General features: G+C 42.1%; 103 protein-coding genes, 2 tRNA genes, 1 other RNA gene and 1 pseudogene (2 of these 107 running past the window's edge). 58 read left to right on the top strand and 49 right to left on the bottom strand.

The window, feature by feature from the left end; all coding sequences use genetic code 11:
- The 4 genes from ACQY1Y_RS23240 to ACQY1Y_RS23255 form a co-directional block, all read right to left on the bottom strand.
- Positions 1–127, bottom strand: the 5' portion of a protein-coding gene (locus tag ACQY1Y_RS23240) for a hypothetical protein (RefSeq protein ID WP_430013651.1). It extends 1,691 nt beyond the left edge of the window; the window shows 127 of its 1,818 coding nt (coding positions 1–127); it begins with the start codon at positions 125–127; its stop codon lies beyond the left edge, outside the window.
- Positions 128–192: 65 nt separating this feature from the next.
- On the bottom strand, positions 193–2,034 hold the full coding sequence (locus tag ACQY1Y_RS23245) for a hypothetical protein (protein WP_430013652.1): 1,842 nt from the start codon (positions 2,032–2,034) through the stop codon (positions 193–195).
- Positions 2,035–2,581: 547 nt separating this feature from the next.
- A complete protein-coding gene (locus ACQY1Y_RS23250) occupies positions 2,582–2,998 on the bottom strand; it encodes a DUF29 domain-containing protein (RefSeq protein ID WP_002789552.1) in 417 nt (138 codons plus the stop codon).
- Between the two features lie 336 nt (positions 2,999–3,334).
- Positions 3,335–4,120, bottom strand: coding sequence for a hypothetical protein (locus tag ACQY1Y_RS23255; protein WP_002738520.1), 786 nt, complete (start codon positions 4,118–4,120; stop codon positions 3,335–3,337).
- A 537-nt stretch (positions 4,121–4,657) separates the two neighbouring features.
- On the opposite strand from ACQY1Y_RS23255, the gene ACQY1Y_RS23260 reads away from it, so the two are divergent.
- The 3 genes from ACQY1Y_RS23260 to ACQY1Y_RS23270 all read left to right on the top strand — a co-directional run bounded on the left by ACQY1Y_RS23260 (position 4,658) and on the right by ACQY1Y_RS23270 (position 8,841).
- Positions 4,658–7,033 carry a glycogen debranching protein gene (locus tag ACQY1Y_RS23260; protein ID WP_430013653.1) on the top strand — a complete coding sequence of 792 codons (2,376 nt, stop codon included), beginning with the start codon at positions 4,658–4,660 and terminating at the stop codon, positions 7,031–7,033.
- Between the two features lie 79 nt (positions 7,034–7,112).
- Complete coding sequence (locus tag ACQY1Y_RS23265) at positions 7,113–7,763, top strand: TVP38/TMEM64 family protein (RefSeq protein ID WP_002747821.1); 651 nt, start codon at positions 7,113–7,115, stop codon at positions 7,761–7,763.
- A 70-nt stretch (positions 7,764–7,833) separates the two neighbouring features.
- Positions 7,834–8,841: a DnaJ C-terminal domain-containing protein gene (locus ACQY1Y_RS23270; protein ID WP_052277388.1), complete on the top strand. Its 1,008-nt coding sequence runs from the start codon at positions 7,834–7,836 to the stop codon at positions 8,839–8,841.
- 458 nt (positions 8,842–9,299) lie between these two features.
- Here the strand turns inward: ACQY1Y_RS23270 and ACQY1Y_RS23275 are convergent, their stop codons facing one another.
- Positions 9,300–9,644, bottom strand: a complete 345-nt coding sequence (locus tag ACQY1Y_RS23275; protein WP_002756080.1) for a hypothetical protein — start codon at positions 9,642–9,644, stop codon at positions 9,300–9,302.
- A 381-nt stretch (positions 9,645–10,025) separates the two neighbouring features.
- Here ACQY1Y_RS23275 and ACQY1Y_RS23280 point away from each other — a divergent pair, with 381 nt between their 5' ends.
- The 8 genes from ACQY1Y_RS23280 to ACQY1Y_RS23315 all read left to right on the top strand — a co-directional run bounded on the left by ACQY1Y_RS23280 (position 10,026) and on the right by ACQY1Y_RS23315 (position 15,031).
- Positions 10,026–10,442 carry a hypothetical protein gene (locus tag ACQY1Y_RS23280; protein WP_430013654.1) on the top strand — a complete coding sequence of 139 codons (417 nt, stop codon included), beginning with the start codon at positions 10,026–10,028 and terminating at the stop codon, positions 10,440–10,442.
- Between the two features lie 135 nt (positions 10,443–10,577).
- The gene (locus tag ACQY1Y_RS23285; RefSeq protein ID WP_430014712.1) at positions 10,578–12,791 is read left to right on the top strand and encodes a tetratricopeptide repeat protein; all 2,214 of its coding nucleotides are present in this window, start codon (positions 10,578–10,580) and stop codon (positions 12,789–12,791) included.
- A 471-nt stretch (positions 12,792–13,262) separates the two neighbouring features.
- Entirely contained in the window at positions 13,263–13,502 is a 240-nt protein-coding gene (locus ACQY1Y_RS23290; protein ID WP_002735146.1) for a hypothetical protein, read from the top strand.
- 35 nt (positions 13,503–13,537) lie between these two features.
- Complete coding sequence (locus ACQY1Y_RS23295; protein WP_002756072.1) at positions 13,538–13,963, top strand: type II toxin-antitoxin system VapC family toxin; 426 nt, start codon at positions 13,538–13,540, stop codon at positions 13,961–13,963.
- 2 nt (positions 13,964–13,965) lie between these two features.
- The gene (locus ACQY1Y_RS23300; RefSeq protein ID WP_430013655.1) at positions 13,966–14,181 is read left to right on the top strand and encodes a tetratricopeptide repeat protein; all 216 of its coding nucleotides are present in this window, start codon (positions 13,966–13,968) and stop codon (positions 14,179–14,181) included.
- Positions 14,182–14,242: 61 nt separating this feature from the next.
- Positions 14,243–14,389: a hypothetical protein gene (locus ACQY1Y_RS23305; protein ID WP_155119257.1), complete on the top strand. Its 147-nt coding sequence runs from the start codon at positions 14,243–14,245 to the stop codon at positions 14,387–14,389.
- A 124-nt stretch (positions 14,390–14,513) separates the two neighbouring features.
- Positions 14,514–14,777 carry a type II toxin-antitoxin system Phd/YefM family antitoxin gene (locus ACQY1Y_RS23310; protein ID WP_002762167.1) on the top strand — a complete coding sequence of 88 codons (264 nt, stop codon included), beginning with the start codon at positions 14,514–14,516 and terminating at the stop codon, positions 14,775–14,777.
- Positions 14,777–15,031 (top strand): type II toxin-antitoxin system RelE family toxin, encoded by a 255-nt coding sequence (locus ACQY1Y_RS23315; protein WP_002797171.1) that lies wholly within the window; start codon positions 14,777–14,779, stop codon positions 15,029–15,031. Before ACQY1Y_RS23310 ends, ACQY1Y_RS23315 begins: the two co-directional genes overlap by 1 nt.
- Before the next feature lie 148 nt (positions 15,032–15,179).
- On the opposite strand, the gene ACQY1Y_RS23320 is transcribed toward ACQY1Y_RS23315, so the two are convergent.
- Together ACQY1Y_RS23320 and ACQY1Y_RS23325 are read right to left on the bottom strand one after the other, a co-directional pair.
- Complete coding sequence (locus ACQY1Y_RS23320; RefSeq protein ID WP_002739026.1) at positions 15,180–15,404, bottom strand: type II toxin-antitoxin system HicA family toxin; 225 nt, start codon at positions 15,402–15,404, stop codon at positions 15,180–15,182.
- On the bottom strand, positions 15,404–15,616 hold the full coding sequence (locus ACQY1Y_RS23325; protein ID WP_002738920.1) for a type II toxin-antitoxin system HicB family antitoxin: 213 nt from the start codon (positions 15,614–15,616) through the stop codon (positions 15,404–15,406). The genes ACQY1Y_RS23320 and ACQY1Y_RS23325 overlap by 1 nt, the downstream gene beginning before the upstream one ends.
- A gap of 226 nt (positions 15,617–15,842) precedes the next feature.
- On the opposite strand from ACQY1Y_RS23325, the gene ACQY1Y_RS23330 reads away from it, so the two are divergent.
- Both ACQY1Y_RS23330 and ACQY1Y_RS23335 read left to right on the top strand, forming a co-directional pair.
- Positions 15,843–16,052 carry a hypothetical protein gene (locus ACQY1Y_RS23330; RefSeq protein WP_002738788.1) on the top strand — a complete coding sequence of 70 codons (210 nt, stop codon included), beginning with the start codon at positions 15,843–15,845 and terminating at the stop codon, positions 16,050–16,052.
- The gene (locus tag ACQY1Y_RS23335; RefSeq protein WP_002738377.1) at positions 16,049–16,303 is read left to right on the top strand and encodes a type II toxin-antitoxin system RelE family toxin; all 255 of its coding nucleotides are present in this window, start codon (positions 16,049–16,051) and stop codon (positions 16,301–16,303) included. The genes ACQY1Y_RS23330 and ACQY1Y_RS23335 overlap by 4 nt, the downstream gene beginning before the upstream one ends.
- 129 nt (positions 16,304–16,432) lie before the next feature.
- Here the strand turns inward: ACQY1Y_RS23335 and ACQY1Y_RS23340 are convergent, their stop codons facing one another.
- Positions 16,433–17,626, bottom strand: coding sequence for a Coenzyme F420 hydrogenase/dehydrogenase, beta subunit C-terminal domain (locus tag ACQY1Y_RS23340; protein ID WP_002789598.1), 1,194 nt, complete (start codon positions 17,624–17,626; stop codon positions 16,433–16,435).
- 115 nt (positions 17,627–17,741) lie between these two features.
- The gene (locus tag ACQY1Y_RS23345; protein WP_002738945.1) at positions 17,742–18,659 is read right to left on the bottom strand and encodes a histone deacetylase family protein; all 918 of its coding nucleotides are present in this window, start codon (positions 18,657–18,659) and stop codon (positions 17,742–17,744) included.
- A 278-nt stretch (positions 18,660–18,937) separates the two neighbouring features.
- Between ACQY1Y_RS23345 and ACQY1Y_RS23350 the strand changes: the two genes are divergently transcribed.
- Complete coding sequence (locus tag ACQY1Y_RS23350; protein WP_430013656.1) at positions 18,938–19,807, top strand: alpha/beta fold hydrolase; 870 nt, start codon at positions 18,938–18,940, stop codon at positions 19,805–19,807.
- 251 nt (positions 19,808–20,058) lie between these two features.
- Here ACQY1Y_RS23350 and ACQY1Y_RS23355 read toward each other — a convergent pair whose 3' ends face one another.
- The 4 genes from ACQY1Y_RS23355 to ndhC form a co-directional block, all read right to left on the bottom strand.
- Positions 20,059–21,468 (bottom strand): IS4-like element ISMae7 family transposase, encoded by a 1,410-nt coding sequence (locus ACQY1Y_RS23355; protein ID WP_430014713.1) that lies wholly within the window; start codon positions 21,466–21,468, stop codon positions 20,059–20,061.
- Between the two features lie 305 nt (positions 21,469–21,773).
- Positions 21,774–22,277, bottom strand: coding sequence for an NAD(P)H-quinone oxidoreductase subunit J (locus ACQY1Y_RS23360; protein WP_002738424.1), 504 nt, complete (start codon positions 22,275–22,277; stop codon positions 21,774–21,776).
- Positions 22,278–23,021 (bottom strand): photosynthetic/respiratory NAD(P)H-quinone oxidoreductase subunit K, encoded by a 744-nt coding sequence (gene ndhK / locus ACQY1Y_RS23365; protein ID WP_002738790.1) that lies wholly within the window; start codon positions 23,019–23,021, stop codon positions 22,278–22,280.
- 47 nt (positions 23,022–23,068) lie between these two features.
- On the bottom strand, positions 23,069–23,431 hold the full coding sequence (ndhC, locus tag ACQY1Y_RS23370) for a photosynthetic/respiratory NAD(P)H-quinone oxidoreductase subunit C (RefSeq protein WP_002739390.1): 363 nt from the start codon (positions 23,429–23,431) through the stop codon (positions 23,069–23,071).
- A gap of 1,043 nt (positions 23,432–24,474) precedes the next feature.
- Here ndhC and ACQY1Y_RS23375 point away from each other — a divergent pair.
- Positions 24,475–24,786 carry a ferredoxin gene (locus ACQY1Y_RS23375; protein ID WP_002738423.1) on the top strand — a complete coding sequence of 104 codons (312 nt, stop codon included), beginning with the start codon at positions 24,475–24,477 and terminating at the stop codon, positions 24,784–24,786.
- 185 nt (positions 24,787–24,971) lie between these two features.
- Here ACQY1Y_RS23375 and hemC read toward each other — a convergent pair whose 3' ends face one another.
- Positions 24,972–25,931 (bottom strand): hydroxymethylbilane synthase, encoded by a 960-nt coding sequence (gene hemC, locus ACQY1Y_RS23380; RefSeq protein WP_016516933.1) that lies wholly within the window; start codon positions 25,929–25,931, stop codon positions 24,972–24,974.
- Positions 25,932–26,333: 402 nt separating this feature from the next.
- Here hemC and ACQY1Y_RS23385 point away from each other — a divergent pair, with 402 nt between their 5' ends.
- Both ACQY1Y_RS23385 and ACQY1Y_RS23390 read left to right on the top strand, forming a co-directional pair.
- Entirely contained in the window at positions 26,334–27,944 is a 1,611-nt protein-coding gene (locus ACQY1Y_RS23385) for an SUMF1/EgtB/PvdO family nonheme iron enzyme (RefSeq protein ID WP_430013657.1), read from the top strand.
- Positions 27,945–28,355: 411 nt separating this feature from the next.
- Positions 28,356–28,523: a hypothetical protein gene (locus ACQY1Y_RS23390; RefSeq protein ID WP_002739262.1), complete on the top strand. Its 168-nt coding sequence runs from the start codon at positions 28,356–28,358 to the stop codon at positions 28,521–28,523.
- A 158-nt stretch (positions 28,524–28,681) separates the two neighbouring features.
- On the opposite strand, the gene ACQY1Y_RS23395 is transcribed toward ACQY1Y_RS23390, so the two are convergent.
- Together ACQY1Y_RS23395 and ahr are read right to left on the bottom strand one after the other, a co-directional pair.
- On the bottom strand, positions 28,682–29,584 hold the full coding sequence (locus tag ACQY1Y_RS23395) for a Uma2 family endonuclease (RefSeq protein WP_430013658.1): 903 nt from the start codon (positions 29,582–29,584) through the stop codon (positions 28,682–28,684).
- A gap of 28 nt (positions 29,585–29,612) precedes the next feature.
- Positions 29,613–30,617, bottom strand: coding sequence for an NADPH-dependent aldehyde reductase Ahr (gene ahr, locus ACQY1Y_RS23400; RefSeq protein ID WP_430013659.1), 1,005 nt, complete (start codon positions 30,615–30,617; stop codon positions 29,613–29,615).
- 408 nt (positions 30,618–31,025) lie between these two features.
- Here ahr and dnaK point away from each other — a divergent pair, with 408 nt between their 5' ends.
- From dnaK to rsgA, 4 genes are all read left to right on the top strand, one after another.
- Positions 31,026–33,074, top strand: a complete 2,049-nt coding sequence (dnaK, locus tag ACQY1Y_RS23405) for a molecular chaperone DnaK (protein ID WP_430013660.1) — start codon at positions 31,026–31,028, stop codon at positions 33,072–33,074.
- 216 nt (positions 33,075–33,290) lie between these two features.
- On the top strand, positions 33,291–34,415 hold the full coding sequence (gene dnaJ, locus ACQY1Y_RS23410) for a molecular chaperone DnaJ (RefSeq protein ID WP_002792864.1): 1,125 nt from the start codon (positions 33,291–33,293) through the stop codon (positions 34,413–34,415).
- Positions 34,416–34,417: 2 nt separating this feature from the next.
- A complete protein-coding gene (locus tag ACQY1Y_RS23415) occupies positions 34,418–34,639 on the top strand; it encodes a sulfurtransferase TusA family protein (protein WP_002738399.1) in 222 nt (73 codons plus the stop codon).
- Positions 34,640–35,716: a small ribosomal subunit biogenesis GTPase RsgA gene (gene rsgA, locus ACQY1Y_RS23420; protein WP_430013661.1), complete on the top strand. Its 1,077-nt coding sequence runs from the start codon at positions 34,640–34,642 to the stop codon at positions 35,714–35,716. It begins immediately after the preceding gene.
- 57 nt (positions 35,717–35,773) lie between these two features.
- Here the strand turns inward: rsgA and ACQY1Y_RS23425 are convergent, their stop codons facing one another.
- The 6 genes from ACQY1Y_RS23425 to ACQY1Y_RS23450 form a co-directional block, all read right to left on the bottom strand.
- On the bottom strand, positions 35,774–37,090 hold the full coding sequence (locus ACQY1Y_RS23425) for a serine hydrolase (protein WP_430013662.1): 1,317 nt from the start codon (positions 37,088–37,090) through the stop codon (positions 35,774–35,776).
- Positions 37,091–37,121: 31 nt separating this feature from the next.
- Positions 37,122–38,918 carry a protein kinase domain-containing protein gene (locus tag ACQY1Y_RS23430; protein ID WP_430013663.1) on the bottom strand — a complete coding sequence of 599 codons (1,797 nt, stop codon included), beginning with the start codon at positions 38,916–38,918 and terminating at the stop codon, positions 37,122–37,124.
- A 459-nt stretch (positions 38,919–39,377) separates the two neighbouring features.
- Positions 39,378–39,965, bottom strand: coding sequence for a hypothetical protein (locus ACQY1Y_RS23435; RefSeq protein ID WP_002739207.1), 588 nt, complete (start codon positions 39,963–39,965; stop codon positions 39,378–39,380).
- A gap of 326 nt (positions 39,966–40,291) precedes the next feature.
- Positions 40,292–41,167, bottom strand: a complete 876-nt coding sequence (locus tag ACQY1Y_RS23440) for a hypothetical protein (protein WP_430013664.1) — start codon at positions 41,165–41,167, stop codon at positions 40,292–40,294.
- Entirely contained in the window at positions 41,154–41,405 is a 252-nt protein-coding gene (locus ACQY1Y_RS23445) for a hypothetical protein (RefSeq protein ID WP_430013665.1), read from the bottom strand. Before ACQY1Y_RS23445 ends, ACQY1Y_RS23440 begins: the two co-directional genes overlap by 14 nt.
- 251 nt (positions 41,406–41,656) lie before the next feature.
- Positions 41,657–41,929 (bottom strand): hypothetical protein, encoded by a 273-nt coding sequence (locus ACQY1Y_RS23450; protein WP_430013666.1) that lies wholly within the window; start codon positions 41,927–41,929, stop codon positions 41,657–41,659.
- A gap of 151 nt (positions 41,930–42,080) precedes the next feature.
- Here ACQY1Y_RS23450 and ACQY1Y_RS23455 point away from each other — a divergent pair, with 151 nt between their 5' ends.
- Positions 42,081–43,337 carry an AAA-like domain-containing protein gene (locus tag ACQY1Y_RS23455; protein ID WP_430013667.1) on the top strand — a complete coding sequence of 419 codons (1,257 nt, stop codon included), beginning with the start codon at positions 42,081–42,083 and terminating at the stop codon, positions 43,335–43,337.
- 176 nt (positions 43,338–43,513) lie between these two features.
- Positions 43,514–45,763, top strand: coding sequence for an AAA-like domain-containing protein (locus ACQY1Y_RS23460; RefSeq protein WP_430013668.1), 2,250 nt, complete (start codon positions 43,514–43,516; stop codon positions 45,761–45,763).
- Positions 45,764–45,774: 11 nt separating this feature from the next.
- Here ACQY1Y_RS23460 and ACQY1Y_RS23465 read toward each other — a convergent pair whose 3' ends face one another.
- The 3 genes from ACQY1Y_RS23465 to clpS are packed head-to-tail and all read right to left on the bottom strand — an operon-like array spanning position 45,775 to position 48,455.
- The gene (locus ACQY1Y_RS23465) at positions 45,775–47,292 is read right to left on the bottom strand and encodes an ammonium transporter (protein WP_430013669.1); all 1,518 of its coding nucleotides are present in this window, start codon (positions 47,290–47,292) and stop codon (positions 45,775–45,777) included.
- Positions 47,293–47,344: 52 nt separating this feature from the next.
- A complete protein-coding gene (locus ACQY1Y_RS23470; protein WP_430013670.1) occupies positions 47,345–48,175 on the bottom strand; it encodes a CPBP family intramembrane glutamic endopeptidase in 831 nt (276 codons plus the stop codon).
- Positions 48,168–48,455 carry an ATP-dependent Clp protease adapter ClpS gene (gene clpS / locus ACQY1Y_RS23475; RefSeq protein WP_002738526.1) on the bottom strand — a complete coding sequence of 96 codons (288 nt, stop codon included), beginning with the start codon at positions 48,453–48,455 and terminating at the stop codon, positions 48,168–48,170. Before clpS ends, ACQY1Y_RS23470 begins: the two co-directional genes overlap by 8 nt.
- 200 nt (positions 48,456–48,655) lie before the next feature.
- Between clpS and ACQY1Y_RS23480 the strand changes: the two genes are divergently transcribed.
- From ACQY1Y_RS23480 to ACQY1Y_RS23495, 4 genes are all read left to right on the top strand, one after another.
- A complete protein-coding gene (locus ACQY1Y_RS23480; protein WP_430013671.1) occupies positions 48,656–49,156 on the top strand; it encodes a hypothetical protein in 501 nt (166 codons plus the stop codon).
- A gap of 23 nt (positions 49,157–49,179) precedes the next feature.
- Positions 49,180–51,279, top strand: a complete 2,100-nt coding sequence (locus tag ACQY1Y_RS23485) for a tetratricopeptide repeat protein (RefSeq protein ID WP_430013672.1) — start codon at positions 49,180–49,182, stop codon at positions 51,277–51,279.
- A gap of 536 nt (positions 51,280–51,815) precedes the next feature.
- Positions 51,816–52,697: a DUF4351 domain-containing protein gene (locus ACQY1Y_RS23490; RefSeq protein WP_430013673.1), complete on the top strand. Its 882-nt coding sequence runs from the start codon at positions 51,816–51,818 to the stop codon at positions 52,695–52,697.
- Positions 52,694–53,608, top strand: coding sequence for a DUF4351 domain-containing protein (locus ACQY1Y_RS23495; protein ID WP_430013674.1), 915 nt, complete (start codon positions 52,694–52,696; stop codon positions 53,606–53,608). Before ACQY1Y_RS23490 ends, ACQY1Y_RS23495 begins: the two co-directional genes overlap by 4 nt.
- Before the next feature lie 53 nt (positions 53,609–53,661).
- Here ACQY1Y_RS23495 and priA read toward each other — a convergent pair whose 3' ends face one another.
- On the bottom strand, positions 53,662–56,151 hold the full coding sequence (priA, locus tag ACQY1Y_RS23500; protein ID WP_430013675.1) for a primosomal protein N': 2,490 nt from the start codon (positions 56,149–56,151) through the stop codon (positions 53,662–53,664).
- 33 nt (positions 56,152–56,184) lie between these two features.
- A complete protein-coding gene (locus tag ACQY1Y_RS23505; RefSeq protein ID WP_288124497.1) occupies positions 56,185–56,370 on the bottom strand; it encodes a hypothetical protein in 186 nt (61 codons plus the stop codon).
- A gap of 682 nt (positions 56,371–57,052) precedes the next feature.
- Here ACQY1Y_RS23505 and ACQY1Y_RS23510 point away from each other — a divergent pair.
- Together ACQY1Y_RS23510 and ACQY1Y_RS23515 are read left to right on the top strand one after the other, a co-directional pair.
- Entirely contained in the window at positions 57,053–58,186 is a 1,134-nt protein-coding gene (locus ACQY1Y_RS23510) for an RNA polymerase sigma factor, RpoD/SigA family (RefSeq protein ID WP_002739077.1), read from the top strand.
- Between the two features lie 307 nt (positions 58,187–58,493).
- Positions 58,494–59,654, top strand: coding sequence for an aminotransferase class V-fold PLP-dependent enzyme (locus tag ACQY1Y_RS23515; RefSeq protein ID WP_430013676.1), 1,161 nt, complete (start codon positions 58,494–58,496; stop codon positions 59,652–59,654).
- A 105-nt stretch (positions 59,655–59,759) separates the two neighbouring features.
- Here ACQY1Y_RS23515 and ACQY1Y_RS23520 read toward each other — a convergent pair whose 3' ends face one another.
- Both ACQY1Y_RS23520 and ruvB read right to left on the bottom strand, forming a co-directional pair.
- The gene (locus ACQY1Y_RS23520) at positions 59,760–60,536 is read right to left on the bottom strand and encodes an RNA polymerase sigma factor SigF (RefSeq protein ID WP_002755365.1); all 777 of its coding nucleotides are present in this window, start codon (positions 60,534–60,536) and stop codon (positions 59,760–59,762) included.
- Between the two features lie 532 nt (positions 60,537–61,068).
- Complete coding sequence (gene ruvB, locus ACQY1Y_RS23525; protein ID WP_002755367.1) at positions 61,069–62,145, bottom strand: Holliday junction branch migration DNA helicase RuvB; 1,077 nt, start codon at positions 62,143–62,145, stop codon at positions 61,069–61,071.
- Positions 62,146–62,168: 23 nt separating this feature from the next.
- On the opposite strand from ruvB, the gene hisF reads away from it, so the two are divergent.
- The 4 genes from hisF (at position 62,169) to ACQY1Y_RS23545 (ending at position 64,799) form a co-directional block, all read left to right on the top strand.
- Positions 62,169–62,933, top strand: coding sequence for an imidazole glycerol phosphate synthase subunit HisF (hisF, locus tag ACQY1Y_RS23530; protein WP_002738370.1), 765 nt, complete (start codon positions 62,169–62,171; stop codon positions 62,931–62,933).
- 246 nt (positions 62,934–63,179) lie between these two features.
- On the top strand, positions 63,180–63,380 hold the full coding sequence (locus ACQY1Y_RS23535; RefSeq protein ID WP_002744967.1) for a hypothetical protein: 201 nt from the start codon (positions 63,180–63,182) through the stop codon (positions 63,378–63,380).
- A 119-nt stretch (positions 63,381–63,499) separates the two neighbouring features.
- Positions 63,500–63,572 (top strand) — tRNA-Ala (locus ACQY1Y_RS23540).
- Positions 63,573–63,701: 129 nt separating this feature from the next.
- Positions 63,702–64,799 (top strand): AI-2E family transporter, encoded by a 1,098-nt coding sequence (locus ACQY1Y_RS23545; RefSeq protein WP_271937295.1) that lies wholly within the window; start codon positions 63,702–63,704, stop codon positions 64,797–64,799.
- 98 nt (positions 64,800–64,897) lie between these two features.
- Here ACQY1Y_RS23545 and ACQY1Y_RS23550 read toward each other — a convergent pair whose 3' ends face one another.
- Positions 64,898–65,737, bottom strand: a complete 840-nt coding sequence (locus ACQY1Y_RS23550; RefSeq protein WP_002778287.1) for an ACT domain-containing protein — start codon at positions 65,735–65,737, stop codon at positions 64,898–64,900.
- Between the two features lie 221 nt (positions 65,738–65,958).
- Here ACQY1Y_RS23550 and ACQY1Y_RS23555 point away from each other — a divergent pair, with 221 nt between their 5' ends.
- From ACQY1Y_RS23555 to ACQY1Y_RS23575, 5 genes are all read left to right on the top strand, one after another.
- Positions 65,959–66,123 carry an Asr1405/Asl0597 family protein gene (locus tag ACQY1Y_RS23555; protein ID WP_002738845.1) on the top strand — a complete coding sequence of 55 codons (165 nt, stop codon included), beginning with the start codon at positions 65,959–65,961 and terminating at the stop codon, positions 66,121–66,123.
- Between the two features lie 122 nt (positions 66,124–66,245).
- The gene (locus ACQY1Y_RS23560) at positions 66,246–66,821 is read left to right on the top strand and encodes a (2Fe-2S) ferredoxin domain-containing protein (RefSeq protein WP_002738718.1); all 576 of its coding nucleotides are present in this window, start codon (positions 66,246–66,248) and stop codon (positions 66,819–66,821) included.
- Between the two features lie 121 nt (positions 66,822–66,942).
- Positions 66,943–67,797, top strand: coding sequence for a formyltetrahydrofolate deformylase (gene purU / locus ACQY1Y_RS23565; protein ID WP_002739233.1), 855 nt, complete (start codon positions 66,943–66,945; stop codon positions 67,795–67,797).
- Between the two features lie 137 nt (positions 67,798–67,934).
- On the top strand, positions 67,935–68,564 hold the full coding sequence (locus ACQY1Y_RS23570; protein WP_002739097.1) for a DUF3782 domain-containing protein: 630 nt from the start codon (positions 67,935–67,937) through the stop codon (positions 68,562–68,564).
- Positions 68,565–68,676: 112 nt separating this feature from the next.
- On the top strand, positions 68,677–69,285 hold the full coding sequence (locus tag ACQY1Y_RS23575) for a DUF3782 domain-containing protein (RefSeq protein WP_002738637.1): 609 nt from the start codon (positions 68,677–68,679) through the stop codon (positions 69,283–69,285).
- 36 nt (positions 69,286–69,321) lie between these two features.
- On the opposite strand, the gene ACQY1Y_RS23580 is transcribed toward ACQY1Y_RS23575, so the two are convergent.
- The 6 genes from ACQY1Y_RS23580 to zds form a co-directional block, all read right to left on the bottom strand.
- The gene (locus ACQY1Y_RS23580) at positions 69,322–70,593 is read right to left on the bottom strand and encodes an MFS transporter (RefSeq protein WP_430013677.1); all 1,272 of its coding nucleotides are present in this window, start codon (positions 70,591–70,593) and stop codon (positions 69,322–69,324) included.
- 9 nt (positions 70,594–70,602) lie between these two features.
- Positions 70,603–70,699, bottom strand: an RNA gene (ffs, locus tag ACQY1Y_RS23585) — signal recognition particle sRNA small type.
- Between the two features lie 86 nt (positions 70,700–70,785).
- Complete coding sequence (locus tag ACQY1Y_RS23590; RefSeq protein WP_430013678.1) at positions 70,786–71,922, bottom strand: DUF58 domain-containing protein; 1,137 nt, start codon at positions 71,920–71,922, stop codon at positions 70,786–70,788.
- A 359-nt stretch (positions 71,923–72,281) separates the two neighbouring features.
- A complete protein-coding gene (locus ACQY1Y_RS23595; protein ID WP_002739243.1) occupies positions 72,282–73,301 on the bottom strand; it encodes a long-chain acyl-[acyl-carrier-protein] reductase in 1,020 nt (339 codons plus the stop codon).
- A gap of 147 nt (positions 73,302–73,448) precedes the next feature.
- Positions 73,449–74,144, bottom strand: a complete 696-nt coding sequence (locus ACQY1Y_RS23600) for an aldehyde oxygenase (deformylating) (protein ID WP_430013679.1) — start codon at positions 74,142–74,144, stop codon at positions 73,449–73,451.
- A gap of 229 nt (positions 74,145–74,373) precedes the next feature.
- Positions 74,374–75,834 carry a 9,9'-di-cis-zeta-carotene desaturase gene (gene zds, locus ACQY1Y_RS23605; protein WP_002755392.1) on the bottom strand — a complete coding sequence of 487 codons (1,461 nt, stop codon included), beginning with the start codon at positions 75,832–75,834 and terminating at the stop codon, positions 74,374–74,376.
- A 137-nt stretch (positions 75,835–75,971) separates the two neighbouring features.
- Between zds and ACQY1Y_RS23610 the strand changes: the two genes are divergently transcribed.
- Positions 75,972–78,410, top strand: a complete 2,439-nt coding sequence (locus tag ACQY1Y_RS23610) for a glycosyltransferase family 39 protein (protein ID WP_430013680.1) — start codon at positions 75,972–75,974, stop codon at positions 78,408–78,410.
- A gap of 701 nt (positions 78,411–79,111) precedes the next feature.
- Here the strand turns inward: ACQY1Y_RS23610 and leuC are convergent.
- The gene (gene leuC / locus ACQY1Y_RS23615; RefSeq protein ID WP_052275952.1) at positions 79,112–80,512 is read right to left on the bottom strand and encodes a 3-isopropylmalate dehydratase large subunit; all 1,401 of its coding nucleotides are present in this window, start codon (positions 80,510–80,512) and stop codon (positions 79,112–79,114) included.
- 276 nt (positions 80,513–80,788) lie between these two features.
- A pseudogene (locus ACQY1Y_RS23620) lies at positions 80,789–80,923 on the bottom strand (MraY family glycosyltransferase); the annotation flags it as partial.
- 378 nt (positions 80,924–81,301) lie between these two features.
- On the opposite strand from ACQY1Y_RS23620, the gene ACQY1Y_RS23625 reads away from it, so the two are divergent.
- From ACQY1Y_RS23625 to ACQY1Y_RS23635, 3 genes are all read left to right on the top strand, one after another.
- Positions 81,302–82,009, top strand: coding sequence for a PIG-L deacetylase family protein (locus tag ACQY1Y_RS23625; protein ID WP_002744943.1), 708 nt, complete (start codon positions 81,302–81,304; stop codon positions 82,007–82,009).
- A 90-nt stretch (positions 82,010–82,099) separates the two neighbouring features.
- Positions 82,100–82,666, top strand: a complete 567-nt coding sequence (locus ACQY1Y_RS23630) for a sugar transferase (protein ID WP_002738376.1) — start codon at positions 82,100–82,102, stop codon at positions 82,664–82,666.
- Between the two features lie 11 nt (positions 82,667–82,677).
- Positions 82,678–83,520: a formyltransferase family protein gene (locus ACQY1Y_RS23635; protein ID WP_272015397.1), complete on the top strand. Its 843-nt coding sequence runs from the start codon at positions 82,678–82,680 to the stop codon at positions 83,518–83,520.
- Between the two features lie 259 nt (positions 83,521–83,779).
- On the opposite strand, the gene ACQY1Y_RS23640 is transcribed toward ACQY1Y_RS23635, so the two are convergent.
- Complete coding sequence (locus ACQY1Y_RS23640) at positions 83,780–86,077, bottom strand: RelA/SpoT family protein (protein ID WP_430013681.1); 2,298 nt, start codon at positions 86,075–86,077, stop codon at positions 83,780–83,782.
- A gap of 221 nt (positions 86,078–86,298) precedes the next feature.
- Between ACQY1Y_RS23640 and patD the strand changes: the two genes are divergently transcribed.
- The 6 genes from patD (at position 86,299) to ACQY1Y_RS23670 (ending at position 92,926) form a co-directional block, all read left to right on the top strand.
- Entirely contained in the window at positions 86,299–86,655 is a 357-nt protein-coding gene (patD, locus tag ACQY1Y_RS23645; protein ID WP_002739345.1) for a heterocyst frequency control protein PatD, read from the top strand.
- A gap of 430 nt (positions 86,656–87,085) precedes the next feature.
- The gene (locus ACQY1Y_RS23650; RefSeq protein ID WP_430013682.1) at positions 87,086–88,711 is read left to right on the top strand and encodes a dipeptide ABC transporter ATP-binding protein; all 1,626 of its coding nucleotides are present in this window, start codon (positions 87,086–87,088) and stop codon (positions 88,709–88,711) included.
- A gap of 57 nt (positions 88,712–88,768) precedes the next feature.
- Positions 88,769–89,014, top strand: a complete 246-nt coding sequence (locus ACQY1Y_RS23655; protein WP_002738900.1) for a hypothetical protein — start codon at positions 88,769–88,771, stop codon at positions 89,012–89,014.
- Complete coding sequence (locus tag ACQY1Y_RS23660; protein WP_430013683.1) at positions 89,008–91,143, top strand: glycosyltransferase; 2,136 nt, start codon at positions 89,008–89,010, stop codon at positions 91,141–91,143. The genes ACQY1Y_RS23655 and ACQY1Y_RS23660 overlap by 7 nt, the downstream gene beginning before the upstream one ends.
- A gap of 231 nt (positions 91,144–91,374) precedes the next feature.
- A complete protein-coding gene (locus ACQY1Y_RS23665) occupies positions 91,375–92,340 on the top strand; it encodes a M48 family metallopeptidase (protein ID WP_272104627.1) in 966 nt (321 codons plus the stop codon).
- A 319-nt stretch (positions 92,341–92,659) separates the two neighbouring features.
- On the top strand, positions 92,660–92,926 hold the full coding sequence (locus ACQY1Y_RS23670; RefSeq protein ID WP_002739044.1) for a DUF6761 family protein: 267 nt from the start codon (positions 92,660–92,662) through the stop codon (positions 92,924–92,926).
- 81 nt (positions 92,927–93,007) lie between these two features.
- On the opposite strand, the gene dacB is transcribed toward ACQY1Y_RS23670, so the two are convergent.
- On the bottom strand, positions 93,008–93,898 hold the full coding sequence (dacB, locus tag ACQY1Y_RS23675; protein WP_430013684.1) for a D-alanyl-D-alanine carboxypeptidase/D-alanyl-D-alanine endopeptidase: 891 nt from the start codon (positions 93,896–93,898) through the stop codon (positions 93,008–93,010).
- A gap of 263 nt (positions 93,899–94,161) precedes the next feature.
- On the opposite strand from dacB, the gene ACQY1Y_RS23680 reads away from it, so the two are divergent.
- Positions 94,162–95,112 (top strand): ABC transporter ATP-binding protein, encoded by a 951-nt coding sequence (locus tag ACQY1Y_RS23680; protein WP_430013685.1) that lies wholly within the window; start codon positions 94,162–94,164, stop codon positions 95,110–95,112.
- Between the two features lie 48 nt (positions 95,113–95,160).
- On the opposite strand, the gene ACQY1Y_RS23685 is transcribed toward ACQY1Y_RS23680, so the two are convergent.
- Positions 95,161–95,793 carry a Uma2 family endonuclease gene (locus ACQY1Y_RS23685; RefSeq protein WP_430013686.1) on the bottom strand — a complete coding sequence of 211 codons (633 nt, stop codon included), beginning with the start codon at positions 95,791–95,793 and terminating at the stop codon, positions 95,161–95,163.
- 224 nt (positions 95,794–96,017) lie between these two features.
- On the opposite strand from ACQY1Y_RS23685, the gene ACQY1Y_RS23690 reads away from it, so the two are divergent.
- From ACQY1Y_RS23690 to ACQY1Y_RS23705, 4 genes are all read left to right on the top strand, one after another.
- Positions 96,018–97,211 carry a hypothetical protein gene (locus ACQY1Y_RS23690; protein WP_430013687.1) on the top strand — a complete coding sequence of 398 codons (1,194 nt, stop codon included), beginning with the start codon at positions 96,018–96,020 and terminating at the stop codon, positions 97,209–97,211.
- Between the two features lie 42 nt (positions 97,212–97,253).
- Entirely contained in the window at positions 97,254–98,024 is a 771-nt protein-coding gene (locus tag ACQY1Y_RS23695; RefSeq protein ID WP_430013688.1) for an HAD family hydrolase, read from the top strand.
- A 134-nt stretch (positions 98,025–98,158) separates the two neighbouring features.
- A complete protein-coding gene (locus tag ACQY1Y_RS23700) occupies positions 98,159–98,746 on the top strand; it encodes a Panacea domain-containing protein (RefSeq protein ID WP_002744910.1) in 588 nt (195 codons plus the stop codon).
- Positions 98,718–99,056, top strand: coding sequence for a hypothetical protein (locus ACQY1Y_RS23705; RefSeq protein WP_430013689.1), 339 nt, complete (start codon positions 98,718–98,720; stop codon positions 99,054–99,056). The genes ACQY1Y_RS23700 and ACQY1Y_RS23705 overlap by 29 nt, the downstream gene beginning before the upstream one ends.
- Before the next feature lie 10 nt (positions 99,057–99,066).
- Here the strand turns inward: ACQY1Y_RS23705 and ACQY1Y_RS23710 are convergent, their stop codons facing one another.
- Complete coding sequence (locus ACQY1Y_RS23710; RefSeq protein ID WP_430013690.1) at positions 99,067–100,254, bottom strand: RNA-guided endonuclease InsQ/TnpB family protein; 1,188 nt, start codon at positions 100,252–100,254, stop codon at positions 99,067–99,069.
- A gap of 31 nt (positions 100,255–100,285) precedes the next feature.
- Here ACQY1Y_RS23710 and ACQY1Y_RS23715 point away from each other — a divergent pair, with 31 nt between their 5' ends.
- The 3 genes from ACQY1Y_RS23715 (at position 100,286) to ACQY1Y_RS23725 (ending at position 102,842) form a co-directional block, all read left to right on the top strand.
- Positions 100,286–100,417 (top strand): hypothetical protein, encoded by a 132-nt coding sequence (locus ACQY1Y_RS23715; RefSeq protein WP_430013691.1) that lies wholly within the window; start codon positions 100,286–100,288, stop codon positions 100,415–100,417.
- Between the two features lie 135 nt (positions 100,418–100,552).
- The gene (gene trxB, locus ACQY1Y_RS23720) at positions 100,553–101,911 is read left to right on the top strand and encodes a thioredoxin-disulfide reductase (protein ID WP_430013692.1); all 1,359 of its coding nucleotides are present in this window, start codon (positions 100,553–100,555) and stop codon (positions 101,909–101,911) included.
- Between the two features lie 100 nt (positions 101,912–102,011).
- Positions 102,012–102,842 (top strand): metal ABC transporter permease, encoded by an 831-nt coding sequence (locus tag ACQY1Y_RS23725; RefSeq protein WP_430013693.1) that lies wholly within the window; start codon positions 102,012–102,014, stop codon positions 102,840–102,842.
- Between the two features lie 246 nt (positions 102,843–103,088).
- Here the strand turns inward: ACQY1Y_RS23725 and ACQY1Y_RS23730 are convergent, their stop codons facing one another.
- Both ACQY1Y_RS23730 and surE read right to left on the bottom strand, forming a co-directional pair.
- Entirely contained in the window at positions 103,089–103,670 is a 582-nt protein-coding gene (locus ACQY1Y_RS23730) for a DUF3727 domain-containing protein (protein ID WP_016516150.1), read from the bottom strand.
- Between the two features lie 47 nt (positions 103,671–103,717).
- A complete protein-coding gene (gene surE, locus ACQY1Y_RS23735) occupies positions 103,718–104,530 on the bottom strand; it encodes a 5'/3'-nucleotidase SurE (RefSeq protein WP_316578444.1) in 813 nt (270 codons plus the stop codon).
- Positions 104,531–104,587: 57 nt separating this feature from the next.
- Here surE and ACQY1Y_RS23740 point away from each other — a divergent pair.
- Positions 104,588–104,660 (top strand) — tRNA-Arg (locus ACQY1Y_RS23740).
- 446 nt (positions 104,661–105,106) lie between these two features.
- Here ACQY1Y_RS23740 and ACQY1Y_RS23745 read toward each other — a convergent pair.
- From ACQY1Y_RS23745 to pdxA, 5 genes are all read right to left on the bottom strand, one after another.
- Positions 105,107–108,526 (bottom strand): Eco57I restriction-modification methylase domain-containing protein, encoded by a 3,420-nt coding sequence (locus ACQY1Y_RS23745; RefSeq protein ID WP_430013694.1) that lies wholly within the window; start codon positions 108,524–108,526, stop codon positions 105,107–105,109.
- Between the two features lie 287 nt (positions 108,527–108,813).
- Positions 108,814–108,957: a hypothetical protein gene (locus tag ACQY1Y_RS23750; protein ID WP_216642682.1), complete on the bottom strand. Its 144-nt coding sequence runs from the start codon at positions 108,955–108,957 to the stop codon at positions 108,814–108,816.
- 229 nt (positions 108,958–109,186) lie between these two features.
- Positions 109,187–112,516, bottom strand: a complete 3,330-nt coding sequence (locus tag ACQY1Y_RS23755) for a helicase-related protein (RefSeq protein WP_430013695.1) — start codon at positions 112,514–112,516, stop codon at positions 109,187–109,189.
- A gap of 66 nt (positions 112,517–112,582) precedes the next feature.
- Entirely contained in the window at positions 112,583–113,947 is a 1,365-nt protein-coding gene (locus tag ACQY1Y_RS23760; protein ID WP_430013696.1) for an NAD-dependent succinate-semialdehyde dehydrogenase, read from the bottom strand.
- Between the two features lie 23 nt (positions 113,948–113,970).
- Positions 113,971–114,999, bottom strand: coding sequence for a 4-hydroxythreonine-4-phosphate dehydrogenase PdxA (gene pdxA, locus ACQY1Y_RS23765; RefSeq protein WP_430013697.1), 1,029 nt, complete (start codon positions 114,997–114,999; stop codon positions 113,971–113,973).
- 257 nt (positions 115,000–115,256) lie between these two features.
- Here pdxA and ACQY1Y_RS23770 point away from each other — a divergent pair, with 257 nt between their 5' ends.
- Positions 115,257–115,343: the start of an RNA-guided endonuclease InsQ/TnpB family protein gene (locus ACQY1Y_RS23770; RefSeq protein ID WP_430013698.1), read on the top strand. The gene runs 1,200 nt beyond the window's last position; the window shows 87 of its 1,287 coding nt (coding positions 1–87); the start codon lies at positions 115,257–115,259; its stop codon lies off the right edge, out of view.

Genomic DNA, 115,343 nt, shown 5'->3' on the forward strand with positions numbered 1-115,343 from the left:
TAGCTTGTTGAGCTATATTCAGGTAGCCTTGAGCAAGAGTGTTATTAGTTAGGAGTTCTTCTAAAAATCGGTTAGCGGCATCCCATTGAGCTTGGGTGGGAAGGGTTGGGGTTGAGGTGGTGGTCATGGTTATTCTCTGAATTTTACAAAAATGAACTTAAAAACCTTAAAGGGTACCGAGTTGATTGCAGATTATTCTCCCCTCTCATCACTGAACTGATCATCATCATCAGGATTTTGCTCATTAGATTGGTTTTTCGACTCAACCTGCTGGATTTTTTGATCAGATAAGGGTCCTTGCTGTGATTGTTGGGAGGATGATCCTTGTTTATTCACATCTACCTTTTGGCTGGTTTGTTGTTGGGTAATGGTAGGTCGACTAAGCATAGTTGATTGATCTATACCAGAATTCCCATCCTTAAGATTTTGAGAAGCATTTAGATCATTCCCAGAAATGTCTTGGGAGGAATTCCCGTCATTAAGATTTTGAGAAGCATTTAGGTCATTATCATCAAGATTATTAGGCTGAAACTGAGAGGGAGGCTGGGGGTTTTCCCCGAAAGAAACCAGCCTATTTAACCTTTTACCTAAGTTTTCTTGTAATTGTTGTTGATAGTGAGGACTTAATAGATGCCATTGCTCTGCTTTAGGTAAATCTAGCACTCTCTGAGGATATGAGGGAGGGTATTCTATCTTTTGTTCTAGATGATCTATATTTTGATTTTCAGCATTCTCACTCAAGATGAGAGATTGTAAAAGAGGTTCTTCTTGATTAAGATAACTAGGAAATTTAGCACTATCTTGAATCCCCTGTAAATCCGATTCTCCCTGATGGATATAAGCATCAGGATTCTGAAGATTGCTTACTGAATCTAAGTTTTTAAGTTCTGGTTTTTGCAGTTGGTTTTGTGCCTGTTGAAAAATACGGGTCTTTTCAACGTCCTTAAGTGTCATTCGTGGGTTGTCAAAAACATTTGGATACCTTTCGGCTGGTTGTTCTTCTAACTGTCTTTGTTCATTCTGAACTTCTTGCCTAATCCCCTGCTCTAGAGATTCAATTTCTGCATCGGATTCTTCTTCTTCTTCTTCGTGGATAATTTGTTGTTGGCGCTGTCTTGGTTGATTCTCAACCCTTACCCTAATCCCCTGCTCTAGAGGGTCAATTTCTTCCTGTGAGTCGTTTTGAAAGTCGTTGTTAATCTCCTGCTGTGCTTGCTCACGCTCCTGTAGACATTGTTGTATAGACTGGTAAGCCCATCGCACCAGCTTGTAACCTCCATAGATTAAGGAACCGCCCACAACTAAACCACCTATCCCGACTCCAACCCATGCCGCAGGATGAGCGTTGAGCCATGCTATCGTCTTTTTCCACCAACTTTCTGATTGCTCTTGCTCTGTTTCCTGTTCGGATAAGCTGACAGTGGGTAAAGCCTCCGCATTCGCTGAACCGGGCGCCCCGAAGAAACTCTCTTGAGGAGCATTTGCACCAGTTTGTAAAGTGCCTTGAAACCAGTTTCCTGTATATCCTGTGGGGGGATTAGGGTCTGTATTCACTTCGGGAGTATAGTAAAAGGTAATCTCTCCGGCGGTGCTATTACTCTCCAAGCCCCAAGATAGGATAGGATTAAGACTCCCATCGGATTCCACGCTCTTAAAGGTATAGTTCACTAGAGCTACCCCGTTCAGATAGGGGGTGATGTTCCCGTCAATATCCGGCAAAATAGCCAGAACAGGGGCAGCAATGGGGGGATTTTGTTGATAACTCTGTCCATAAATCCCTAGCCAATACCCGAGAGTGGTATTTTGCACGGCGACTAAAGCGCCATAGATTAAGGCTGGAGTGGTATCATAACCTTGCCCCTGTAACCAATCGGTGAGCCTAGTGGGGGCGTTGTCTTGTCCGTTAGCTTGTTGGGCTATATTGAGATAGCCTTGGGCAAGATTGTTATTAATGAGGAGTTCTTGTAAAAATTGGTTAGCGGCATCCCATTGAGCTTGGGTGGGAAGGTTTGGGGTTGAGGTAGTGCTAGTCATGTTTATTATCTCAATTGTACAAAAGTGAACTGAAAAACTTTAAATCCTGTAGATTACTCTGTTGGGTAGTTATTTTTAGGCAGCAGCAAATTCCCACAAAGCTTAAGCTTTTTCTCCTGTTGCCTGGGATAACTCCAATAGTGGATAATAACAACATACATACACAATCCCCCCCTGTCAAGTGCTATCCCTTATAGGGATCTTTCTTAACAATTTTGTCAGTAAGCACTCCAACCCTTATCCTGATTTGATTGCAGTTTTTTCTTTGTCATTAAGGGTGTCAACAAGGAATATTACAGATTGTTAAACGAGTCTTTAAAGTCCTGGGCTACAAAGGTTTGAAATGTTAAGAAAGATGTGACTAATGGACAGAAGTGGCCGAGACCAAAAATCAACTACCAAATCCGCTTGATAAAATCTAGTTTCGTAAGGGGGTGAGGAGTGAAGAGTGAGGAGTTATACCCCCACATTCTTCACTCTTAACTATTAACTTCTAACTCCTAACAATACCCTCTTTTTAAAGCCAGATTTGCTATAAGCTAGGTAGTTAAGGAAGTAAATCCTCAAGGTTGTAGGGACAAGTAGTTGGCAGATTTAGGTCATATTTAGCTAGGACAATTTCCACAGCATCCTGATAGATTTCAGAAAAATCTTTTTCGAGTTTGGGTTTCATTGAAGGACTTAACCGTCGTTTAATATTCTTCCTAAAAGCTACCATTTCTGAGCGCCAGTGGCGATCACACTCAGGTCGGTTAGCATAGTCTATTTTTAAACGATGTTCAATCTCTCTCATCAACAGACTAGCAACCGCACTGTAATCACTGCGTCCCAAGGCTTCGATCTCCTCAATGATGTTTTCCCAGTCCAATTCCTGGAAATTTTGCTCTCTTAAAGCTTGAGCTTGTTCGATTGTCCATTGATAGAAATCTGTCTCGTAAATCCGATCATTTGTTATCTGACTCATGGATTAAATAAACCCCAATAATCATTCTTTAATTGTTGCCAAAATCTCAACCCTTTTCCCCGTCCCCTTTTTCAAGCATCAGTTTAGCATACTAGGTTCGGTAGAGCTATTTTGGTTCTTCGTTACTTGGTCTGGTTTGATCGGGTGACATAAATCGACTAAATCCTTTAAATCCTTATCTAGCAAGAGTTCTATTGATTAGTTTGTTCTAGAGCAAAAACAATTGATAAAAATCGCAGCAATGTCTTTCTCTATAAGGATTTCATCTCTTATAACCCCGTCCATTGCATAGCACAAACCGAAGAGCCAAAATTAGCACCAGAAAGGTATTTATAGTTAAACAGGAAAAACTTTGATCGCTTTTTCGTAGTAAGCTTGACGATCAGCTAGTCCGTTAAGACCACCATTGACTCGTCGGGTGATTTCTTCCACTGTTGCACCGCGATCACAAAGAGCATTCATGTTATTGTTATGCCACCAAAAACCGCCACTGGTAAAAGGATAGGTGGTACTAACATAGTCAACTCCATCCATCACTTTCGGATCATGAATATAATTCGCAAAAGCTTGATAGTTACTGCGTCCCGTTAGTTGAATAACGCCTGCTCCCTTATATTTGGGACCATCTCCTGGATAAATATTTCCCAGGTCTTTCCGTCCGTTATACTCCTCACCGCTACCGAGTTCTTTCATCCATTTCAAGCCACCACTTTCATGGGCAGTTTGGCTTAAAAAATGACACATTCGGGGGTGAGTGTTAATTTCAAAGCGATTTAAGCAAGAATTGAGATCTGCTAATTGTCCATCGCTAATGACATTACCATAGATAGATTCGGCTTGAGCTTTGGAGATTAAATTATTACCCCCCGGTAATTCTTTAAGTTCTAGTAAAAATTTTGCCGAAGATGCTCCCAAGGTATCCAATTCGCCTTCTTTGATTTTTTGTTTGAATTGTTCAAAGGCTTGTTTTGTTTGGGGTCCATAAATGCCATCAACACCATGAGCAGGAAGTAATCCGAAAACTTGCAAACGGGTCTGAACTTCTCGGCAAAGTTCCGAGTCTCCAGCTAAGGAATCAATGGGTTTAACGAGGTTTTGTTGAATGATGTCTTCTAATTTCATGGTGTTTATTTCCTGGTTCAGATTTTCCGATGGTGATCGCTGAGTTAATCAAGACTAAAAAACTAAGATAGTTGAGCATCCATTGTATCTAAATCCTGATCAGATAGGGTTAGAGTATCAGATAAATTGTTAGTCAGTGACCCCTCAATATTGGGGAACAATGTCTAAACTATTCTATAATTGGCTGGAAAGATTGAGTCCTGGCTCTGTCGTTTCATAGTAATTAGCCAAGTCTTGATCGCCAAGGGTTGCACCGGCAGAAAATTGCGTATAAACCTTGACTTGTTTGCCTTTTGGATTCCAGCTTGTCTGATTCTCATAATTAGATAGAGGATTGTCGGGAGGAGCAACTTTATGAGATGCTTAAGTTCTGCAGCTAAAAGTTATGCCTATGTCAGCCCCCCCCATCCTCAACCATTTGAGTAACTAAGTCAATGGATTAAGCCCAGAAACGTTGAATTTCGTCATAAAAATTTACATTCAAGAGCATACTAAATCTATACTTTAGACAGTCATAATCTGAGATTTATTAAACTTATGAAATCGGAGAGTGAGATCGGTCAAAATCATCCCCAATCTGGTAATTATGCCCCCCTAGATAGCCATCTTTGGGCCGATGCCACCTATCCCCTCGGAGCGCATTATCGGGGCGATAGCGTCACCTTTGCCGTCTATTCTAAAAATGCCAGTCAGATTCTTCTGGAAATCTACGATCGCCCGACGGGAGAAAACGCTAAGTATGATTACTGGTTGACAAAAAACCCCAATGATGATATATGGCGGGCAAAAATCGCCGGTATTGGCCACGGCAGTTACTATGCTTTTCGCTGTTGGGGTTCCAATTGGCAATTTGATCAAAAATGGCAAAGAGGCCACAGTAACGCTGGTTTTCGGGCAGATGTGGACGATTTCGGCCATCGTTTTAACCCCAATAAAGTCCTCTTCGATCCCTACGCGCGAGAACTTTCCCACGACCTTGAAACCCCGGCCATGATCGCGGACGGAGAAAATGCGGGAATCTATGCCACGGGAGAAGGGGACTACAAAGGAGTGATCCGGCGGCAATACGATACGGGTAAATGGTCGCCCAAAGGCATTGTGATCGCGCCGGATGGGACTTCTACCGGTACTCGTCCCCGTCTGGGGTCCGAAAAAGCGATCATTTACGAGGCCCATGTGCGCGGTTTAAGTCATCACCCCTCCGCTAGTCGTTTGGAAGATATTCTCAAGGGAATTACGGGTTTTGAGGAAGTGGCCAACGTTCCCGACCAGTACAGAGGAACTTATGCGGGGGCCGGCTATATGGCCAAATATCTGAAAGCGCTGGGATTTACCACGATCGAACTCTTACCGGTCCAAGAAACCGCTAACGATAATAACCCCGACGATCGCCCCGGCGGTAACTATTGGGGTTACATGACCTTTGGTTATTTCGCTCCCGATCGCCGTTATGCTTATGATCGCTCCCCTGGGGGACCCACCAGAGAGTTTAAGGCCATGGTCAAAGCTTTCCACGACCAAGGTATGGAAGTTTATCTCGATGTGGTCTATAATCACACCGGAGAAGGGGGCAATTGGGGCAGCAACGATGTCACCGGATTTGTTAGTTTTGGTGGTTTTGATGTGGTGGAATACTATCAACTCACCGACGAACATTATCTAGTCGATGGGGCCACTGGCTGCGGAAATCAATTAAACTTTTCCCATATTGTCACCTGTAATCTGGTTCTTGATTCCCTCACCTATTGGTTAGAAACCATGGGAGTTGATGGTTTTCGTTTTGATCTGGCCCCCGTCCTCGGCCGAACTCCTTCTAGTCATGAACGAGAAGATTGGGGCAAACAAAAACAATTCTTTCCTAAACATCCTTTGTTAGAAAAGATCGAGCAATTAGGCAAGAAATATGATGCCGAAATGATCGCCGAAGCTTGGGATATCTGGGGTTACGAAGTAGGTAATTTCCCAACGGGTTGGGGCGAGTGGAATGGCCGTTATCGCGATGCAATCCGGCGTTTTTGCAAGGGAGATGGTAATACTTTTAAATTCATCGAACAGGTGAACGGAGATTATCACAATTTTCATGACCAAGGCGGACCACACAAATCGATCAGTTTTATTGTTGCCCACGATGGTTTTACCCTGATGGATTTGGTCAGTTATAACAATAAAAATAACCTAAATCCCTGGCCTTTTGGTCCTTCCGATGGCGGCAATAATAATAACGATTCTTGGGATTCTGGCGGTAATCAGGCCTTACGTCGCCAAAGATTACGCAACTTTTGGACGATTCAATTTTTATCTCGCGGTGTTCCCATGACTGTCTGGGGTGATGAATTTGGCCGCACTCAAAATGGTAATAATAATCCCTACAATATTGATAGTCTGGCCACTTGGAATAATTATGATATGATTGCCACCCGTTCACCCCATCTACTGCCCACCGGTTATCGGGAAGCTTATCACAATAATTTTGGCACGGGAACTAATCAAGAAGAACGCAATCCTTTATTTATTTTTGCCGCTTATATTGCTCACTTAAGAAACAATCATATAGCACTCAAACAGCGCCGCTATGGCGATATGGTTCTCGATGCGGGCAATAGTGTCACCTATTTATTTAAAAAACCCGATGGGGTTAGCGATTTAACTGCCCATGCTCGCTCTATTTGGTTTTTAATTGATGGTAGTGCCGTCGGCGATCACGATTTTTTGGTGTTAATTAATATGTATCATCTGCCGGTGGATTTTCGTCTTCCCTCCCCAGGCAATAATTATCGTTGGGTAAGACTTATTGACACGGCAGCTTGGGCAGAAACCAATTATAATTGTTGGTCTGTGGAGCAAGGAGCAGTAATTGCCGATCGCTATAAAGTCAATGGTTTTTCGATCGTGGTTCTCGAGGAGATTAACTGAATTTTTGGCAATAGGGAAATATAAACCCCTATTGCATCTTATGTTTTATAACCCGCACTTAGCCCAAAATTACCGTTAAATGTCTAAAACTAAAAGTAGTGTTATTATCCTAACCATAATTTGTATTATCGCCACAGCGATGGGAGTTTATCTAATCGGTGGTATCGACTCCCAACAATTACAGATCTGGTTAAAACAAATGGGAATTATGGCCCCCATTTTGTATATTATTGTCTATACGATCGGGACAATTTTAATCCTACCTTCTACCCCCTTAAACCTCAGTGGTGGCGCGATCTTTGGGGTAGTTATGGGAACAGTTTGGACAACGATCGCCGCTTTGGTGGCCGCTATAGTTGCCTTTGCTTTTACCCGTACTATTGGCCGGGAATATACCGCCAAAAAATTTCAGGGAAAATGGCAAGCGATCGATGCAGAAATGCAGCAAGGCGGCCTATTTTATATGTTTGCTATCCGTCTATTACCGATTATTCCCTACGGTATCGTTAACTTTGTTGCGGGATTAACTTCTATCCGTTTTCGCGATTATTTCATCGGTACTTTATTAGGCACTGTCCCCGGAATTTTACCCTTTGTCATGATGGGTGCGGGTTTAAAATCTTTGGGAAAAGGCGATATATTGCCCCTAATGGTGGCTTTTACCCTCATTGCTCTGTTAGTAGGTGTGGGAACTTGGTATCGTCGTCGTCGGCAATTTCCCTTTCAGTGATCAGCGATAAAATTAAGTTAGATTAGGAATATACCGACTGAATCCCCATTGCTAAGGAGATAGCGTATCGATGCCTGCCGCAGATTATAAAGATTATTATGCCGTTCTGGGAGTAGGTAAAACTGCCAGCGCTGAAGAAATTAAAAAAGCTTTTCGCAAATTAGCTGTCAAATATCACCCCGATCGCAATCCTAACAATAAAAGCGCCGAAGAACGTTTTAAAGAAATTAGCGAAGCTTACGAAGTCCTCTCCGATAGCGAAAAACGCCAAAAATACGATCAATTTGGACAATATTGGCAACAGGCCGAGCGATCGAATTGGCCAGGTGGTAATGGGGGGGTTGACTTTGGTTCCGACGGTTTTGACTTTAGCCAGTACAGCACCTTTGATGATTTTATCAATGAACTGCTCGGTCGCATGGGGCGCTCCGGCGGTACTCGCCCCAGTTCCCATTCCTACGGGACTCCGGGGAGAGGATTTGGCGATTTTAGCAATTTTAACGACTTTGCCGGCGCTCGTACTCCACCGCAATCCGTCACTTCTGGTGTCTCCACCGCTAAACTGCGTCTGAGTTTTGGGGAAGCTTTACGAGGAGTACAAAAACGGGTTAATTTAGCCGGAGAAATGATCGATATCAAAATCCCCCCAGGAACTAAAACCGGTAATCGTCTCCGGGTACGGGGTAAAGGACTAATCGATCCCTTGAGTAAACAACGGGGAGATCTATTTCTCGATGTGGAATTAGAACCCCATCCTTTCTTTACTTTTGAAGGCGATAATTTAACCTGTGAAGTGCCGATTACTCCCGATGAGGCAGTTTTAGGCACAGCGATTGAAGTTCCTACCCCCGATGGCCTGGTGACGGTAAAAGTTCCCGCCGGTATTCGTTCCGGTCAATCCCTGCGCTTACGCGGCAAAGGTTGGATCGATAATAAAGGACAACGCGGCGATCAATTAGTCAAAATTGTCATCGATACTCCCAAAGAATTAACGGCGATCGAACGGGAATTATACGAGAAAATTAAATCTCAGCGTACCACCGATCCCCGTCGTCATCTCAGACAGGTGCAAATTTAAGTCCCTAGCTAGGGTTTGCCAAAACAGTTTTTCTTGGTGCTGATTACTGTCTCTGGGGTTTATAAGTGGTTAGGTGTTAAAAATGGGTGCATCTCAATATTTCTGATTTTCTCTCACCTATAGGTGAGCAGCAGAAGTTGTTCAAAGAGGGCGAATGCAATTCGCCCCTACAATAATATTATTGCGCCAATGGTAGGGGCGCACTGCGTGCGCCCAAAATGTCATCTAGATATTTCGACCAAATTGAGATGCACCTGTTAAAAATCGTCAGTTCCCCCCCTTATCAAGGGGGGATTAAGGGGGGATCGGCACCCCCCTTATCAAGGGGGGATTAAGGGGGGATCGGCACCCCCCTTATCAAGGGGGGATTAAGGGGGGATCGGCACCCCCCTTATCAAGGGGGGATTAAGGGGGGATCGGCACCCCCCTTATCAAGGGGGGATTAAGGGGGGATCGATCTAGAATTTAACCTTACTAGCCAACCAATTAGTAATTAATTTGGGGCTATTTTTTTTCACCCAATAGAGAGCATAAATTCTGAATATAGGCTTAGAAAAACGAGCGATCGCTTTCATAATAAAATTTAAGTAACGACTATGAAACTTTTTATTAATTAAATTTAACGAACCCACATCATAAAGACAGTCGATGATAATCCTAAAAGTCGTTTCCTCTCTTTGGAATAAACTATCTATTAACAATAGCACTTCCTGAATCCGTTGCTGTTTAAGCTGTTCCTCTTCGGAAACAGCCGAGAGAATCTGCTGCTGCTTAGATAATTTACTATCCGATGGGGTTAACATGATATGGTAAGGAAAAAATTAACTTGTTTTGATTTTATCCCTATTTGCCGATTTTGCAAGACCAAACTCCCCATCTATCCCCATTTTTACGATAACACGGATCTTTCCTCTCCCATGCCGTCTTGACTGTGATTGTTGTGATTGTGTCATGGACTGTGATCGAAGTGATCACTGTTTACTGCTCACTGATCGAGAAAAATAGGGCAGAATAAAATTATGAAAGCCAAAATAAGGACTGAATCATGAATGATACCTTAACCACAAGTTTACTTTAGCAGTACAGGAATTTACCTGAAGCAATCTCTAAAATCCCTATATTGTGGCAAAAAATCAAAACCCAATAATATAATAAACTCAACCCTCATCACCCCGATTTTATCTATGGACCCTCTTACAGGAGCAGCGATCGCAGTTGGTTCGATTATTGCCACTAAAGCGTTAGAGAAAACTGGTGAAAAAGTGGGAGAGAAAGTTTGGCAACAAACAGAAAAATTTCTCACTTCCCTGAAACAAGTTTCTCCGGATACTGTCACCGCAATTGAAAAAGCACCCGAACAGCCTTTAGATTATGGACAGGCAATTCTAGAGGTGGAATCTGTTGCTAAAACCCGTCCCGAATTAAGCCAAATTATAACCGAGTTGGTTAAAGCGATAGAAGCGGAACCTTCCCTTAAAGAATTGGTTAATAATACCCTTAAATCTCAATCTCAACAAGCCAGCTTTATCAATAATCAAAAATTAGCTGATTCCATAAAGAATGTTTTTCAAGGTAATACATTCATTGGTGGTAATTTCTGACTGCAGCCGCCTGTTCAGGAACAGGTTAAACAACATCCTCACAATTTATCTAATAGTAATATCCCTAAATTTGTTGGTAGGGATCAGGAATTAATTGACTTAAAAACTCAATTACAACAATCCCAAAAGCTTGCTATATCTACCTTAACAGGAATGGGAGGCATAGGTAAAACCGAACTAGCCAGACAGTTTGGCTGGCAACAATGGCGAGAAAAAGCCTATCCCGGGGGTATATGTTGGTTAAATGTGGCAGAGAGTGACGGCGGTTTTATCGGTACTTCTATTTTAGATTTTGCGCGGGTACATCTCAAATTAACTTTACCGGATGAGGGAGAATTAGACGTAAAAATTCGTTATTGTTGGCAAAACTGGTTAGCGGGAAATGTCCTAATTATTTTTGATGATGTGCGGGATTATCAGCAAATTAGGGATTATTTACCACCGCAAGAAGACAAACGCTTTCAGGTTTTAATTACCACTCGCAAGGAATATTTATCAGCGACAATTGCGACTTTTCGGGTAGAAGTATTAAAAGAAAAAGATGCACTTGATTTATTGCGTTCCTACCTTAAAGACAACAGAATTGACACACAAATCGAGGCAGCTAAATTATTATGTCAGGATTTGGGTTATTTACCCTTAGGGTTAGAATTGGTGGCAAGGTTGCTGGTACGGCGACAGGATTGGAAAATCAGCAAAATACGGCAGAAATTAGCCGAAAAAGGCTTAGATGAGCCAAGTTTAGACAAAAATCCCAAGTTTCATGGGGAAATGACTGCGGAAAGAGGGTTAAAAGCTGCCTTTAATCTCAGTTGGGAGGAGTTGCATAGCGAACCAGAAGCGCAAATTTTGGCACTTTACCTCAGTTTATTCGCTCTTGCGCCCTTTCCCAAGGGAATGATTCTGGATTTATTTCCCGATGAGGATGGGGATACAGTGGAGGAATGGTTAACCGATAGTTTAGTTCACCTGAGTTTAGTTCAGGATAATCGTGATGGTTGGTATGAAATTCATCCCCTGTTGCGTCGCTACTTTCGGGATAAGTTAGAAGCATCACCCCACGCAGAACCAGCAAAACGCCGTTATTGTGGGATTATGGCCAAAAAATCGGCAGAAATGCCACAGAATCTCACTATAGAAATCGTTGAAGAATTTAAACCTTTCCTTCTCCATCTACAAGCATCTGTCGGGGAATATCCCCAATATATCGCTGATGAGGATTTATTTTGGTCCTATACGGGTTTAGCTCGTTATTATAACGGACAAGGATTGTATGCTATTGCTGAACCTTACTGTCAAGCTTGTTTAACCGCAACTCGAACCCACTTAGGAGACAATCATCCCGATGTGGCAACTTCCCTCAACAATTTAGCATACTTGTACGAATCCCAAGGCAGGTACACAGAAGCGGAACCTCTCTATCTAGAAGCATTAGATTTGTATAAACGACTCTTAGGAGACAATCATCCCGATGTGGCACTTTCCCTCAACAATTTAGCAGCATTGTACTATTCCCAAGGCAGGTACACAGAAGCAGAACCTCTCTATCTAGAAGCATTAGATTTGAGAAAACGACTCTTAGGAGACAATCATCCCCTTGTGGCAAATTCCCTCAACAATTTAGCAGCATTGTACGAATCCCAAGGTAGGTACACAGAAGCGGAACCTCTCTATCTAGAAGCATTAGATTTGACAAAACGACTCTTAGGAGACAATCATCCCCTTGTGGCACTTTCCCTCAACAATTTAGCAGCATTGTACCGTTCCCAAGGCAGGTACACAGAAGCGGAACCTCTCCTTCTAGAAGCTTTAGATTTGACAAAACGACTCTTAGGAGACAATCATCCCGATGTGGCAACTTCCCTCAACAACTTAGCAGCATTGTACGAATCCCAAGGCAGGTACACAGAAGCAGAACCTCTCTATCTAGAAGCATTAGATTTGAGAAAACGACTCTTAGGAGACAATCATCCCTCTGTGGCAACTTCCCTCAACAATTTAGCACTATTGTACTATTTCCAAGGCAGGTACACAGAAGCGGAACCTCTCTATCTAGAAGCATTAGATTTGAGAAAACAACTCTTAGGAGACAATCATCCCGATGTGGCACAATCCCTCAACAATTTAGCAGGATTGTACTATTCCCAAGGCAGGTACACAGAAGCAGAACCTCTCTATCTAGAAGCGATTAATATTTTCAGGGAAAGATTAGGGGAAAATCATCCCCATACCCAAACCGTTTATCAGAATTATCTGAGGATGTTATCCCAATTACCCGAAGCAGAATTAAGACAACGGTTTCCCGATGAGGTGGTGGAGATGTTGAAACCAAAACCCCCTCATCCCTGAAAACAGTCTTAACTGTGATTTATGGAATTATGGGATAGACTATAATTGATCATTGATAAAGACTTGCCAAATACAACACAATCATAGTATTCACTCAATCATTCAAATCACAGCTTAGACTTATTATAGGAATCTTCCAGACTCTGTGCGATAAGCTTAACCTACAACATAATCGATCTTTGTGTCCTTTGTGCCTTTGTGGTTCCTTCCATTCCCTCGCCAGTAGGACTGTATCTTAGAATACATTTTACCCACCAAATCCAAGAGAGCCTTGAATGAACCAATCATAGTTAAGAGCGTTGGAAAAGAGGGTCTGTAGGCGCACGGATTTTCCATTATGAATATAATATCATGTCAAGTCGCCTTTGTCAAGAGAAAATTTAACAACATCCAGATTTAGTCGTAACCCATCACCTATCATTGACTATGATTGAATTAATCACTGATAACTGATTAGCAAGGAATAAAACCATGAACACTAAAGAGAGACTATTGCAAGAGATTGAACAAGCACCGGATTCTTTAATAGAAGAAACTTTGAACTTCCTCCTTTCAGCACAAGCTAGTTATGCTAAATCTGAAAGTAATGTAGGGGAGGCAATATTAAAGCTTCTGGAAGAGATGCCATTAGACAATGACGACTTAGAAAAGTTGCCTATAGATCTTGCTAATCAACATGATCATTATCTTTATGGAGTTCCCAAATCCTAAGCAAAGCCGAAACTAAAGTTTATAGCATCATAGCAATGAAAACCATCTTTGCAGACACATTTTATTGGGTTGCTCTCATTAACAATCGTGATGATTGGCATGAGAAAGCTATAGAAATGACAAGGAAACTCCAGCAGGTAACAATAGTGACAACCGATGAAGTCTTTATTGAAGTTTTCAACAATCTATCTGCTTATGGAATGTCAGTTAGACGAAAAACCTTACAAGTTATTAGAGGCTTACAAAATAATCCCCAAATCTTAGTTATACCTCAAACTCATCAGACGTTCCAATCAGGATTAGATTTATATCAAAATCGTCCAGATAAAGATTACAGCTTAACAGATTGTATATCCATGCAAACAATGCGCCAAATGAATATAAATGAAATTCTTACCCACGATAAGCATTTTACGCAAGAAGGATTTTTCATTTTATTTCAAAATATAGAGTTACATTAGAATTGAGACAACAACTACTAGGAGACAATCATCCCCATGTGGCAACTTCCCTCAACAATTTAGCACACTTGTACTACTCCCAAGACAGGTACTCAGAAGCGGAACCTCTCTATCTAGAGACGATTAATATTTTCAGGGAAAGATTAGGGGAAAATCATCCCCATACTCAAACGATTATGGAGAATATAAAACTATGTTGTCCCAACTCTGGCAAGTAGAATTAAGATAGAGTTTGAATGCTTTGGAAAAGAGGGTCTGTAGGCGCACAGATTTTCCATTATGAATATAGTATCATGTCAAGTCGCCTTTGTCAAGAGAAATTTTAACAACATCCAGAAAAACGTTATTGTAAGGGTAATTCATGAATTACCCCTACACCTATTACCTAGTCCAGTAACGCACCACCTAATCATCGACTATGATTGAATTAATCACTGATGACTACAATGATGGATAATTATAGGAGGATGCTGTCTGGACTGTGATTAGGTGAGATTGTTAAATCCCTACAATAATTTTTATTATTTCATCATCAAAAAAAGGATTAATTATGATCAAAAAAATTAAAATCGCCGATGCTCAAACCGATTTACCAAGTCTCGTTAAATCGGTTACGGAAGATAACAAAATTTATGCCATTGAGAATCAGGAGGACTCTGTAATTTTGATTTCCCAAAAAAACTATGAAAGTTTACAAGAAACTATCGAATTACTCTCTATTCCTGATTTAAGAGAAAGCTTACAACTATCTCTACAGCAAATTAATGAAAATGAAACCTATTCTTTCGAGGAAGTCTTGGGAGACATTGATTAATGGTTTATGAAGTCAGATTTACCAAAGAAGCTAAAAAAGATGTTGATAAGCTAACCCTTAAACTTAAGAAAAAACTGAAGTCAATTATCCAAGATACCCTGAGTATTTCTCCCTATAGTGGCAAAAAATTAGTAGGAGATTTAACGGGTTTCTATTCAATTCGGTTAAGTTATCAAGATAGAATACTTTACACCATTAATGATGAACAGAAGTTAATCTATATTCATCGTGCTAAAACTCATTATGGCGAATAAACTAGACCTTGAAAATTCTTGAAAAGAGTGTCTGCAGGCGCACGGATTTTCCATTATGAATATAGTATCATGTCAAGTCGCCTTTGTCAAGAGAAATTTTGACAACATCCAGAAAAACGGGGACATGAAGCTTAAATCAAGATGGGAATTACAGCAGACGAATGAATTCTTCTTGTGTCAGTTCAGCATCGCGTAAAATTTTTAGGAGTAATCCTTTCCCGACAGTTTTCCCCCGATGAACCGGTACGGTGACAACTCTTCCATCTTCATGTTTTAAGCGCAGATGACTTCCTTTTTGTCGGATAGATTGAAACCCTATTCTCGTTAAAGCTTTGATAACTTCATCACCGGTTAATATCGGTAATTTTGGCATCAGATAGACACCTTTTCAATTCCAACAAACTTCGACACATCTTCCGGATTGTCATCTTCCAAGCAAAGTTCAATCACTTCCCTGATATTCTTCATCAATTCATCAATCGTTTCCCCTTGACTGTAACAACCCCGAAGTTGAGGAACTTCCCCAACATAATATCCATCCTCATCTCGTTCAATGACAACATAAAACTCTCTTTGATAGTTCATGGTTCTCAATCCTTAAAAAAATTATCGCTATCTAAGCTTTTATTGGCGATTATTGAGACTTGAAAATAGGGTCTGTAGGCGCAAGGATTTTCCATTATGAATATAATATCATGTCAAGAGGCTTTTGTCAAGAGAAATTTTGACAACATCCAGATTTAGTCGTAACGCATCACCTATCATTGACTATGATTGAATTAATCACTGATAACTGATAACTGATAAAGCTATGACACTCAAAGAACAACTAATTAAAGAAATCGAGCAGACACCTGACACCCTTTTGACTCAATTACTTGACTTTTTGCTCTTTATCAAAGAACGACATACTGAAATAGAAATTACAGAAGAAGAGCAAGCTAACATAATCGCTTCTGAATCAGCTTATCAAGCAGGAGACTATCTAACCCTCGAAGAATATGAGGCAACCCAAGCGTGAACTACAGAGTTATTATTCCGAAACCAGTTCAAAAACAACTAAACAACTTACCCAAACAACAACGCGAACGCTTAATTACTGCCATTAGACTACTTACCGATACACCTCGTCCTAACGGAGTCAAGAAACTCAAAGGATATGATGACACCTACCGAATTAGAATAGGGGATTATCGCATCATTTATAGAATTCAAGATAAGGAAATGCTTATTATCATATTGAGTAGTATTCATCGAAAAGATGCTTATTGAACCTCTGTAACATCTTCCTTCAACAATATTAGCATTATTATATTATTTTTAAGAAAGGTACAAATCAGCTAAAAATCTTAAGAAAGCGGGGTAATTTTTCTCTATTACCCCGCCCAAGCAAGTGAATAATTAATCGGGCAATTTATACTGTTCCACAATCTTTTTAGCATATTCAGGAACATGAGCTGCTAATTTTTCAGGATAATTACGTTTAACATAAAGGTAATTACGGGTAAAGTGAGAATCGATGGAAAAGCGAGCATATTCTAACCCTTTAGGCCCGATTTTTTCAATTACTACTCCCATCATTTTTGCCGCCCACATCGGCAAGGTTACACCTTTATCATAGGCAGGAATGCTATTTTGTACCGCCTGTTTTCTATCACCACTAGACATAACATCTTGGGTATTTAATTGATCTTTAACTAACTCTAACATTTCCTTGCCCGTATCATTACGAACGACAATCCATTGCCAGCCAAAAGGTGCGCCCATATAGCCCACAACTAAATCAGCAAGGGAGTTAACATAATCAAAACAAGTCATACAGGAAGGGGCAAAAACATCTTTTAACTTATTAGTCTTTAAGCCAAAAAAGGGAACCATTTCTATCGAGCCGTCTTCGTGTTGAAAGTGTACCCGAAAATCCTGCATAAATTCGTAATGAACCACAGTTTCTGGGGAACGACTGGTAGTTTCTAAAAACTTTTGTAGTCCTGAGCGGGTGACATTATCGACGCAGGGAGTTCCTAAGACATATAACTTTTCTAAGCCTAATTTTTTTTCTACTGCTCTTAGGGCTTGAATTTGACAACCAACTCCGATAACTAATAACCGTTTCATGCCCGATTTTTCAATTTCTTCTAGCACTGATAAATTGGGAGAAAGAGTCGGTTTATTGACTTTAGCGGCGAGAATTTCTTCCGTGGTACGGGCGAGAATCGGCTGCGGTTGAAAGCGATCCTCGGCGGTATTCTGCACACAAACCACCCCTTCTACTAAACCACGATCGAGCATTTCACAGGCAATTGTGCTGACGATTCCTGTCCATTGCGCCCCTGGAATAGCTTGTTTTTTCTTGGCAGCCATCATCTCTTGATGAACACCAAAATAGAGATCATTTTCCTGATTTAAGTCGCGACTTTTGCCGTGTGCTGCTGCTTCTAAATCGGCGATTTGTTGATTAAGAAAAGCACAAGCTTCTTTAACATAGTGAATGTAATAAGTGTCACAAAGTCCGCACTCGCTACACAATTCTTTGGCAGGACGACGACTATTGGGTTTGAGGGCTTTGGCTTTTAGGTGGGGCGCAAGGGAGTTCATAATCTTAAAAGGCAACTAGGTCAAGGGTTTTTTTCTATCGATCGTTTACCTTACCGCATTCCATCACTTTGTTAGCAATCTTTTTAAAGAAATGTAACGATTACCCGGAATAGGATCAGAGCAAAGCTTCTAAGGTGGCGACGACGGAAGCCGCTAAAGTTTCTAAATCATAACCACCTTCTAAGCCGAAAAGTAGCGGTTTATTGAGAGTTAAGAGGTATTTGGTTAAAATTCCATAATCCTGTGGGTGTAAACAAATTCCCGCCAGAGGATCCGCTTGATTGGCATCATATCCAGCACTAACAATCACTAAATCCGGTTGAAAATTTTTCAGAAAAGGTATGACTTGCCCCTCAAAATGTTCTTGATAATCTTTAATCGTACTTCCTGACGGTAAGGGAATATTCAAAACATTATTAAACTCCCCTTTTTCTCTCGCTTCTCCCGTGCCGGGATAAAACGGGAATTGATGGAGGGAACAATAGGCAATCTGGGGATGATTTTCGACTATATCCTGGGTGCCATTGCCATGATGTACGTCCCAATCGAGAATCGCTACTTTTTGCACTCTTTTGTTTTCTAAAGCATAATAAGCGGCAATAGCAGCATTAGAAAACAGACAGAAACCCATGCCATAATTAGAAGTGGCATGATGTCCGGGGGGACGGGCTAAAATAAAGGCAGGATCGCCAGTAGATAAGACTCGATCGACTCCATCTAACCAGCCACTAACCGCTAGTAACGCCACATCGTAACTACGCGCAGAAACGGGAGTATCGGCATCCAATCTTCCCCCGCCCCGTTGACAAATTCGCCGCAATCTATCAACATAATCTTGATTATGAACTTGTTTAATCAAAGGGATTACTTCGTCGCGAATTTCGATCGGTGTGGGTAAATGCCATGTTAGTTTTGACTGCCATTCTGTTTGTTTTAAAGCCTCGACAATTGCCGTTAAACGCGCCGCTTTTTCGGGATGGTAAATACCTGTATCGTGATCGAGAAATTCATCGGAATAGATAATCGAGATCATAATCAAATTACTGCTTAAGTAGCTGGTTATAATTAAATTGAAGATAGATTTTAGGTTCGATCCCCCCTGCCCCCCTTATTAAGGGGGGTGCCGATAGGCGGGGGGATCTGACAGTTTTTAACACCTAACTGCTTAACTCGTTGATTTTTGAACAACCCAATGGTTTTAATCTACCAGAAAAACAGGGGCTTGAGGAGCTATAGTGAAAAAACTTTACTGATTGGGTCACTTTTGCCAGATGATGCAATTATCTCCCCCTAAGGTGACAGGAAGCAAAAATGATGACAAATTTTCGGAAATTTCAGCTAGAAGTTAATGGCATTACTATCAATGGTGTCAAAGGTGGGTGTGGTTTTCCGCTGCTTTTGCTCCATGGTTATCCCCAAACCCATCAAATGTGGCATAAAATCGCCCCCCGATTAGCGGCTAATTTTACGGTGATCGCCACGGATCTGCGCGGCTACGGGGATAGCGATAAACCCTTACCCCTAGAGGATTCTAGCAATTATTGCAAGCGGGTGATGGCCCTCGATCAGGTGTTGTTGATGGAAAAATTGGGTTATCAGGAGTTTTATCTGATCGGCCATGATCGAGGGGCGCGAGTTTCCCACCGTATTGCCCTTGATTTTCCAGAAAAGGTCAAAAAAATCGTTTTACTCGATATAGCCCCAACGCTGGCGATGTATGAGGCGACTGAGCAAACTTTTGCCACTGCCTACTATCATTGGTTTTTCTTGATTCAGCCTTCCCCTTTTCCCGAAACCCTGATCGCTGCTAATCCCGATTATTATCTGCACCATTGCTTGCAAAGTTGGGGGCGAGATTTTAGCGCTTTTACAGAGGAAGCCTTGGGGGAATATCGGCGTTGTTTTCGAGATTTAAGGACGATAACCGCCACCTGTGCCGATTATCGGGCTGCCGCTACCATCGATTTAGAGCATGATCGTCAGGATTTAGACCAGAAAATTTCCTCTCCTCTCTTGGTTCTTTGGGGAAAAAAAGGTTTCATTGCACGTCAATACGATGTGATCGCTCTTTGGCAGCAGCGAGCTAATCAAGTGACAGAACAGGCGATCGCTAGTGGTCATTTTTTACCGGAAGAAGCACCGGAAGATACGGCACAGGCGATCGAGGATTTTCTCGGCTAAGTAATACTAAATCCTGTTATTAAAAACTGATTATTTATTCTCCGTTTTGCACCTCCTGCCTCTCCTGATAATAAGTAGCTGGTTATAATTAAATTGAAGATAGATTTTGTCTTTGATCCCCCCTGCCCCCCTTGATAAGGGGGGTGCCGATAGGCGGGGGGATCCCCCCTGCCCCCCTTGATAAGGCTATCCATTAGTCACATCTTTCTTAACATAAAATTTGACAAAAAGAGAAAAGTGTGCAAGATGGCTCAAGGGGGTTCTATGGGGGGACTAATTTGATGAGATAGTTTCCAAGTCTGGCTGATATCATGTAACCTTCGCAGTCCCAACCAAATAGTTTTAACACCTGGTTCACCGTCACCTTTTCTACCTAAAAACCCCCCAAGAGAAGCAATCATTCTGACCGCTTCTCGAAAGGAGGGCGGCTTTTCAGGTGGCGGACTCTTTTTATGAATAGTGGCACACAAAGATTGCCATTCATGTTCTTCCAAAAAACTTTCACAACTCTCCTCTCCGTGTAAGCGTGCTTGATAGGTTAACCAGAGTAATCTCCAAGCTACAATTGAATAGGTAGCTAAGGCCATCTCAATTCTACGACCCGTTTCTAATTGCAGTTTTTCTAATCCACAACCACTTTTTAAAACAAAATGATAGCGTTCTATCAACCAGCGATAACTGTACCAGCGCACACAGGTTATCGCTGATTCAAAGCTACTAATGTCTAGGCTAGTTAAGAGGAGCCAACTGATAGGATTAACTCCAGGACGCGGATTTTCTTCTTCAGCTAAAATTACCTGTAATTTGACCGGTTGACGAGGGTTCGCTTTCGAGTGATGCTTAGGTACTTGTATTTCAAAACTGGCAAATCTAACTGTTAGTTTAGCTAGTCTAGCCTCGTGATTAGGATTGCGTTTTACTTGCACATCTAGGCTACCACAGGCTTTTATTTCTCTGATGGATTGATGTAAATATTTAGGCTCTGGATGCCCTGACTTTTGCTTGTCTTCGAGATAGTTAACTTTTCGGTTATGAGTTCCTCGGATTAATAAATGAGAGTTAGGACTTCTTGATTGGGCAAATAAATCAAATATGTCTGCCTCACAATCTCCGATTGTTACTACTTGAATATCTTCGGGTATTTGTTGTTGTGTTTCTGATACAGACTCTAACCATCTTTGACTTTCTTTTTCTTCGGTTTCTCTTTTTTTTCTTTGCTTGGCAATCCCTAAATTCTTTTCTTCTCTTGCCCAGACATATTGATTAATCAGTCCTAAAGGTATTCCTTGCGCTGACACTCCTAAGGTGGTATGAACTTTGAGACCAAAGGATTTTTTATAATCTAGATAACCCATTCCTTTTTTTGCTTTTTGCGTCGTAAAGTCTAAACTTGTTGTGTCTTGCACTGCCAAAACTATTGGATGTTCTTTGATTCTTTCTACTGTACTTTTGGCTTGGGCGGCAATTATATCTGAGGGGTGAAAATAGGGGGAATTCCAAAAGTCGTAGGTGGCACTCGCTGCGGCTAGATTTCCCGAAGCTTGTGGCACACTTGTACTAGGTTGGCTGGCCAAGTTTTCTACGATACTGATTAACCTTTTCTTTCTTCTGGTGTCCCCCAGGTCTGCATATTGTAATTCTTGGGCTGCCCATTTCTCCATTTTTTTGCTTACCTCCACCTTAATTCCTTCTTTCAAAACTATACCTATCAATCGTTTCCCCTTTTTTTAAGTTTCTTCTCTTTTTGTTAAGAAAGATCCGACTAATGGATAGCTTGATAAGGGGGGTGCCGATAGGCGGGGGGATCCCCCCTGCCCCCCTTAATAAGGGGGGCATCTGATAATTTTTAACGCCTACCTACTTATGTAGCCTATACTCAGCGGATTTAGTATCAAAAAAAAATCGGGCTAGAAATATCTTCCAACCCCATAGGATCCATAACCTAATTAGTGATTAAATTCTCGACTTAGTAAGCGTCCTGTAGTTCGTAGAATTCGGGAGAAACGTAGTCTTTGCGTAGAGGCCAACCGACCCAATCTTCCGGCATTAAAATCCGTTTCAGGTGGGGATGTCCTTCATAAATAATGCCGAACATATCATAACTTTCTCGTTCTTGCCAGTCAGCAGCTTTCCAAATCCAGTAAACCGAAGCAACCCGGGGATTATCTCTAGGAAGAAAAACTTTTAAGCGCACTTCCACGGGACTATCGACATTATCGGTTACTTTGACCAGATGATAGAAACTAACTAATTCTTTACCCGGTCCCAAATCGTAAGCGCCCTGACATTGGAGATAATTAAAGCCATAAGCGAATAAAGCAGTGGCCAGGGGAATTAAAAATTCTGCTTCTACTTTAATCAATTCCACACCACTATGGTCAGCTTCTAAAGCTTGATGATCAAAACCATTTTCGCTTAACCAAATCGAAGTGGGGCCAGCTTGCACAATAGCTGTGGTTTCTTCAGTCATTTAGATTTCTTCCTTTTGTTTCGTGGTCAAAAGAGCGGGGGGAACAGGCATACCAGTGGCTTCTAGTAACTCTTTCGGAGGTGCTTGACGGGTGGCCGATTGTAGATATTTACCGGTCAGAATCGGTTCCGTGGCCTGCATTTTGTGGGTGGTGCTGTAATAACGATTGGTTTGCTGGAGAACAGTCCCGCGTTCTTGAATAGATTCGTTAGCGACTTTTTTCCGCAGTTTAATAATCGCGTCGATAATCGCTTCCGGACGGGGGGGACAACCGGGTATATAGACATCCACGGGGATAAGTTTATCTACCCCTCTGACTGCGGTAGTGGAGTCACTGCTGAACATTCCTCCCGTAATCGTACAGGCACCCATGGCGATAACGTATTTAGGTTCTGGCATTTCTTCGTACAGACGCACCAAAGCGGGGGCCATTTTCATGGTAACTGTACCGGCAGTGATGATTAAATCGGCTTGCCGGGGACTAGAACGGGGAACTAAACCAAAGCGATCGAAATCAAAACGGGAACCAATCAAGGCCGCGAACTCGATAAAACAGCAAGCTGTACCGTATAGCATCGGCCAAAGACTTGACAAACGCGCCCAGTTATACAGGTCATCAACGGTGGTAAGGATGACATTTTCCGATAAATCCTGGGTAACTTTCGTGCGTTCGATGGGATTGAGGATTTTTTCGCTTTGTTGTTCGATAATTTGCTTAAATTCGCTGGTAGGGTTGGGACTCATCGGGTTATCCTCTCATCAAAAGTCAAAAATAAGGAAAATTATGGCCATTATGACCATTCTAAGGCTCCTTTCCGCCAAGCATAGACGAGAGCAACCACAAGGATAGCAATAAAGATCAATGCTTCTACAAAAGCTAATAGGCCCAATTGATTGAAAGCTACTGCCCAAGGGTAGAGAAAGACGGTTTCCACGTCAAAAACCACGAAAACGAGGGCAAACATATAATAACGAATGTTAAACTGAATCCAAGCACCGCCGATCGGTTCCATCCCCGATTCATAGGTGGTGCGTCTTTCCGGACCGCCACCACTAGGCCGCAGGACTTTGGAGGCCGTTAGGGATAGGATTGGTACTAAACTGCAAGCGAGCAGAAATCCTAGAAAATACTCGTAACCTTTGAGGACAAACACTGGGTTTTTTTTCTCCTTATTCGCTATCGACAGGGGAAGTTGTCGGCATCTCTATGGCTACTTATTATAGAGGCTTTAGCAACCCCTCTCCTTCTCAAAAGCAGCATTGAAGATGTTTATCGATACCATTAGCTAATCATCGGGTTGAGCTTCGCTTCTGTCTCTGTTTTGCTCTTAACTCTGACGGGGTGACAAGGAAGCCTACAATCCCTATGGGAAGCAAAGTGTAGCTAAATATGGTAAAAAAGAATTGGCTGCGATCAGCTGTTGACTATCTCAATGAGTACCAGAGTGGTAAGTTCGAGCATTTGTACTAAAATTTCCCCTAGGCAGTGTAAATTATCAGAAATGCTGTCCACCGGATTATAGTTTGTTTGTTAATGCACTGGCTCAAAGCCGCGATCGCTTAAGACAATATATCATTATGCAGTTACTAAAACTGACCCCCGGAAATTTTGCTAAATCTCTTAACTGATTAGATCATGACGATGACAATTTAAATAGTGACGAGTACAATTTCCAATCCCCAGTCGGATTAACTTTGTTAGCTATAGCATCCTTAAATAAAATGTGAAAAGGTATCGTATTTTTTAAGGTTAGGAAAATTCAATAATTGAAATTTACAAAAAACTCGAACAGTCGTTTAACCACAAGAAAACTTTTCGCCATCCCCCAAAATCTGCTCAAAAGACTTGTTAACTGTAGCCAAATCATTTCTACTAGATTTTCTTCGGTTTGGTGCGTTCTCAGTTGTCTGCTGACGCTCTTGGCACTATTTCTCCGAATCAACCCTTTTTAAGGCATTAGGGAAGGATAGGCTATGCCGACTTTTATTTTATGAGACTAGGCTATTGTATCAACTTTTAATTAAACAGCTAATCGGCTAAAGTGATAAGTAAATATTATTTTAAGTTTATTTAAGGCTGTCATTACTAATGCTAAGTTAAGCTGGGTAAATTTTCGCGTAGTATCAAAAAGGAAACTCATTCGACCCGTTCAGTCTAAACGGGGAGAAAAGGCATTTTGAGACTGAGGAACAACCTATGGCAAAGAAAATACAGACAACCACTTATAAAGTCACCCTGAAAACACCCAAGGGCGAGCATAAAATTGATGTTCCCGATAATGAATATATTCTCGATATAGCGGAAGAAAAAGGATTAGATTTACCTTCTTCTTGCCGTGCTGGTGCTTGTTCTGCTTGCGCTGGTCAAATCGAATCCGGTAGCGTTGATCAATCCGAGCAATCCTTCTTAGATGACGATCAAATTGAAGCGCGTTATGTCCTCACCTGTGTGGCCTATCCTACTTCTGACTGTGTGATCGTCACCCACAAAGAAGAAGATTTGTACTAATTTAACTCAATATTCGGGGGTTAGATACTCCAACAATACAACAATAATAGAGCGGGAACTGCAAGGGCGACAGTTCTCGCTTTATTTATATTTTTGCCTCTTGACTCGACAGTGAGATAAAGCCCAAAAATTAATCCTGCAGCGGCAGGGTGTGAGGTGTAGGGTTAATGGGCGCTGATCACCGATTATCGGCCCACTTCAGCGAAAATCTCGGCTAAAATCTCTCCAGCACCAGCCTCGCGCACTTTATGGGCTAAATCTCGTCCTAAGACTTCCCCATGGCTAGGATCACCGCTAACCGAGTCCTTAATCAGGCGCTTACCGTCGAGACTGGCCACCATACCCGTTAAAGTTAGGATACCATCCTCGATCGCCGTATTTACTCCGATGGGAACTTGACAACCCCCCTCCAACTCCCGTAAAAAAGCGCGTTCAGCATAGCATCTATCGCGACTAGGGGCGTGTTCCAACACTTTTAGGACTTCCAAAACCTCCGGATCAGCATCGCGGCATTCTATCCCTAAAGCCCCCTGTCCCACCGCATGGAGAGAAATCTCCGCCGGAATAACCTGATGAACTCGATCGCCTAATCCTAACCTTTCCAATCCCGCTACTGCCAGAATAATCGCGTCGTATTCTCCCGCGTCCAGTTTTGCCAGACGGGTGTTAACATTGCCGCGCACATCTTTAAAAGTCAGATGGGGATAATGGTAACGCAACTGGGCCAATCGCCGCAGGGAAGAGGTCCCCACCACCGCACCTTCTGGTAAAGTGTCTAATTGATAGTCTTGGTTTTGGTTATTGACCACCAAAGCATCGGCCGGATTCACTCTTTCCGTGACGCAACCCAAGATTAAGCCTTCGGGCAAATTAGTGGGCAGATCCTTGAGAGAATGGACGGCAAGATCGATCGATCTATCCAACATTCCCACTTCTAATTCTTTGGTAAATAAACCCTTATCACCGATTTTCGCCAGGGCCACATCGAGAATTTTATCGCCTTGGGTACTCATCGTCTCCACCTCAAACTGTCGATGGGGGTGGTGTTTACTCAATTCTGCCTGTACCCAATAGGTTTGTACTAGGGCTAACTGACTTTTACGCGAACCGATACGCAGGGAACGAGGAGGACTAGAAACGGACATATCTGAAGTAGGAATTTAACTAAACATCTATCGGACTGCTCGATCTAGACTATCCTGATCTCACCCCTGTTGAGTAATCACTTTCTAGGTTAGGCATAAATAGTTACATCTCTTAATATTTTTAGGCAAATAGGGTGAGCATTATTCCCCACTGACAGCAAAGCTGAAAGCCTAGATTAAAATAGAGGGACAAACGTTGCAACAGGGTCTAACTAATGACAATGTTTGAACGGACAAATTGGCTAAAGTAGCTGGTTATAATTAAATTAAAAATGGATTTTAGGTTCGATCCCCCCTGCCCCCCTTGATAAGGGGGGTGCCGATAGGCGGGGGGATCCCCCTTAATAAGGGGGGCATCTGATAATTTTTAACGCCTACCTACTTAATTCAGGAGTTATTATTATGCTAGACCAAATGATGAAGATGTTAGAAGGGCAACAAATAGGTCCCTATCGTCTTAATAAGTTTCTCGGTGCGGGTGGTTTTGGTGGTGTATTTCATGCTAGTGAAATGGTCAGAAATACATCGGTTCAAGAAGTTGCTATTAAAGTTATCCCCGAAAGTAGCGATGATAAATTAATTGAGTTAACAAATGCCAGAAAGTTAGAACATTCTAATTTAATTAAGGCTTATTCGGTGGGGGAATTTACTTTTCTCAATACGGAGATGCTTTATTTAGTGATGGAATTGGCACAGGGTAGCCTAGAAAATCACATCGCCAAAGGCGGTTTATCATCGGATGAAATTAAAAATATTACTGCTCAAATCGCCCAGGGCTTAAATTATCTTCATGGACAAAATAAAGTGCATCGAGATTTAAAACCGGGTAATATCCTCAAGGTTAATCAACAATACAAGTTAGCAGATTTTGGCTTAATTAGAACTTTAAATAACAAAAGCCACACTCAAACAGTCAACCCTAAAGGTACAATTATTTATATGCCTCCCGAAGCCTTTAGCGGGGATATTTCATCAGCTTGGGATCTGTGGTCATTAGGTATTATGTTAATCGAAATGACGACTAATCAACTTCCCTATAAGTTCAATAATGATATTAACCAGTTAATGGCGAAGGTGATGAATTGTGAGCTACAAATCCCCAGTTTACCGAAAGAGTTTAAACCGATTATTGAAGGGTGTTTGCAAAAAGATAGAAAACAAAGATGGACAGCACAACAGGTTTTAAATGCCTTACAACCTGTGGGATGGAATTCTCCCCCGTCACCTCCACCAGCACCGGCAGCAGTCAAAAAGCCTGTTTCACCAATACCCCTAATTGCTTCACCTACTCCATTTACCGAAAAAATATCCAACGGAGTCACACTGGAGATGGTGAGCTTACCAGCAGGTCAATTTCTCATGGGAGCTCCTGACAGTGATCCCGATGCTTGGGATGCTGAAAAGCCTCAACACCCAGTTAAAGTCAACAGTTTTGCGATTGGGAAATATCCAGTGACTCAGGCACAATATCAAGCGGTAATGGGAACAAATCCCTCTGAGTTTAAAAACAATCCGCAAAATCCGGTAGAACAGGTTAGTTGGAATGATGCTCAAGCTTTTTGTAAGAAATTGAGTCAAATAACCGGGAAAACCTATCGCCTACCGACGGAAGCGGAATGGGAATATGCTTGTCGTGCGGGGACTACTACTCGCTATTATTTCGGTGATGATGCTAATCAGTTAGGAGATTACGCTTGGTATGACGGAAATTCTCAGGATAAAACTCATCCTGTGGGCCAGAAAAAGCCCAATGCTTGGGGACTTTATGACATGAGTGGCAATGTTTGGGAATGGTGCGAAGACAATTGGCATGATAGCTATGAGAATGCGCCAAGGGATGGCAGCGCTTGGCTGACAAATGATAATGATTATCCAATACTGCGGGGCGGTTCTTGGTACTGCTATCCATCTGCCTGCCGTTCCGCTTACCGCCTCAGCGACGGCCTCCGCCGCAGCGACCACTACGGCGGCCTCGGTTTTCGGGTGGTGTGCGGTGCTGGGAGGACTCTGTAACCCTTTTTCCCTTTTTTTCCCTTTTTACCCTCATTCCCTATTTTTCAATTTTTCTCTTTTTCCCGCCCCTAGGCGGGTCGATTTTTTTTTTGAGAAAATTGAGGTGGCATGAGTAGAAAAGGGGTTTCTCGGAGAAACCGGTTTTCTGTGGGTTACTCAACGGATTTAGGATAGTATTGGTGGAAGTCCTCGATTTACCTGATCAAATCATTCAACAGTCCCAAGGAGCTATGGATATTCGTCACCTAGGTTCTTTGGAGTCCTCCCGTCTCCCGTCTCCTATTGTAAAGTTTTGTGAATTTTTCTGGGAATAGGGCGTTTTGTAAAAATAGATACAGAATTGTATGTTATATATATTAGTGGGTGATTAAAAAAGTTCTAAACACTATTTGCAGCTCGGAGGAAATGATTATGTCCACAGAACAACAAGCTCGTGCCTTAATGATGCGTCACCACCACGCCGTCAAAAATCGTCAACAATCGATGTTAGGCAGAAGTGCTTCTGAAATCGGTATTGACAATGACAATGGCCACGGGGAAACCGTTCAACGTCGCTTCTCGGCCGACTTCTCTTCCTAAACTTATGATCGCTCTGGTGCTACTCTGAGTTAGGCTCTGAGATTTCGCCAAAGTGTACGCTTTCAATCTTAGAATTAAGTGAACAATCAGCCCACACAAACCGAGATCGGAAGGTGTGGGCTTTCGGTTTTTAGAGATAGGGGTCAGTCTTGGGCCGATTACGGGATTTCATCGGGATTTATGCCTAATTGCCGTAATTGTGCCGCTAAACGTTCCGCGCGTTGACGTTCGCTTTCGGCCTGTTGAGAGGCATCCCTGGCCCGTTGACGTTCGATTTCAGCGTTCTGACGTTCGATTTCAGCATTCCGACGTTCGATTTCAGCATTCCGACGTTCGATTTCAGCATTCTGACGTTCAATTTCAGCATTCCGACGTTCAATTTCAGCATTCTGACGTTCAATTTCAGCATTCTGACGTTCGATTTCGGCTAATTCCGCAGGTAGGAGGATTAAATTGCCATCTAGGTCATAAAAACGCAGCCAAGGAGCTTCTTCTCGTTGGATGCTGCCCATCCAGACTCCTAACCATAATCCCAAACGTTGACACCATAACCAACCGCGATGGTCGGGAATAATTTTTTGATAGCATTGATTTTGGTCTAAAGCCCAACCTTGCAGGGAAGTGGCATCAAAGGGATTATAAACAAAGTATTGGGAACAGCGAAAAGTCCGCTCATAGAGGTCTTTTTTGGTAGTTAAATCGATTTTTGCGGTGCTTTCTGACATTAATTCCACGATCACATCGGGATAACGTCCGTTTTCGTTCCAAACCACCCATCCTTGTCGTTTATAACTACCATCGATATCGAGGACAACGAAAAAATCGGGGCCGCGAAAATCTTTATTAAAAACCCGCTCACGGCTAAAGTAAATAAACATATTACCGCCAACAAAAAAGTCCTCTCGATCCTGATAGGCTTGTTCGATAGAATCGATTAAGACATTCATGGCCTTGCGGTGACGGTAGGTTTCCAAAGGTTCTCCATCATCAAAAATCAAGTCTTCCGGGGGAATGGGAGGTTCTTCCCAATCGATAACTGGAGGAGTGAGGGGTTGAGTCATCGGGGTTACGTCCGGGATAGAGATGGTTTTATTTTATTTGCAAGACGAGGCGATATTTAGGTTGTCCGGTTCGCAATTTTTCCATGGCTTCATTCACCCGGGAGATAGGATAGGTTTCTGTGACTGGTTCAATGCCATGGCGAGAGGCAAATTCAATCATTTTACTGACGGTACTGGGACTACCCAAAGGACTGCCGGAAATCGATTTTTGACCCATAATCAAGGGAAAAGCGTAGGTAGCCATGGGTTCAAGAACAGCACCAACAATATGCAGACGACCTTTGGGACGTAAACAGGCGATATAAAGACCCCAATCGAGATTAACGTTAACGGTGGAGATGATGAAATCAAAGTAATTTTGTACCGATTGCAAAGCCTCTGGGTCTCTGGAATTGATAAAATGAGTCGCTCCTAGTTCTTTTGCTTCCGTTTCTTTGTCGGGACTACTGGAAAAAGCGGTTACTTCGCAGCCCCAAGCTTTGAGGAATTTTAAGGCTATATGGCCCAATCCACCAATACCAATGACACCAACTCGGGCCGTGGGTTTAATATTAAATTGGACAATGGGATTAAAGACGGTAATGCCACCACAGAAAAGCGGGCCAGCTTTGGCAGCATCTAACTGGTTCGGCAAGGGAACTAACCAACTATGATGGGCCCGGACTCTTTCGGCAAAACCGCCATGGCGACCGACGATAGTTCCTTCGGCAGTGGCACAAAGGTTTTGATCCCCTGACATACAGGTTTCACAGGTGGAACAGGAACGGGAAAACCAACCCAGACCGACTCTTTGCCCTAATTTTAACTCTTTGACTTTAGCACCAAGAGCGGCGATCGTGCCGACCACTTCATGGCCAGGGACAAAGGGATAGGTGGTCAGTCCCCAATCGTTATCGAGCATACTTAGGTCACTGTGGCAGATGCCGCAATATTCCACCGCGATTTCTACATCTTCATCCGCTAATATGCCCGGATCGTAGTCAAAAGGCTCTAGTTTTCCCCCTTTTTCTCGGGCAGCATAGGCTCTAATCATGATTAAGTCCTCTAGGATCAGTTTATTGGTTATCTTATCCCAAATTTATCGAAAATTCGGGTTAAGAAGATTGGGCAATAATTCCACTGCTAGGGACATCAACATCAAGGAAGTCCGCTCGTGATCATTAAAAAAATCTTAAAAACGGCAATTTTAAGAATAGCCAGAGGCGATCGCTAACTGGCAGCATCAGCAAAATCACTGGTTTTAGGTTACTCTTGATATATAGTCCACTACACCAATCTGGTCAGGCTTGCGGACTTTACCGACGAGTTTTGTTAGCCTCGCAGGAAAACTACCAGCTTTCAACCGGGGCAAGATTAGACGAGGTAAAAAGCCCGCTTCTAATTTGGGGATAATTTTTGTCAGCGATTGTATCCTATTAACTATCATTATTATTAGAGCGTCATGGGAAAAGTCATCGGCATCGACTTAGGGACAACCAACAGTTGCATTGCCGTACTCGAGGGAGGTCAGCCGATTATAGTTCCTAACTCGGAAGGGGGAAGGACAACTCCTAGTATCGTGGGATTCGGCAAGGGCCAGCGCCTAGTAGGACAACTGGCCAAACGTCAGGCGGTCACTAATGCCGAAAATACCGTCTATAGCATCAAACGCTTTATCGGTAGGCGTTGGCAAGATACCGAGACCGAAAGGGGACGAGTTGCCTATCATTGCCAACGCGGTCGCGATGATACCGTCAATATCAAAATTCGCGATCGGGAATTTACCCCCCAAGAAATTTCGGCCATGATCCTGCAAAAATTAAAGGCCGATGCCGAGGCCTATCTGGGAGAAGCGATTAACGAGGCCGTGATTACAGTTCCCGCCTATTTTACCGATGCCCAACGTCAAGCCACTAAAGACGCAGGGATGATTGCAGGACTAGAAGTATTAAGAATTATTAACGAACCCACCGCCGCCGCCCTAGCTTACGGTTTAGATAAACAAAACGAAGATCAACATATCCTCGTTTTTGACCTAGGGGGAGGAACCTTCGACGTTTCCATCCTGCGACTGGGGAAGGGGGTCTTTGAAGTGAAAGCCACGGCCGGCAATAACCATCTTGGGGGGGACGATTTTGATAATCTCTTAGTGCGGTGGTTGGTGGAGAACTTTCAAAGTCAAGAAAACATCGATCTGTCCAGCGATCGCATGGCGATCCAAAGACTGCGAGAAGCCGCCGAAAAAGCCAAAATCGAGCTTTCTAGCATGATTAGCACCTCGATCAATCTCCCCTTCATCGCCGCCGACGAAACTAGCCCTAAACACCTAGAATTGGAACTAACTCGCGCTAAATTCGAGGAATTAACCAGAGAATTAGTGGAAAAAACCCTCGGACCCGTACAACAGTCCCTCAAAGATAGCGAACTGCAGCCTAGCGATATCGATCGTGTTGTTCTCGTTGGTGGTTCCACCAGAATGCCCGCCGTACAGCAATTAATCTCCCGTTTCTTTTCTACTGGCCAGATCGATCGCTCTGTTAACCCCGATGAGGCCGTTGCTTTGGGGGCAGCCATTCAAGCCGGAGTTTTAGGTGGAGAAGTAGAAGATATCCTCCTACTTGATGTCACCCCCCTTTCCCTCGGCATTGAAACCCTCGGCGAAGTCTTTACCAAAATTATCGATCGCAATACCACTATCCCCACCAGTAAATCTCAGGTTTTCTCCACCGCTGCCGATGGTCAAACTTCCGTGGAAATTCATGTTCTGCAAGGGGAAAGAACCATGGCCCGGGATAATAAAACCCTGGGTAAATTTCTCCTGACAGGAATTCCTCCCGCTCCTAGGGGGGTGCCACAAATCGAGGTGGCCTTTGAGATCGATGTTAACGGCATCTTGAAAGTGGCCGCCAGCGACCAAGGCACCGGCAAAGAACAAAGCATTTTAATTAGCCATACTGGAGGGCTGAAACCGAACGAAATTGAAAAAATGCGCCTAGAAGCCGAAAAATACGCCGAATCCGATCGCCGTCGTCTGCAAATGATCGATATTCGCCAGCAGTGCGATAGTCTTTTCTATAGCTACGAAGTCACCATCAGGGAACACAGTCAGTTAGTCGCCCCCGATATCCGGCAACTGGCCGACCAGAAGCGGCAACAGTTGGAAATCGCTCTGCGCGACCCCTCCCTATCCCCAGAAAAGCTAAAAACCACCTTGGCAGAATTTCGTCAGCTTGTCCTCGAAATCGGTACCCGCATCTACACGGGGAGACAAGAGCAAAACCAACCCCTTAACGGTGCTGGGTTTGAATCGATCGATGTCACCGAAAAACTGACTCGACCCACTCGCACCCGGGCTACTTCCTCGAATACCTTCACCAATAGGCCAACCCTCTCCCGCACTAGAACCAGAACCTATAGTAATCTGGAAACTAACTCCACCGAATTGGACAGTGATGATGATCCCTACGATGGCGAAGAAATCAGCACCAGTGACTATGAGGCCGTAGATTAAAAAGTGATCAGTAATCAGTTATCAGTTATCAGCTTTTTTCTCCCCTTCTCCCCACACCCCACACCCCACTTCCCACTTCCCACTTCCCACTTCCCAACCCCTCACCCCCAGCAAAAATAGTAGGGATAACCCAACTAAACTACTATGTATAGTTTGTTAAAGTAACAACTAGACTTAAACTTTATTTATAAATTGCCAGCAGAACCATAGCCCCCTATGCCCACTGATTACTACGAAATTCTAGGTGTCTCGCGAGATGCCGGCAAAGAAGACATCAAACGCGCCTATCGTCGTCTCGCCCGAAAATACCACCCCGATGTTAACAAAGAACCGGGAGCCGAAGAACACTTCAAAGAAATTAACCGCGCCTACGAAATTCTCTCGGAACCAGAAACCCGCAATCGTTATGACCGCTTTGGTGAGGCCGGGGTTTCTGGGGGCGCTGCCGGTTTTGATCCCGACAATATGGGCGGTTTCGCCGATATATTTGAGACAATCTTTAGTGGTTTTGGGGGTATGGGCGGCCAAACAACGGCCCGCCGACGCACAGGCCCTACCCGGGGCGAGGATCTACGTCTCGATTTTAAACTAAAATTCCGCGAGGCGGTCTTTGGCGGCGAAAAGGAAATCCGCATCCGTCATCTGGAAACCTGTCAAACCTGTAAAGGCAGTGGGGCCAGACCGGGGACTGGTTCTCGTACTTGTACTACTTGCAATGGTACTGGTCAGGTGCGTCGCGCCACCCGTACTCCCTTCGGTACTTTTGCTCAGGTTTCGGTCTGTCCCACCTGTGACGGTGCGGGAGAAGTGATCGAGGAAAAATGCGATGTTTGCGGCGGCTCTGGACGTAAACAGGAAACCAAAAAACTGAAAATTACCATCCCCGCAGGGGTTGACAACGGCATGAAGTTGCGCGTTGCCCGGGAAGGAGACGCAGGACTGAAAGGCGGGCCGCCGGGGGATTTATTCGTTTATCTAACCGTGGAAACAGATGCAGAATTTCAACGGGAAGGCAATGATATTAAATCGAATATCTCGATTAGTTATATCCAAGCGATTTTAGGATGTACTATTAAAGTTAATACGGTAGATGGCCAAGAAGACCTGATTATCCCAGCCGGTACTCAACCGAACACCGTACTGATTTTAGAAAGTAAAGGGGTTCCCAAATTAGGTAATCCCGTCAGCCGCGGTGATCATCGTATTACCGTTAAAATCTCGATTCCTACCCGTGTCACTGGAGAAGAACGGGATTTACTGGAAAAATTGGCAAAAGTTCGCGGGGAAACCGTGGGGAAAGGCGGCATCGAGGGATTTTTAGGTAATATCTTCCATAAATAACTATGACTTTAGACCTGCGCGGCACTCCCTGCCCGATTAATTTTGTCCGGACAAAATTGCAATTAGAGAAAATGACCGCCGGGGAACGGTTGGAAGTCTGGTTAGATGCCGGGGAACCGATCGAACAGGTTCCCACTAGCCTGACAGTGGAGGGTTATCAGATAGAATCGATCGAGGACCGAGATAGCTTTTTTGTTCTCAAAGTCTATCGCCCCGATTCCTAAATGGTAGATGCACAATTAACCGATTTATACGGCACAGTGGTGGCCGTACAGGCAAATTTCTATCAGGTACGCTTGGATTCTGCCGTTATGGGCGAGAATCTTCTCTGTACCCGTCGCGCTCGCTTGCAAAAAATCGGTCAGTCGGTCATGGTTGGTGATCGGGTGCGCGTGGAGGAAGCCAATTTTGGCGATCAACAGGGTGCAATCGCAGAAGTCCTCCCCCGCAGTACCGAGATCGATCGGCCAGCCGTTGCTAATATCGAGCAGATTTTGCTAGTTTTTGCCCTTGCTGAACCCGTCCTCGATCCTTGGCTGATCAGTCGTTTTTTGGTAAAAGCCGAGTCCACAGGCTTAGAAATTGCCGTCTGTGTCAATAAAATCGATCTGGGGGAAGCGGAACAAATAGAACTCTGGGGCGATCGCCTAGCTGGTTGGGGATACCGGCCCTTTTTTGTCAGTGTCGAGAAAAATCGGGGATTTGAGGCTTTATTGGCACAATTAAACCATAAAATCACTCTCTTGGCCGGTCCGTCCGGGGTGGGAAAATCGAGTTTAATTAATTGTCTAATTCCTGAGATTAATCAACGGGTGGGGGATGTGTCGGGAAAACTGCAAAAAGGTCGTCACACCACCCGTCATGTGGAGTTATTTGCTTTACCAAATCGGGGTTTATTGGCCGATAGTCCGGGTTTTAACCAACCGGATATTAACTGTTCACCGGAACAATTAACTTTTTATTTTCCGGAAGTGAGAGAGCGTTTAGCTTTGGGAAATTGTCAATTTAATGATTGTACTCACCGTCGGGAACCTAACTGTGTGGTTAGGGGAGATTGGGAACGTTACCAACATTATTTAGAGTTTTTAGAAGAAGCGATCGCACGAGAACAGACATTACAGAAAACCAGCACAAAAGAGTCAAGTTTAAAGTTAAAAATTAAAGAAGCAGGTCAAGAAACCTACGAACCCAAATTAGCTAATAAAAAATATCGTCGTCCTTCCCGTCGCGGCAAAAATCAAGATCAGGAACGCTACGAAAATAAAACTCTCCAAGATATTTATAATGATGATTCTGAATAGAATCGGTTAGGATACTTTTATCTTCAGGATTGCTAAAGTAAGAATTGGGAAAAGATGTTAGGGGGTGTTATACTTTGAGTGTATTTGCTGCATTTTTTGATAGACTAATTCAGAAATTTTTGGGAAAATTTGCCAATTTTGAGCGTAGGCAGCATCTTGGGTAAACACAGCTAAAATATAAGCAACTTGACCATCATTAATATAAGCTACCTCACTACGACTGTCACTTGTCCAACCAGCTTTAGAAGCAAATTCTTGGATATTTTTAGGGTCACTGTTGGCAAAATATTCACCAAAAAATCCTTTAATTGGATTAAAATGACCTTGACCTTGATTCGGGTCAATACTTTTCCAGCTGCCATCTTGCATCATGTTTATTCTGTTCAAATAGTATCGCATCTCCTGACTAGATTCGGGCGATATAGCTTGTCCTGTAATAATTTCATACATTAATCTAGCAGCTTGTTCAGTTGTAATTTTATTTCTAATCGGACTTTTAGGATCATTGCCTCTCATTTTTAAATCAGCACCCTGGGGTTTAAACATTTTTTTAGAAGGAATGGGATAGGTTTTTTGGTTAATATTGATACCACTATAACCTGCATCGACAAAATATTGATTAAGTACATTTCTTTTTTTTAACCACTCTTGATACTCCGACTGGCTCATATTTTTATTATTTGATTTTGCTCCAGTAATAGCATCAACAATATTACTTGATTCTTCATTGTCTGACTTTCCGATCATTTCTTGAATTTCAATAGTATATTCTCCTATATCTCCTTGATGATAATTAACATAACCGTACAGAGCGACTAGCCAAAAAAGCTTGACAACACTAGCGGGAAATCTTCCTATATTTCCTTGATAATTTTCGCTACTATTGGTTTTAAAATCTATTAAGCTAATTGATAATTTCTCAGTTGGTAAGTTATTCTCTGCAACATAATCAGTGACATTTTTAATAATAGATTGTAGTTGGTCGTTCCGCTTAAAATTTGGCGGTCTATCGGGAGTATAAATAAACGTTTTTTGAAAATTGATACGATTATTATTATCAGGAATAGGCAAAGATGGCAAGGCAATTTGTTGATTATTAAGTTCAGTTTGCGAAGTGATAGGAGTTTTCATTGTGGGTATATCTGGGGTTTTATTAATTATTGACTCAGGAGATTTTCTGTAAGATATAGAGGGCTTATCATCAATTACATTTGTTGTTTTCTGAGATTGATTGAAGATTAAAAAACCGACCACAGCAAAAGTCATCGCTACTAAGCTAGATATAAACAGAAACTTTATATCTGATATACCAGTATGGTATTCATAATTGTAGTTAGATGTCTCTGTTTTTTTGTTATCTGAGTTATTTTTCATTTTTTTGTTTCTACTTTGTGATTAATTCAACTTATCTACGAGCTAAATTTTTAATGGTTCTATATTGAGCTATTTTCCATCGTCCCTGATCATTTTGGAGATTATAGCGAACCAATGAAGTGCTAAAAGCACTATTTTTTCGATCAATTTTACCCTGATTGTTATAGAGGGTTCTTTCTTCAGTAACCACCACATCCACTGTAGCTTGATCCCCAGAGGCTGTAAAATTATTAACTGAATCTATTCTCTGAACTCCATAGATATAATAAGAGCCATTATTAGCTAACCATTCGGAAGAACTTTCTTGACCATCAGAGCGCTTTATGTTGTAATCATAAGCTTTACCTGTAAGTAATTCTTCTCCTAAGTAGGTTTGATGGGATGAACCGAAAATATCTCTTTTTGCCTTTAACCAGCGCTCGATTAAATCCACCGCTTCTGAACGAGAAATAGAGTTAACTGTCCGTTGAGGAACGGGTGAATAGACGGGTTCAGTATCCGGTGAGGTATCGATGACACCTTGGGTGATTTTAACTTGATTAAAGTATTTAATTAGTTGCCTTTGTAAATCTTGAGCGCGATTTAAGTCACTAAAAGTTGCCACCTGAATATTACCATCATTAACAACAGCATCGCGACAAAAGTTATTTTTCACTCTCTCTAAACTATCCTCGTCAGTTACTACAACTTTATAGTAAGTATCGGTGATATTCTCATCTCCACAGACAGGTTTAGGAAACTCATTATTAATGGTAATATCTGAGTCTTGATTCTCTGGGGAAGGTGACGGAGAAATTGATTTATCTCCAGAAGAATTTGAGAGATAATGACTTAAGACAAAACCACCTAAAATGCCAGTACCGATCATACTCCCTATAATTATCGCTTTCACCCATTCAGGTAAAGTGCGGGGATTAGAAACAGGTTTTGAAGTTACAGGAGAAATTACTTGAGTAGGAGCGGGAGTAGGAGTGGGGACAACGATATTTGTTGCTACAATTGATGGGGTATTTTGTAGCGCTTCTAACATCTCTTTTGCGGTTAAATAACGTTCGTTAGAGCGCAGTGAAATAGTTTTATCTAGCACGGCTGCTAAACTGATATTAGTATTTAAAGCGAACTGCCGCCAATAAATTTTTCCTGTCATCGGATCGCTCTCTAACATTTCAGGAGTTTTGCCGGTTAGTAGATAAATAGCCGTCAATCCTAAAGCGTAGAGATCACTACTATAAACCGGACGACCGATCGCCTGTTCTGATGGCATAAAACCCGGAGTACCGATAACAATAGAATTAAGAGAATGGCCCGAATTAGAAACCACCGTTCCCATAGTTTCTTTAACCGCACCAAAATCAATTAGGATCGGTAAATTATCATAAATCCGTAGAATGATATTATCGGGTTTTATATCTCGATGGATAATTTTTTGTCCGTGAACATAAATTAAAACCTGTAGAATACTAACTAAAATCTCTTTGACTTGATCATCGCTAAAAACTCCTTTACTCTGTATTCTTTGGCTGAGAGTTTCCCCCTCGATAAATTCCTCGACTAAATAAAATTGATTATTTTCCTCAAAATAAGCGTACAGTTTGGGAATTTGAGGACTATTTTCGCTCAATTTTTCTAGGATAGCCGCTTCTCGCTCAAATCTTTCTTTGACAAGATTGTGAACCTGGGGATTATCATTAATCGGTTTTAGCTGTTTAATCAGACAGAGACGTTTTGAAGGCATTTGGCTATCTTCTGCCAAAAAAGTCTCTCCGAAACCACCATCGGCAATTAATCGCAGGACTTTGTAACGATTTTGTAGAATTAAATCCGTCATGGGGAAACATTACCGTTTACTTAACAATCTTCACCGATAACTAATAACTGAGGTGATGGTAGGGCAAATCAGATAAAGAGGGTATTTAATTGGCCATTTATTTTGATAATCTAAATCCATCTAGACCACAAATGTTGCATCCTGTAATAAAATTTAACATTTAGCGGTAGAAACATCCCATTTCGACAACATTTGTTAACATTTTATGACTTTATCTATCTAGTGTAAAAAGCTGATTTCTTGACACACATAAGCTAGAAGATAGCGCAGTTTATCAATGAGCTTTTTCCCTAATTTTTGGCAACTTTTGCTAATTTAAGACTAGATAAGAACTCTTGTAAAAATCGGGTTAAAAGTTGATCGAAAGCTGTGAGGATATCTTTTGTTAATTCAAAAACACCTGTTTTGATATCAATGGCTACAATAGAATGAATGAATGGTTTAGTTTTTGGAAGTCCTTTATACCTTAATCGAACTAGGTTCATCGACGGCTGCGATAATGCGATGACAACCGGAAAAGGGTTGCGCCCATTGATACTGGTGTTCTAAAGGATTACCCCAACAGAGGCCGAGATATAATTCTGTACGCGCCACATCTAACTCCGCCCATTCGGACTGGGCGACTAATTCAGCTAGAGAATCGGCAGAAATGGGAGGACGGGAGTTAAGCGCCCACCAAAAATTCATATTAGGGGTGATACTGTTCCAAAACTCTAAAACGGAAGCTTTGGCAGCCATGAGAATTTCCTTGTCACCCGCGACGGGAACTAATTGATTATGAATTTCGGGATAACGAAGAGTGCGATCGCCCCATTGACAAACACGCCAGATAATGCCCGAAACCTGATATTTTTGTTGATAATCGTGAACTTGACGGCGAAAATCCTGATAGGCGAAGACTTTGCCCACCTTTTCTAGATTGATCGCCTTGGCAATCACCGGATTATCAATGCGCTCCGCCGGAGAGAGTAACAGACGTTCCCCTTTGCAAGTGGCGTGCATTTCTCGATCGAGGATTTCAATTAACTGCTGTGTCGAGTAAGCCATACTACCGCTCTTACCTGAGAGAGGATTTCTTTTTATAATAAACTCGAATTTCCGTAGTGGAAAGGCTCGATCGCTAGAAAATTGTCATTCATCGGACATATCGGCAGCATACCCCTTAATACTTATGGGCGAAAAAACCCCTCAAAACACCTGTCAGGGAGAGAAGACAGTCTAACTGCTCGGTTTTACATCGGTTACTTTTTTTCTGGTCCAGATGGTGAGAATTGTCAGGAAAAGTCAACCCATCACTCCCCCTCAAGGATTTTTATCGATTCCAGTTAATCGATCATAAACAGTACAATTGTATTTAATTAACTGGCCGACGTTTAATTTATCGTACTATTCCCCTGTTCTATTTCTCCCAGTCTTATTAAAATTTCTGATTGATCTGGGTGATTTCTAATTTTATTGATCTCTTCAGGACTCATAATATCAAATAATAACCATATTAATCTTTTTCTCTTATCCTCGTCACTAAAATTTCCCCCGATGATAGCGTTTAATCTTCCTTGATATTTCTCTTGCGTTTCTTTCAGGGTAAATCTACTGATTAATTCTTGGATGTATTCCTGAAGAGTAACTATTTGAAAACAATTAAATCTAGGCTTGATAGAATTATATAGGCTGGTTCTCTTCTTTAGCAGTTTCGTATCTAAAGGCTTAATAATAGATATTTGAAATCCTTGGTACAACTCTAATAGCTTTTTGATCAGACTGGAGACAGGATTAATTGTCGATAGGCTAAATCCACCCGTTACTTGGTCGATTTGTTCTAAATTAGGGTTTAAGGAACTAATAATAAAACCGAAGACCAGAGCAATGATTAAACCAACATATACATTATCCTCGATTGAGCTTAATAGAGAAAATATAAATTGAATAAAAAGGTATAAGAGTATTGATATAAGAACTTTGAGAATTAATAACCTAACAAAAGTATTTAAAAAATCCTTTTTTAAATCGGGAAATAAATGACGAATCCTAAAAGCTGAGAAATAGCTACTTCCAGTTTCAACTGCTACTCCAATAATTATCGCAGTCACGACAAAAGGCCACCGATCTTCTCCCAGAAGTTTCCGTATTTCGCTGAAAAGATCGGTGGCAGCAGTTGTCTGAGAATCTACCAAAAATAGGTAATGGGTGAATGAACTGAAAAAAGGAAACTTGTCTAATTCCGTTAGAAACTGACTACAAAATACCATTTACCCTCAGCCGACGAGTTTTCCAAGTGGGAGTAAAGATTTTGTAGCTTTCTTCTTTATTGACTTTGATATAGCCTTTGTCCGCTAGTTTTTCTAATTTATCTTGTAAGTCAGCTTCTCCAATTCTATCTGTTTCAATTTCAAAGCTCAAGGCAGTGGCAGCCCTAACTTTGAGTAAATCAGATAAAAGAGACTTCTCCGCGGAGGTTAAATAATTGGTATCAGTTGTTTTAGCCATAAAATTCCAATAAATTTAGGAATGTTGCTGAGGGGTATAAACCAAATTAGATAAAACGTCAATCAAGTCAGATGGACAGGAGCCTAGTTCATGACTGTACTGATTATAGTATAGGATTATGCCCACCAGTTACTTTTTGGTGAAAAATGTTCACAATCTTACATTATGGGCGCAAGCAGTTCGATCAACTCACTGACCACGTTGCGCCCCTACATTGCACCCAGTGTAGGGGCGTATAGCGTACTATTAGCTTATTCCTCGAGTATTTTTAGAGCCTGCACAACAAGCTCTAAAATATCGATCATATTAGTTGATTTTGCTCGTTCAATTTCGAGATTATCTCCCGCAAAAAGCAATAGGGCGACAATAAGCCCTAAAGATAGATATTTTTTTAAAGAACCCATTTTGAATCCTCCATAAACACATTTTATATTTAAATCCATTACTCTCTGAGTTAATGACTGACACTCTACTGATTTTATAAGTATGGAATGACTGAGATAAGTCCAAATAGTTAAATCCATCACTCTCTGAGTTCATGACTGACACTCTCTAAGTTCATGTCTGAGATATGTCTGAGTTTTTTGTGATACGTTTGAGTAAATGTCTGAGATACGTTTGATTTATTTGAGATAAGATTAGGTTGTCATTCATTTTTCAATAATCTTGACGGTTATGGGGCGATCGCTTAAAGTAAAATCAGAATATATCCCTAGAGTCAAACAAGCAGTTAAACTCAATGGTTACGCAACTCAACAGCTGCTTGCTGAGGAGTTAGGGTTCGCAAAATCGACTATTAGCCTTTTTCTTAACGGTAAACCGATTAGTAATCTCAATTTTTTTGAAATTTGTCAAAAATTAGGCCTTGATTATCGAGAAATCGCTGACTGGGATGAGTTGGAGGAAACAGCTGCTGCCATGTCTGAGGATGAGGGAGAAAACCGGGCTGCGGATTTTTCCAAGTATGTTGAACGTCCTCCAGTGGAACAGCTTTGTCTGGAGACGGTGAGTCAAGCAGGTTCATTATTGCGGATTAAATCAGCCAAGGGGATGGGTAAAACCCTATTAGTCGATAGAATTTTGAGTCAAGTTGACAAAAGAGAGTATAAAACCGTCAGTTTCAGTTTTTTACAAGCAAGTAAAGGAATTCTCGGCGATTTAGACCGATTGCTCTCTTGGTTTGCTTTGATTATTTCCAAGAAATTAGGGTTAGCAGCTCTCTTTCAGGAAAAATGGCAAGAAGGATTAGGAATTTATAGCTGTACTGCCTATTTTGAAGACCATTTGCTCAAAAAGCTGGATAAACCCCTAATTTTAGTTTTAGAGGAGATAGATAGTCTCTTTACCTATACCAGCGTTGCTGACGATTTCCTTAGTTTATTTCGTCTTTGGCACGAGGAGGCAAAAAATAATAATACTTGGCAAAAGTTACACTTAATTATCACCTATTCCACAGAAAATTATGTTCCTGCTGACCTGAATAAATCTCCTGTGAATGTAGGAACAGAAATCCTGTTACCTGATTTTACTCTAGAACAGGTCTTGATTCTAGCCAATAAATATCAGGCTAACTTGGGAAAAGATGAACTGCAAAAAATAATTAATCTTGTCGGGGGACATCCCTATTTAATCCAAAAGGCGATTTATGGGATTACCCAAAAACAACTGTCTTTAGCAGATTTTTTAGAGACAGCAGCCGAGGAAGCGGGGATTTATGGGGATCATTTGCGAGGACATTTGCTAAACTTACAAGAACATCCAAACCTAGCAGCAGGAATGAAAAAGGTTGTAGAGTCGTCTTCTCCCGTTGATTTAGGTGCAACAATTAATTGGCAACTTCATAGTTTAGGATTAGTAACCTTTGTGCAGAATGCTGTTCAACCCCGTTATCCACTATACAGCGACTATTTTAGGTATCGCCTATCCTCCTAAAATCCGATATATTGAGTTAAACTGTTGTACATCTAAATCTAATATTCGTTTTCACCTGTTCCCCGTTCCCCCATCGAACCCAGAACCTTAAATGCGGACTAGCTTAGGGACAGATAACCTTTGATTAAATTATTCATCGAACTTAACCAATCAGACAAATTGCTAATTTTAATGCTATGGCGACCAATTTTTATCATGTTGGAGGCAGCGTTCCCCTAGATGCACCTAGTTATATCAAGCGGGAAGCAGATGATATATTTTATGACTATCTAAAAAATGGACAGTATTGCTATGTGTTAAATTCCCGTCAGATGGGAAAATCAAGTTTGTGGGTACAGACACAAAAACGACTGCAAGAGGATAATATTGATTGTGCTACCATTCATTTGAGTGGTATAGGAAAAAACATCTCCGAAGATATTTGGTATCGAGTATTATTTGAGCAACTGGTTAAACGCTTCAATCTTTCTATTCGGGGAAAAGAGCAAACTTGGTGGGATGAACGAGCCTATAAATCAGCTATTAATCGTCTTGATGAATTTGTTGAGGACATTCTCTTAAAGGAAGTATCCCAACCTATTGTTATCTGTTTCGATGAAATTGATAGCGTTCTGAGTTTAAAATTTTCCACAGATGATTTCTTTGCTTGGCTGCGTAGCTGTCATGAAAAACGTCCTCATAATAGGGATTACCAACGTCTAACCTTTTGTATGTTGGGGGTAGCGGCAGTTTCTAACTTTATTCTAGATAATTATCGTAGTCCTTTTAATATTGGTCAAGATATTCGATTATCTGGATTTACTATAAAGGATGCCAAAAAACTTGCCGAGGGATTGCAGGACAAAGTTATCGCACCGCAACGGGTTTTAGAGGATGTTATAGACTGGACAGGTGGACAACCATTTTTAACTCAAAAAATTTGTCATTTAATCTCCACATCTCGCCCTGGATTTGGCAAGGAATCCCCAGCAACCCCGATTAATGTCGGCGATTTTATCCAGTCGCAAGTAATTAGTAACTGGGTATCTGAAGATAGTCCAGAACACCTAAAAACTATTCGGAATCGTTTATTAAATAAGCGTGTCACGGGTAGAAGAATGCTGAAGCTTTACCTAGAAATTTTAAGAAATGGTGAAATTACCGATGATGGTAGTCTTGATCAAATAGAATTACGCTTAACGGGATTGGTAGTTGAAGACCGACAAAAGTTAAAAGTTTATAATAAGATTTATAGAAATGTTTTTAATGAAACTTGGGTGACAACGGAATTAAATAAAATCCCTCCATACATTGAAAAGTACGAAGTTTGGTTAAATTCAGGAGAAGATGACACTAAACTTCTTTATGATCAAGATTTAGAAGAAGCTTTAACTTGGAGTAAAAATCAAGACCTTAATGAGTCAGAAAAGCGTTTTTTAGAGTTAAGTGAAATCGCAGCCAAACGAAAAGCACAGATAGCACGTCAAAGACAAGCACGTCAACTGGCTGAAAAACAATTAACGCCCAAATTTGAGGAGAATCAAAGAGCAGCTTTAATTGAGGAAATTCTAGCTTGGACGGGTGGTAACTTGGAGTTAACGAAAATAGTTATCGGTTTGCTAATCGACAATAAAAATGAGTTGCGGGAAGGAGAAGAAAAACCAAAAATTGAACAATTGATTCAGAAAAATATTGTAGAAAATTGGTTAAAAAATAAAGCGGCAGCCCATCTCTGGAAAATACAAAACAGTCTCTTAACTCCTGATAAAAATGTTAGGTCAACATTAGAAATCTATCAAGAAATTTTGCAGCAGGGGGGAGTCTTTGCTGATAACAAAACGGAAAAATTGGCACTTCAGCAAGCAGAATTAGTGATTAAAAATGATGAGTATCTAGAAGTTACCAATCGAATTTATAAAGAAGTATTTAATGTTCAATGGGTTAGACAGGAATTAGAAAAATTGGTTAATGTGGAGAATTCTCCTGCTGGTTTAACTAAAATATTATCTCTCTTGGCACTATTAGGCTTTCTTGGATTTACTTTTTGGTCATTCAAGACTCCTAATGGCGTGGAGACACCCTCACCATCACCTAGTATTCCAGAAATTTGTGCTAAACGAGATTTTAATATTAGCTTAAACAGGACTATTCAACAACTGCAAGACTTGAAAAGGAAACAAGGTGATCAGTTTCCTGAAAAGTGTGGGACTCAATTAACTGAATTAAAGTTAATTCAGCAAGCAGTAGGACTAGCTAAAAATAATTTTGTGGCTAATGTGCCGGGTAGAGAAGGTGGTTTTGAAATTTTGTGCAAAATCCCCCCAACTTCTGATAACTTTAAAGAAGCTCAATATTGGGCAAAAAGTTGGCATAATGACAGATATTGGAAATCGCGCATCGATCGAGCTTTGCAAGATAATCCAGATTGCCAAAAACTTATTGAATAAACATTAATTTTTCAATCACTAAATACCCCATCGCTACCCGTTAATTCCTCGGATAATGATACTCGGATTCCTTCCCTTCCCCGTGACCAAAATAAAAAGAATAGGTCAGAAACATTGAAGGATTGACTCCTTCTAACATGAGAGTAATTAACCTGTGGGTTCTTTTGACGTAAAACAATTATTTGCATATAATAGAGGAGATTGCCAATCATTAGCCAGAGAATTAAACTAAAAATAAAAGTAAATGCCATGACTACAATCCATCCAAAAAATTGAAAAGCGACTTGAGATATAGGACTATCCTGTGTTAATCCATTGGCAAATTCTCTCGCATCTTTATTACTAAATAACCCCACCGCTATTGTTCCCCAAAAACCACAAAAAAGATGTACTGGAATTGCTCCCACTGGATCATCAATTACTTTAGTTTTAATTAAAAATTCTTCTCCTAATAAGACAATAATGCCACTAATGCCACCAATGATAATAGCTGATCTGATATTAACATAACCTGATGATGCCGTGATCCCCACTAATCCCCCTAAAATGCCATTAATAATTGTGGATAAACTGGCTTTGCGACCGATTAAAGGATTAAGAATTAATGCCAAAACTCCCCCAGCAGCAGCGGCAATCATCGTAGTAGTAATTGCCATGGGGACATCATCCAAATTTACCGCCGAACCACCATTAAAACCAAACCATCCTAACCAAAGAATTAAGCAACCAAGGGTTGCAAATCCTAACTGATGGGGTGCAAAACTTCCCCTTTCTTTTTCTTCATAACTATCGGTTTTGCGATTATAACCAAAACGTCCATCTCTCGGTTTTAGCAACCAAGCACCCACTAATCCGGCCATTCCTCCCACCGAATGCACCACCGTTGAACCGGCAAAATCTCGAAACTTAAATAAGTTATATAACCATCCTTCCGATGACCAAATCCAATGTCCTGTCAGAGAATAAGAAAAAGCAACTAAAAAGAAACTAAATAGCAAAAATGCCCAAAATTTAACCCTTTCTGCCACTGCTCCCGATACAATGGTCGCCGCAGTTCCCGCAAAAGTTAATTGAAAGAAAAATAAAGTGGCAATTGAACGACCTGGCCACAATTTTTGGAATTGACTGTATTGATTATTGGGGGTTAAAATTTCCAAGAAAAATCCTGTCCCACCAAAGAAACTATTTCCCAGTTCAGATGTATTACCAAACATGAAACCGAAACCAAACATCCAATAAGCCAAGGCAGAAACACAGAAGACAATTAGGTTTTTAGCTAAGACATTAGTGGCGTTATTAGTACGACAAAAACCCGTTTCCAGCATGGCAAAACCCGCATTCATAAAGAATACTAACGAGCCGGCTATTAACATCCAGAGATTAGCAACTAAATCCAGAGTAGAATTATTTAAATCTTGTGCTGTGACTTTGCCTACACCGATCAACAGCATGACGATAAGAGAGAAACAAAAAGATAGGATATTACGCAAACGCGGGCGATATTCTAGAAAAGATAATAATCGATTCATCGGCTATAACTCTCATGGGCAATTTCCCCTTTATCGTAATTGATTTAATCCCCTATCGTTCACTCAAAACTGCTTTTTTTCTGATCCAGATAGCGAGAATTGTCAGGAAAAGTAAACCCATCACTCCCGCTAAAGGATTTTTATCGATTCCAGTTAACCAATCGGGAACAGTACCAGTGTATTTAATTAACTGACCCACATTTAATATATAGTATGCCCAGACTAAACCCGCGTGCAGACCGATACTTTTACCCAAATTACCACCACAGGCGCGTTTGGCCCAACCGAGAATTAATCCTAGCAAGACTAAGGCAGGAAATTGGGGAAAAGTGCGGATAATTTCGGCTAAAGGTTTAATAAAGTGAGCAAGAGCGAAAATTAAGGCACTAATCACTAGAGCGATAGCGGGACGATAATCCTTTTCTAATTCTCCCAGTAACCAGCCCCGAAATAGCAATTCTTCCGCAAAACCCACCGCTAAAGCGACTAAAAACCCCTCCAGGATGATTTTGCTGATTTGGGGATTTGCGGGTAAGAAATTTAACCAACCTAGGAACCCTTGGGACAGAAAAAGCGAGAAAGTGAAAAATAGACCGATCGCTAACCCGTTAATTAACTCGATCGGCGTTTTTCTTCGCCAAATCAACCCATAATCGGCTAATCCCTCATCACCATAAATTGTCCGTCCCCACCAATGGGATAACCCCAAAAATTCCAGATAGAGAACAGAAAGGGTCAAAATTGAGACAAGATTGGCATTAGTGGCAAAAAAGTGATAGAGGGGAAGTGCGATCGGCAACCAGAGAAAAAGTAAGAGCAAAATAAAAATTCCCAGTCGCAGGGGGACTGGGTAAGTGGCAATTACCCGTAATCTTTTATTCATCGGGTTCGATGCTGCTGGTTAAACCTTTATTTTTCAAGGTTTCACAGTAAAACTCCGCGTGTTCTTGGATGCAGGTAATCACCAAGGCTGTACCATTCGTGTGCGCTTCCATCATGATATCAACTGCTTGGGGTTGCGTCATACCGGCGATCGTTTGCATTAAACTCTGAACCACATACTCCATCGAGTTAAAGTCGTCATTGTGGAGTAAAACGCGATAACGCGGTGCTGGTTTACGGATTGTCGCTGTGGAACGCTTTTCGATGACTTCTGTGGACACCGTTTCTCTCCTTTGAATCTATATCACGAATACAAGTCAATTACTTAATGATCATAATCAAAATTTCCAGATTGAGCTAGGCTTTTTCTGTGATCCGTGAGGGGGTTGGGTGTTGGGGAGTGGGGGACAGCCAAAGGAATGACATTTCTAGATGGATAGATCATAATTGAATTAATTGGCTAATTTAAGCTTATTTTCCCATGGCTACTGACGAATTACAAAATCTCGATAAAAATATTCAACGCTTAAAAGAACAATTAGCGGGAATCCGCGATGCGTGGACAGTTGCGCGTTCAGAAGATAAAGTTCTTTTGGAGCAACGCATAAACGATAAGCGCATAGAAATTAAAGAATTGGAACGAGAAAAATGGGATTTAATCGCCAGCGAGAGTCAAGAAGCATCTTTTCCTGATGCCGAGGTAATGGTAGCAGAAATTGTCACAGAATTGACGGCAATTACCAAAGAACCACCCCCTGAACTTGCTTCTGTACAAATCTTAGAATCATTAAACCAAATTCTGGCTAAACTCAATCAACCAGAGCGATCAGCAGCAGCCAAATTAAAAGCGGCCATATCTACTATACCCCCTTTTGTTTCCCTGACCTACGAAGCGGAATTAGATACTGAGTCAACTTTTAAGCGTTATTTTCCCACATTTAATCGTGTGATCGCAGGAGTGAAAAATCGTCTAAAAAAGTAAGTATTCCCTCTATACCTAGTAATGTGGGCAAAAGTACGGTTAATTTTGTCGGGAGGGAAGATGAGTTAACCTTAATTCATCAGAAATTGCAAACAGAACAAGGGGTGATTGTTTGCGCGGTGGAAGGGTTAGGGGGAATAGGAAAAACCGCTTTAGCTTTGGAATATGCGAAACGATACCAACAGGAATACGCGGCACAATATTGGTTATCCTTGCGACTATCGGGTTTAGCAGAAGAAATAGTTAAATTAGCCGGTCCCTATCTATCTTTACCAGAAATATTGAAAAAAGAATCTTTAGAAAAACAAGTGGACTGGTATTGGCAAAATTGGCTACCTCAGCAGGGAAAATTATTATTAATTCTCGATGATGTCCCCAATATCGACAGAATTCCCGATCGAATGTTACCAAAAGATTCTAGGATTAAGATATTAGTCACCACTAGGGAAAGGTGTCTTAGTACGGAATTTAAGTCTATAGCTTTAGATGTTTTACCCTTGGATAAATGTGTAGAATTATTAACCAAAATTGTTGGTACTGCTAAAGTTGAGCAAGAAAAAGCTTTAGTAGAACAGATTTGTCACGAAATTTTAGGACGCTTAACTTTAGCAGTGGAGTTAGTGGGGGAATATTTAGCCAAAAATCGTCATTTAAAGTTTAGCCATTTACGCAATAAATTAAATTTAGCTCATACTGCTTTAACTAAGGAAAGAAACCACAGAGATTATGGACATTTAGGGGTAGCAGCCGCAATTAAAATCAGTTGGGATGATTTAAGTTCTGCTGTTCAAAAAGTGGCAATGCTGTTGAGTTTATTCGCACCGGTGGCTATTGCTTGGACGTTGCTAGAAGATACGGCAAAATCCACGGAAATTACCGAAAGCGAACTAGAAGAAGCGCGGGGACAATTGGATAATTCTCATCTGATGCAACCCGTGGATGAGGACTATTCTTTTTATCGGATTCATCCCCTCGTGAGAGAATTTTTTCAAGAGCAATTACAGGCAATTCCTGAGATAAATTCTCTTTATCGATGCGCTTTTGTGGAAACTTTGTTAACCATTGCCGAAAATATCCCGCAAACCCCCACAAGGGAGATTATTGCAGCGGTAACTCCCGCAATTCCCCATCTGCAACTTGTCAGTCAAACCATGTTAGATGATATTCCCAACCCGGAAGATAATTTAATTCAGGTGTTTCTTGGGGTAGCTTTGTTTTATAAGGGACAGGGAGAATATAATTTAGCAGCAGTTACCTTAACAAAATGTTGTGAAGAAATCCAATCTCGCTTAGGAGAAAACAATCTCTATTTTGCTAGCAGTCTCAATAATTTAGCACTATTATACAAATCCCAAGGCAGATACGCAGAAGCAGAACTGTTGTGTAAGCACTCCCTTTCTCTGATAAAACAGCGATTAGGAGAAAACAATCTCGATTTTGCTATTAGGCTCGATAATTTAGCGGGATTATACCGCTGTCAAGGCAAATACGCAGAAGCAGAATCGTTGTATAAGCGCTCCCGTTCTCTGATAGAACAGCTATTAGGAGAAAACAATCTCTATTTTGCTAACATTCTCAATAATTTAGCAGAATTATACCTCAGTCAAGGCAGATACATAGAAGCGGAACCCTTGTGTAAGAGATGCCTTTCTCTGATAGAACAGCTATTAGGAGAAAACAATCTCTATTTTGCTACCAGTCTCAATAATTTAGCGGGATTATACTGCTCCCAAGGCAGATACGCAGAAGCGGAACCCTTGTATAAGCGCTCCCTTTCTATGATAGAACAGCTATTAGGAGAAAACAATCTCGATTTTGCTAACAGTCTCAATAATTTAGCACTATTATACAAATACCAAGGCAAATACGCAGAAGCAGAATCGTTGTATAAGCGCTCCCTTTCTCTGATAGAACAGCTATTAGAAGAAAACCATCCCGATGTTGCTACCAGTCTCAATAATTTAGCAGAATTATACAAATACCAAGGCAGATACGCAGAAGCGGAACCGTTGTATGTGAGAGCTATTGCTATTTATCAAGAAAGATTAGGAGAAAATCATCCCGATACCCAAAAAGTAAGGCAAAATTTTATGATTCTGTTGTCGCGATTATCCGATAAATAATTACAGCAAAGATTCCCCGATGAGATAGTTAATCTCTTAAAAAGTATCAGGTAATTAAAAGATATATCCGTTAAATAGTGCTGGCTTAATATTAGTAAATTCTTGCTAGAAAGGAGTTTTAAACTGCCATTGAGGTTGATAGACTATCCCGCTTAACGCAATTTTTATTCAATCAGTTCACGCGATTGGTTTTCTGGGGTTTGATTGCCAGAAGGCATCTTTAGCAGAGGCGGTAAGCTGACTAATTTAACAGCAAATTTCAATATCTATCTTTATCTAAGCAAATTTTAGAAAGTTTTTTGTCGATGTTAATGTTAATTATCAGTAGTCGGAGATAAAATCTTAAGAAATGTCAATTATCACTATTCTTAACGACCCTCAATAAATTAGAATCAGATCATAAATGCGATCGCTTGCTCAATTCTCGATGATTAATCTAGAGGCTAAAATCAGCAACTGAGGCAATTAACCTTTTTCAAGCTACCGAGTTTAGGTGGTAGTCACTGATAACTGATAACTGATAACTGGTAACTGAAATGACTCGCTTTATTTGGGATAAATTTAGCAAAGACTTCTTAGAAACCCTTCTTTCTCCCTACGGTACAGTAGTTGTCAGCAAAGAAGTCACCTCAGAAATTAAAGAAATTGATGTGTATTTTAATCCTAATATCTCTGAAATTCCCTCTCAGTTAGGACTATTAGGCAAATTATGCCAAAATCCCTGTTTATTGGAACCCTATCGCAATGGGATTACCCTTGATGGTATCAATGATTGTCTATCCAAGCGCTTTGCTATCCGTGAAATCTTCCACAGAGAAGCAAAGAGAAATAAACAGAGAATATCAGAGGGGGAGATACCTAAGTTATGGATTCTCACTCCTACAGCTAGTGAGCGCATTTTATCCCTGTTTACGGCTCAATTACAACCCAATTGGGGAGAAGGGGTTTATTTTCTCCCGGAGGGTTTCGGTACAGCGATTGTCGTCATTCATCAGTTACCCGCAATCCCAGAGACATTATGGTTAAGATTATTGGGTAGAGGAGGAACAAGAGAGAGAGCTATCGATGAATTAACCAGATTATCACCGAATAATCCCATAAAATCGGCTTCCTTAAACTTATTGTATAATTTGAGTAGAAATTTAGAAGCGTTATCGAAAAAAACACAGGAGGATAGGGAGTTTATTATGCGTTTAGCTCCACTTTACCAACAGGATAGGGAACGAGCGGTTCAAGAAGGGGTACAGCAGGAAGCATTAAAGTTGGTTATTAGACTTCTTCAGCGACGTTTCGGTGAAATACCCCAGAATCTAGAAGAAATCATCCGTAAACTTCCTGTGGAGCGGTTAGAAGACTTAGGACTCGCTTTATTAGACTTTAACACTTTGACGGATTTAGATAACTGGTTGCACCCGTGACTCGCTTTATTTGGGATAAATTTAGCAAAGACTTCCTAGAAACCCTTCTTTCTCCCTACGGTACAGTAGTTGTCAGCAAAGAAGTCACCTCAGAAATTAAAGAAATTGATGTGTATTTTAGTCCTAATATCTCTGAAATTCCCTCTCAGCTAGGATTATTAGGCAAATTATGCCAAAATCCCTGTTTATTGGAACCCTATCGCAATGGGATTACCCTTGATGGTATCAATGATTGTCTGTCCAAGCGCTTTGCTATCCGTGAAATCTTCCACAGAGAAGCAAAGAGAAATAAACAGAGAATATCAGAGGAGGAGATACCTAGGTTATGGATTCTCACTCCCACAGCTAGTGAGCGCATTTTATCCCTGTTTACGGCTCAATTACAACCCAATTGGGGAGAAGGGGTTTATTTTCTCCCGGAGGGTTTCGGTACAGCGATTGTCGTCATTCATCAGTTACCCGCAATCCCAGAGACATTATGGTTAAGATTATTGGGTAGAGGAGGAACAAGAGAGAGAGCTATCGATGAATTAACCAGATTATCACCGAATAATCCCCTAAAATCGGCTTCCTTAAACTTATTGTATAATTTGAGTAGAAATTTAGAAGCGTTATCGAAAAAAACACAGGAGGATAGGGAGTTTATTATGCGTTTAGCTCCACTTTACCAACAGGATAGGGAACGAGCGGTTCAGCAAGGTATTCAACAAGGTGTACAGCAGGGTCTTGAACAGGGTAGAATTCAAGAGGCCAATCTTGTTATTAGACTTCTTCAGCGACGTTTCGGTGAAATACCGCAAAATCTTGAGGAAACCATCCGTAACCTTCCTGTGGAGCAATTAGAAGACTTAGGACTCGCCTTATTAGACTTTAACACTTTGACGGATTTAGATAACTGGTTGCACCCGTGAACAATAGCGATCTCGCGTAGCGAGCGCGTTGCGAGCGCATTATCCATCCCTGATTATTCTATCGTCAAGGGGTCCACATCGATCGCCATACTTACCTTGGGTAAAACTAAGCTTTTTAGGGGAAGAAAAAGACGACCGATATCAGCCTTTTCTCCCGATAATTTTAACAGAATTTGCCAGCGATAACGGTTAGCCACGCGCATAATTGTTGCGGGTGCAGGTCCCAAAATATCCCAATCGGAACCGAAATTATTAACACATTCCTCTGCGACATTTTCAGCACTTTTCTGCACTGCTTCCCCATCTAAACCACTAAAGCGAATTAAGACTAAACTGCCGTAGGGAGGATAATTTAAACCCTCTCTCTGCATTAATTCCGTCTCGACAAAACCCTCATAATCGTGGGTTTGCACTGCTCTAATCACGGGATGTTCGGGGGTATAGGTTTGGATAATTACCTTTCCTTCTGTTTCTCCCCTTCCTGCTCTCCCTGCTACTTGGGTGAGGGTTTGAAAAGCGCGTTCGGAGGAGCGATAATCGGAGTGATAAAGTAAACCATCGGCTGCCATTACTCCTACTAGGGTAACTCGCTCTATATCTAATCCTTTGGTGAGCATTTGGGTTCCGACTAAGACATCGAATTCACCATCAGTAAATAGTTTTAATAGTTCCCGGGGAGCATTTTTGTTGCGGGTGGTATCACTATCAAAACGCAAGCAGCGCAAATCAGGAAATTCTTTGCTTAATTCTTGGGTGACTCGCTGAGTGCCAGTACCGAAAAATTTTAGATAGGGAGAACCGCATTCAGGACATTGTTTCGGATGGATGCGACCATAGTTGCAGTAGTGACAGCGGAGTAATTCTTGCGCTCCCGGTTCGGTGTGATGGTAGGAGAGAGAGACATCACAGTGGGGACACTCCAGCACATAACCGCAACTTCGACAAGATACAAAGGTACTATGTCCCCGGCGGCTGACGAATAAAATTGCCTGTTCTCCCTTGTCGCGCAGGGTTTCCAGAGATGAACGCAGGGATTGACTAAAGAGGGAACGATTGCCTCGCTGCAATTCCCGTCGCATATCGACGATTTCCACCCGCGGTAAGGGGCGATTTTGGATGCGATCGGGCAAAGATAGGTAAAGACGGGGATTAGCTTGGGATTCTAGCCATGTTTCTAGGGATGGCGTGGCCGAGCCTAAAATTACGCGACAATGGTTTAATTGAGATCGCCATTTAGCCACGGTACGCGCGTGATAGGTGGGAAGTAATTGACTTTGTTTAAAGCTGCTATCGTGTTCTTCATCGAGGATAATCATGCCTAGATGGGGTAAAGGAGCAAAAATCGCCGATCTCGTCCCGATAATAACTTGCGGGGTTCCTGTCAACATCTGTCGCCAGGTATCGTATCTTTCTCCTTCCGAGAGGGCGCTATGATAAACATAGACTCGATCGCCAAAACGGGCCACAAAGCGATCGGTTAGTTGCGGTGTTAATCCAATTTCGGGGACTAAAACCAAGGCAGATTTACCCGCTGCTAGGACAGGTGCGATCGCCTGTAGATAGACTTCTGTTTTACCCGATCCCGTCACTCCATGTAAGAGAGCGCTTTCACCACCTTTTAGGGTTTGAATGGCTTCTAAAGCTTGTTTTTGACTAGAAGTGAGTGTTTTTGGTTGATCCCTGCTCATAATCGCCGAGGATAAGCGCAGAAATTCTCGATCCTCAATCACCACATAACCCTTGTCAATGAGCGGTTTAAAATGTTTTGTCCCCGCAAGTTTTACCAATTCTGGCAGCCACATTTCTCCTCCCTGGTGGCGTAAAATTTCGAGAATTTTGCGCTGATTTTCGGTTAAATCCCTAGGAAAGTCGGTTATTAGCAGGGTAATGGCTTTTTTTTGTTTAATATTGGTACTTTTGGGTGCTTCTAGATAACTTTCTACCCAACCGCGCTTAACTAAGTCTCGGATACCGTAATTGGCATTTTTTACTTTTTCTTGCAGGTATTTCGCCGAATAATCGCCTTCTTTTTGATTTTTGAGCAGGGATAAAATCTGACGGGAGAGGGGAGTACAAAAAACTTCGGCACCGGGGGGAATCGCTGCTGGTTTTAATCTGATGCGACGTTGGGAACTTCGCAGTAAACCCGTAGGTAAAGCGACGCGAACAACGGTGATTAAATCTGTTGCGTAGTATTGGGCGATTTTCGTCAATAACTGCCAATAATTATCGGGAAAAAACCCCTTAGCTATCACATCTTCCACGGGACGAATTTGATTTTCTTCCAGTCCTGCGGGCAAATTTTCGAGAAATCTAAGAGCAATTCCCCCAATTACCTGAGAACCGAAGGGAACGCTTAAAATATCGCCAATTTCTACCGTTAAATCCGGGGGAATACTATAGGTTAATATTTGCTGATCCTCTTGACTATCTCTAGGATAAGGCCGATCGACCAAAACTTCTAACCACGGTTGTCTAGTTGTGGTTAATTGGTAAGGTGTGCGAGGTTCCGCTACAGCTAGAGTAGCATGGCGATCGAGCATGGTTATCAGTTATCAGTTATCAGTTATCAGTTATCAGTGGCAAGTGGCAAGTGGGGAGAATGAGGTATTTAAATTATAGTTTAAAGCTTGAGGGCTCTCCCAGGTTTGGTGGGTAAAATGTATTCTAAGATACATTCCTCCTAGTGAGGGGGTGGAACGAACCACAAAGACACAAAGGACACAAAGATCGATCGATCCTATGTAAGTTAAACTTATCACACAGAACCTAGAAGAGCCGCTTGAGGGGAATAAAAATAGCTAATTTTCTCTAAAAACAGTTTAAATATTGCTTTTTTGTCCACAAATTCAGTTATCAGTGGCAAGTGGCAAGTGGGGCGAATGGGGTATTTAAATTATAGTTTAAAGCTTGAGGGGAATAAAAATAGCTAATTTTCTCTAAAAACAGTTTAAATATTGCTTTTTTGTCCACAAATTTTGATTTTTAGCTAGTGAAGTCTCCCCAAAATAATTTTTGGCCACCCTTAAGCATTGATAAAGTTAATGATAATCATTGACTATTAGCTATTGAATTAAAGCATAGTTAGTCAAAACTTGAGAATAGTTCTCAATAAAAAAAGCAAAGAATAGTCATAAAAAGCTGACTGCTATCTTGATTGTTAAGAAGCGTGATCTTTACCTAGTCAAATACTAAAAACCTTAGTTAGAGTGTATAAGTGGAAACCCTGAAAGTCTCCCCTATTCACCAGAAAATCTGATTATCTGGTTGAGCGATTTGTAACAATCCACACAGAAGCGCCTAATTATATCCCAGAAATGGCCGCCATTAATTAAGAAAACGTTTAAAAAATCTGCTCCCCGAAAATTCAATGTAACAATCAGCCCATTGGGAGAAACTAAGTTTTTCCCCCCTATTATAACCCCACTCCATCCATAACTGCTTATGAAAATCTCTAAACTAGCCGCTGATGATAATTTTAATCAAATCATTGCCCTGGAGACAAATCCTTTAGAACTGGACAGCGTGGATTTTAATGAAAGAACTGACGAGGATATGACTGAATCTTTACCGGAAACCCTAAAAAACACTCGTGGGAGTAGTGGAACGGGATACGATAAAGGCAGCAATGAAGATACTGTTGGCGCATTTTTTAAAGAAATGGCTCGTTATCCCCTGCTTAGTGCGGAAGAAGAAATTGAATTAGCCTACTCGGTTAAGTTTCTCATGGAAGCGGAAGAAGTACGCCAAAAACTGCAAGAAAATTTACATCGTCCCCCGACGAAAACAGAATGGGCGATCGCTTTAGAATTAGATAATGAACGTCAACTGGAAAACCGTCTTTATCGCGGACGAACAGCTAAACGGAAGATGATTCGTTCTAATTTGCGCTTGGTGGTTTCTATCGCTAAACGCTATTTAAATCGCGGGGTTCCTTTCTTAGATTTAATTCAAGAAGGTGCGATCGGACTCAACCGTGCGGCCGAAAAATTCGATCCTAATAAAGGTTATAAATTCTCTACCTATGCTTATTGGTGGATTCGACAAGCAATCACCCGCACCATTGCTAACGATGCGCGAACAATTCGTTTACCGATTCACATTGTCGAAAAACTCAATAAACTCAAAAAAGCGCAGCGCATTCTCAAGCAAGATTTACAGCGCAATCCCAATGAACGGGAACTCGCGGAAGCGTTAGAAATAACTCCCGAACAATTGCGGCAATTATTACAATTGCGTCGTCAATCTCTCTCTTTAAATCATCGTGTAGGGAAGGGAGAAGATACGGAATTAGTGGATCTTTTGGAAGATGATGATCTACAACTTCCCGAAGATAAAATGAATGAGATGATGATGCGTCAAGAAATTTTCGCAGTTTTAAGTGATGTTCTCACCGAACGGGAAAAAGATGTTATCTCCCTCCGTTATGGTTTAGCTACCAGTCAACCCTATACCCTAGAGGAAGTGGGGGGAATGTTCAATTTATCTCGCGAACGAGTACGTCAAATTCAAACTAAAGCGATGCGAAAATTACGTCGTCCTCAAGTCGCACGTCGTCTGAAAGGATGGTTACATTAATAACTTTTTCTAACTCGTTCTCTTCTCTCTCCTTTTTCTTGGAGAGCTTTTTTTGTCGATATTTAGCTTAAAATTAAGATCAAGCTGATTTTCTCAGTAGATAGTCATAATACCTATGAACCGACATCTCCAACAGAAAGTGAAAACGGGAAAATATCAATCTCCAGAAAATCATCCTCTCATGGATGGAGAAACTTTTGTCACTGAAATTGTCGATCATAAATATACTAGCTAGTTAAAAGCTGAATATAATAGGCAATTTTTCAGCTATTTTTTCTAGTTCTCAATAAAATCAAACTAATTCAATATGTCTAAAAACTCTTGGTTAATTCCCGATAATATTTATTTTCTCAACCATGGTTCCTATGGTGCAACCCCTAGAATAGTCTTGGATTATCAGCAACAATTGCGGGAACGAATGGAAAGGCAACCCTTAGCATTTTTGGGGAGAGAATTAGAGGGTTTATTAGATATTTCTAGGCAAAAATTAGCGGATTTAGTGGGAGTAAATAGCGATGATTTAGTCTTTGTTCCCAATGCAACCACAGCAGTGAATGCGGTGTTAAATTCCTTAACTTTTCAGGAAAATGAGGAAATTCTGATCACCGATCAGACCTATAATGCTTGTGCTAATGCAGTTAAACATATAGCTAAAAGATGGGGTTTAAAGGTAATTATCGCTAAAATTCCCTTTCCTGTACAGTCTCCTTTAGAAATTAGTCAAGCAATTTTAGCATCTGTTTCTCCTCGGACAAAATTAGTAGTTTTAGATCATGTCACCAGTCCCACGGCCTTAATTTGGCCAATCGCAGAAATTGTGCAAGAATTAAATAATCGGGGTATTGATACTCTCATCGATGGCGCTCATGCTTTAGGTTTTTTACCCCTTAATATCGGGGCAATTAATCCCACCTATTATACTGCTAATTGTCATAAGTGGTTATGTAGTCCCAAGGGGGCTGCTTTTCTCTATGTGCGCGGGGATAAACAGGCAATAATTCGACCTTTAACTATTAGCCATGGGGCTAATTCTCCTCGACAAGATCGTTCCCGTTTTCAGTTAGAATTTGCTTGGATGGGAACCGATGATCCCAGCGCTTATTTATCAGTGCCAAAAGCGATCGAGTTTTTAAATTCTCTCTCTATTGATGGTTTACTGGGTCTGATGGCGAGGAATCATAATTTGGTTTTAAAAGCCAGAAATTTGCTTTGTCATGCCTTGCAGGTCAATTATCCCTGTCCAGAATCAATGATCGGATCGATGTCCTCAATTCTAATTCCTAGTTATGCTTGGATAACAGAAGATTTATCCAGACAACTGTGGGAAAAATATCAGATTGAAGTGCCGATAATTCCCTGGGGAGAAGCATCATTAATTGTGAGGATTTCTGCTCACTACTATAATTCGATCGAGCAGTATGAATATTTAGCCGGGGTTTTAAATTACTTGCTATTGGAGTCAAGATAAGCTGGGAGAGAGGAGCATCGGAGCAGGGGAAAAAAATCCATAACTGAGTTTTTAAAGTTGAATTGGGAGTTAATAACGGACTTGCTATGAGAACCGATAATTGGGCTAAAATGCCTCTTGGAGCATGGTTTCCTTGAGCATTTCTAAACCTTTTTTCACCCGACGGGAGACGGTAACAATACTAATGCCTAATTGTTCGGCGGTTTCCCGTTGAGTAAGATCTTTAAGGAAGACAAATTCGAGAATATAACGGGTTTTCTCTTCTAATTGAGCCAGTGCCTGTTGTAAACGAATGCGATCCTCTTGACAAAGTTGAAAGCTGCGATAACCGGGATCGGGAACGATGTCTTTTAAACAGGTGTTATTATCTTCATCGTTATTAACCGTCGCATCGAGACTAAGAGGTTCACGGTTTTGGAAAGCCAGTTTTACCTCTTGCCATTCTTCGATCGAAATATTTAAAGCGAGGGAGATTTCCGTATCATTGGGTTGACGATTGTGGATAGTTTGGAAATCGCGACGCATATTTGTCGCTTGTCTGCCTAAATCTAACCAACGACGAGGAATGCGAACTGTGTAACCTTTATCGCGCAGATAGTGTTGAATCTCGCCACGAATATAGGGAATAGCGAAGGAACTAAAAGCATGACCTTTGCTGCTGTCAAAACGTTTGATCGCCCGAATTAGTCCCATACAGCCAACCTGCACTAAATCTTCGTAATTTTCATGGCATTGATTGACCCAATGATGAGCTTCCCTTCTGACTAATCCTAGGTTTAACCGGATAATTTGATCCCGAAACTTATTATCCCCTGTTTTTTGGTATTTTTGAAACAGGGTAAGAGTTTCTAGTTTAAGATTTTCTTTATTTAGGCCAGACATAGGACGTTAACAGACTTAAAAAATCATTGACTATAAAAGCTCACTATTGCATAGCTCTGACAAATCCCAATACAGTCTAGATTGGAAGCGGCAAGCAATGGCAACAATGTAACTTACTACAATCTTGATCGTACGGTCTTTACATAAAGGCTTGTGTGATTTCAAGCAGTCAAGGCAGTATTTAAAGACACAAGTGAGCTAAAACGCTGGTAATTAGGGTTGGCTGAAAAAGTTGTTCCTAGAGGCAGGGTGTGGGGTGTGGGGAAGTGGGGAAGTGGGGAAGTGGGGTGTGAATTTGGCTCTACCGAACCTGTTATGTAAAACTATCAACAACTTATGATTGTAAAGCTTGTACACTAAGGCTTTGAGTTTTTGTTAAATTGATATTTATCAACTTTAGAGCATTGCTGTGCAGAGAGTGAGCTTGAGGAATTTTCTACAGTGTAAGTTCGGAAGAACCGTGAATTTTACCCCCGAAAAGTCTTAATCCAACAAGGTTTTTAGATTTATTCAGCCAACCCTATCTAGAAAACTAGAACTCGAACAAAGGTAAACTCCGATCCTTATTTTTCGGCAATTTCGCCAGTAAACCTAAATGTTCGTAGGCAGCCGCTGTCACTACGCGGCCCCGGGGAGTCCGATGAAGATAACCTATTTGTAATAAATAAGGCTCATACACCTCCTCAATCGTCTTGGCATCTTCTCCCGTGGCTGCCGCTACCGCTTCCAATCCCACGGGTTTGCCTTGAAACTGTTCGATCATCGTCTTTAATACTAATCGATCGGTCCAATCTAAACCCATAGAATCCACATTTAATTGATTTAATCCCTCAGCGGCTAACTGGGGGGTGATAATAGTTTCTCCCTTCACCTGCACATAGTCGCGCACCCGTTTTAATAAACGATTGGCAATGCGTGGAGTTCCCCGACTGCGACGGGAAATTTCGATCGCACCTGCTTCAGTCATGGGAATATTAAAAATAGTGGCACTTCTGAGCATAATTGCTGTCAATTCCTCGACCGTATAGAAACGCAGACGTTGAATCATGCCAAAACGATCGCGTAAAGGCGCAGTTAAAGAGCCAACTTTGGTAGTAGCACCGATTAAAGTAAAGGGAGGCAGGGAAATACTGCGAATTTTCGCTGCTTGACCCTTACCAATCGTCACATCTAGGCGATAATCCTCCATAGCTGGGTATAATAACTCCTCCGTCACCCGATTCAGTCGATGAATTTCGTCGATAAAAAGAATATCCCGGGGTTGAAGATTGATCAGGATGCCGGTAATGTCCCGGGGACGCTCTAAAGCGGGGGCGGCAGTAATGCGGCAATTTACTCCCATCTCAGCCGCTAAAATTAAAGCCATGGTGGTTTTGCCTAACCCCGGCGGTCCGTAGAAGAGCAAATGATCGATCGCTTCTTGTCTAGCTTTGGCCGCGGCGATGGTGACTTTTAGATTAGCCTTTAAGTCCTGTTGACCGATATAATCCTCTAGGGATTGTGGACGAATCTGCGCTTCTGCTTTTTCCGTTTCTTCTATAGTGGGATTGGGAGTGAGCAGATTTTCCTCGGCTGCCGGGGGGGAATTGTGCGATCGTTTGATGGCCATTGTTACAATCAAGAGTCTAGGATATGTTAGCGAAGCGGATTTTGCCTTGTTTGGATGTCAATAAAGGTCGGGTAGTTAAAGGGGTTAATTTTGTCAATCTTCAGGATGCTGGCGACCCCGTGGAGTTAGCTCGCTTGTATAATCAGGCAGGGGCTGATGAGTTGGTTTTTCTTGATATTACTGCTACCCATGAAGATCGCGACACGATTATTGATGTAGTCTATCGCACAGCGGAACAGGTTTTTATTCCTCTGACCGTGGGGGGTGGCATCCAATCCTTAGAAAATATTAAAAATTTGTTAAGAGCCGGGGCCGATAAAGTCAGCATTAACTCGGCTGCCGTGCGCGAGCCGGAATTGCTCGATCGAGCCAGCGATCGCTTTGGTAAACAGTGTATTGTGGTGGCGATCGATGCTAGACGACGCAAGGATGTGCATAACCCCGGTTGGGAGGTTTATGTTCGGGGTGGACGGGAAAATACGGGTATTGATGCTTTATTATGGGCTAAAGAAGTGGAAAAACGCGGGGCGGGTGAGTTGTTAGTTACCAGTATGGATGCTGACGGCACGCAAGCGGGTTACGATCTGTCCTTGACAAAAGCGATCGCAGAAAGGGTGGAGATTCCTGTGATTGCCTCTGGAGGAGCAGGTAATTGTCAGCATATCTACGAAGCATTGACGGAAGGCCGAGCAGAAGCGGCTTTATTGGCTTCTTTGCTCCATTATGGTCAATTAACTATCGCTGAGGTCAAAAATTATCTGCAAAATCACCAAGTCCCCGTGCGTTAGCTAGGGAAAATGAGAGCAAGATTTACAGAACTTAATCTGGTGATTGAGTCGCTTTTCCCCAGAAAAGGATTTCTTCAGGCTGCAAACCAAGAAGAGCAAAATTTAGACCTATTACTTAAAGTCAATGGCTGACGGCTGACAGCCGCGATCGAGCAACCAGCAAAAAATCCCTTTTTTAACTTCCCTCCGATTATCCCTCCAGAAAATTATGTATTAGAATAGAAGAAAGTTAACAAAATTTAAAATATGTTAGTTCCGATTCTCATCTTTGACCTCGGTCTTGTGGCTTGGTCATTGCATCTGATGCAGCAAGCGTTCGACAGGCAAGAGTTTTCCTTGATGCTGGCGGGAACCTTGGTGGCAGCAGCGGCAGCGGCTATGTTAGTAGTTTATTTCCTCATGGGCCACTGTTTAACCTATTTAACCCAAATTTCGGCTCCTGTCTAAATGGAGGCGATTGTTTCACCATTGTCTTATCAGCGATCGCATTGTGAGGGACAAATTTTTTTCTCGTCACCCCTTGACAAAGTAATTCTATTTAAGCTATATTCAAAAATGGTCTTCGCGGGGTTATAGCTCAGTTGGTAGAGCACCTCAATGGCATTGAGGGGGTCAGCGGTTCGAATCCGCTTAGCTCCATACAGTTAAGATAAGAGTTTCAGGGTTACTGGAACCAAAAAAGTGGCGAGGAGATGGTAGATTGAAAGAGGATTTCTGGTTAGAAAAGTCTCTTTTTACATACATCGATACTCTCTCAGGACAAAATTAATGATAGAGCTTTTTAAGCAACTACCTCGTTGGTTGCGGCTAAGTCTGGTTTTTCCGCTTTTATTTCTCAATGGTTGGTTATTATTCCAATTATTTAGCTATCTAGAACCCTTAGTCAGTATTTTTGTCACTGCTAGTTTACTAGCTTTTGTCTTAGATGTTCCCATCAAACTACTGCAAAGACGCGGGGTTAATCGCAGTGGTTCGATCGCTATTGTCTTTTTAATTGCCCTATTAATTTTGAGCGTTTTAGGTTTAATTTTAATTCCCCAGATTGTCGAACAATTAAGCAGTTTAATCAATAGTTTGCCCCAGTGGATCGAGTCGGGAACCGAACAGATACAAAATTTAGAAAAGTGGGATAAAACTCAGAAATATGCGATTTATATCGAGCAATCAATCACCCAGTTATCGGAACGACTAACTAACGTTTTGCAAACTCTTAGCACTCAATTACTGAGCTTTGTGCTGGGAACTATCAACAGTATCCTAAACATTCTCTTTGTTCTGGTTATAACTGTCTTTCTGGTTCTCTATGGCGAACAAATTTGGGAGGGAATTTTAAGCTGGATTCCTGCTCCCTGGAATCTCAAATTAAGAACTATTATTCGTCAAACTTTTGAAACCTATTTTGCTGGTCAAACCATTTTAGCGGGAATTCTCAGCCTGGCTCAAATTTTTGTTTTTGTCATTCTCAAGGTCGATTATGCCCTATTATTCGGGGTGGCGATCGGTCTAACTACATTAATTCCTTTTGCCAGTGCCTTTACCATTATTGGCATTAGTACCCTACTAATGTTTCAAGATTTTTGGTTAGGGTTAAAAGTTTTGACCCTGACTATTATTGTCGGTCAAATTAATGATAATGTCATCGCCCCTCGGCTAATGGGAGGTATGATCGGACTTAATCCCGTCTGGATTATTCTATCTCTTTTTATCGGTGGCAAAGTGGCAGGAATTCTCGGTTTATTGATAGCAGTTCCCATCGCTAGTGTGCTGAAAAGTACCATCGATATCATCCGCTCACAGCAGCGGGAAAAAGAACCGGTAGTTATCCTAGAAGAAACGGTGAAAAATTCCTCGGAGGAGAGCAAATAATAATAAATCCTGTTTTTTCAGTGAACAGTAAACAGTAATGAGTGAATTGAAAACTCACATCTGCTAACTGCTAACTGATAACTGATAACTGATAACTGTTATGAGCGGCTAATTTCTTCGAGAATAGCCATCGCTTCTGTCACCCTATCCCTAGGGATAAATAAATGATCGTGATAATAACCAGAAATGACATTGACGCTAATTGCCGCTTCGGACAGTTTCTCACTAATCACCGCTAAAAATCCCACCGCCGCTAAACTAGAGTGCACAGAAAGAGTAATTTGTCTATAAATATATTTGTACTGTAAATTCTTGCGATCGGCTTGCTGACGGGGAATAATCACCGTTATTCCTTCCTCTTCCCGAAATTGGCAGATAGGAGTTAATTGTAGCTGTTCCAGTCCTGTTGCTGTGAGGGAAGAGAAAACGAATTCTTCAGTATTTAGGATTGGTTTCAGGGATTGGAGCAGAATATCGAGATTAGTTTCGCCTTCCTCGGGTTTTTCTGGCGATTTTTTCGCCGCATCCATACACTGATTAGCAGCAGCGTCAGCCACACTATTTTTAGCTCGTTCAATCCAGCGCCAGCTAATGCGATCGAATTGGGTGACTAATTGACAAGCACGCTGATAAAAGGGACGTAAACTATCGCTTTTTACCTTCCAGTCTCCCTTAACTTGATTGATGACTAATTGACTGTCTCCCCGAATTTCTAGGCTTTTTAAGCCTAATTCTTGGGCTTTTTCCAATCCAATAATCAATCCTGTGTATTCAGCCTCGTTATTAGTGGCTATCTCCATATATCTACTCGTAGTCAAGGAATTACCCTCGGCTAAAACTATTACCGCTGCACCGGCTGCTCTCCCCGGATTGCCGCGAGAACCACCATCAAAATAGAGAACTGCTGAATTATCGGTTTTTTGAGCTTTTTTATCCATAATTTTCGTCAATAAATCTTGGTATCTCCATTTTTATCCCTTTGACAATTGTAGGCGGTAGCGATTCCGGGATCGGCAAAGCGGACAAGCAAAATTTTAGCCGATCGCCGCTACCGGATAACTTTTTTTCTGCAAGTTATTGATAATAATTTGCAGTTGTTGGTTATACTGAGAACATCAGCCTAGAGTTATATTGCTAATAGTTCTCAATTAAAAGCCCCATGAGTATAGACAAATGGCCATCGAAAGGTGAGAAAATCTTCAATCTTAGTGCTTGGGATCCCTGGCAGGTTTACCACCAGATGCAAGCCCTAAACATTGAATGTCAATGCTCGCTCCATCAGCTTTTGCCGGTTCGCATTGATGCCTCCGCTCAACTTTTATAGCTGTGGATTGTCCTGCGACAGGTGGAGGCCTCCCGAGGCTGTTTAATCCCTTGGCTGGAAACCTGTTGGCAAGCATAATCCTTGAGAAAAATTAGCAATCTAAGAGTAAAAAGTGAGAAAGTATGTCAAAATCTGCAACTACCATGATTCCCTTTCAAGTGGTCGGTCAATTCCTCGGTTTTGTCCTCAAGGACGGATATAAGGTAAAATACCTGAGAATCAGTGTTGATAAACGGGAATATTGGTTTAAGCCCGAAAAAACACTGCGAGACCACATACCTCTCAATATTGCTCTCCACTCATGGCTAAAAGTGACGGGAGAAAGTAGTCTTTGTTCAAAAAAGGGAAAATTAAAACTGAGGGTACTAGGGATTGAGCATTTATCCGGCGAAAAAACCCCAGAAGTCACCCCGGCAAAAGCGAAAAAAGCCACCGTTTTAATCTGTCAGAAGTCCGATTGTTGGAAAAATGGCGGTGCGAGAGTCTGCCAAAGGTTAGAGAGTAGTTTAGAGGAAAAAGGACTGGGAGAAGCGGTGAATATTAAATTAACCGGCTGTTTAAAACAGTGCAAAAAAGGCCCGAATCTGGTGGTTATGCCCGATAAAAAGCATTATAATCAGGTAGCTCCCCAAGATGTCCCCTCCCTAATCGAGCGGCATTTTGCCACTTCTGAGCAAGAGAATACTGTATCAGTTTAACTAGAAATTTAATCGGAGATCGCTGTTGACAAACGATCTTTTTTGTGTATCAAAGGGACGAAGTGCCTAAAATTGTAATAAATTAGGGGTAGAAAAAGTCAATTCTTGCCGCCGATAATTTATGACTGGTACCACTGCAACCTTGTTAATTTCTTGTCCCGACCAGATTGGTCTGGTGGCGAAAATCGCTAATTTTATCTACGCTAATGGCGGCAATATTATCCACGCCGACCAACACACGGATTTTTCGGCAGGATTGTTCCTGATGCGGATAGAATGGCAATTAGAGGGGTTTAATTTACCCCGTGGGATGATCGAACCAGCTTTCGCCGCTATTGCCAAACCTTTGCAGGCTAGTTGGTCTCTACATTTTTCCGATACTGTCCCGCGTCTAGCTATTTGGGTGACAAAACAGGATCATTGTCTCCTCGATTTATTATGGCGACAACAGGCGGGAGAAATTAGGGCAGAAATTCCTTTAATTATTAGCAATCATCGAGAATTACACTCAGTTGCCAATCAATTTGGTATTGATTTTTATCATCTTCCTATTACCGCCGAAACCAAGATTGAACAGGAAGCCAGACAATTAGAGTTACTGCGGGAATACCGGATAAATTTAGGGATTTTAGCTAAATATATGCAGGTTCTCACCCCAGATTTTATTAACTTTTTTCCCAATATTATCAACATTCATCATTCTTTTTTACCGGCTTTTGCGGGAGCTAATCCCTATCAACGGGCCTACGCTCGAGGGGTAAAAATTATTGGAGCCACGGCCCATTATATCACTGCCGATCTCGATCAGGGGCCAATTATCGAGCAGGATGTGGTCAGAGTTAGTCATCGCGATACCGTAGGAGATTTCATTCGTCAAGGTAAGGATTTAGAAAGGGTGGTGTTAGCGCGAGCGGTACGTTTACACTTGCAAAATCGCGTTTTAGTTTACGCTAATCGCACGGTAGTATTCGCTTAAGGTTGCTAGGGTAAGCTCATCTAAAATGGTATAAGATGTACTTGACAAAAAAGAGAGCATGGAAGGTTAAAAATTAGGAAGTATCGGCGCGATTGACTAAAATAACAATAGACTAGATCGGAAGGAAACAATTATTTATGGCAACCACATCCGAAGACGTATGGCGACTCTTAGCCGAATTAACTGCCGCTCAAAAAGAAACTGATAAACAACTCAAGGAAGTCAGTCAACAACAGAAGGAGACTGAACTACTATTGAAGGAAAACGCCCAACAACAGAAGGAAAACGCCCAACAACAGAAAGAAACTGACAAACAACTCAAAGAACTGGGCAAACAAATTGGGGGACTCGGTGCAAAATTCGGCAGCTTTACCGAAGGACTTGCCCTTCCTTCAATGGAAACGATTCTCGGACAACAATTTGGTATGGAGGTTATCAGTCCCAGTGTGCGAGTCAGTAAAGAAGGACAACACCTAGAAATTGATGTTCTTGCCTATACCAATGGTGAGCTAAATACTGCCTATATCGTTGAGGTTAAAAGTCATGTTAGACAGGAAGATATTACTCAATTAAAAAGTATTTTGCAACGGTTTCGCCGCTTTTTTCCTGAACACAAGGATAAAAAACTCTATGGCATATTAGCGGCGGTTGATTTATCCCCAGAATTACGCGAAAAAATTCTGCAAGAAGGGCTTTATGTGGCTCGGATTCATGACCAAGTATTTGAATTAGATATTCCCGATAATTTTCAGCCTCAAACCTATTAAAAATTTCGATGTGATCGCTATATCTTCCCCAAAGGCAGAAACACTCTCTTCTTCATGAATCGGCAAAATTTAGTAAAATAGTAATAGACCAAATCAGAGAGAAAAAATCATCATGGCAACTACATCCGAAGACGTATGGCGACTCTTAGCCGAATTAACTGCCGCTCAAAAAGAAACTGACCGACAACTCAAGGAAACTGACCGACAACTTAAGGAAGTTAGTCAACAACAGAAGGAAAACGCCCAACAACAGAAAGAAACTGACAAACAACTCAAAGAACTGGGCAAACAAATTGGGGGACTCGGTGCAAAATTCGGCAGCTTTACCGAAGGACTTGCCCTTCCTTCAATGGAAACGATTCTCGGACAACAATTTGGTATGGAGGTTATCAGTCCCAGTGTCCGAGTCAGTAAAGAAGGACAACACCTAGAAATTGATGTTCTTGCCTATAGCAATGGTGAGCTAAATATTGCCTATATCGTTGAGGTTAAAAGTCATGTTAGACAGGAAGATATTACTCAATTAAAAAGTATTTTGCAACGGTTTCGCAGCTTTTTTCCTGAACACAAGGATAAAAAACTCTATGGCATATTAGCAGCGGTTGATTTATCCCCGGAATTACGCGAAAAAATTTTGCAAGAAGGGCTTTATGTGGCTCGGATTCATGACCAAGTATTTGAATTAGATATTCCCGATAATTTTTCACCTCAAACCTATTAAATAACCCTGCTCTAGGAAAAACTTTTTCAGTAAGCTTTATTGTAATTGTCCGCGCAGAGCATAACGATCTTTTTCTAAACCGAAAGCGAAGAGAAAAGAATGGCTTATAGTGGGGTTAGAAAGAGTAAAAAAGAGAAAGAGAGCGATAACAGCCAATCCTGACGATAAACTAAACATAGTTTCGTAGGAAATTGCTAAAACCCCCAGAATTGGACCTGCTAAGGCCGTTCCCACATCAAAACCGCCGATACAGATAGAATAGGCCCGGCCGCGTTCTTGGGGCCTAGAGCGATCGGAGATTAAAGCCAGTAACATAGGGAATAAAATCCCCCCTCCCGTACCTTCGAGAATAGCGGCTAAAATTAAAGCGGAAGGAGATCGAGCAGAAGATAGAACCAACATGGATAAACCATAGCAAAAAACGCTAATAGTGATGAATAAACCCCGTCCATAGCGATCGCTGGCTCCTCCCGACAAAATCCGCCCGATTACGCCCGATACTGCCGCACAACTGTAGAATAGACCAGGACTAAAAGGTATCTGATTTTCGAGGAGAAACAGGGGTAAAAAAGCGACTAAACCACCGAATAAAGTACCAACCAGTAGAAAAACTAAGGTAGGGACTAAAAAAGCCCGCTCTTGACATAATGCCCAAAAACTGCGCTCAATTGTCCGATTTTCTGCCTTCATTTCCGCTAATTTTTTCTTGAAGTCCGGTTCTTGAATGGAGAAACCCAAGAGAAATGCGATCGCTCCTGAAGTGGCAGAAACTAGAAATAAACCGTCATAACCGATCGATTCGTAGAGATAACTGCCTAAAGCCGGACCTATTCCCATGCCTAGGAGTGCAGTTAGGCTCATATAACCAATTATCTCCCCCCGTTGACGAACGGGGGAAAAATCCACCACTAGGGTGCTGTAACCAGTGGTAAAAGCGGCAATACTGAGGCCATGGTAGGCGCGGACGGCGAATAAAGAGGAAAGATCGCGAAAAAATAGATAACCGAGGGGTGCGGTAGCGGCGACAATAGTTCCAAATAAAACCACTAATTTGCGACTGCGGCGATCGACTAGATTGCCTAACCAACTGCGCGATAAAATTAAACCGATGGCAAAGGCCCCCATGACAAAACCGATATCTTGTTTGCTACCGCCTAGGGAATCAATATAGATGGGGAGAGTGGGGACAAGAGTGGTGATACTTATCCAGAAAAACAGCGCCGTGACGAAGAGAATCAGTAGTTGACGACGAGTTTCGCCAGTAAGCGATCGAAAAGTTTTGAAAGCGTTCACAACAGCGACCGTCACGGGCAACAAAAAGACCCGGAGATCACGCCAGTCACAAGCATCCCGTATTGCTGCTACCTTCCGGTCCTGACAAGGTTAAGGCGTTGCGATCGCATGAGTCCGAGTCTTTTCTATCATAACATCTTTTTCCGGGATACTGGCATTTTTTTCCAGAGAATTTCCTCTCAATCTAGACTGGGAACAGAAATTTTCTCAACGAGGGGGTTTTTGCAATTGTTGTTGTAGAGAAATTTCTGGTTCGATCGCCAATCCGCTAAACTGTCGGATCAAGGGTGAAGGACTCTCCCTAGAATCGGCAGCGAGGAAAAATAACCAACGGCTGCCGGGGGTGAGTTGTTCAATGGAATTGAAGTTACTTGTCAACCAAATTAGCGGTAAATTAGGCAGATTAGCGTTTTTTTGACTAGCTTTTGCCTCTATACTGGCTAAAGTTTCTAAAATGATCCTCTCCCCCTGAATTAAACCCGTTTCACCGGTCCAGAGTTTCACATTTAATTGCCGACGATGGGCATAAAAATAGAGGGAAGCAGCGGCAATAATCGCCCGTTCAAAACTGTCTTCTTGCCAATCACAGAGGGTATCGAGACAGATAATCACTTCCTGTCCTCCCGTTAACACTTCTAATTCCCGAATTTGAAATTCTCCCAAACGGGCGCTAGTTTTCCAGTGAATTAAACGGGTAGAATCACCCTGGCGATATTGTCTCAGGTTACGCGTAAGTCCTTGACTAGCCCTTTGATAATAGCGATTATTTTCTAATTTTTGTGCCATCTCTTGACCGAGGGAATCGATTAGGGGACATTGTTGTAAGGGTAAAATTTGGGGATAAACTAAAGCTTTAGCCGCTGCTTGATGACAACGACGACACCAAAATAAACCGAGAGGGGCTGCTGTTCTTAATTGTACTTCTTGCCAGTGATAAATACCCCGTTTACTGGTGGGTAAATAATAGGTCCAACGATGGCAACTTTTGGGGGCAATCGTTTCTATTGGGGTTATTTTTGGCTGATCGAGAACTATAGGCAGGATATCTGTCACTTCTAACAGATTTATCGGCTGATTGCTAGTATTTTCTATCTCTAGGCTAATACTAAGATCGTCTCCCGCACTTACGGGTACAATGGCAAGACGACGCACTTTCAGGGGAAGAAGGGAACGACGGGGTAAAATTATCGATAAAATTAAAATGGCGATTGTCGTGCCACAGATAGCATACAACCATCCCGCCATGGTATTAGTCGCCGCTCCGAAAAAACAGAGGGTAATGCCAATGATTACCCCACCACCGTAAGCGGGTAAAATACCGCGATCTTCTAACCAAGTTTTCATAGGGTTTAGTGGTTTTGTCGTCTTTGCTGGAAGGCTAAAAATCAGACCCACACTTCTAGAATTACCCCAAAAGCCCTCTGATCAGCGAAGGGAGTCCTATCCCTTGCCACTATTGTTATTTTTCTTAACAAAACTTAACAATTGATGGCAAAATTTTGCTTGCTTTTGTCGGCAGATTTTGGGATAATATTTTTAAAAGAGTTTATTCATAATTGGAATCTAAGCACTCAAGAGTAAACACAAACATACCATTATGAAACAAGCATAACCCAAGCCGCCGCTAAAGTCAAGCACTTACTCTAATTATTTTTCGCCTGAAACTTCTAATTCCGTGGTCGGTGGGGGGTTGGAGATATTAGTTAAAATAACAAAGGTTGAAACCCGTGTTTGCGGGAAGCTGCACCGATTTGTTCCATTTTAGGGACGGTAATTTGATTGCGTCCCCAGGAAAAATTAGTTTGCCAACCCTCCAACTCCAATAAAATCGCCTCAGCAAAACAGGCAAACATTTGACGAGAGGGAATATCCATATTAACGATTTTCATAATTTTCCAGTCAATATCGAGGGAATGCTCGACAATGCCGCCCTTAATCACAGAAACATCGGGGGCATTTAACACCGTGCCTAAATTTTTCGGATAACCACCATCAATAATAATGCAGGGGCGCTTGAGTTTATCTGGATCAATTTCCACCCCTTTAGGCATACTAGCCACCCAAACAATGATATCAGCCAGGGGTAAAGCCTCCTCTAGGGGAAGAATTTTACCGCGTCCTAACTCCTCTTGCAGAGATTGTAAACGCTCTTGATTGCGTGCCACACATATTAGTTCTTTTGTATCGGTTTTTTCATTTAACCAACGACAAACGGCGCTGCCGATATCTCCGGTGGCCCCACAAACCACGACGGTAGATTGAGCTAAATCGATGCCCATTTTGTCAGCGAGGGTTTGCACCTGAGTGCAGATGACGTAAGCGGTGTGGGTGTTACCGGTGGTAAAACGGCCAAAATCTAGCTCGATATTGCGCACCTGTCGATTATCTTTGAGATTAAACTCCTCGAAAATAATTGAAGAAAAACCGCCGAGTGCGGTGATATTGATATCACTTTTTTGAGCGAGTGCCATGGCATTTAGCACCTTACGAATAGCAGACTTTACCCAACGATTCGACAACATCTCCGGTAAAAAACAGGATTCGATGTATTTTCCTCTGATGGTTTGCCCCGTGATGCTGGTGACATGAAAATCATCGACAATTTGCGGGGGGGCAGCGCACCAAAAATCTAATCCCTGGTTAGCATATTCAGGATAACCTAGATCGTCGGCGACCGATTGGGCGTGTTCTAAACTGGTAAGATGACCTATAAGACCAAACATTGATTGTTCTTTCGTTAGACTAGATGGCACTAGATAAAAATTAGGATATTGCTAAGAAATCGTTAAGACTCTTAAATATAATACACAAAAGAGCCGCTCTGTGTTGAGCGGCAGCAGGGGAAAAAAAGAAATCTCGATGCTCAAGCTTTAGACGGCAGTTAATCCGTAGGCAGACATCCGCATGATATCACGGGTGCTGAAACCAATATTGCTTAACGCTTCCCCGTAGCTAATCATAAAGTCTTCCACGAGGGCCTCTTTTTCCATAGCGAGGACGCGAGCATCATTCTCGACTTGATTGAGCATTCTCCAGACAATGGGAAGATTAGCGCGATTTGCAGCTTCTAATTCCTCTTTAGCGGTTTCAAAGTTCGCTTTTAGCCATTCTTCGCCAAAATTGAGGTGTAAATATTCGTCTTTAACTACGCTTTCAGTAATTTTACGGGCAAAAGGATCAGCAACAGGAATATAAATATTATAGGCAGCGATCGCAAAAGCTTCGATAATCAAAGATTGGATCAATAAACAGGTAACAATTTTACCTTCTGCGTAGGCAATTTGGAAGTTATTGTGCAGAGAGGAAAAGAATTCTTTGGCATACTCCATATCAGGAGTGATTTTCAAATTTTGGCCGCAAGCTTGAAAACCTTTCATGTGACGGTTTTCCATTTTTGCCAGACGGTGTAACTCTTCTTTGTTATCGGTGAGGATGTCTGCTAATTGAATATAATTGCTATTGGCCTCGTATTCGCCTTCAATAACGATGGCATTAATGCGACTGTAGGCTGATTTATAGGTTTCGCTGGTGAAATCAAGCTCTAATGGTACAGCAAGCTCTGGCATAAACTCGATTGACTCCTATTTCTGACGAGATTTTTCCGATGTTCTTTCCAGTCTAGGGTAAGCCTTCTAGATGGAGTGATCTTTTTACGAGTCTAGCTCGATCGGTCTTTTTTGTATAGCTTGGCCTGAGGGGCTGACTTGCCAAGTTAACTATAGGGGTTATCTTTTGCCACTGAAAACAAATCTAGAGGCAATCCCTTCTCAAGGGAGGAGATTGCCGGCTGTTTGCTCAAACCGTGGCTAAAGATTTCCGGCGCTCGGCCTGTTGTAGGATCGCTTTGGCTGCCTGTTTACCCGATAAAGTGGCTCCTTCCATGCTATCAATGTAATCCTGTTGAGTATAACTACCAGCAAGGAAAAAGTTAGGGATAGGAGTCGCTTGCGAGGGACGATAGACATCCATCCCCGGTGCTTCCCGATAGAGACTCTGGGCCAATTTCACCACACTAAACCAAGTCATCTTTAACTCCCGCGAGGAGGGAAATAACTGATGGACCTGCGCTAAAACGTGCTGGGCAATATCTTCATTTTTAGCTTTAATAAAAGGGTCCCCAGGGGTTAAAACTAACTGTAATAAAGAACCTTCTCCGGGGCGATAATAATCCCTAGGACTGGTGAGAGCAAGATCTGCAAAACAGGAAAAATCCGCTTGGTGGGTGTACAAAAGATTGTCAATTCCCACCGCTTTTTGCAGTTGTCGGCGTTTTTCGGCATCATTTAACTCCGTCACCCAACCGTCAAAACGCAATTGTACCGTAGCGACGGGGACGGCTTCTAGTCGGAAAATATTGTCAAAAATCGGCATTTTTCGCCAATCTTGGGGAATGAGACGCTGAATACCGGGGACATCACCAGCGCAAACGTAGGCATCTGCGGTGATAGTTTCTGTGGTTTCTCCGTTAGCGACGATCATGCCATTAACTTGCAGATTTTCGCCCTCTCCAGAATAGAGAATTTCCCGCACCTGACGACGAGTAGAGATTTTGGCACCCCGGGCCTCCAGATAGTTAATAATCGGTTTATGCAGGTATTCGTGGGGGGAACCTTCTAACATCCGCAGGACGGAAGCTTCGGTTTTAGCGGCAAAAAATTGGAAAATCGTCAGCATACAACGGGCCGAGATATTTTCCGTATCGATAAATCCTAAGGCATAGGCGATCGGATTCCACATTTTTTTTAAACTGCCTTCATTACCGCCATGGCTACGAAACCAATCGGCAAAACTAATCGAGTCCAGATCCCGAATCGTTTTCATCGCTCCTTGAAAGTCTATCAGACCGCGGACAATGGGACTGGTACCTAAGGCCAGAGAATTAAAGATTTTATCGGCTGCCGAGAGTTGGGAGGAGGTAAAAAAGGCTTTTAAACCGTTAAAAGGCGCACCTGCAGCGAAACGGAAGTCTAATTCGCCGATTTTTCCCCCTTCGTTGATAAAAGTGTGGGTGTGTTCTTTGAGCAGTAGGGATTGAAAAGCGCCCACTTTTTTCATTAACTCAAAAAGATTATAGTAACAGCCAAAAAAGACGTGCAAGCCCATCTCGATGTGATTACCGTCCGCATCTACCCAACTACCGACTTTTCCACCGACAAAGGGACGAGATTCTAAGATTTCTACTGTACAGCCCGCATCGACCAGATCGATAGCTGTTGCCATTCCCGCTAACCCTGCACCAACGATCACCACTCGCATTTGTCAAGTTCCTGTTACAATTTTTCACTAAATCTTTATTTTACCCCGATCGGTCTGGTGTTTCTTGCTGGCGATTTTTTCAGGGGCGCTTGAGAGCGTGGCAGAATAATTGAGAGTTGCACTAGGGAGAAGTCATTTTGAAGCGATCGCTAGAGGGGAAACAGGGATTAATTATTGTCAGTATTATTTGGATATTGGGGATATTAGTCGATAGATTCTGGTTTAGTCTCGATCATACTATTCCTGCTTGGGATCAGGCCGATTATCTCAACGGTGGGATTATCTATACCCAAGCTTTCCAAAATTCGCGCTGGTTTGATGGGGATTGGTGGCGCGATTTATGGCTAATGTCGCCGAAAATTCCCCCTTTAACCTATCTTTTAACGATTCCCTTCTTTAATCTCTTTGGTATTAGTCTTGACGCGGGTATGTGGGTAATGGCCATCTATAGCGCCCTACTGCTCTTTTCTGTGTATGGATTGGGAATTATCCTCTTTAATGGGACTGTGGCTTTATGGGCGGTCTTAATCTGTCAATTTCTACCCGGTTTATACTATTATCGCCTCGAATATCTCTTAGATTTTCCCTTAGCGGCAATTGTAACGTTTTCTTACTTCTGCTTGACACGGTGGCGATTTAGTGGTCAAGGCTGGCTAAAAGCGATCGCTTTCGGGATTTCTTTCGGTTTAGGGATGTTAGTCAAACAAACCGCCCTATTTTTCCTCTTTTTGCCGATTTTGTGGGTATTGGGCGAAAATCTTTGGCGAAAACGTTGGGGTAATCTAGCGCAATTAATGCTGAGTTTTTTGACGGCAGCATTGCTAATGTTTCCCTGGTATCGGACGAATTGGTTATTAATGTTAACTGCGAGCAAACGTGCCACGGTAGATTCGGCGATTTTGGAGGGAGATCCGCCTCTTACCAGTCCTGATGCCTGGACATTTTACGCCCAAGTTTTACCCTATTTTCTTTCTTGGGTATTGTTATTAGTTCCCCTGGTGGGATTATTAATCTCATTACGTCATAGAAAAACCGAAGATAAGGTTAATCGTCCTGTGTGGATTTGGTTAGGATTTTTTCTGCTGGGGGGATACCTATTATCATCCCTAAATATCAATAAAGATGCTCGTTATATTTTGCCGCTTTTACCGACTTTATCCTTAATTTTATCCGTTGGTTTATTATCTTGGCGTGGTCGTTTTGCCCCTGGTATCCGTTGGGGAACGATAACTATTGCCGCTATCCTCACCAGCTTAAATTTATTTCCCTTGGGGGGAGATATAATTACTAACGTTTTCAGTCCCAAATTACAACACCATCCCTATTTAAAAACTGGTTGGCAGCACGAAGAAGTAGTTAAAGAGATTCTAGCCGATTCTCCCTATCTTCGCAGCACCCTAGGGGTTTTACCTTCCACCCCCGAATTAAATCAACATACCTTCTCTTTCTACGGTGGTAAACATAATTCCCAGGTTGCCGGCAGACAGGTGGGAGTTCGGGAAGAAGATATAGAAAAGGATGTCAATTCTTTAGATTGGTTTTTAACTAAAACTGGTGAACAGGGTTCCGTCCCCGATGTCCAGAAAAAAATTGTTAATCGAGTCGCCACCGGACCAGATTTCCAAGTGGAAAAAACTTGGCAGCTACCGGATGATAGTACCCTTTACCTACACCGTAAAATAGACCCCTCCGTCACGGTTAAACCCCTTGAAAATGCGCCAAAACAGGTGGAATTAAGAGAGATTGCCATTGCCAAAAAAGCCTCTCCTAATCAACCCATTCCCGTGGTTTACAAATGGGCCGGAGACTGGCAACAATTAAAGTCAGGAATAGTAATTTTAACTTGGCAAGAAGTGGACGGTAAGGATTATTGGATGCACGATCATGGTATTGCTATGGGGGGATTAATGGCAAAAAAATTAACTCCAGAAGAGCAACCAAAGGGTTTTGAAGTCACTGAAAAAACTGCCATGCAGTCGGCAGCAACCCCCGGAGTTTATCGCTTATCTGCTGTCTATCTCAATCGGGAAACTGGCGAAACCTATCCGATTAAAACTAATGCTCAAATTACTATCGATCCTCAAGTTGCCAAGTTAGCAACGCCCCAATTAGATTTAGTGACCCAATTGCGCTTAAAGTCTGCTAATATTGGCCAAGGATTAACGGGTATTGAACCAATTTTTGAGTTAACTAATCGTATCAATCAATACGATTCGATTCAGGATTATGTGCTGCAAGCAGACAAGGCTTTTTCCTATCGTTTACAGCAACAAAACCCCCCCGATAAATTATCTTTAGCCTACGGATTAGCAATTTCTAAGGTACTACAACAGGATGTGGCAGGGGCAATAAAAGCCACGGAGGAAATGATTAAAATTGACCCCCATAATCCCTATCATTATGCTTATCAAGGTTTTATTTATCTCTACGATTGGCAACCGCAAGCAGCCCAAAAAGTCTTAGATAAAGCTAGACAATTAAATCCCGATAGTGAGGAAATTAAGACTTTAAATGCAGTGGCTGCCTTGATGGGGGGAAATCTCGTTAAAGCTTGGCAATTATGGCAGTCAAATTAAAATAGAGTGGGAAGTGGGGTGTGGGGTGTGGGGAGTTTTCTCAGTGAACTGATAAGTACCTAAGCAAAATTAATTACACAAATCTAACCCCCCCCTTGCCTCTTGCCTCTTGCATAAGTGCCTTTCTTCACTAGGAAATTTATTTTGCACGACTACTTAACTGATAACTGATAACTGATAACTGACTCCTGACTTCTAACCCAATGTTGGACAAAAATAAGTAAAAATTATTGGTTTATTGCAAAAACTTAAGAATATTTAAATTAACATTCCGCAATATTTATAAATTCTTAAGAATTAATTGAGAAAGATTTTTATTTAACAACGACGTTATGATGGTAACAGCGATTTGATAGAATTTCATAATGGGCTATTCTGTGCTTTTTTGGGCAGCAATGGTTGAAACCCTTGCCACACCTAGAAGGTGATCCTAATTAAGACGGGTAAATCAGTCAATTTCACCCACAACGATGATCTTTTTTTTATGTAGTTTTATTGCAAAAAAAAAGTTTTTTTGACAAAAAGCACAAAGTATGATACGAACCCAAGGTATTTCTGGTTGCGAGTAATTATTGTAGAGAAGGGAGAAGGGGAGAAGGGAGTGAGAAGTGGGGAAGCTGTCTCATCACCCTATCTCCTGCCTCCTGACTCCTGACTCCTGACTCCTGACCCCACTAACAAACTTTTTCAGCAAACCCTACTTAATTTAACAACTCCCTGGGATCGGTGACTTCCCCTTTAATCGCTGCCGCTACCACCATCGCCGGACTCATCAACAAAGTACGCCCGGAAGCGGAACCTTGACGACCTTTAAAATTACGATTGGAGGAGGAAGCGCTGATCTGATCTCCCTGCAATTTATCGGGATTCATGGCTAAACACATGGAACAGCCAGCCTCGCGCCATTCAAAGCCTGATGCTAGGAAAATTTGGTCTAATCCTTCCGCTTCCGCCTGTTTTTTGACTCTTTCGGAACCGGGGACGATAAAAGCTTTCACATGGGGGGCCACACGATGACCTTGGGCAAATTTGGCCGCTTCGCGCAGATCACTGATCCGGCCGTTAGTACAGCTACCGACGAAGCAGACATCGATTTTTGTGCCTTTAATCGGGGTGCCGGGGGTGAGTTTCATGTATTGATAGGCTTCCTCTGCGATCGCTCTTTCACTTGCCGGTAAACTTTCGGGAGTGGGAATGACTTCGTTAACCCCGATTCCTTGGCCCGGAGTAATCCCCCAAGTAACGGTGGGTTCGATTTCACCGGCATCGAAGACCACCACATCGTCATAAACCGCATCGGCATCGCTTTTAATGCTTTCCCACCAATTAACCGCACTTTCCCAGTCTTTAGGCGCAAAATCACGACCTTTGAGGTAATCGTAGGTGATTTGATCGGGGTTGATATAACCACATCGGGCCCCACCTTCGATCGCCATGTTACAAATCGTCATCCTTTCTTCCATGGACATCCGTTCGATTGTACTACCAGCGTACTCGTAGGCGTAACCAACACCGCCTTTAACGCCTAATTGACGGATAATATGAAGAATTACATCTTTAGCATAGACCCCGGGATTTAAATCGCCGTTTACCTCCACTCGACGCACTTTTAATTTCGATAGGGATAGGGTTTGGGTAGCAAGAACATCGCGTACTTGGGAAGTGCCGATGCCAAAAGCGATCGCACCAAAAGCGCCGTGGGTGGAGGTGTGGGAATCACCACAGGCGATCGTCATCCCAGGTTGGGTTAGTCCCTGTTCGGGAGCGATCACATGAACTATGCCCTGATTGCCGGAACCGATGCCGTAGAAAGGAATATGATTGGTTTGAACATTAGTTTCGATCGCTCGGATCATTTCCTCGGCCAAATCGTCAAGGAAAGGACGTGCTTGATTTTCGGTGGGGACGATGTGATCGACGGTAGCAATAGTCCGTCTGGGAAATAATACTTTTAAACCTCTTTCTCTTAGCATCGAAAAAGCTTGCGGACTGGTGACTTCATGCACTAGATGCAGTCCGATAAATAATTGTGTCTGTCCACTGGGAAGAATCTTAACCGTGTGTGCGTCCCAGACTTTATCGAATAATGTTCTTGCGCTCATTGACTTGGGAATGATAGTCATCTCCCTAATCATATCAGCTAACCCTGGCCGATAAATATTAATTTTTTCTTTTCTCTTGGTTAGGAGGGATAAGAGATAAATAGCTTTGTTTTTGCCAGATTAAAACCATCAGTGTTTGAGTGAAATAAAAGACTTTCGCTAATAACTATTTGAGTGATTACTTCTGCTCCTTACCCCCCGTTTCCTATAATCTTTCAAGAGGATTTAGTCTAACATTCTCTTGATTTCGCTCCAGAAGCCATAGCAATAAAAAATTTATTCTTTTCTTGTCACCGCTAAATTCTGCTCGCTAACTCTCCTGTTCAGATAAATTTCTCCGAGAACAATTAATCCTAGAATCAGAGGTAAACTCAGCCATGCTCCTAGGTTTCCTAAATAGTTAATACTAATATAGTAATACTCAAAGATTCTACCAAATTAACTAACAAGAGAGGTCATGGAAGTCTTACCGATATTCCTCATTGCCTTTTGCTATCAGACAACTAATACAACTAGCCATGATGATTAATCATACTCTTTTTTAGGCAACAGCAAGAAATCGTGGAGTTCAAAAGCGGGTTTCATCAATTTCCGTCTTAATACTAGGCAAATTCAAAAAAACCTTGATTGGCAAGCGCCCTTTACTTTATAGGAGCGATTAGCCCTAACAATGGAGCAATAAAATACTTAGTCGGCTTTCTTGTCATTTAGATTTCCCGCAAATTTTACCATCAATAGTAAGATAAGAGGGAGTTTCTTGTCTTGACCTATAAGTTTCCCCAGAGAAGCATGACAGTTTTAATTATTGTAGCTCATCCCGACGATGAAGTCTTGGGCTGTGGTGGCACTGCCGCCGCTCTTGCCGCTCAAGGCGTTGCCGTGTACCCTTGTATCTTATCTGGTCAGGTGGATGCCCGCCGTCAGCGTCCCGATTTGCCGGATTTATTGGAAGATATTAAGGCATCTAAAACTATAATTGGTTTTAAAAGCGCAATTTTAGGTAATTTTCCGAATATACAATTTAATACGATTCCCCATCTAGAGCTAGTGCAGTTTATCGAGCAGGCCATCCAGCAAACTCAGGCAAATATTATCTTTACTCATCATCCTCACGATCTGAACAATGACCACCATCATACCTCGATCGCTTGTCAGGCAGCTGCCAGATTATTTCAGCGTCGCTCGGACTTACCCCCCTTACGGGGACTATACTTTATGGAGATTTTATCGGCGACGGATTGGTCTTTTCCCGTGCAAGGCAATAGCTTTTCTCCCGATACTTTCTTTGAAATCGGCGAAACTTGCTTGGAACAAAAAATCGAAGCCCTGCGTTCTTATCGAGGAGTGATGAGAGATTTTCCTCACCCTCGTAGCCCTGAAATCCTGACGGGTTTAGCTGCCTACCGAGGTGGACAAGCGGGAATGAAGTATGCCGAAGCCTTTCAAACTGCTTTTCAGGCTTTGACAATTGGGGGGATTAGAGGTTATACCAAGTAAAAAGTTAAAAGTAACAAAGGGAAAACTTGATCGTGTCTGGGTTTTCGCTGTTCTTTCTCTAGCTTAAATTGTGAAAGTTGGTGTTGATCTATGTATAGTTCTTACGGAAAACGTCTTTTAGATATTGTCTTAGCGGCGATCGCATTATTAATTCTATCTCCGCTCATGTTATTAACCGCCCTAGCCATTTATCTAGAGGATGGTGCTTCGCCGCTGTTTCGACAACAGCGCGTCGGCCAAGAGGGAAAATTGTTTGAACTGCTGAAGTTTCGGAGTATGGGGGTTAATGCAGCCCAAGTTCCTTCGGCGCAGGCTAATTCTTTAACGATTACTCGTATTGGCCAATTTATTCGTCGGACTAATATAGATGAACTGCCCCAGTTAATTAATATTTTACGAGGGGATATGAGTATAGTTGGCCCCCGCCCTGCCCTACCTTCTCAAACAGACCTGTGCAGCTTACGAGAGCGAAACGGCTCCACTGGTTGTAAACCGGGGTTAACGGGATTAGCACAAGTCAATTCCTACGATAATATGCCTGATTTAGAAAAGGGAGAATGGGATGGTAAGTATGCCAGTAAGATATCCTTTTGGGGAGATGTAACTATCATTTTTAGAACCTTTGGTTATCTAACTAAAAAACCTCCAGTTTATTAAGGTCAGTTTTTATGAAATTTGCTTTTGTTACCTGTGTACAATTGGGTCTTGCTTGTATGGAAACCATCTACGAACAAGGTGGCAAACTAGACTTAGTGATTACTCTCAAAGATAACCTCGCTCAAGATAAATCAGGGCGGATTTATGTGGATTCTTTCTGTCAGCAGCGAGGTATAGAAGTTGTAAAAATTCGTAGTGTCAACGCTCCAGAAGTTATTCAATCCCTGCAAGAGAGAGAAATCGATTGGCTGTTCATCATTGGTTGGTCTCAAATCGCTAAACCACCAGTTCTTCAGGCAGTAAAAAGGGGTGTACTAGGAATGCACCCGACACTGCTGCCCGTAGGCCGCGGTCGCGCTTCTATTCCTTGGGCGATTATCAAAGGATTACCTGAAACAGGAGTGAGTTTATTTCAATTAGATGAAGGGGTGGATACAGGCCCGATTTTAGCCCAGGAAAAATTAGCGATCGCTGCTGATGAAACAGCAACGACTCTTTATCAACGGGTGGCGATCGCTCACCAGCAGTTGATCGGTCGCATCTGGCCAGAACTAATTAGCGATCGCTTACAACCAAGACCACAAGATGACTCTCAAGCGACTGAATGGCCTGGAAGGACTCCCGAAGATGGGCAAATTTACCCGACGATGACCGTCACCGAGGTGGACCGTCTGGTGCGTGCCACCACCCATCCCTATCCGGGGGCATTCTGGAAAGAACAAGACCAAATGATCAGAATCTGGCGTGGTGCGATCGGGAAATCCGCACAACCGCAACCCCCTAACAGCCGGCGCTTGTATCTAAGCGATGGTGTTTTTGATGCTATAGACTATGAGAGCCTGAGTTCGACATAAATAACACCCCTAATTCTGCCCTGGGCTAAAACGTTGTTTAATCAGGGCAACCACCAGAAAACTAATCAGAAAACTGATGACTGAGAGTGGGGATAATAACATAGGGATTTTTGCGCTCAGATTCATTATCGATCCTACGCTGTTCGGTGACAAAAAGTGCAGATATTGCCCTCGTGGTTTTAGTCAGTGTCAGCATCGCACTTCAACAGCTAAGGCGCTCTGAAGTTTGGGGGATATTAGCAGAAATTTTAGGTTTAACTTACTCTCGATCGCTTTTTACCTGACTGATGCGACGAACGTTTAAAACATCGCTCATCAGCTTAATTTGAGTAACACAGCGTTCAAATTGTTGCAGGTCTTTTACTTCAATTTTCAGGGAAATTAAAGCGGGTTTACCGAAATTAGTCTTAACTCCGGCATTGCGAACGTTAATATTTTGGTCACTTAAACGAGAGAGAATATCTTTTAAAACCCCGACGCGATCAATCACTTCAATCTGAATATTTACCGGATAAGTTTGATAACGTCCCTGGTCATCTATGGGGTTCCAACTAACAGGAATTAAGCGTTCAGCTTCGGCTTTTTCCACATTCGAGCAGCCCTGACGGTGAATAACAATACCTTCCCCCGCATGGGCAACTATACCAGTAATATTTTCTCCGGGTAAAGGACAACAACAACCAGCCAAACGATAGACTAATCCCTCCACACCGGCGATCGGTGATTTACTGACGGGTAAAGCCCTTTGAACGGGAGAAGGTGGTAGAATCAATTGGGAATCAGTTAGGACATCGGGCGGATTTTTGACCGTTAAAATTTCCTGTTGATTTTTAACTGTTTCTTGCAGACGATTAACCACATTTTTTAGGGTAACTTCGCCGTAACCCAAAGCCGCCAATAAATCATCTACTGCCACATAATTGCACTGTTTAGCCACCGATTGCATTCGTTCTGATTTCAGCAGGGCATCGAAGCCAGTTTTCCCCAATTCTTTCTCTAATAAATCACGACCTCGGCTAATATTTTCTTCTCGTCGTGATTTTTTGTACCATTGCCGGATGCGATTTCTGGCGCTAGGAGTAACGACAAAATTTAACCAATCTAAACTAGGGTGACTATTTTTGCTGGTGAGAATTTCCACCAGATCACCATTTTGCAAGGGAGCATCAAGAACTGACCATTTACCATTAATTCTTGCCCCTTTCATCTGATTACCTACTTCGCTATGAATATGATAGGCAAAATCTACCGGTGTCGCACCTTGGGCCAGAGCCACCACATCACCTTTGGGGGTAAAAACATAGATATCTTCTTCAAAGAAATTATTTTTGAGGCCATCCATGTATTCTTGGCCATCTTTAAGGTCTTTTTGCCAGTCGAGCAGATTACGCAGCCAAGCGAATTTTTCATCCGCGGCGGTTAAAGTTGTTTGACTAGAACCAGTTTCTTTATACTTCCAATGGGCTGCAATCCCGTATTCAGCAACATGGTGCATTTCTAGGGTGCGAATCTGCACTTCTAGGGGACGGGCATTTAAACCAACAACGGTGGTATGGAGGGATTGATAACGGTTAGCTTTTGGTAAACCGATATAGTCTTTAAAACGGTTGGGAATCGGAGTAAATTGGTCGTGAACTACGGCTAAACAACGATAACATTCCTCTTTAGTTTCGACGATAATGCGGACGGCGGCGATATCATAAATCTGCTCGAATTCTTTACCCTGATTGTGCATTTTATGATAGATGCCGTAGAGATGTTTGGGGCGACCCTGTAAATCAAGAACTTTTATGCCAATTTCTTGCAATTTTTCCCGCAATGTGTTAACAACTGTTTCGATGCGGGACTCTCGATCGATACGCTTTTCCGATACCAATAACTGCACGGTGCGATAAGCATCGGGTTCGAGGTATTTAAAGCATAAATCCTCTAATTCCCATTTAAATCGCCCAATCCCTAAACGGTTAGCCAGAGGAGCAAAGATTTCTCTAGTTTCGAGGGCGATGCGTTGCTGCTGTTGCGGGTTGAGGTGTTCGAGGGTTTGCATATTGTGCAGGCGATCGGCTAATTTGACCACGATGACGCGGATATCTTGAGCCATCGCCAGGAACATTCGGCGAAAATTCTCCGCTTGCCGTTCAGTTTTGCTAGAAAAGTTGAATTTGGAGAGTTTTGTCACCGCTTCCACCAAATTACGCACCTCAACACCGAATCTAGCCTCGATTTCTTCGGGGGTGACTTCCGTATCTTCCACCACATCGTGAAGGAATCCCGCCGCGATCATTGCCCCATCACCCCCCAGATCCCGCAGTAATCCCGCTACAGCTATGGGATGGGCGATATAGGGTTCCCCGGATTTGCGATACTGGCCCTCGTGGAGTTTGTAGGCGAAATTAAAGGCCCGACAGATTAAATCGCTATCGGGATTCTGGGGGTCGTTTTCGTAGGTAATTAGGCATTCTTGCAGCCAATCGGGTAAAACTAACGCTTTTTTCGGTTCCGTGGCTCGGGGAAGGGCGCTGAGGGTTTCTGGTTGGGTGGCAGTGATGGCGTTCATGGTTGGATCGGGGGGATAATAGGGGTGGTGGAGACGGATAACTAGAAAATTATTAGGCCGAAGGGATGCCAGATTACTTAACTCTCTAACACTGGCATCGGATCGATCGGCGAAAAGGGCGGGATTCTTTTAAGTTTTTGTCTCTGGTCGGGAGGAGGACTTGCAACCGTGACGGCAAATCGTTAATCTTATGTAACAAATTCTAACGCGCTTTGTATTGGATGCTACCGACAAATTACCATCAAGCCTACAAATCTTTGTTAAGAAAACTGGAGGATTTCAGTCTTGCCCTTCTGGATGGGGATGCTTCCACGGGGTTACAATCTTTTCAAGCTTTACAAACCTGTCTAGAAGGGGAGATATTGTCACTAAATGATGACAATTTCAGCCCAGAGGTGGCTAATCGTTGGCGCACAGTCCAGACGGAACTATATCGATCGTGGCGATTGCTGGAGACGGATTGGTTATTTTTGGCCTCGGCCCGGCAAGGACGGGAGAAACGTTTACAGATAATTAGCGAGCGAGTGGCGACTTTAAAGGGGTATTGTCGGCTTTTGTTAGGGGCAGTTGTCGATTAGTGATTAAATGCTCGATCGCCGTTTGTGTGGCATACTTGACCCTAAGTAGGTAGGCGTTAAAAATTATCAGATGCCCCCCTTATCAAGGGGGATCCCCCCGCCTATCGGCACCCCCCTTATCAAGGGGGATCCCCCCGCCTATCGGCACCCCCCTTATCAAGGGGGGCAGGGGGGATCGGCACCCCCCTTATCAAGGGGGATCCCCCCGCCTATCGGCACCCCCCTTATCAAGGGGGATCCCCCCGCCTATCGGCACCCCCCTTATCAAGGGGGGCAGGGGGGATCGGCACCCCCCTTATCAAGGGGGATCCCCCCGCCTATCGGCACCCCCCTTATCAAGGGGGGCAGGGGGGATCAGAGGCAAAATCTATCTTCGATTTAATTATAACTACTTACTTAAGTCCTAACTTTTATCGTTACCGATCGCCTCATGTTGGAAATTAAAGACCTAAAAATTGCCTACCCGACCGAATTAAGTTCTCCCTCTTGGGCGATCGATGGGGTATCTTTGAGTATAGGCAAAGGGGAAACTCTGGGATTAGTGGGTGAATCTGGTTGTGGAAAATCGACCATCGGTAAGGCTATTTTAAGGTTATTACCTAATCGCACTCACGTGGAAGGTGAGATTACCTTTGAAGGGCGATCGCTTTTATCTTTGTCTAGCAAACAGTTGGAAAAGTTTCGCGGGGAAGCGGTGGGATTAGTCTTTCAAGATCCGATGACGCGACTGGATCCGCTGATGACTATTGGCGATCATTGTGTGGAAACTTTGCAAGCTCATCGACGAAATTTAACCTATCGTCAAGCTAAAAGTCAAGCTTGTACTGTCCTAGAAAAAGTAAAAATTCCCGCTAATCGTTGGTCCCAATATCCTCACGAATTTAGCGGAGGAATGCGGCAAAGAGTGGCCATTGCTTTAGCTTTATTATTAAACCCTAAGTTAATTATTGCCGATGAACCCACCACCAGTTTAGATGTGACGGTTTCGGCGGAAATTCTGCGGGAATTAAAGCGTTTATGTAGCGAGGAACAGATGGGATTATTGTTAATTTCCCATGATTTAGCGCTGGTGGGAGAATATTGCGATCGATTAGCGGTGATGCAGGGGGGCAAAATTGTCGAATCGGGAGCGGTAAAAACAGTTTTTAATACACCTGAACACCCCTACACCCGTTCTCTTTTAGCCGCCGCTTTACACCTACAGCTGCGGGAGGAAAAATTAACGGCAATTCAAGGCAAAGAAACGGTGTTAAAGGTGGATAATTTAAAACAGTATTATACCCTAGAGGGTAACTTTTTAGATAGTTTTTTTAAGAAAGAAAAGAAATTTATTAAAGCGGTGGATGAAGTCAACTTTGAACTGTATCGAGGGGAAATATTCGGTTTAGTTGGGGAGTCGGGGTGTGGGAAAAGTACCCTATCGCGAACCCTATTACAGTTAATTAAACCCACCGGGGGAAAAGTGGAATTTTTAGGAGAAGATTTAACCCCTTTATCGGGGGAAAAAATGCGTCCCAAACGACGCTTAATGCAGATGATTTTTCAGGATCCCCTCGCTTGTCTCAATCCTCTAATGACGGTGGGAGAAAGTATCGCTGATCCGCTTTTGATCCACCAAAAAGTCAGTCTAGAAACCGCTAAAAAACAGGTTTTGGAAATGTTAGATCGAGTCGGTTTGACACCAGTGGAGGAATTTTATCGACGCTATCCTAGGGAGTTATCGGGGGGACAACAGCAAAGGGTAGCCATTGCTCGCGCTTTAATTACTCGTCCGGAATTAGTTATTTGTGATGAACCGGTTAGTATGCTCGATGCTAGTGTCCAGACACAGGTTTTAGAGTTAATGTTAGAGTTACAAAAGTTATTTAATCTCACTTATTTATTTATAACTCATGATCTTTGGTTAGCGAGATTCCTCTGCGATCGAATTGCGGTGATGACTGCGGGTAAAATAGTTGAAATGGGTGACACTGAACAAATTTTTAGCCATCCCCAACACCCCTACACTCAAAAATTAATCGCCGCAGCCCCGAGAATTTATCCCGACAGCAACTAAAATCGCTCTAGGGGTGTTTATAATTGTTATCATCTAGATATAGCTAGGAAAGACAAAATGGCCAGACAACTTCAGATAACTCTCCCTGAAGATACTATGCAACTTCTCGATCGATGGTTGGCGAGTAGTGATTATCCTGAAAAAGAATATAATAATTTAATTAATGAAGCGATTAAATTATATATTATGGAACCACAGAGAAACTACCTCAAGCAACAATTAAAGGAAGGAGCTATTGTTAGAGCAGAAAGAGATTTAAATTTAGCACAAGATTGGTTTTCTCCAGAGGAGTATTTATGGTAATAATGATTATTTTCAAAGTTAAAAAACTGCTGAAAAAATTTTTCTTTAGTCTCCAGGAGGAAGGATGGAAACCAGCACTGAAAAAGACGAAACGAAAAATTATCAAAATTCTCACAGGAAAGAGTTCCTCTGAATTTGAAGAACAGGTGATCGAAAGTGCTAAACTAGCTGAACCCCGACCCCTAGAAATTGCCAGTAGTGATGATCCTTTAGTCTCGATTATTATTCCTGCTTATAACCAATTTGCCTACACCTTTAACTGTTTGGAATCCTTGAGTGTTAACTTAAGTTCTGATTTAGCTTATGAAATAATCATTGTTAATGATGCTTCCACTGATGACACCTTAGAACAATTAGCCACTTTAGTTAAAGGAATTAAAGTATTAACTAATGCAGAGAACTCTGGTTTTATTCGTTCCTGTAATTATGGAGCTAGTCAAGCAAAAGGTCAATACCTATATTTTCTCAATAACGACACTCGTATTCTGGAAAATTGTCTAGAAAGTTTATTAAAATTAATTGTCAATAATCCCCAAGTTGGTGCGGTGGGTTCTAAGTTAATTTATGCTAATAGTAAACAACAAGAAGCGGGGGGAATTATCTGGAATTCTGCCGATGGTTGGAATTATGGACGCTTAGATAGTCCCGATGAACCAGAATATAATTATGTGCGTCCCGTGGACTATTGTTCGGGGGCCAGTTTATTAGTTCCTACGGAATTATTTAAGCAATTAGGTGGTTTTTCTCAAGACTTTATCCCCGCATATTACGAAGATACAGACTTATGTTTTGCCATCCGAGAATTGGGTTATCAAGTCCTCTATCAACCCCAATCTAACATCATTCACTACGAAGGAATCACCTCGGGAACAGACCTTTCCAGTGGGATCAAACAATATCAAGTTATTAATCAAACTAAGTTTCGAGAAAAATGGTCAAAGGTATTAACTAAACACCTGGATAACGATGCTAATAATGTACCGAAAGCTGCCCGACGTTTACAAGGAAACCCGACAATTTTAGTCATTGACTCCTACGTTCCACTATACGATCGAGAATCCGGCTGTGTGCGTTTATTAAATATTCTTAAGCTACTGCTCAATTTAGGCTATTCAGTGATTTTCTTTCCCGATAATGGCTATCCTGAACAACCCTATACTTCCGTCCTGCAACAGCTGGGAATTGAAGTTATTTATGGCACAGCGCAAAGATATAATCTAGAAGAAAAATTAATCAAATATTTACCTCTGATCGATGGAGTTTGGTTGTGTCGTCCCGAATTGTGCGATAAGTATATGGACTTAATTCGCTTAAAAACAAAAGCACCAATTATTTATGATACAATTGACCTGCATTTTCTACGTTTAAAACGGCAAAAAGACTATCTCGATCCCAGTTATCAAAATACTAGCTGGAGTTGGGAAACCTATCAGAAATTAGAGTTAAACTATGCTAATCAAGCGGAAGCAACCGTGGTAGTAACGGAAGACGAAAAGCAGGTTTTATCCTCTTTAGGAGTGAAAAATGTTTGGGTAATCCCCAATATCCATGAAGAAATTTCCCTGTCAGAAAAAGTTGCTTTTGACCAGCGATCGGGTTTAGTATTTATTGGTAGCTACAATCACCCTCCTAACATTGATGCAGTTAAGTGGTTATGTTTAGAAATTATGCCCTTAGTTTGGGCATCCCGTCCTGATATTACCGTTAATTTATTGGGAAGTAACCTCAAGGATGAAGTGAAGGAATTAGCCAGTGATAAAGTAGTTGTCACCGGTTATGTTCCCGAAGTAGAACCCTATTTTCAAAAGAGTCGTGTTTTTGTCGCTCCCCTGCGATTTGGTGCGGGAATGAAGGGTAAAATAGGTCAAAGTCTTTCCCTAGGATTACCCACTATTACCACAAGAATTGGTGCCGAAGGTATGGGATTAATTGACCACCAGGATGTTTTAATTGCCGATACTGCCGAGGAATTTGCCCAAGCAGTGATCGAACTCTATGATAATAGGGAATTGTGGCAAAAACTCGCTGATAATTCCCTAGAAACTATTAAGAGATACCAACCCGCTACCGTGCAAACTAACCTACAAGCTTTGTTATCTAATCTAGGAATTATTGCTAAGGATAGTTAACAAGAAAAAAGCTCATTTCTCCCACAGGTCTATTCTATGTCACCAAAATCAACTCTAGAATCAGCAATTTTGCAGAGTTAAAAACCTATTGAGAAAGTCGGAGTTCTCTAGAAGTAGTTCCCGACTATAACCCCCTCACTTCTCTCGAAAAATTTGGCAAGAAAAACTCAAAAACTTGGCAATTAATACCCGTTTATTTCTGATTAACGACTCCTTTCTCCTTGAAAAAATATGCCAACTTATCCTGATATCTCCAGTCAAGCTTTTAAACATCCCCTAGATCAGCAAGCTGAACAGGCCTTAAGATCAGTTCCGGGGTTTGATTTATTAGCGAAAAGTTTTTCCGAATATCTCTATGAACGTCCCCAACAAATTTTATTAATGGGCAATGATTTAAAAGTTGGTCCTCGTCAATACGCCACTTTATACGGCATCTATCGCGAATGTCTGCGGGATTTAGATATGTTCCCAGAACCGAATCTTTATGTCAGTCAAAACCCTTTAGCCAATGCCTATTCTTTGGGGTCAGAACATCCCTATATAGTCTTTAATACTGCTCTTTTAGACCTCTTAGATGAAGAAGAAATTCGAGTAATTCTTGCCCACGAATTAGGTCATTTAAAATGCGATCATAGTATTTTGATTCAAATGTCTTTTTGGGTGATGGGGGCGGCTAATTTTCTTGGGGACATCACTTTAGGACTAGGAAAAGCCATTACTACTGGTCTAGTTTATGCCTTTTATGAATGGCGCAGAAAAGCCGAATTATCAGCAGACAGAGCGGCTTTATTAGTTACCGATGATTTAAATTTAGTCCTGAGAACTTTAATGAAATGTGCAGGAGGAAGTCAAAAATATCTGCATGAATGCAACTTAGAAGAATTTATTCGACAAGGAGAAGCCTATCGACAATTAGACCAAGATAACTTAAACCAGATTTATAAATTTATCATTTATAATGGTGGGAATGGTTCCTTTTTAACTCATCCTTTTTCCGTGGAAAGAATCCAGTATCTACAGCAATGGTTTAACTCGGAATCCTATCGTCAAATTCGCCAGGGAAACTATGCCCAAATAGGGGTAAAAAGCTCAATTAATGTTGATGCTAATGATAGCGAAAGCGAAAGATTGCAGCGACAAATAGCAGAACTACAAGCACAAATTGAACGGGCAAAAAGACAAAGAAACCACGAATAACCAATAACAGCCCATAACTCGGACAAATCAGCCAAATTAGCCAAAAAAGGTGAGCAACAAGTGATCGCTAAATATTAGTTTTCCTGATTGATCAGCTGTACTGCATTTAAACTGCGTATTGGGAATTTTAGTACAAATGCTCAAACTTCCTCTCCCTGCTCCGGCGCTCACTGATTACTGATTACTGATCACTGAAAATGCGCTCGCCTGTGTTTTGCCGATTTGGTGGGTACAATAGAGATATCGGGGACGGAAGCAATTCTCCCTACGATGATCCATAAACACTTACCCCCACTCTCTTTTTTTTGTTCTACTGCCCATGCTCCAAGATACCCAATCCATTCGTTACTATCAAAGACTAACCGATGACATGGTGGATCTTTGGCACCGTGGCTCGCGTTTTGATGAGATCCGGCTATACGTTGAAGGCTATTTAGCCTGTTTACGCGATTCTAGTTCCATAGAACCCTATCTGATTCATCGTCTCGAAGAAGAAATATTTCGTTTTCTGCGAGATCCTTCTAATTTTGAATATCTCTCCCCCCAAACCCAAACCCAAACTGAAGCAGATTATGGCTATTATTAACCATTAGTCTTGCCTCATCTCCACAAGCAATTTAAATGCGCGGACAGCTGGTCAGGACAATTGGGTATTTTTACAGGAGAGCTACTGAGGTTGACAGGAACGAGATTCGGTCATCTGTAGAACAATAGTATCGATCGCTTTCACCAGAGCCTGTCCGGAAACCCGTTGATTATTAACGATAATGCTAAATAGCATCGGTTCTTGGTTGGGGTTTTCTAGATAACCCGATAGGGCCCGCACACCGGTGAGAGTGCCAGTTTTAGCGTAAACTGTGCCAGTAGCGGCCGTCTGACGCATTCGGTTTCTCAGGGTGCCACTAATTCCCGCTACCGGTAAGGAAGCATAGAAAGTATCGCGATTAGGAGAATAATACATCACCCGCAAAATTTCCACGATCGAGCGGGGAGTAGCATTATTACGGCGGGATAATCCCGAACCATCGGCTAGACGAAAACCACTGGGATCGATGCCCAATTGTGCCAAGATGGCAGTAACACTTTTAGAACCGCCGATAAAGCGAAAAAGAGTGTCAGCGTAGAAATTATTACTTCTCTGATTAGTGATATTCACCCAATCGCGCAGGGATTTTTTTTGAATTGTCGTTTCCGGGTTCATCGCTTGTAAAGCGGCAGCCGTGGTAAATAACTTTGTATTAGAAGCAGGGATAAAATAGCGATCGGCGTTATGACTATAAATAACCGTTTGGCGATCGATAGATTCGATTAATATACCCCACTGATTGGGAGCTTGACTGATAATTTTATCGATATTTGCCCCAATCAATTGAGTACAGGTATTATTATTGGTGTTATTGTTTTCTGGCGGGGGAACGTATAATTCGATGGATTCGTTCGACGAGGAAGGAGCGGGATAAACAGACAGATTAACTTGAGCGATGCTGGGGTAAGCCAAGGCGATAGTGGCTACACTGGCCACTGTCAGGGAATTAAGGCAATTGAGGAGTTGTTTCATGCTGTGTTTGTGTAAGCGTTCGCACTATTGTACCAGTTGCCGCTCAAGTGTCAACGTTACCTGTCTAACAGATTTTAGCGGCTAATGCACACCAATGCCAGAGAAGAAAGCTGGCAATAGCCCAGAACTGCACTGATACCGCTTCTCAACACCAGTTGGAATTTTTCTGGGTTCCAAAACTGGGCTATTTTGATACTGTTGACATTGCTGCTGACAATTGGGGAATAATAAAAGCAAAGTCTAGGAGAGATGATTCCAAAACAATGACGAATACCAGCCGTCAAACTGTGCTAGAGACGTTAAACTTACAAAAAACTTATCGGACGGGATTCTGGTTAAATAAGAAAATCGAATCCTTGAAAAACTGTACTTTAATTGTCCATGAGGGCGAAACCTTTGGATTATTAGGCCCGAACGGGGCCGGCAAAACCACACTCTTAAAAACCCTTTTGGGGATTGTCCGACCCACTTCTGGACGGGCCTTGATTCTCGGTCAACCAATTGGCGATCGCTCGGTCAGGCAACGCATCGGCTATCTTCCTGAAAATGCCTACTACTACGACTATCTCACCGGCTGGGAATTCCTGCAATTAATCGCCAGCATTTTTCAAATTCCCTCTTCTGTGCAGAAAAAACGCATTCCTGAATTATTAGATTTAGTGGGATTAGACCGCAAAACTGCCCAGAAAAAACAATTGCGTCAATATTCTAAGGGTATGATGCAACGGATCGGCATAGCTCAAGCATTAATCAATGATCCCGAATTAGTCTTTTTCGATGAACCGATGTCGGGACTGGACCCTATCGGTCGCTATCAGGTGCGAGAAATTATTCAATCCCTCAAACAACAGGGGAAAACCATCTTTTTTAACTCTCATATTCTCTCCGATGTGGAACAAATTTGCGATCGCATTGCCCTGTTGGCTCGGGGAGAATTACTCTGTGTCGGTTCCCTCGACCAAATTCTCGGTCGTGCTGATGTCTATCAGGTGATTGTTCAAGGTGGTAGGGAGGATCAACTAGAGCAATGGATACTCGGTTTACATTGGCGCGATAATTTTTGGCACGGACAATTACAGGGAGAACCCGATGCTTTTCTGGCTGCCCTGTCTAGTATGGATGCTCGCTTGATTAGTCTTAATTTAGCTCGTGCTTCCCTAGAAGAATTTTTTATCGACCAATTACGTCAGCGCGGTATGACCTCTAGTCAATAGGCACTCTCGGAGCAAATCCGTTTTTAATAGTAGCCAAGAAACATCCTCTCAGATTTGGTCGGGATTAATGCCCAATTCCCGCAGTTTATTGGCTAATCTTTCCGCTCGTTGTTTTTCCTCGTTATAGCTGGTGAAAGCTTGTCCATCGGGATAAAAAAGCAACATTTCTGGTTCCCCCAACTGAAAACGAATACCTAAACGGGGACTAACCCAATTATCGAGAGTTTCCAGAATTTCTAGCTGATTTTCCCCTCTTATCCAACCACTGCCATCGTTTTTATGGGGATCATAAAGATAATACTCCTCGACCCCATAACGCTGATAAAATAGCTGTTTTTTGGCCATTTCCGTGAGGGTGTTACCCGGAGAGAGGATTTCAAAAACCACCTGGGGACTAACGTTATTTTCTAGCCATTGTCGATAGGAACCTCTTTCCCCTTTTGGTCTTCCAAAAACCACCATGATATCCGGTGCTTGACGCAGTTTATTATCATTTTCCACGGGATACCAAAGTAAATCCCCCGCAACAAAGACATCAGACTGCTCGCGAAATAGCCAGTCTAAATTAGTTTTAATTGTTGTGATCCAACGAAATTGCAAGGTATTATCGGCCATAGGTTGACTATCGCTATCGGGGTAGATAATTTCAGTGACGTTAGTTTTATCTAGTTGCGAAACCATAAGACTAAGTTAAAAGTAAAAAATATAATTCTATAATAGCGGGCATTTGTATTATATAGCAATTTGTCGGCTGGGTTAGCAAGGCCTAGGCCACCATCTCTTGACAAATCGCATTAATTAATTAATTATATATTACTATATCTCGCTCCATCCTGATATTTTTCTGAAGCTAGAAGGGTATATTAAGAGAGATTCCGATCACCGCTTATTGAGATAAATCTATTATGCTGATTTACTTTATTCATGGAGTGGCCACAAGAGACGCTAGTTATGCCAATAAATTAATTAAACTAATTGAAGAAGAATGTAAACGCAAAAATCAGATTATTCCCTACTGTTATGCAGGATTTTGGGGAAATGTTCTCAAAGGAACCGAAAAATTATGGCGAGATATAGACCAAGAATTACAGACACAAAAACAGAAAAATAGTAATTTTAACCCCGAGCAATCCTTTCGCTATCAAAATTTTAGAAAAGAGTATTTATCTTATTTTATCGGTGACGCATTTAGCTATTTAGGCAGCGATCAAGGAAAACAAATTCGCCGCATTATTGCCGACCAATTAATCGATCTTGTTCAAGCTTATCCCCAGGAAACCGAATTACATATAGTCGCCCATTCTTTGGGTACTGTAATCCTTTGGGATCTGTTATTTTCTGAGCGTTTTGACCCTCAAGATCCCGCTCATGAAATTCGTGATCTTATCGGTAAAGAACGGGGCAAAGTTTCCCTATCTAGTGTAACAACAATGGGTTCACCGATCCCATTTTTAAATTTAACTTTAGGCATTGATACCAATCAAATTGAAAAATTTATTAGCCAGCATCAAGGCCAGCGTTTGCGCTGGAATAATCTGATCAATTCCTCCGATATTATTGCTTATCCAATTCGTCCTCTTTTTGATTCTATAAACGATGTATCCAAGATTTTGATAAGCGATTATTATCTAGAAGCGACCAGCAATATTTTTGATTCTGTAGAAATTGCTGCCGTTGTCTTAAATTCCCTTAATGCTCATACCTATTACCTAGCATCAGATAAAGTGGCTAAAAATATCGTAGAGACAATTTATTTTAATCAGCAGGATTATAATCATGGTAATAGTTACAGTCATAACACTTGTGTTGCTCTTGCCATAGAAAGAATAGCCAAAATATCTGGGGTGACTAAAGATGTGGTAAAAATGAAACCTTTAAAAGAAAAAATATTACTAGAAGGTAAATTCAAAGATGCCAGTGGTTATATTTATTTAAGCTCAGATTTATATCGTGTCCATCATGTTTATATACAGGACAATCATCAAAATATTGTATATGCTGTATATGTGGGCTGGATTCATGTAGAGGGATTAAAAAATTCTGTCACCGAAATCATCAGACAGCTATGTTATGTCAACGATGAAGCAAAGAATAGCTAATAGCTGCGCTATACTGCCATTATTGAGATTAAACCAGCATTTATGAATCAATCCCCCCGTATTCTAGCACTCGATTTTGATGGTGTTCTTTGTGATGGCATGATCGAGTATTTTCAGATTAGCAAACGCACCTATGAAACCCTTTGGCCGGAAATAATTCCCGAGGATTTTTTCCCGAGGTTTTCGCAACTTCGTCCCGTTATCGAAACCGGTTGGGAAATGCCTTTACTGTTGCGATCGCTCGTTCTCGATATTCCCGACGAGGAAGCTTTAAATAATTGGCCGTTAATTCGGCAAAATCTGCTAGAAAGGGATAAAATAGCGAAAAAAGTTCTCTCAAATGCTCTCGATGGTCTTAGGGATCAATGGATTGAGTCGGATCTAGAGTCTTGGTTAGCCTTACATCAATTTTATCAACCCGCGATCGATCGCCTAGCCTCTCTTTTAGACTCGGATTTTTTGGTTTATATCATCACTACAAAAGAAAGTCGTTTTGTCAAGCAATTGTTACAAAAAGTAGCAATTAATTTTCCAGAAGCGAGATTAATTGGCAAGGAAATTAAACAGCCAAAATACCTGACTATTCAGCAAATACTGGCTAATTTACCGGAATCTCCCGCTAATTTGTGGTTTGTCGAGGATCGTCTCGATGCGTTGGAATTAGTGGAGCAACAAGCCGATTTAAACGATGTGGGCTTATATTTAGCCGATTGGGGCTATAATACCGCCCAAATGCGCCAAAAAGTCGCTCAAGATACCCGTATTAAGCTTTTATCCCTATCTCAATTTGCGGCAGACTTTACCCACTGGTAGAGTCAGTAACGACAAATATTAAAACTTCGTCCATTACCCGATGAGCATTGTTAAGCTTTCTTTATACACTTGTACTAATTTTTAATTTCTTCTACAATGGTCATAGGTCGATATTCCAAAAATTTTGTGGAGCTATGATTGACTGCCTGACTGTGGCTCGCTACTTTATTATCAGAGCTTACGAGGATGGTATAGACGCTGAAATGACTAATATGAAAGTCCAAAAGCTTTTATATTATGCACAGAGCTTGCATTTGGCCCTATACGATGAACCATTGTTTAAGGAGGAAATTCAAGCATGGCGTTACGGTCCGGTTTGTCCTGCTGCTTATAAGTTCTACAGTGATTTTGAGGCTAAACAATTACCAATTCCTCGCCAAGAATCCTTGTCTGGGCTGCCATCGGAGAAAAAAGAACTTTTAGAAGAAATTTGGCAATATTTCGGTAACTACCACGCCTATAGGTTGAGTGATATGACTCACGCAGAATTTCCCTGGAAAAAGGCTCGTAAAGGTCTGCCACCAGAAGAAAGTTCCACAGAGCCAATTCTCCTTGATGATATGAAAGCATTAGGTTATCAAAAGCTTGATTTGATAGAACAGGAACATCCGGCCTACAAAGCAGCCATGTCTGAAGTTTTGAAGGAAGCATTGGCGACGGAATCTTCTCATCCTATTGGGAAAGGAGAAGTGCATGACTGGCTCAATTCCCTTCTCGATTGAATCTTCTGACAACTTCGAGCGCTCTTTCAAAAAACTGGCAAAAGTTCACAAAAATAGCTTTGTTGAACTTATTGCCAAAACTTTAGAGGATTTAATCGATGACCAATATCCCCATAACTCCCGCCAGGAACCTCTACCGGGGAAAATTCAGTTGCAGGAAGGCTGGACTTTTCACAAGCTCGATATCCGGGTTTCAAAAGGTGCTGCGGGGCAAATTAGATTAATGTATTTGGTGAGCGCGACTACCTACACAATTAAACTGGTTTGGATTTACAGCCTTGACATCCTCACCGCCGTAAACGGACGGTGATTCCCAAACCTCACGATTTAGGTTTCTGCTTCTTTCCCTTGCGGGGTTCCGCACCTGCCTTAACAGATTTACTCTGTTCTGGTCTTATGGTCGCTCTACAGACTGACACCGCAAGCCCTGCGGCCAAAATGTTTTTACTAGCGTTAACATCTCGGTCATGGTGTGTCCCACAGCTTGGACAATCCCACTCTCGAATATTTAACGGCATTTTCTCAGCAATATACCCGCAATTACTACACCTTTTAGAGCTAGGAAACCATCTATCTATTTCGATGTAATTTCTGCCATACCAACGGCATTTATAGGCTAATTGTCGAGTGATTTCTCCCCAACTAACGTCAGATATTGCCTGAGATAACTTGGGGTTTTTGACCATATTCTTGACGGCTAAATTCTCAACCACAATCGTTTGGTTTTCCCGAACTAATTGAGTGGTTAGCTTATGTAAATGGTCTTTTCTGTTATCAGTAATTTGGGCGTGAATCCTTGCTACTTCGATTCTCGCTTTTTCCCGATTTTTTGAGCCTTTCTGTTTTCTAGAAAGGCTTTTTTGTGCCTTTCGCAGTCTCCGATAATGCTTTTTAAAATGCTTGGGATTAGATACTTTGTCGCCGTCGCTGGTAATCACAATGCTACTAATTCCTAAGTCAATTCCGATGGCTTTATCTGTTACTGGGAAAGGCTTAATCGTTGGGTCATCAAATCTTATTGAGATATGCCAGCGTCCAGAAGGATGTAATCTGACTGTTACTGTGCTTGGTTCACAGCTTTCTGGGATTTGTCTTGACCATCGAATAGGTAAGAGTTCTGTGCATTTGGCTAAATAGATTTGTCTGTCTTTGAACTTAAAAGCAGATTTGGTAAATTCGGCACTTCCTCCCTGATGTTTTTTCTTAAAGTTAGGATACTTAGTACGACCAGCAAAGAAATTAGTGAAAGCTGTTTGTAGGTGTCTTAACCCTTGTTGTAAAGGTACACAGCTAACTTCGTTTAAAAACTCTAATTCTTCTTGCTTTTTCCAATCGGTTAGCATTGAAGAAGTTTGAGCGTAGCCTACTCTTTCTTGTCTTTCATACCATGCTTGTGTTCGTTCGTGGAGAGCTTTGTTGTAAACTAATCTTACACAGCCCAATGTGCGCCGCAATAGCGACTCTTGTGTTGGTGTGGGGTAAAATCGAAACGAATAGGCTTTTTCCATACCTCACATTTTAGCATATATTTCGTAAACGATGCTCATATTTAACAGTAAAGCCGTCGTAGAACGACGGGGTTTCAGACCCAAAATTTTCGATGAGCAGTTTGTCAAACGTCCTGCTGATGCCGATTTAAAAGCTATTATCCGAGGTATTCTGGATTTTTAGGCAGAAATCTACTTCTTGGTGGGTTAGGACGCATATTAAACTGATGGGTAAACTATCTAACTTATCGTCGTCTAACCCACCCGACATTATCTGTTATACTAAAAAGCGTAGTCGTTATGAGTTGCATTTACGGTTATGACTGTCGAGAATTTAGTCGTTATTGGTTCGGGACCGGCGGGATATACGGCGGCGATTTATGCGGCGCGTGCGAACTTAAAACCCTTGATGTTTGAGGGTTTCCAAGCGGGAGGCATTCCGGGGGGACAACTGATGACCACCACAGAAGTAGAAAATTTCCCCGGTTTTCCCGAAGGAATCACCGGTCCGAAGCTGATGGAAAGAATGAAGGAACAGGCCGAAAGATGGGGGACCCAATGCTATACCGAAGATGTTATCTCGGTGGATTTAAGTCAGCGTCCTTTTACCATTCGTTCCACGGACCGGGAAGTTAAGGCCAATAGTATTATTATCGCCACGGGAGCCACTGCCAAACGCTTAGGATTACCCAGCGAGGCCCAATTCTGGAGTAACGGCATTTCCGCTTGTGCTATCTGTGACGGTGCTACACCGATATTTAGAGAGGAAAACCTCGCTGTCATCGGTGGCGGTGACTCCGCAGCCGAAGAAGCCGTATATTTAACTAAATACGGCTCTCACGTCCATTTATTGATACGCGGGGAAGCGATGCGTGCCTCGAAAGCAATGCAGGACCGGGTGTTAAATAATCCGAAAGTTACTGTTCATTTTCACACCCAAGCACTGGATGTGTTCGGTACAGGCAGTAAAATGGAGGGATTACGCATTAAAAACTCGCAAACGGGAGAAATCAGGGAATTAGCCGTTAGAGGGTTATTTTATGCCGTCGGTCACACTCCCAATACTTCCCTATTCCAAGGACAACTAGAATTAGACGAGGTGGGTTATGTGAAAGTCAAACCGGGGACTGTTGCTACCAGCGTCGAGGGGGTTTTTGCCGCCGGAGATGTGCAGGACCACGAATACCGTCAGGCCATCACCGCCGCAGGTACGGGGTGTATGGCGGCGTTATTGGCAGAAAGATGGTTATCGGAGCATAATTTAATCCAAGAATACCGTCAATCAGCCACTTCTGAACATTACGAGACGAAAACCGTTAGCGAAACCCCGGCCGATACGGAGGAAACTTTTGATATTAACAAAACTCGTCACGTTGGGGGTTATGCTTTGCGGAAATTATTCCACGACGGCGATCGCTTGTTAATGGTAAAATATGTTTCTCCCACCTGTGGCCCCTGTAAAACCCTGAAACCGATTTTAGATAAAGTGGTCGATGAGTACGATGGCAAAATTTATTTTGTGGAAATTGACATCGAAGCTGACCCGGAAATTGCCAAAATGGGTCAAGTAACCGGTACTCCCACGGTACAATTCTTTAAGGACCGGGAATTAGTCAAGGAAATGCGCGGAGTCAAACAAAAAAGCGATTTTCGTCAAGTAATTGAAAGTTATCAATAATCAGTTATCAGTTATCAGTTATCAGTTATCAGATGTGAGTTTTGAGTTTACTGTTTACTGAAAAAGCTCCCCACACCCCACACCCCACACCCCACACCCCATGCTAGAGGCTTTACAATTTGATTTTATGCGCCATGCGATTGCCGCAGGAATATTAGTTAGTATTGCCTGTGGGATTGTGGGTACTTTGGTAGTAGTTAATCGCGTGGTTTTTATTAGTGGGGGAATCGCTCACGCTGCCTATGGAGGGATAGGAATCGGTTATTTTTTTGGGATTAATCCCCTGGTGGGGGCGATATTTTTTACCTTTTTTTCGGCTTTAGGCATGGGGGTTTTACAGCGTCGCATCCGGGAGAGAGCCGATACTTTAATCGGGGTGATGTGGGCGATTGGTATGGCGATTGGGGTAATTTTTATTGATTTAACCCCCGGGTATAAAGCTGATTTGATGAGTTATCTTTTTGGTAGTATTTTAACTGTACCGAGGGATGATTTATGGATAATGGCGGGCATAGATATATTAATTATAGCCTTAGTTAGTATCTTTTATAAGGAGTTGTTAGCCATATCTTTTGATGAAACCTTTGCGATTATTCGTAATATTCCCGTGGAGGTAATTTATTTAGGTTTAATGGGAATAACCGCTTTAACTATTGTGGCAGTAATGCAGGTGGTGGGATTAATTATGGTAATTGCTTTGTTAACTATTCCCGCCGCTATCAGCGGACAATTTGTTAAAAATATGAAGGGAATGATGGTCCTAGCGATTATCTTAGGAATTGTCTTTACTTTGGTTGGTTTATGGTTATCCTATAGTTTAAATCTCACCTCGGGGGCGACAATTATTTTAGTGGCAGGATTGGGTTATTTAATCAGTCTTGCTTGGAAACCTTTCATCCTCACTATCACCAGAAAAATAGCTAATCTTTAAAGCTCTCCCCTAGTTGTGGTGATATAGCATTTATCTTAATAGTGAGGTATGAGGTTTTTATTTTGGGGAGACAGGAGCCGGTCGTTAATACCAAGTTAGGTTATACTTCATCTTTATGATAAACGCCGTAATTTAAAGAAAAAATACCAAATCCGTGTTAATCACGATGATGATGAAATCCCGAAAGATATACTGTGACTAGATTTATCAATAAATTTGGTCGGCGGATTTGGTAAAATCAAGTAATTAATCGAGTTCATCAAACAAAAGTTCCTCTAGAATCGGTCCCATACCGTCATCATCGGGGGAAACTAATTCAACTTTCCCTTCCCCATCACCGACGCCTAAGAATAACAAAGGAGCAAGGGGACTGTAAATCGAGTATTTTTGGTCTTCGGAAAAGAAACTGGCGAGAAATTGCAATTCTTCCGGCTCTGATGACGAGGAAGGTTCATCGCTATCGATTTCTAAACTGAGAACATTATCTTCTTCTAGGGGAGGTAATTCACCACTAACGGTTAAGGTGTGAGCAGTGGATTTGAGCAATAGGTCTAATTCTGCTAAAACTGCCTTAGCATCGGCGAAAATCCGCTCAATTTCCTCACTATCTTCGATTAAGAAGGCATCAGATTCTTCTTCCTCCGATTCCTCATCCCAAGCTAGAATCATCACCGGGGTATCCACGGGGACAAGAAGCATATAGGTAAGGTCATCGGTTTCATAGGCATTCTCAATATAACAGTCTAGCGATCGACCTTGCTCATCCCAGAGGGTTATGACATCCGCTTCTTCGAGTTCGTTTTCTTGAAAATTAAATTGAGGGGACATAGGCTCTCAAACGCTAATGATTGAATCAGAATATCATGAGATGCTCCTCAATCAAGCCAAGAATTCCGGTGCAAATGTTGAAAACCCTGTACATCAGTTAAATTGTATTGTAGGGGCGTGATGGTGATAAAATTCTCGCCAATAGCGCGCACATCCGTAGGCACTTCCGGGGGTAAATGGCTGTAGTCCGGTTGTTCGATATCCTCCACCACTTCCCCAATTAACCAGTAATAACTTTTACCCCTGGGGTCCAGTCTTTTCTCGAAAGTTTCCTCGTAGCGTCGCAATCCCTGCCTAGTGATTTTCACTCCCTTGATTTCGGCACTACTAACCGGAGGGACGTTGACATTGAGTAAAGTGGGAACAGGAAAAGGGTTAAGGGTAACTTTCCTGACTAAAGTGAGGGCAAAATCCGCAGCCGGTTGGAAATCACAAGCTTTAAAACTGGCCAGACTAACAGCAATACTGGGAATACCTTCGATTAATCCCTCCATGGCCGCGGAAACCGTGCCAGAATAGAGGATATCAGTACCGAGATTAGACCCGTGGTTAATGCCGGCTAAAACTAAATCGGGACGCTCTTTGAGGACGGCACTAAGGGCAAATTTTACCGAATCGGCGGGGGTTCCCGAGCAGGACCAGGCAATCACATCGGGGTGAAAAATTCCTTCCACCTGTTCGGCCCGGATGGGATGGTGTAAGGTTAAGCCATGACCAGTGGCAGAGCGCTCGCCGTCGGGACAAACTACGGTGACTTGATGACCGGCGGCAGCGAGGGTGTTGGCAAGGGTGCGGACTCCTAGCGCGGAAATACCGTCATCGTTACTGATAAGTAATTTTAAAGAGCGATCGCTAGTCATGGGAAATTTCTGCTCTACTGCGCCGGCTAGTGGTATAATGTAATGGTATTTTATCGTGGGTACGTAGCTCAGAGGATAGAGCACCAGGTTCCGGTCCTGGGTGTCGGGGGTTCGACTCCCTCCGTACTCGTTCAGTAATGTAGGGTTGATTCATGAATCAACCCTACCCTTTGGGGGTAGTAGTGCTTTTCTTGATATGTAAACTATACTCAAGGGATTGAGTATTACTTGCGATTTTATTGCTCAATCCAAGTTTTTGGGGGGTTCTACCCCCCAAACCCCCCGTTGGGGGCGTGGCGCCGCCCCCAAACCCCCCGCGCATTAGTTTTTCGGTGGGATGCTTACACGCGGCTGCTGATACATCTGTAATAATTTAAGAGGCACTCTTGCAAGTGGAGTGCTTTTCTTGATATGTAGCCTCTACTCAAGGGATTTATTCTGATTGAAGAATTGGCGTTATTTTAGCTTCTATTTTCCAGTCAAGGGACAGGTTTTGGGGTTTATGGGGTTTTAGTTCAATTTCCCCACTTCCCCACTTCCCAATTCATAATTCATAATTCATAATTCATAATTCCCTTACAGGTTTTGATAAGCTTTGAGGGTGGCAGTTTTGACGCTTTCGGGGACGAGGGGAAAGGTACTTAATATATGTTGAAATTCTGTTGGGGTTAATTCATACAAGTGGGCGACTATTGCATCTAATTTCGCTCTAATTTCCATTCTTTCTGCTTCTTCTGTTACTCCATTTTTATGGGAACCTATCCCCACTTCTTTCGCTAATTGCTCAAATTCTTCTGTGGTACAAATCAATTTCGCCGCATTTTCTACTATCTCCTGAAAGTATTTATCTCCCTCTTTTAGTCGGGGGATAGGTAGTTGATATATGTAGAAAAAATTTATATTAGCAGATACCCGATGACGAAGGGAATAATCTAGCACAAAACTATTCCAGATAGCAACCAAGAATAAACATTCTTTATTGTTGGTTGCACGATTAACTTCTTCTTGAAAATGTACAATAGATTGAAAGTTTTCTCCATGAAAAGCAGGAGGTATAATGGTAGCTATTAAAGTTCTACTATCAGTATTCCTAGCAATTTTACGAAATCCAGTTCGATAGGTTTGATAGTCTAGTATCTGCTGATTATCTGGCAATTTTCCTAATATTGCTTTTCTTCCTTCTGATTCATTTATCCAATAGCGCGGTTGAGATAAACCATGGCTGAACTGTTCAATCATTTTTCCTTCGTAGAGGGGTAGTCTTCCTTCTGCGGGTTCAGTTTTAAATAAATAACTATCAGTAGTCATGTTAAATTCTGATGTTAACTTGAGATTCCATGTATCGGGAAGGGTTTCTCCTAGCATGGGAAAACGAGACATTTTTTCAGCGATATGAATATCTATATCTTGTTTAAATTCCATTACCGAGAGGGAATCGGGGGATAGTTTGCGGATTAAATCGACGCTAATTACTAAACTATCTTTATGGGGAAACCGTTGTAATTCCTCAACATCGTGACGCATAAACTCTACAGGAAAGGAAAGAGTTTGTTTATTTTTCTCAAAAGTTAAGATAGCAAACTTAAAACTTCTATGGACATTTTCAAAAATTTCTTTACGATTTTCAAAACAAAATAATCCTGTCACATTTGTCTGAGAAAATAACATTTCTCGCAGTTGTTTGGTTCCTAAATCGGTATAAATTCCACTGGGAACAACTATTCCACATTCTCCCTGGGGATGGAGTAGATTAAAACATTGTTCTGTAAATAAACAATAAAGATTAATTTTCCTTGAAGCACTTTTGCCGTTAATTACAGAATTTTGATTTCGATATTGTTCGGACTTTTTAAAATAAGCACTAACATGGGGATAACCACTACAATATTCTAACCAAGCTTTTTGGATTTCTGGATTCTCTAAAAGTTTATCTCGCTGTTTGTTCCATGATTTTATATCAAGTTTTTTTTTCTGAATTAAACTATCATACTGCTGAAAAAATTCCTTTTCATCGGTTTGAAAGACTTCCCAAGGGGGATTGGTGATAATCACATCAAAACCACCTTTTTCTGTAATCAGTTTATCGAAGTGATAACCCCAGTGGAAGGGTTTCAGGGACTGCATATCAGAAAGAGTTAATAAACGTTTCTTTGCTTTTCCCGTTAATTGTGCGGATTCGTACTTAATTGACAACTTACCGCTAAACTCATCTAAGAGAATTTGGTTTAATTTCTGCACCGATTCGCGGTTGACATCCTCGATGTGATCCCGTAACATCTGGAGACGGTTTTCTTGGGTGGTTCCCTCTACTTCTCCCAACCGAAAAGCGTGTTCTTTGTATAATTCAATACTGCGATTTTTTTCCGCGAGAATTGCCTGATAATTTTGCGCGGTGAGGGTTTGCAGAATATTTTCCTCTCCCATGAGATTAAAACTTTTTTCGTCCACGCGAATTAAACCGATGAGGGAATTTCCCGACATGATATTAAAATCAATATTCGGTAAGGGTTCCAATTCTGTCACCGATTGTGCGGCAGCAACTAAAGCGAGAAATAAACGCAGTTTCGCTATTTCCGTCGCTTCCTCCATGATATCGACACCGTAGAGATTATCGGAAATAATTCTTTTTTTGATGTAATATCCGAGGGAGGGATGGGATTTTCTTACCTCTGTTAACCACTGTTTTAATTTACTGTCTCCCCGTAGTTCAATTGTCCCAATCACCGCGCTATAAATTCCGATTAATGTCTTCATCGCAGCCACTAAAAAAGCACCGGAACCACAGGCAGGGTCTAAAATAGAAAGCTGGGGAAGAATATCTTCAATCAGAAGCTGACAGAGGGGAGAATCGAGATTAATTAATAGTTCAGAAATACTGGCAAATTGTTTGCGGGGATAATGTTGATTGCTTCTCTCGACAATCCATTTATTAATCGTCCTATCACAGAGATATTCAGTAATCTCCGGACGGGTATAGTAAGCACCGAAAGCTTTTTGGTTGATGTACTTTTCAAAGATATATCCCAAAACATCGGGGTTAATTTCGTCATCGCTTCCCCCCGGAGTGTCGTCAAGGTTCCAAGAGTAACGGGAGAATAAATCGAGGATATTCTCAAATGCTTGGTCATCAATACAAATGTTTTGATAAAGATTTTCGAGGGGATGTTGGAGAAATAATCCTCCGTTAAGATATTTGACTTTTCCCACCAATGCAGTTACTGTCTCATCTCGTTGGGATTCCGGTTGAGCGAATGCTTGAAAAAAGAGGGTTTGCAGAAACTGACGATAAAATAAATTTTTCCCGCGTCGTTGACTTGCTTGTAATTGGTTTTGCAGATAGTTGAAGTCGTTATCTATAAATCCCTTGCGCTGCAGGAAATAGACGAACATTAAACGATTGAGAATAACCGAAGTGTACCATTTTCGATCGCTTTCTCGATCGATTCCTTGGATAAAGGGGAGGAACTGTAAATGCTCTCGCTGAAATTCCTGATAAAATTTCTTGGTAATCTTTTCGATATCGAAACCTTTTTGTAAGCGATGGGCCACCTCCACCACGGAGGGTTCCCCATCTTCAAAGTCGGTGATATCGAGGACTAATTCCGCTAGTTTACCGAGAAATAAATCTCCCGGTTGTCCTTTTATATAAAGATGGTCACGGATATAACTTTTACTTCCCTCTCTTTTTACCCAGTACCATAAACTGCGTGTCCGTCCCCCATCGACGAAAATTAGCAGATTTTCGGCAATTCTTTCGATAACTTGCTGGTGAATGTCCCGACGAAGTTTCGCATCGGGTATATCGGTAGTTGTCACCTCTAATACTGCTACTCCGGACACTTCCGCAATCCGTTGACAGGGATATTCTTGGTTGTCAACGGTGATACTAACAGTTTTTTTTGCGCGAGGATGAGACCATCCCAATTCCTCGATAAACAGTTCCCCAAATTGGAAGTTAGATAATAAGTCGCGAGTCCGGGAGAAGTTGAGGGGCATAATGGATAAATATCGATAAATTATGAACCAATCCAATTCGCTTCGCTGAGATTGGAGATACATTTAATATAGCAAAAGGTTTGATCCCCCTAAATCCCCCTTGAATTGGGTTAGATCCCCCTAAATCCCCCTTGATAAGGGGGACTTGAATTGGTTTATATCCCCCTAAATCCCCCTTGATAAGGGGGACTTGAATTGGGTTTGACTGGGTGCATCTCAATTTGGTGGAAATATCTATATTACATTTTGGGCGCACGCGATGCGCCCCTACCATGGGCATAATAATATTATTGTAGGGGCGAATTGCATTCGCCCTCTTTTTGGGCGCAGGCGATTGACACAATAATATTATTGTCGGGGCGTTTTTGGGCGCAGGCGATTGACATAATAATATTATTGTCGGGGCGTTTTTGGGCGCAGGCGATTGACATAATAATATTATTGTCGGGGCGTTTTTGGGCGCACGCGATGCGCCCCTACCATGGGCATAATAATATTATTGTAGGGGCGAATTGCATTCGCCCTCTTTTTGGGCGCAGGCGATTGACACAATAATATTATTGTCGGGGCGTTTTTGGGCGCACGCGATGCGCCCCTACCATGGGCATAAGCTGCTTTAATTGGTTTATATCCCCCTAAATCCCCCTTGATAAGGGGGACTTAAGAAGGTTGAAATAGACCCAAGGAACAAATAATCTGAGGTTCTTGGGTGGATTCTTGTGGGTGAACAATACAGAGACGGTCATCTTTATATAAAGATACCAGTAAGTCTGCCAATTGTCGGTCACTGATGCCGGTTCTTAAACCACGATTTAAGCGATCGAGAGCCGACTGTCTGAGGGGATAATGATACAATTGGTCGAGAGCCTTGCATAAATCCTCATGAGCAAACAGATCATCCTTACTATCTTGAGAATACCTTTTTAAGCGCTCGTAGGTCTTAAATTTTGCTCCCGTCAATCGTCCCAATTTAGATCCGGAGTTGTTTTCCTCCTCCGCAATTAATTCTGTACCTTTTTGTACTAATTGATGGTGTTGGGGATGGGGGGGAATGGCCGGGGTTTGGGGATGACAGGCAGCGGACCGTAAAATAGTTAATTGGGATTGAGTCACACTATTTCCCTGCTTATCAATCCATGCTAAAGCATCATTCCCCCCGGCAGTTTTTAGATAAACCATGACTCCCTCTGGATGGGTTGCTGTCCCACGATGGCAACGGGTAGAATAAACCACCGGCGGCAGCTCCTCTATGGTATGTTTTAAACTAGGGTCAACTTCGATCGCATTTTTCCAAATTTGATACGCTTCCGAGGTTAAATCCACTTCTTGATCCTCCTCCTCATCGATAACCTCAGATTTTTCATGATACAGATCTAATAAAGTCTGGTTATCCATCTCCTCCTCAAAAAATACCTCATCGGTCCCCACCACGTCCGCATTCTCTCGCAGTCTTTGAGATAGTCTCGTCCGCAGTTTAATAATTCTCTCCACTCCCTCCGCAGGTAAAAAGGAATAACAGAGAATCTGACTTGCTTTTTGACCGATTCTATCTACCCTTCCGGCCCGTTGAATCAGGCGAATAATTGCCCAGGGTAGGTCATAATTAACGATAATGGCACAATCCTGTAAATTTAACCCTTCACTCAAGATATCCGTCGCAACCAAGACTCGTATTTCTTCCCCCACTTGCTGAGAATTACTGCGGGGACTAAAACGATGGACCATTTCCGCAGGATTAGCAGAGTTTCCCGTCACTCCCGCAATCTTATCCACTCCCCGATTTTGCAACTGAGTGACTAAATAACTGACTGTATCGGCAAATTGGCTAAAAATTAACACCTTTTCTCTGGGATGATTCTCCTCTAACAGCTGCCATAACTTCTCTAGCTTTTCGTCGGTCTCCGGCTGCAAGGTCCCACAGGTTTGCAACAATGCTATTAAAGCCAAGGCATCGGATTTTAGGTCTTTTTTCAATGCGGGTTTAAACACCTCGGGGTTAATCCACTGAAAGCGCTTGCGATAATCACCGCTATACTTTTGATACACTTGTTCGGCTCTTTTTTGATACTCTTTTTCTAACCCGGTTATCCCCCCAGTGTCCTCGGTTTCTATACTTTCATCCTCTCCCTGAGTGACTAAATCCTCATCCAGATAACGAGTGTCTAACAAAGCTGGATCCTGACTCCCGATGGGAAGGGGTAAATTCTTGGCCATGGCATGAAGGAAAATATAGTTACGGAGAATATGACGGTCAAGGGATTGCAGGAAAGCATACCCTCCACTCTCCAAACGTTTAAATAAATTCGTCCGACAAAAACCCATTAATCCTTTACCCGCACGGGATAGACTTTTTAAGATGGTTTCTTCCTCTGCTGTCCCTTGGCATCCTTTAATTAGATAATTTCCCAATCCGTAACGGGGTAACTTCAATCCGTTGAGAGTTATCACCACTGCTTCCGAATATAAACGCGCATAAACCGAGTCTTGTAGGTCAAACTTAATTGTCTTTAGTTGTCGTTGGGGAAGATAAACCCTCGACCCATCAGCAAATTTTAGATACCGACGACCCTGTTCGTCTTCTGTAGCATAATTATTTTCGATAAAACCGCGAGTCCGTCTAATCATATAGAGACGCATTAAGTCTCTCCAGTCGTCGGGAGAGTCACTTTTTTCAAAGGCTGCTAGGGACCTAACCGGAGATTGGTATCTGCGGTTAAATTCGATTTCTCCTCCCAGAGATTCTAGTAGTCTTTCGGGACGAATTCCGAGATTAGTATCCTCTTGAATGAATAAACGCAGTTGATTGGACAGGTCAAGATAGTTTTTATTGTAGGGAGTCGCAGTCAAGAGAATACAGCGACTTTCATTGGTGTTAATGTACTCCTGTATCACCCGATAACGTTTACCCTCCCGATTACGCAGGTTATGACTTTCATCGATAATTACTACCCGATAGCGCCGCAGATTGGGTAACTCCTGCATAACCTGACTTAAGGGGATAATTTTCGCTCTTAATTTGTATTTATAGCTGTAATCCTCCCACATAGTCAGGAGATTTTTCGGACAAATAATTAAGATTTCTAAATCGTAGTCTTCCTGCAAAATATATGCTAGAATGGAAGCGATGCGCGTTTTTCCTAACCCCACCACGTCGCCAATTAGTACCCCACCGCGTCTTTGCACATAACGAGCGGCAATTTTAATGGCCGATTTCTGAAAATCTAGTAAGTCTTGGTCAAACTGTCGGGGAATTTTGTATTCCGCTAAACCGGCTCTCGCTTCAAAGGAAAGATGGTAAGCTATTTTTAAATAGATATGATAGGGAGGAATCAGACTTTCCCTGGCCCAACTTTCGTTAATCACCTTGACAATATCCTCGGATATATCCCAACACCAAGCATCAAACCAACGATCATTAAACCACTTTTGTAATTTGGCACAAGCATCGTGGTCAAGGACATCAATATTTAATTCTCCCTGCTGTTGTAATCCCGCAAAAGTTAGATTACTACTACCCAAAAATCCCACCGTTGGGTTATTGACATCCTGTCGATGAATAAGGTATAATTTAGCATGGAGATTATAGCCCAAAAATAAGCGAATTACTAACTTACCCGCTTGAATTTGTTTTCCCAAACGTTGCAAAGCTGCCTGATCTCGATTACTAGGATTCCCCCAAGTTAATTGTTGGCAAAAATCCTGAACAATTTGTTTTCTTAAACGAGCGCAAGTAGCCTTATCTATATCATTTGAGCGCTTCAATAAAGACAGGGATTGCTGTAGTAATTCCTGGGGTGCTTGCTGCATACCAATCAGCAGACGACAACAGGACAAATCACCCCCGAGAAAGTGATCAATATAGGTATCAATGGACTGCCAACCGCGCAAATTAAAATAACCCACGCAAAAATCAGCGCGTTGGGATGCTAATAAACTTTCGCGTAAAATTGGCAATAAATGGGACTCAATATTATCAATAATACGCGGCATATTTTTATAAAAAGATTAAGTTAATATAAGGCTTTTCTAACTGATAACTGATAACTGATAACTGAATTACTTAATCCAAACAGTTTTAACGTTGACAAATTCGCGAATACCTTCCACACTTAATTCCCGACCAAAACCGGAACGTTTAATCCCCCCAAAGGGTAAACGAGGATCGGATTTAACCATACCGTTAATAAACACACAACCGGCCTCAATTTCGGTAATTAAACGCTCAATTTCTGCGGGGTTATTCGTCCAAGCACTAGAACCCAAACCAAAGGGACTATCATTAGCTAAAGCGATCGCTTCCTCGATATTTTTGACTCGAAATAGTAAAGCCACCGGTCCAAAAAATTCCTCTTTTTCCCCAGGAGAACCGACAGGAATATCGGTTAAAATCGTCGGTAGATAGAAGTTACCTTTCCCCTCTAAACGTTGACCCCCCACAAGGACTTTACCACCCATAGCGACGGTTTTTTCCACTTGAGCGGCAATTTCCGAGACGATCGATACCGTGGCCAAAGGACCGATATCAACAGTTTCATCGAGGGGATCACCAACTTTTAAAGCTTGGAATTTAGCCACTAATAACTGTTCAAATTGATCGGCGACAGTTTCCATAACAATAAACCGTTTGGCAGCGATACAAGTCTGACCATTATTTAACAATCTTGCCGTCACTGCCGTAGCCGCTGCCGCCTCGATATCGGCACTATCTAAAACGATAAAAGGATCACTACCTCCCAACTCCAAAACCACCTTTTTGATCTGTTTTCCTGCGGCGGCTGCTAAACTGATCCCCGCCGGTTCACTACCGGTTAAAGTGGCAGCTTTTACCCGTTCATCGTTAATTAAATCACTAACGCGATCGGCCCCGATCAAAAGAGTTTGAAAAGTGCCTTCGGGAAAACCAGCTTCTAATAAAATTCTTTCCACCGCTAAAGCTGATTGGGGAACATTAGAAGCGTGTTTGAGTAGGCCGACATTTCCGGCCATCAAAGCGGGGGCAGCAAAGCGAAATACTTGCCATAAAGGGAAATTCCAGGGCATAACCGCTAAAATTACCCCTAAAGGTTGATAACGGACGAAACTGCGACTAGCATCGGTGGCAATCAACACATCTTCCAGATAACCGGCGGCATTATCGGCATAAAAACGACAAACCAAGGCACATTTGAGGACTTCTGCGATCGCTGATTTGATCGGTTTCCCCATTTCTAGAGTCATGGTTTTAGCCAATAGCACTTGATCCCGTTCCAAAATATCCGCTGCTTGCCGTAACCACTGTCCTCGTTGACTGATGGGGATCTGGCGATACTGCTGAAAAGTTGTCTCAGCTAGGGCCAATTTCGCCGCCAATTCCTCCGAGGTTAGAGGGGTAAAAGTCTTGAGAATTTCGCCAGTGGCAGGGTTAACTGAAGCGATACCCATATCCAATTGTCTCCTATCGAGGACTATATCTCTAGTTTAGTTCTCTGGTTGTACCGCTGCTGACATAATTCGATCGCTAATTGGATCGCCGCTTGCATACTCTGGGGTCTAGCGATGCCAAGACCGGCGATATCAAAAGCCGTCCCGTGGTCTGGAGAGGTGCGAACAAAAGGTAAACCGATGGTAGTGTTAACAGCACAGTCAAAAGCCATTAATTTCACGGGAATTAAGCCCTGATCGTGGTATAATGCCAGATATGCGTCGGCGGGTTGTCCTTGACCCCTAAACCAAGCGCGTCCCGGTTCCACCCAAAGCGTATCGGGGGGGACAGGGCCGATTAATTGGGTTTGCGGGTATTGCTGACCCATTGACTCTAGCCAAGGCTGTAACCAGTCCTTTTCTTCCCTTCCCAGTTTTCCCGCTTCGCCACTGTGGGGATTAAGACCGGATATGGCGATTTTTGGGCGATCGATGCCGAAATCTAGCTTTAAAGACTCGATCAATAGGTCTAGTTTTCGGGTCATCAGATCGGGGTTAAGAGTATCGGGAACTTCTCGCAGGGGGATATGGGTAGTGGCGAGGAGAGTGCGTAAGTTATAGCCAGTGTGAGGGGATTTAGCGACGAATAGCATCCCATAACGGTTAATTCCTGCCATGGTAGCTAAAACCTCCGTTTGACCAGGGAAATCATAACCGGCCAACTGCCAACAGGATTTAGCAATCGGACCGGTGACAATACCGTCAAATTCGCCCTTGAGGGTGCGTTTTATGGCTTCTTGCAGGTAAAGAAAGCTAATTTCACCACTATGGGCATCCCCACGCCCGAAAACGATTTTTTCTTGATTGTAGGGCAAATCGATCAGAGAAAAGCGATCAAGAAGATGGGGATCGTGATAGGCTTTTTCGAGAAGCGTTCTTGTCCCGATTAGAGTAATCTGACAACCGGACGAGATTGGGGAATCGGCGATCGCTTTTAACACCACTTCAGGACCGATCCCGGCGGGATCACCGACGGGGATAACTAGACGGGGAATAAAAGAGGCGGATTCCATAAATTTTGGCCGTCAATATTGCTAATTCTCCCGATTAATCTCATCGTTGACAATTATCAGGAGGGAATAAATCAGTAAACAATCTTCAGTTTACCTAAAATGTCGGATGAATGCCCCCGCTAAATTTTTTGACAAGACATCAACCTTTGCGGGGGATGAAATCCGACCAGGATATTGACTGCGAAGCACGATTTTAATTCTACCATTTGTAGGTAAACTGTGTTATACTTAATTGATCCAGGGTCGAGGATTAATCAATGCTAGTCGTAGAAGCCAAGTTAAAAAACGGGACACCAGAACAATACCAAAGACTTGATGAAGCAATTAGAACATCTCAGTTTGTG

Origin of the sequence: Microcystis ichthyoblabe FBCC-A1114, assembly GCF_050500245.1 — a bacterium.
Classification (GTDB): domain Bacteria; phylum Cyanobacteriota; class Cyanobacteriia; order Cyanobacteriales; family Microcystaceae; genus Microcystis; species Microcystis ichthyoblabe_A.

Excerpts from the sequence above, each read along its gene's own strand:
- ACQY1Y_RS23245 (WP_430013652.1), bottom strand. The coding sequence starts at position 2,034 with ATGACTAGCACTACCTCAACCCCAAACCTTCCCACCCAAGCTCAATGG.
- ACQY1Y_RS23250 (WP_002789552.1), bottom strand. The coding sequence starts at position 2,998 with ATGAGTCAGATAACAAATGATCGGATTTACGAGACAGATTTCTATCAA.
- ACQY1Y_RS23255 (WP_002738520.1), bottom strand. The coding sequence starts at position 4,120 with ATGAAATTAGAAGACATCATTCAACAAAACCTCGTTAAACCCATTGAT.
- ACQY1Y_RS23260 (WP_430013653.1), top strand. The coding sequence starts at position 4,658 with ATGAAATCGGAGAGTGAGATCGGTCAAAATCATCCCCAATCTGGTAAT.
- ACQY1Y_RS23265 (WP_002747821.1), top strand. The coding sequence starts at position 7,113 with ATGTCTAAAACTAAAAGTAGTGTTATTATCCTAACCATAATTTGTATT.
- ACQY1Y_RS23270 (WP_052277388.1), top strand. The coding sequence starts at position 7,834 with ATGCCTGCCGCAGATTATAAAGATTATTATGCCGTTCTGGGAGTAGGT.
- ACQY1Y_RS23275 (WP_002756080.1), bottom strand. The coding sequence starts at position 9,644 with ATGTTAACCCCATCGGATAGTAAATTATCTAAGCAGCAGCAGATTCTC.
- ACQY1Y_RS23280 (WP_430013654.1), top strand. The coding sequence starts at position 10,026 with ATGGACCCTCTTACAGGAGCAGCGATCGCAGTTGGTTCGATTATTGCC.
- ACQY1Y_RS23290 (WP_002735146.1), top strand. The coding sequence starts at position 13,263 with ATGAACACTAAAGAGAGACTATTGCAAGAGATTGAACAAGCACCGGAT.
- ACQY1Y_RS23295 (WP_002756072.1), top strand. The coding sequence starts at position 13,538 with ATGAAAACCATCTTTGCAGACACATTTTATTGGGTTGCTCTCATTAAC.
- ACQY1Y_RS23305 (WP_155119257.1), top strand. The coding sequence starts at position 14,243 with ATGAATATAGTATCATGTCAAGTCGCCTTTGTCAAGAGAAATTTTAAC.
- ACQY1Y_RS23310 (WP_002762167.1), top strand. The coding sequence starts at position 14,514 with ATGATCAAAAAAATTAAAATCGCCGATGCTCAAACCGATTTACCAAGT.
- ACQY1Y_RS23315 (WP_002797171.1), top strand. The coding sequence starts at position 14,777 with ATGGTTTATGAAGTCAGATTTACCAAAGAAGCTAAAAAAGATGTTGAT.
- ACQY1Y_RS23320 (WP_002739026.1), bottom strand. The coding sequence starts at position 15,404 with ATGCCAAAATTACCGATATTAACCGGTGATGAAGTTATCAAAGCTTTA.
- ACQY1Y_RS23325 (WP_002738920.1), bottom strand. The coding sequence starts at position 15,616 with ATGAACTATCAAAGAGAGTTTTATGTTGTCATTGAACGAGATGAGGAT.
- ACQY1Y_RS23330 (WP_002738788.1), top strand. The coding sequence starts at position 15,843 with ATGACACTCAAAGAACAACTAATTAAAGAAATCGAGCAGACACCTGAC.
- ACQY1Y_RS23340 (WP_002789598.1), bottom strand. The coding sequence starts at position 17,626 with ATGAACTCCCTTGCGCCCCACCTAAAAGCCAAAGCCCTCAAACCCAAT.
- ACQY1Y_RS23345 (WP_002738945.1), bottom strand. The coding sequence starts at position 18,659 with ATGATCTCGATTATCTATTCCGATGAATTTCTCGATCACGATACAGGT.
- ACQY1Y_RS23350 (WP_430013656.1), top strand. The coding sequence starts at position 18,938 with ATGATGACAAATTTTCGGAAATTTCAGCTAGAAGTTAATGGCATTACT.
- ACQY1Y_RS23355 (WP_430014713.1), bottom strand. The coding sequence starts at position 21,468 with ATGGAGAAATGGGCAGCCCAAGAATTACAATATGCAGACCTGGGGGAC.
- ACQY1Y_RS23360 (WP_002738424.1), bottom strand. The coding sequence starts at position 22,277 with ATGACTGAAGAAACCACAGCTATTGTGCAAGCTGGCCCCACTTCGATT.
- ndhK (WP_002738790.1), bottom strand. The coding sequence starts at position 23,021 with ATGAGTCCCAACCCTACCAGCGAATTTAAGCAAATTATCGAACAACAA.
- ACQY1Y_RS23375 (WP_002738423.1), top strand. The coding sequence starts at position 24,475 with ATGGCAAAGAAAATACAGACAACCACTTATAAAGTCACCCTGAAAACA.
- hemC (WP_016516933.1), bottom strand. The coding sequence starts at position 25,931 with ATGTCCGTTTCTAGTCCTCCTCGTTCCCTGCGTATCGGTTCGCGTAAA.
- ACQY1Y_RS23385 (WP_430013657.1), top strand. The coding sequence starts at position 26,334 with ATGCTAGACCAAATGATGAAGATGTTAGAAGGGCAACAAATAGGTCCC.
- ACQY1Y_RS23390 (WP_002739262.1), top strand. The coding sequence starts at position 28,356 with ATGTCCACAGAACAACAAGCTCGTGCCTTAATGATGCGTCACCACCAC.
- ACQY1Y_RS23395 (WP_430013658.1), bottom strand. The coding sequence starts at position 29,584 with ATGACTCAACCCCTCACTCCTCCAGTTATCGATTGGGAAGAACCTCCC.
- ahr (WP_430013659.1), bottom strand. The coding sequence starts at position 30,617 with ATGATTAGAGCCTATGCTGCCCGAGAAAAAGGGGGAAAACTAGAGCCT.
- dnaK (WP_430013660.1), top strand. The coding sequence starts at position 31,026 with ATGGGAAAAGTCATCGGCATCGACTTAGGGACAACCAACAGTTGCATT.
- dnaJ (WP_002792864.1), top strand. The coding sequence starts at position 33,291 with ATGCCCACTGATTACTACGAAATTCTAGGTGTCTCGCGAGATGCCGGC.
- ACQY1Y_RS23415 (WP_002738399.1), top strand. The coding sequence starts at position 34,418 with ATGACTTTAGACCTGCGCGGCACTCCCTGCCCGATTAATTTTGTCCGG.
- rsgA (WP_430013661.1), top strand. The coding sequence starts at position 34,640 with ATGGTAGATGCACAATTAACCGATTTATACGGCACAGTGGTGGCCGTA.
- ACQY1Y_RS23425 (WP_430013662.1), bottom strand. The coding sequence starts at position 37,090 with ATGAAAAATAACTCAGATAACAAAAAAACAGAGACATCTAACTACAAT.
- ACQY1Y_RS23430 (WP_430013663.1), bottom strand. The coding sequence starts at position 38,918 with ATGACGGATTTAATTCTACAAAATCGTTACAAAGTCCTGCGATTAATT.
- ACQY1Y_RS23435 (WP_002739207.1), bottom strand. The coding sequence starts at position 39,965 with ATGGCTTACTCGACACAGCAGTTAATTGAAATCCTCGATCGAGAAATG.
- ACQY1Y_RS23440 (WP_430013664.1), bottom strand. The coding sequence starts at position 41,167 with ATGGTATTTTGTAGTCAGTTTCTAACGGAATTAGACAAGTTTCCTTTT.
- ACQY1Y_RS23445 (WP_430013665.1), bottom strand. The coding sequence starts at position 41,405 with ATGGCTAAAACAACTGATACCAATTATTTAACCTCCGCGGAGAAGTCT.
- ACQY1Y_RS23450 (WP_430013666.1), bottom strand. The coding sequence starts at position 41,929 with ATGGATTTAACTATTTGGACTTATCTCAGTCATTCCATACTTATAAAA.
- ACQY1Y_RS23455 (WP_430013667.1), top strand. The coding sequence starts at position 42,081 with ATGGGGCGATCGCTTAAAGTAAAATCAGAATATATCCCTAGAGTCAAA.
- ACQY1Y_RS23460 (WP_430013668.1), top strand. The coding sequence starts at position 43,514 with ATGGCGACCAATTTTTATCATGTTGGAGGCAGCGTTCCCCTAGATGCA.
- ACQY1Y_RS23465 (WP_430013669.1), bottom strand. The coding sequence starts at position 47,292 with ATGAATCGATTATTATCTTTTCTAGAATATCGCCCGCGTTTGCGTAAT.
- ACQY1Y_RS23470 (WP_430013670.1), bottom strand. The coding sequence starts at position 48,175 with ATGAATAAAAGATTACGGGTAATTGCCACTTACCCAGTCCCCCTGCGA.
- ACQY1Y_RS23480 (WP_430013671.1), top strand. The coding sequence starts at position 48,656 with ATGGCTACTGACGAATTACAAAATCTCGATAAAAATATTCAACGCTTA.
- ACQY1Y_RS23490 (WP_430013673.1), top strand. The coding sequence starts at position 51,816 with ATGACTCGCTTTATTTGGGATAAATTTAGCAAAGACTTCTTAGAAACC.
- priA (WP_430013675.1), bottom strand. The coding sequence starts at position 56,151 with ATGCTCGATCGCCATGCTACTCTAGCTGTAGCGGAACCTCGCACACCT.
- ACQY1Y_RS23510 (WP_002739077.1), top strand. The coding sequence starts at position 57,053 with ATGAAAATCTCTAAACTAGCCGCTGATGATAATTTTAATCAAATCATT.
- ACQY1Y_RS23515 (WP_430013676.1), top strand. The coding sequence starts at position 58,494 with ATGTCTAAAAACTCTTGGTTAATTCCCGATAATATTTATTTTCTCAAC.
- ACQY1Y_RS23520 (WP_002755365.1), bottom strand. The coding sequence starts at position 60,536 with ATGTCTGGCCTAAATAAAGAAAATCTTAAACTAGAAACTCTTACCCTG.
- ruvB (WP_002755367.1), bottom strand. The coding sequence starts at position 62,145 with ATGGCCATCAAACGATCGCACAATTCCCCCCCGGCAGCCGAGGAAAAT.
- hisF (WP_002738370.1), top strand. The coding sequence starts at position 62,169 with ATGTTAGCGAAGCGGATTTTGCCTTGTTTGGATGTCAATAAAGGTCGG.
- ACQY1Y_RS23535 (WP_002744967.1), top strand. The coding sequence starts at position 63,180 with ATGTTAGTTCCGATTCTCATCTTTGACCTCGGTCTTGTGGCTTGGTCA.
- ACQY1Y_RS23545 (WP_271937295.1), top strand. The coding sequence starts at position 63,702 with ATGATAGAGCTTTTTAAGCAACTACCTCGTTGGTTGCGGCTAAGTCTG.
- ACQY1Y_RS23550 (WP_002778287.1), bottom strand. The coding sequence starts at position 65,737 with ATGGATAAAAAAGCTCAAAAAACCGATAATTCAGCAGTTCTCTATTTT.
- ACQY1Y_RS23555 (WP_002738845.1), top strand. The coding sequence starts at position 65,959 with ATGAGTATAGACAAATGGCCATCGAAAGGTGAGAAAATCTTCAATCTT.
- ACQY1Y_RS23560 (WP_002738718.1), top strand. The coding sequence starts at position 66,246 with ATGTCAAAATCTGCAACTACCATGATTCCCTTTCAAGTGGTCGGTCAA.
- purU (WP_002739233.1), top strand. The coding sequence starts at position 66,943 with ATGACTGGTACCACTGCAACCTTGTTAATTTCTTGTCCCGACCAGATT.
- ACQY1Y_RS23570 (WP_002739097.1), top strand. The coding sequence starts at position 67,935 with ATGGCAACCACATCCGAAGACGTATGGCGACTCTTAGCCGAATTAACT.
- ACQY1Y_RS23575 (WP_002738637.1), top strand. The coding sequence starts at position 68,677 with ATGGCAACTACATCCGAAGACGTATGGCGACTCTTAGCCGAATTAACT.
- ACQY1Y_RS23590 (WP_430013678.1), bottom strand. The coding sequence starts at position 71,922 with ATGAAAACTTGGTTAGAAGATCGCGGTATTTTACCCGCTTACGGTGGT.
- ACQY1Y_RS23595 (WP_002739243.1), bottom strand. The coding sequence starts at position 73,301 with ATGTTTGGTCTTATAGGTCATCTTACCAGTTTAGAACACGCCCAATCG.
- ACQY1Y_RS23600 (WP_430013679.1), bottom strand. The coding sequence starts at position 74,144 with ATGCCAGAGCTTGCTGTACCATTAGAGCTTGATTTCACCAGCGAAACC.
- zds (WP_002755392.1), bottom strand. The coding sequence starts at position 75,834 with ATGCGAGTGGTGATCGTTGGTGCAGGGTTAGCGGGAATGGCAACAGCT.
- leuC (WP_052275952.1), bottom strand. The coding sequence starts at position 80,512 with ATGAGCGCAAGAACATTATTCGATAAAGTCTGGGACGCACACACGGTT.
- ACQY1Y_RS23625 (WP_002744943.1), top strand. The coding sequence starts at position 81,302 with ATGACAGTTTTAATTATTGTAGCTCATCCCGACGATGAAGTCTTGGGC.
- ACQY1Y_RS23630 (WP_002738376.1), top strand. The coding sequence starts at position 82,100 with ATGTATAGTTCTTACGGAAAACGTCTTTTAGATATTGTCTTAGCGGCG.
- ACQY1Y_RS23635 (WP_272015397.1), top strand. The coding sequence starts at position 82,678 with ATGAAATTTGCTTTTGTTACCTGTGTACAATTGGGTCTTGCTTGTATG.
- ACQY1Y_RS23640 (WP_430013681.1), bottom strand. The coding sequence starts at position 86,077 with ATGAACGCCATCACTGCCACCCAACCAGAAACCCTCAGCGCCCTTCCC.
- patD (WP_002739345.1), top strand. The coding sequence starts at position 86,299 with ATGCTACCGACAAATTACCATCAAGCCTACAAATCTTTGTTAAGAAAA.
- ACQY1Y_RS23650 (WP_430013682.1), top strand. The coding sequence starts at position 87,086 with ATGTTGGAAATTAAAGACCTAAAAATTGCCTACCCGACCGAATTAAGT.
- ACQY1Y_RS23655 (WP_002738900.1), top strand. The coding sequence starts at position 88,769 with ATGGCCAGACAACTTCAGATAACTCTCCCTGAAGATACTATGCAACTT.
- ACQY1Y_RS23660 (WP_430013683.1), top strand. The coding sequence starts at position 89,008 with ATGGTAATAATGATTATTTTCAAAGTTAAAAAACTGCTGAAAAAATTT.
- ACQY1Y_RS23665 (WP_272104627.1), top strand. The coding sequence starts at position 91,375 with ATGCCAACTTATCCTGATATCTCCAGTCAAGCTTTTAAACATCCCCTA.
- ACQY1Y_RS23670 (WP_002739044.1), top strand. The coding sequence starts at position 92,660 with ATGCTCCAAGATACCCAATCCATTCGTTACTATCAAAGACTAACCGAT.
- dacB (WP_430013684.1), bottom strand. The coding sequence starts at position 93,898 with ATGAAACAACTCCTCAATTGCCTTAATTCCCTGACAGTGGCCAGTGTA.
- ACQY1Y_RS23680 (WP_430013685.1), top strand. The coding sequence starts at position 94,162 with ATGACGAATACCAGCCGTCAAACTGTGCTAGAGACGTTAAACTTACAA.
- ACQY1Y_RS23685 (WP_430013686.1), bottom strand. The coding sequence starts at position 95,793 with ATGGTTTCGCAACTAGATAAAACTAACGTCACTGAAATTATCTACCCC.
- ACQY1Y_RS23690 (WP_430013687.1), top strand. The coding sequence starts at position 96,018 with ATGCTGATTTACTTTATTCATGGAGTGGCCACAAGAGACGCTAGTTAT.
- ACQY1Y_RS23695 (WP_430013688.1), top strand. The coding sequence starts at position 97,254 with ATGAATCAATCCCCCCGTATTCTAGCACTCGATTTTGATGGTGTTCTT.
- ACQY1Y_RS23700 (WP_002744910.1), top strand. The coding sequence starts at position 98,159 with ATGATTGACTGCCTGACTGTGGCTCGCTACTTTATTATCAGAGCTTAC.
- ACQY1Y_RS23705 (WP_430013689.1), top strand. The coding sequence starts at position 98,718 with ATGACTGGCTCAATTCCCTTCTCGATTGAATCTTCTGACAACTTCGAG.
- ACQY1Y_RS23710 (WP_430013690.1), bottom strand. The coding sequence starts at position 100,254 with ATGGAAAAAGCCTATTCGTTTCGATTTTACCCCACACCAACACAAGAG.
- ACQY1Y_RS23715 (WP_430013691.1), top strand. The coding sequence starts at position 100,286 with ATGCTCATATTTAACAGTAAAGCCGTCGTAGAACGACGGGGTTTCAGA.
- trxB (WP_430013692.1), top strand. The coding sequence starts at position 100,553 with ATGACTGTCGAGAATTTAGTCGTTATTGGTTCGGGACCGGCGGGATAT.
- ACQY1Y_RS23725 (WP_430013693.1), top strand. The coding sequence starts at position 102,012 with ATGCTAGAGGCTTTACAATTTGATTTTATGCGCCATGCGATTGCCGCA.
- ACQY1Y_RS23730 (WP_016516150.1), bottom strand. The coding sequence starts at position 103,670 with ATGTCCCCTCAATTTAATTTTCAAGAAAACGAACTCGAAGAAGCGGAT.
- surE (WP_316578444.1), bottom strand. The coding sequence starts at position 104,530 with ATGACTAGCGATCGCTCTTTAAAATTACTTATCAGTAACGATGACGGT.
- ACQY1Y_RS23745 (WP_430013694.1), bottom strand. The coding sequence starts at position 108,526 with ATGCCCCTCAACTTCTCCCGGACTCGCGACTTATTATCTAACTTCCAA.
- ACQY1Y_RS23750 (WP_216642682.1), bottom strand. The coding sequence starts at position 108,957 with ATGTCAATCGCCTGCGCCCAAAAACGCCCCGACAATAATATTATTATG.
- ACQY1Y_RS23755 (WP_430013695.1), bottom strand. The coding sequence starts at position 112,516 with ATGCCGCGTATTATTGATAATATTGAGTCCCATTTATTGCCAATTTTA.
- ACQY1Y_RS23760 (WP_430013696.1), bottom strand. The coding sequence starts at position 113,947 with ATGGGTATCGCTTCAGTTAACCCTGCCACTGGCGAAATTCTCAAGACT.
- pdxA (WP_430013697.1), bottom strand. The coding sequence starts at position 114,999 with ATGGAATCCGCCTCTTTTATTCCCCGTCTAGTTATCCCCGTCGGTGAT.